A 115,343-nucleotide genomic window follows, 5' to 3' on the forward strand; every position below is an offset into this window, starting at 1 on the left:
CGAAATAATATCGCAAAACAGGTTTTAAAAATTCTCTGTTTTGTACAAAAATTAATTAGTTCCCCAAGGGGGTTCTGAACAGTTACGTTTTTTTACATCTCTTCTGACATGTCCTCATCCGCATATGCCTCTGTCGGCACTTCCGGAATATCAAGCTCTGAACGATTGGTCCGCACAACATCATAACATTCTCTCAGGGAATTAACCAGACCATCATACTTGGTTGTATAGCTGTCTAAGGTGTGACCGATAATGCTCTCTGCATTGGCTAACAGGTCATCCGTGTACTGAATGGCTCCGATACGGATACTGTTGGCATCTGCCGTGGCATTGTCAAGAATCTCCTGTGCCTGCTCTGTGGCCGCTGTGACGATCTCGTTCGCCTGCGCATAGGCCTGCTGCATGATCTCATGCTCACTGACCAGCTCAGTAGTCTGAACCTGTGCATCCTCCATCAACGCCTCCGCCTTCGCCTGCGCGTCAGCCAGAATAGCATCTCTGTTGCTGATAATCTTCTGATATCTCTTTATCTCATCAGGGGTCTTCATACGAAGTTCTCTCAACAATTCATCGAGATGCTCCTTATTTACAATAATCTTAGTAGTGGACAATGGCTGAAATTTACAATCTCTGTCAATGTACTCTTCGATCTCTTCGATAATCTGTTCGATACGACTACTCATACTCATACTCTCCTTTTGCCTTGTATTTTATTATGTAACTCTCCGACTACCACTTCCGGCACAAATTGTTCAATGTCTCCCCCAAAAGCGGCAATCTCTTTTACTGTAGTAGAACTCAGATACGAGTAGTCTATACTCGTCGTCAGGAACATGGTCTCAACGTTAGGTTCTAATTTATGATTTGTCTGTGACATCTGCAGTTCATATTCGAAATCCGTAATTGCACGTAAACCACGAATAACAAGGCGAGAATGTGTCTGCCTTGCAAAATCAATCAGTAATCCCTCAAATGGGACTACACTGACATTCTGAAACTCTTTTGTTGCATCTTTTAACATTTTAACACGTTCTTCCACAGAAAACAACGGCATTTTTGCATTATTATTCAACACTCCAATAATTAATACATCCACTATTTTTGAGGCTCTTTCTATGATGTCCATGTGTCCGTTCGTAACCGGGTCGAAGCTTCCCGGATAAATTGCTCTAAGCATTAAGATTCCCTTCTTTCCATCTCGAGAAAAACGTGTTTATTCGTCTTGTATTTTTTTTCTTTTATCAAAGTAAATCCCATATCCATCACGTAATCAAACGAGGTGTCCAGAGATGCCTCCACAATAATCAGGCAGTCATCCCCCAGCAGATCCGAGCCCGCCAGATACGTGAGCACCTGTTTTTCCAGTTCCTGCCCGTATGGCGGATCCATGAAAATATAATCAAACTTTTTGCTCCCGTTCAGCCTGTGGAGGGCCGTCAGCGCATCGGTAGACATAGGCACCGCGCGATCCTCCAGCCTGGTATGCTCAAGATTCGCTTTGATACACTCCATTGCCTTCGGATTCTTCTCCACAAAAACCGCCTCACCGGCACCGCGGCTCAATGCCTCGATTCCGATTCCGCCACTTCCCGCAAAAAGATCCAGAAACTTTGAATCACAAAGATATGTGGAAATCATGTTAAACAGGGTTTCCTTGATCCTGTCTGTTGTTGGTCTTGTCTCTGTTCCGTCCAGTGTTTTCAGTTGTAGTCGTTTTGCACTGCCTGCAATCACGCGCATCCTTCATCCCCCATTTTCCCGTACATATCTTTTTCTTCGCTAAATTCTAACAGAAAAAAGCGCTCAGGTCAATTCCCAAGCGCCTTTTTCTGCTATTTGTTATTTGCCTGCCATCTGTTTTTCCTGCTGTTCAATCATCTTCTTGACCATATAGCCACCGACTGATCCATTCTGTTTGGAAGTCAGATCACCATTGTAGCCGTCTGATAATGGTACTCCCAATTCGCTTGCGACCTCGTACTTGAACTTGTTCAATGCACCCTTCGCCTCAGGTACCGCTGCCTTATTAGATGAACTTGTCATGATAAACTCCTCCTTCTTGTAACGTTTTTTATTTTGTTACAACCATAGTATATGGAGAATATCGACTTTTACCCTAGAAGTAATTTCATTTTCTGACATTTTTTGTAATTACAGAATTTCTGGCACAGTCTGATCACAATGCTTTCATATTTTTTTCGGCATCTCGAAGGTGCGGAGCTGACTGTTGAGTTCCATGGCATGCTTCACTCTCGCAAGAACGACCTCTTTTATCAGCGGTTTTGTAATGTAATCGTAAGCTCCCGCCTGAAATGCCTCCACCTGATCCTCTGCACTGTCGTTCGCTGTCATTATAATGATCGGAATGGAACTAACACTGCTTTCCGCCTGACAGAATTTTAAAAAATCAATCCCCGACATCGCTTTCATATAATTACCCACCAGAATCAGTCTGACCTTGCTCTTATTCTGGTGGAGATACGCAAGTCCGTCTTCCGCACTCGCCTCCTGTTGTACATAATATTCCTCACAGAAATATTCATTGATGATTGCCCGGTTGGCCTCATCATCATCAATCACCAGAAGCGTGACATTATGCTTTGGCGACGTCTCCTCTGTTTTTTGAGAGTGCAGTGCCGCTCCGCCGTCTGCATAGATATATGTTTCTTCATATTCCCCCTCTGGAACCGGTCTGGAATAATAATAACCCTGAATGCTGTCACAGCCGACGCCCTCCAGAAAATCTCTCTGTTTTCGGGATTCCACGCCCTCCACTGTAACCGACATTCCCAGCCAATTGGCCATCCGGATAATGGAGGCAAGAATGATCTCGCCTTTTTCCATCTCCCCGTCCGCCGACAGGAATTTCATGTCGATCTTAAGAATATCCACTTCGATGGATTTCAATGTATTCAGCGAGGAATATCCACTTCCAAAATCATCCATCAAAATCGTGAAGCCGGAGCCCCGCAGATCATGAATGGTCTTCTCCATCAATTCTGTGTTTGACATGTAGGCACTCTCTGTCACTTCCAGCTGAAGCAGTCCCGCACACAGATTATACTTTTCAACCAAATCCTTCAGTAATTTTACAAGGTTCGGATTGTACAGACTGATTCTTGAAATATTGACCGAGACTGGATACGGCTTTCTTCCGTCGTCCAGCCATTTTCGAAGCAGCTGACAAGTCCGTTCCCAAACGTAGTAATCCAGCTTTGCTATGAAACCGTTCTTTTCAAAAACCGGAACAAAAACCCCCGGGGAGATCAGTCCCTTCTGTGGATGTTTCCACCGGACCAGAGCCTCCGCCCCGCAGATGCTGTCCGTTGCCACCGTGAACTTTGGCTGCAGATACACCACGAACTGTTTTTCATCCAGCGCAGTCTGCATCTCATTGGCTATCGCGATCTCATTGGAGACCTGTTCTCCGATTGACTCATTATAAAACGCCAGATTTTTTTCAAACTGATTTTTACACTGAACCGACGCCATCGATGCACGGATGTAATACTGTTCAACATCCCTGGACGTGTCATCGATCAGACATGCGCCAACGGACATTTTCAGTGAATAGTCTCTCCGGAAAGCACACAGCTCTTCCTCCGCAGCGTTGACCCATTTTTGAAGCAATGCTTCATCGCCCTCGTAGGATGCGCAGACACAGAAAACATCCGCATTCATCCTTCCATATGTGCAGAGCCGGTAGCGTCTGGACTCTTTTTCAACGATGGATGCCATGTAGCAGAGAAGTCTGTCTCCCTCCTGCTCACCGAAAGAAGAGTTAAACAATGCAAAATGATCAATATCGATCCGTAGAAAAATAAATCGGGTGTCCGGATACTTCTGCAGCATACGGCTGGTGTCCTCATACATTTTAGAACGGTTGTGCAGCCCGGTCAGCTGGTCGTGCTCTGACATATGCTGTATCTGCTCATACATCGAGACACGGCTACGTGCGATTGCATTTTTGAGTCTGCTCAGCAGTATATTCGGCTTGTAGGGCTTTGTCACGAAATCCCATGCCCCTGCATTCAGTGCCTTCTGTTCCGCCTCTGATCCGGATTCCCCTGTCATTACAATGATCGGAAGATCCTTCATCTTCGCCTCACGCACGCGGTCCAGAAACTCATAGCCGTTCATCACCGGCATCACAATATCCAGCAGAACCGCCGCTATCTGCACCTCTTTTTTATTGAGGAACTCCCATGCCTGCTCACCGTTCGCAGCCTCGAGAACCGTAAATTCTACAGAAAGCATTTTGTGTAATATTTTTCGATTGATTGGTTCATCATCCACAATGAGAACCGTTAATTTTTCATTCATATTCATCCTCTTTTTTCATCACACGGCTCATGTTGTTCTGATAATTGCAATGAATCAGATTATATTTTCTCTGCCATATATTCTTTTATTATACACGAACTGCAGCTTTCTTTCCACAAAATATAGCAGTTTTTTCACTTATGAAAAAGCATCGCCTTACTGTTCACTCCTGTTTTGAATGATTTTCCGGTCTATAACACACGCAGATTATTTTCTTTCATCAGCCTTCCCGCAATTTTATCCGGCATCACCTTGAGCATATAATCGGCCGCCTCATTCGCCTGCTGCAGGATTTTCGCGTCCTGATAGACATCGCCCAGGCGAAAGTCCATCAGCCCACTCTGCCGTATTCCAAACAGATCACCGGGACCGCGCAGCTTTAAATCCTCCCCTGCAATGAAAAATCCATCGTTGGAATGATTCAGAATTTCCAGACGCTCTCTGGTCTCTTTTGATTTGGACGCACTCATAAAGATACAGTAGGACTGATGCTTTCCTCTTCCAACCCGTCCGCGCAGCTGATGGAGCTGTGCCAGGCCAAACCGTTCTGCGTTTTCAATCAGCATGACCGTGGCATTCGGAACATCAATTCCGACCTCGATAACCGTCGTGGACACAAGTATCTTGATTTCGCCGGCACCGAAACGTTCCATGATATCGTCTTTCTGGCTCTGTTTCATTTTGCCGTGCAGATAGTCCACACAGATTCCACTCCCCAGTTCTTCCCGCAGCCGATCCGTATAATCGATGACATTCTCAGCCTCCATGTTCTCGCTCTCTTCCACCATCGGACAGATCACATAGCACTGTCTTCCCTCAGCCACCTGTCTCTTCATAAAGTCATATGCTGTTCTCCGATAGCCGGTATCCACCACGCAGTTTTTAATTGGAAGCCGGTTGGCGGGCAGTTCGTCAATCACAGAGATGTCCAGATCCCCATACAGAATAATCGCCAGTGTCCGCGGAATCGGCGTGGCACTCATGACGATCACGTGGGGCATCTCCCCTTTCTGTGACAGCTTTTCTCTCTGCTTCACCCCAAAACGGTGCTGTTCATCCGTCACTACGAGTGCCAGATTGTGGTAGATGACCTTCTCCTGAATCAGCGCATGCGTCCCGATGACCACCGATGCCACGCCGCTCTCAATCTCCTCATAAACAAGCCGCTTCTCTTTCGCTGTCATAGAGCCAGTCAGAAGTACCGTCTTCAGCGGAACCCCATATTGGGCAAACATCCTGCCAATGGACTCATAATGCTGCTTTGCAAGCACCTCCGTCGGTGCCATCAATGCACCCTGATAACCGTTCAGTCCGGCATGCATCAGAGCCAGCACCGCAATGATCGTCTTTCCAGATCCCACATCCCCCTGAATAAGGCGTGACATCGTCCGCGTTCCGTTCATATCCTGTCTGATTTGCTGCCACACTTTTTTCTGGGCTCCCGTCAGCTCATAGGGCAGTTTTTTCTGAAACACATCCATCTGCGGCTTCTCCAGAAACACGAAATGATTCTCCGCAACTTCGTTGCTCTCCTTCAGTTGGCGCAGTCCCAGAATAAAGTCAAGAAACTCCTCGAACACGAGGCGTTCCCTCGCCACATAAAAGCTTTTTTTATCCGTCGGGAAATGGATTCCTCTGACAGCATCCTCATATCCGACCAGATGATATCTTTCCCGTAATGTTTCCGGCAGAGTGTCCTGCCGCGGCGGTGCCACCTCCATAGCCTGATGAACCGCCTTTGTGACGGCATTGTTGGTGATTCCACTGGTCAGTGGATAGAGTGGCTGCAGGGTATTCTTCTTTAATTCATACTGAGCACTCGGGTAAAATATCTCCGGATGTTCCATCACAAGGGTACCTTTCCGATTCCGGATTCTTCCCCGCAGTGTGATTACGCCGCCCTTTCCAAGTGTATTGCGCAGAAACGGCATCCGAAACCAGATGACCTTCAATGTGCCTGTCAGATCCTTCAGATACAGCGTCGTGACCTGCATCCGATTGCTGCCGCTGATCTGGATTCTCCCGAAGATTGCTCCGGTGACGGTACAGACATGGTCTTCCTCCACCTCACTCACCGGAACTGCCTCTTCGTATACATCATATCCTCTCGGGTAATAGCGCAACAGATCTCCAACCGTGTAAATCCCCAGTTTTTCAAACAGCCGCTGTGACTTTTCCCCGATTCCTTTTAATGCGATAACTCCAGAATTTTGATCCATCTCCATCTGTCTTCCCCCCGATAGTCAGAACAACCGCACAACGGAATCTGCTCCCATGTGCGGCTGTTTTTATAATTTATGTTTTCCTTTTATCTGGCGGATACTTGAAATCCACCTTGCTGCTTACGCATAATATTTTTTCAGACTGCGTTGTTTACTCTACCGACAGTACATAATAGTAGATTGGCTGGCCGCCACAGTGGCAGTCCACGTCGGCATCCGGATAAAGCTTCTGAACCTCGGCTGCAAAGCGTTCCGCCTCCTCCTCCAGTACATCCTCACCATAATAGAGACTAATCAGCTCTGTATCTTCGTCGACCATCTCAGAGAGCATATCTCTGGTTGTCTTCTCAACAGACTGCCCCACAGCAACGATGCCCTTGTCGCTGATTCCCATGATGTCTCCCTCATGGATTTCTTTGTCATCAATACGGGTATCCCTGACCGCATACGTAACCTGTCCGGTCTTCACATTGCCGATTTCTTCGTTCATGGTCTCCTCATTGGTATCCACGTCCGCCTCCGGCATATAGTTGATAATCGCTGTAATCCCCTGTGGTACCGTCTTGGTCGGAATCACGATGATATCTTTGTCCTTCACCAGGTCTCTCGCCTGATTTGCAGCGAGAATAATATTCTTGTTGTTCGGCAGGATAAAGATATGATCTGCATTCACTTTATCAATTGCGGTGAGCATATCCTCCGTACTTGGATTCATAGTCTGTCCGCCCTCGATAATATAATCAGCTCCCAGTTCCCGGAAAATGTCATTCATGCCCGAACCGATTGACACAGCGATGAATCCTACCGGTTTCTTCTCCGCTCTCGCTTCTTTTTCTTTCTGTTCAGCCGCAAGCTTTTCTGCGTCACGAATCAGTTTTTCCTGATGCTCCTCACGCATATTATCAATCTTCATGCGTGACAGCTGTCCATATGTCAAAGCTTTCTGAATCGCAAGTCCCGGATCATTGGTGTGAACATGAATCTTAACGATGTCCTCATCTGCCACACACACGATAGAGTCACCGAGGGATTCCAGATATGCCTTAAATTCTTTTTCATCCGCGAATGTAAATTCTTTGTCCGTCATGATGATAAATTCTGTACAGTAACCAAATTTGATATCTGTCTGTACTTCCGCTGAGACTTTGGTCATGCTGGTTCCCGCGCTGGCCGCAATCGCACTGTAATCCACATCTTTGCCCTGAAATGCATCGTATGCTCCAATCAGAACCTCTAACAGTCCCTGACCACCGGAGTCGACTACACCGGCTTCTTTCAAAACAGGCAGCATGTCTGGTGTCTTCGCCAGAACTTCTCTCGCATGTTCGATGACTGCCGGAATGAACTCTTCTAAATCATCCGTTGTCTCTGCCAGCTCCAACGCTTTGTCAGCGACGCCTCTTGCCACCGTAAGAATTGTTCCCTCTTTCGGTTTCATAACGGCTTTGTAAGCAGTCTCTGTCGCGCGCTCACACGCTGCCGCAAGTGCTGCCGCCCCAATTTGCTTCTCTTCCCTGACGCCCTTCGTAAATCCACGGAGTAATTGAGAAAGAATAACGCCCGAATTTCCTCTTGCTCCCCGGAGCGATCCTGATGAAATTGCCTTACACAGTGTCAGCATGTCCAGTGATTCGATTGAACTCACTTCTTTTGCCGCAGACATGATGGTAAGTGTCATGTTTGTTCCGGTATCTCCGTCAGGAACCGGGAACACATTCAATTCATTGATAAATTCTTTCTGTGCCTCGATATTGGCTGCTCCGGCCAGAAACATCCGGGCTAACATCTCAGCATTTATAGTATTTGTTGCCACTTTTAGTATCCTCCTTAGTCAATTACTCTCACACCTTCGACAAAAATGTTGATCGTATCAACCGACATGCCTGAAAATTCTTCTACTTTATACTTTACATTGCTCACTAAATTATCCGATACTGACGGAATATTCACTCCGTAAGATACGATCACATGGAAATTCAGGGTAATACGATTTTCCTCAGATATCCCCACCTGAATGCCATGAGTCAGGCTCTCCTTCTTCAGCAGTCTGACAAGTCCATCTGTCACACTGACTGCCGCCATGCCGACAATTCCAAAACACTCTACTGCAACCGAACCTGCATATTTTGCAATCACTTCCGGGTTGATAGTGACAATTCCCATATCCGTACTAATGCTTCCTTTCATATATCATTACCTCCGATTTGATTTATCATATTAACAACACATGTATTCCAGCCTGTCACCAGCCCGTGGCTGATGGCAACACACCTGTGTGACTATTATGCATAATTTGTCTCACAAATTATACATGGCGATCCCCTCGTCACGATTTGGCTTCGCAGAACGGCCACCTCCGGCCCTGCCAATCTCTCATCAGACCATAACTATGCCTTACGCACTTCGTGCATACGTGGCTTTGATCGTTTCACACCCCAGATCATATTTGCCGTATGTACCTCATGCATACATAACTTCGATCACTTCATAATCCAAGTCATATTATACATTGTTTTCCCCAGAAATACAATATGGAAGTACACATACTCCGGTATCCTTCGCCCCACATTAAAAAAGCACACTGCTTTCACAATGTGCCTTTTACATTTTCATTTACGCTCTTTCAACTTTGCCGGACTTCAAACAATTTGTACAAACATACATCTTCTTTGTAGCTCCACCTTCTGTCTTAACGCGAACAGATTTTACATTTGATTTCCACATCTTTGGTGTTTTTCTATGAGAGTGACTAACGCTGTTACCGAAATGAGCACCCTTTTCACAAATAGCACATTTTGCCATGATATTGCACCTCCTTACGTTCCTCAATCTGCTTGAGAACTTTCTTTATCGTCCTATATGGACTCACAACATGCTTATTCTATCAGAAATAGACATGTTTTGCAAGCACTAATTTATTTTTATCTAAATAGTTTTTATTTTATTTGATTAAGACAGCCAGTCCAAGCGACACCATATACTGTTTAAACAGAAAACAGCAGATCACGATACTCAGCACGATTGCCAACAATATAAGTAATGTTTTTTTCAATTGTTTTCTCCTAACTTATCAATCACCTGTAACACAAGTACACCGGCAACTCCATCCCCATGCTATTCTCACAGTATATTTGTTCCGCAGTGCACTAGCAGCAAAATAAATTGTAACCCAGTACCAGGCAGATGCAGATGATAACAATTCTCGCAAACACGTTTGAAATCAACAGCCCCACAAGTATCCCGAGGGCGATGCAAACCAACATAAAACCGATCAGTCTTTTCACTTGGATTCTCGCTTACCCAGGTAGTTATTATATTATATGCCGCAGTTTTCGAATCATTCTACCGTTTCATCATCCGCGGAGTTAAGAATGTCCATCACATCCTCCTCCGTCACCTTGTCTTCCTTCCGGGTGGAGAATTTATTCACCACATCCGGGACCATATCCAGAATCTTGGTCATCGTATCCTGATTCTTGATATTGACCAGTCTGGTAGACCCGTCCTTAATAACCAGTACAGCACTCGGCGTCATCTTTCCGCCAATACCGCCTGCGCCCTTGTCCTTTTTGTCTCCGCTGAATGCCCCTGCACCGATTGCAAAGGAAACATCAACAAGTGGAACAATGATGGTGCCGTCTATATGAATCGCATCTCCGACAACTGTCTTGGTGGAAATTGTGCTGTTCATTCCCTGAATCAAAGATTCCACCGTCGTCTTAAAATTATTGTCTGCCATACTTTTTTCCTCCTTGAACGCTCTTATAATTTAAAATTTCTGACATCCTTATATGTCCTTCTGACATTTTTATCCCATAACAAATTCCAACCGGCAATCACCACATAGATCACTCGAAATATACCGCGTACCGACACGTCTCCCTCCAGCACCTGCTCTTCGAAATCAGGCGTCAGATTCATGTTTTTGCCGACAAACGGATAGATCATAGCCGCCCCCGCCAGAATCTGCCCTGTAAGGCAGGGATCTTCAAACCCAAAGTGTGCATTCAGGCGAAACCGCTTCGGCAGCAGCCGCTTCAGGAAATGCTTCACTTCCCTCCACGCACGCTTAAACGCAGACTGATGAACTTCATCTGTCAAAAATTGTTCCAGTTTGTCTTTCTTTTCCGTCAATGCTTTTATATTATCACAAATCTTTTGGAATGTATATTTTATCTTTTCAATAACTGCTGCGATTTTGTCGCAAATTGTATGCAGTATCGAGACTATGGTTTTCTTTTCTTTTCCGGCAGATGCCTTCGGCTCTCCGGACTGCTGTTCCTCCGTCAATGCTTCTTCGGGCGGCTGTTCTTTCAGCTGCGGCCCTTCCATTGGTACCTCTTCCGACTGCTGTGCTCCAGGCTGCGGTCCTTCCATTGGTATCTCTTCCGACTGCTGTGCTCCAGACTCCGGTGTTCTCACTTCCGTCGCCTCCAGCGTTTTTTCTTCCAGCTCCCGCAGATTTTCCTCACCCGGTATTTTTTCTTCCGGTTCCGGCAAATCGTTCATCTGCGCCTCAATATACTCCGGTTCATCCAGAATGTTGACTGGTTCTCCGTCATACTCTTCCTGCGCCTGACCGGCCGTTCCTTCTTCTTTATTCAGTCCCAGCCATGCAATTTTAATCTGCCAGACCAACTGGCGATCCTTATACACCACATATCCCCGGACAAGATGAAGCAGCCAGGAGAATTTGATGCGGCCCTCCAGACTGGCCACGTCACCTGCGCACCGTCCGTCAGCTTTGTATCGAACCGGCACCAGAAGCACAATTCCAATCAGCAGAAGCAGCAGACCAAGTATCACCAGTATAATAATCCCTATAATTTTTAAAATCAAAAACAATATATGTAGCATCGCTCACCTACTTCTGATCAAAATAAAACGAACATTTACAATTGCTTAAGAACGTTCATATTGGTTCTGTCGTTCTGAAATATACTGACGTATATCGGTTCCCGCCGTCTTTTCATACACATCCCGGGTAATTTCCTCCACCAGATACAGTGCATCCTCATATCCCCTCGCGATTCCCACCACCATCAGGGATTCCGGCGAAAAGATCTTCTGCTTCAGCAGCATGGAATTATAAAATTCCAGCTGTTCCTGCGGATTTGCCGCCAGAGTGATCACATAGATATCCGGCTGCAGCTCATTGCTCACAAGCTTTCCGAGTATGCGGCTTTTCTTTCGTTCCAGGCTTTCGCTGACATATAAATATCTGTATATTTTGATGTTCATATGGCACTCCCCTTTCCGCTCTGCTGCAGATCTTATGCACGCTGCGTTTGTTCCAGCCTGCTGACAATTATTCTACCATACTTCGAAGATTCCGACAAATAGATCCGCTATTTTAGTAATAGTAAGCATCCAGAATCTGCTTTGCGATCGGAACCGCTCGTGCGCCAGTGTCTCCGTCATAGCCTTCTACGATCACGCTGATCACCAGCTCCGGGTTATCTACGTTTGTAAATCCGATGAACCAGGAATGACTCTTCTCCGGATCATCGCTGTACTCTGCCGTTCCGGTCTTTCCCGCCACCGTGTAGTCCGCGCCGCTGAGTGCCATGGCTGTCCCCTCATCAACTACAGCCCTCATGTACTCCTTCAGCTGTGCCGCCTCATCGGAAGACATAAGCTGCTGATAAGATTCTGGCATATTTTTTTCCACTTCGGTTCCTGCCGCATTGGTAATCCGGTCAACAAGATACGGCTTCATCAGCATTCCGCCATTTGCGATAGCACTGGTGATCAGAGCCATGTGATACGGGCTGACCTGTGTCTCGCCCTGTCCCATGGCTGTCATCATCATTTCTGCTTCTCCCGAAGCCTCCGAGATCGTAAAGCTGCTCTTCGAATAATCAAGATCACATGGGAGTTTGGAATTAAACAGCAGTTCTTTCGCTGTTTTCGCATAGGACGTCCGGTTCAGGGACAGACCAATATTTGCAAAAGAGGAATTGCAGGAATTGGCAATCGAGCTGCGCAGATCCTCCAACCCGTGTACCGTACTGTCAAAACAGTGAATTGTCGTATCACTATAGGTAATCTCACCCGCACAATCATAGGTGTAGTCTCCGTAAGCAGGATTCTCCCGCATGTATTCCAGCGTCGTCACCACCTTGAATGTGGAGCCTGGCGCATAAGACCCCTGTGTTGCACGGTTTAAAAGCGCACTGTTCTCATCCACATTCAGAGCATCCCAGTTCTCAGTGACCGTATTCGGATCATAACTCGGGCTCGACAGCATAGTCAGTATCTTTCCGGTTCCCGCCTCCATCACTACAACAGCACCTTTGTTGGCACCGAGGGCATTGTAAGCCGCGTCCTGAAGTTCGGCATTCAGAGTGGTCACCACCGTGTCCCCCTGATTCTTCCGGTCCCGAAATTCATTGACCAGCTTCTCCACAAAAAATGTATTCGAAGTCAGCAAATTAAAATTTTCAACCGATTCGAGTCCGGTTTTTCCCTGATCGGTATACCCGACCACATGTGCAAATTCCGCTCCGTAGGGGTAAACTCGGGTCTCGTTTCCCGCCTCATCGACCTGTGTCTCCGCCAGAATATTACCGCTCGCATCCACGATATTTCCGCGCAGGATCCGTTCGGCCTGGGAATCCAGTCTGGTATTGTACGGGCTGTTGACGATCTTCGGTCCTGTCACGACATTAAAATATACAATATAACTCATCATTCCCAGAAACAGCGCCACAAAAACATAGGTGATCCTAGCGAATTCTTTGTTTCTCGATTTCTTCGAATTTTGTAGCTTTTTTCTTTCTTTTCTGGGCAGTTCCCTGTCCCGTCTGCGGCGCTCTTCTTGCGACACCTCGTAACTCTTCTTCTTTTCTCTTCTCAATAATTTCTTCCTCATCTTCTCTTAGAATATAAAGACCCTGAATAATTCCAAACATGATCAGAGTGCTCAGCACAGAGCTGCCTCCATAGCTGACCAACGGCAGCGTTACTCCCGTGGAGGGAATGAACTTCGTTACTCCGCCGATTGTCAGAAAGACCTGGAAAATATAACAGGTTCCAAGACCAAGTGCTACCAGTTTATAGAAACGGTTCCGCAGCTGCATGGCAATGTTCAAAAACATGATGTAGCAGCTTACGCAGACCAGAATCAGACACAGCGCAAAAATCAGCCCCATCTCCTCCGAAATAGCAGAAAATATAAAGTCTTCCTCCGCTACCGGAATATCTGTCGGGTTTCCCTGATATAATCCCATTCCAAACCAGCTCCCCGTGGCAATGGCAAACAGCGACTGCGCCACCTGATATCCCCCGGACTGGTATACTGCAAACGGATCCCGCCAAACAGTTACACGGGTCTGGACATGTGAGAACAGGTGATATGCCACCACCGCTGCTCCACTTCCTGCCGCCAGCCCGGCAAGCATGTAAAGTGGCTGTCTTGTCGCCACGTACAGCATCACCAGATACACCACAAATATGATCAGCGCGGCACCAAGGTCTGTGGATGCCACCAGAATCAGCACATGGACCGCCGCAAAAATCGTCGTCTTTACGATATCTTTGAACGCCGTGGATTTCTTAAAGCTGGATGCAACAAAAAACACAAACAGGATCTTCACGAACTCCGAAGGCTGAATCCCGAACCCGGCAATCGAAAATCCAAGCTTTGCCCCGTCGGAGGTCTTACCGATAATCGCGACAAGTGCCAATGCAAGCATTCCCACAATCGCGTAAAAATATCCATACCGCTCCAAAAACGTCAGCTTTCGGATAACAACCGGCACAACCAGACTGATTGCCATGGAGACAACAATAATAATAAACTGCTTCGTGGCCTTCGTGTATGTAAGACGGGTGATCATGATCAGCCCGATACACAGCAGCATACACATATTATTGACGATCAGACGCGATACTCTTGGATAAATCAATGTATACAGCGCAATCGTTGCCACCAGAAGCACGACCTGTGCCAGATAAAAAAATACAAGTTTTATCTCCAGCGTCTTTAAATACATGACCAGATACGCTATAAACTGGATCAGAAACATCAGCTTGTTCTGATTGAACAATATACTTTTTTTGCGATAAATGTCGCGATGCGCAAACACGGAAAAACACTCAAAGGTGTATGCCGCCATGAGCGCAATCATCAGATATTTAGATAATTCAACAACAATATTTACCAATTTTTCACCTGCTATCCTATTCGACTGCCGTCTTTTTTCTTTTTTGGTTTTTTTATTTTATTTTTTAGTTTTCTCAATTTTTTATTATCATTCTAATGCTGTTTCTTTTTCTTTCTGTTCCGATTTTATTTTCTTATTTTATCCCACGCTTAAAATGGCCTCTTGTGAACTCCTTCTGTCCTAACTCTGTCCGAGATTCTTTTTCCGCTGCAAGCGCCTGTGCAAATGCCATTAATACGTTTTCTGTCTCCCCGGAAGATTCCAGCGTGAAATTCAGCCGTACACTCCGCGGACCCAGCACTCGAATTTCCTGCATCTGATCCAGCAGTGCAAGCGGCGCAAGATTATAGATTATATTATAACAGAATTCACAATAATTTTTTACCGAAAAATTCTTCTGATATCGATCTTTTATTGTCAAGATTCCTGACTGTCTGTCGCATCCCGTAGTCGTTCTTTTCACGCACCCCGCAGAAACCATCATTGGCAGGTATCCATATACGATCAATTCCTCCGCCGCGGTCTCCAGCGTCTTCAGTTCCTGAAAATTCAGCTCTACCGGCGCCGTGCAGTCCATGACTCCAAGTTTCTCCCAGAAGGTCTTCGCATCATGATTGAACACGTACAGATTGTGATCCAGAATCATCTTCCTGTCATAACCGTGGTCCTTCAGGAATTGAAAGCTCTCATAATTTCGGATCAGTGCACCGTCCACCGCCAATCTGCAAAATGTTTCATAAAACCGATCGTACTCCGCGACTGCCTCCTTACGGAAGATATGCGGCATCGCAAAAAAGACTTCCTTCCCTGCATTCTGCAGCGCATCCACACAGGCCAGTGCCTGCTGCGGATGCGTCAGAACATGGGAAAACATATTACACTCCATATAGACCCGGGATACTTCCTCGCAGGATGCAATTGCCTGAAGCTGTTCTTTCGTCTCCGCCGAAGCATGCAGGCGGATTTCCGAAGTGGTCGTGCTGTTTTTTATTGTACAGTCATCTTCCACCAGTTTCAGCACCGGCTCCGGCCGCTCCCCGGCCGCAGCCTCCGCACACGTCCGCCGGTACTGCTCCGTAATTTCAGCCGCAAGCAGTTCCATCCCCTGTCTGCGCAGTTCATTTAATTTCTGCATCGGCAAAAAGAGAGCACCTTCTGTCTGGACACACATTTCGCAGAAGAAAAAGTCAGAATTTCCAGTTTTTTTCATCTGCTTCAGAATACGCGTTTCCTCAAGCGGCTGATTTTTTGCCTCCTCAACCATACTGCCCTCACAACAGATCTTTACCTGCTCTGTCTCCAGCTCCAGCTGTGCAGGACTGCCCACCTTCAATGTAAGGGTTCCCCTGATCGGGCGCTGCAGCAGTTTCCCAATATAAGACTCCCGCACTTCATCCAAAATCCTCTGGTTTCTTGTCCGGTTCAAAATCGTCCCCTGCGCAAACCGTTTCCCCTTTGGTCCGATCAGCGTAAACGTCTCCCCCTTTTTTAAGGGCTGTCCAAACGTATAGTTGTCCTTCCCGCAGGAAAGTTCAAGAATGTCTCCTTTTCCAATGTCCGTCAGCGCACGGCCCTTTATCTCCCTGCCTTTTTGCGACAGCACCTGAAATGCCTTTACTCCTGCATGGTTTGGACGATCGGTAGAAATCATCTCCGCACCGTTGTGTTTATGATAATATCCATCATCAAATCCCCCACGGTTATAGATATCCATCAGGTATTCTTTATCCTTTGGATCGACATGGTAAGCCTTTTTTCCCACTGAAAAATACAGATCCACATATTTCCGGTACATCGCCGTCACCGCGGCAACATATTCCGGTTTTTTCATGCGTCCTTCAATTTTAAATGAATAAATTCCCGCCTCGATCATATCCGGGATACCATCCAGAGTACAGATATCCTTCAGACTCAGCAGATATCCCTTTTTTTTCTCAGCCTCATACGGCAGGCGGCACGGCTGTGCGCACTGCCCCCGGTTTCCGCTGCGCCCTCCGATAAAGCTGCTGAACAGGCACTGCCCGGAATAGCAGTAGCAAAGTGCCCCGTGAACGAAGCATTCAATTTCCAATCCCGTCTGCACTGCAATCTCATGAATTTCTTCCAGATTCAGTTCTCTCGCAGTCACCACACGCTCGACACCCTTTTCCTTCATCAATCTGGCACCGAGTGCATTCGTGATCGTCATCTGCGTACTGGCATGAATTGCCATCCCCGGAAAATGTTCGGACACAAACTCCAGTACTCCTACATCCTGTACGATTACTGCATCCAGCCCCTGACAGTAATATGGCAGCAGATATTCATATAAGTGTTCTCTGATTTCATCGTCCTTGAGCAGCGTATTTACAGTCAGAAAAATCTTTCTCCCATGAAGATGTGCGTAATCAATTGCCGCAAGCATCTGTTCCTCGGAGAAATTCTCAGCATATGCACGCGCGCCAAACAGGCTGCCGCCCACATAGACCGCATCTGCCCCCGCCGCAATTGCCGCTTTGAAGCTTTCAAAGGAACCCGCCGGTGCAAGCACCTCGATTTGTGATTTCATATAAACTACCTCCGATTCATCCCTCTGCTTTTCGTTTTCAGACAAAGAGATAGGCTGTCAAAAGACAGCCTATTTTCTGCGATTTTTCATCTCTGTTTCTAATTTCACGATCTGCATCTGCAGGTCGTTATTCTCTTCTTTCATCTTCGCCATCTCTTTTTCGGCATTCTCAAGCTTAATCTGTACTGAAATCAATTCATGCTTTAAATCATACATCTCTTTGTCTTTCAGTTCGATGTCGCTCTCAAGTGAGTCACCCTGCTTCTTCGCCTTAAAATAGTCATCGGCAATGTTCAGCGCCAGCAGTACGTTTCTCGTATCTGCACTCTGCTTGCGGTAACCTTCACTGTTTGTACACTCTGTAATTTTATGGTTCAAATATGTGGAAACTCTCTGTAAGTACTCCTCACCTTCAAAGCCGCTCAAAGTATACACTTTTCCACCAATAAGAACTTCCGTATAATGTTTTGCTGAGCTCATAGCACCCTCCTCGCAACTTCCTAAATGCTATTATAAACTATTTGACTACAAAATCCAACCATTTTTTACTCTAATGCTAAATGATGATATGCAAGGTCTGTCACTACACGCCCCCGGGGGGTTCTCTGGATAAAACCATTCTTGAGCAGATAAGGCTCATACACATCCTCTATAGTGCCCGCGTCCTCCCCGATGGATGCCGCAAGCGTCTCCAGTCCCACAGGTCCTCCGCTGAATTTCTGTATCATTGTCGTCAAAATATTACGATCCACATAATCCAGTCCGTATTTGTCGACATCCAGAAGATCCAGCGCCAGGTCTGCGACTTCTTTTGTGATCACACCGTCGTACTTGACCTGCGCGAAATCCCGGACACGTTTCAGCAGACGATTGGCCAGCCGCGGTGTCCCCCGGGATCTTCTGGCAAGTTCTGCCGCACCTTTCCCGTCTATCTCGACACCCAGAACCTGGGCAGAACGAAGAATGATGGTCTTCAATTCATTCTCGTTATAAAATTCCAGACGATTCACCACTCCGAAGCGGTCGCGCAGCGGTGCAGTCAGCATTCCCGCTCTTGTCGTCGCTCCCACCAGCGTAAACTTCGGCAAATCCAGGCGGATAGACCTGGCACCGGCTCCCTTTCCGATCACGATGTCGATGACATAATCCTCCATCGCCGGATAGAGCACCTCCTCCACCTGACGGTTGAGGCGATGAATTTCATCTACAAACAGAACGTCTCCCTCCTGTAGGTTGTTCAGAATAGCTGCTATCTCTCCCGGCTTTTCGATAGCCGGTCCAGAGGTGATCTTGATGTTCACGCCCATCTCATTGGCAATGATCCCCGCCAGTGTCGTCTTGCCCAGTCCCGGCGGTCCATACAGCAGCACATGGTCCAGGGACTCCCCACGCTCTCTGGCTGCCTTAATGTATATCTTCAGCATCTTTTTCGCCTTCTCCTGGCCGATGTAATCCTCCAGCATCTGTGGACGCAGATTATTCTCTATTTTAATATCTTCCTCTAAACTCTCGGTTGTAATAATTCTTTTGCTCATATGTTCCCCTTAAAATGCCATGTGCTTCAGCGCATCCTTCAGCACATCCTCCACGGTCGAATCCTCGTCCACGGTCACAGCCCGCACGGCTTTCAAACTCTCGGTGCTGCTGTACCCCAGTGCCGTCAGCGCCTGAATCGCCTCGGACTGGATCTCTCCAGAGCCGCCGGACACACTGCCTATGTCTTCTCCTGGTTCTCTCTCCAGCACATCCGCAATACTCAGTTTGTCCTTCAGTTCAATGATCAGCTTCTCTGCCGTTTTTTTTCCGATTCCCGGGGACGATGAAATCGTCTTCACATCGCCGGCCATCACCGCAAACCGGAGTTCATCTGCAGTAAGCTGTGAGAGAATGCTCAGCCCTCCCTTCGGCCCGATTCCGCTGACTCCGATCAGAAGCTTGAACACCTGCATGTCATCCTTTGTCCGGAAACCAAACAACTGCATGGCATCCTCCCGCACATTCAGATACGTGTAGATCTTTACCTCGCTCCCTGTCGGAGGAAGTTTTCCCATGGACTGCCGCGGCATATAGATTCCATAGCCCACCCCGCCGACATCCACAATTATTTTTTCTTCTTCCAGTTCTATCAACTCACCTCTGATAAATGAAATCATATCTTTTCCCCTTTTATCTATCTTTTATGACAGTCTGTTCTATGACAGCTGAATATCACGCAGACGTTTCAGCATCTCGTTGGACAAAATTCCGATTACAATTCCTGTGATAATTCCCGCCACCATAAGCACCGGGAAATAATATCCCACCTGAAATGTCTCCACCACCAGTGCCGCCACAATCAGCTGCCCCACATTGTGGAACACGCCGCCCGCCACACTGACGCCGATCACACTGAACTTCCCGGTTCTTCGCAGAAGCGCCATCACCGTCAGGCTGAGCAGTCCGCCCGCAAGGCTGTACAAAATACTGAACATGCTGCCAAATATAAACCCGGCCAGAATCACTCTCGTCACTGAGAGCAGATACGCTTCTTTTACGCCCATTTTATACAGGGCAATCACCACGATCAGATTCGCCAGCCCCAGCTTGATTCCCGGAACTCCGATCTGAATCGGAATCAGACTTTCCACATAGCTGAAAATCAAAGCAAGCGCCACAAACACACCGAAATAAGCTACTTTATTCTTCATTCCACTCTCCTGTACCGTATGTTTCGGAACATCCAATCGTCACCACATCCATCATCGCAGCCACTTCGCGTTGCTGTCACATCACTTCGCAGCCACATTACTTCACAACCGCATCGTACTCCCGCGCCTGACCGCTGACAACAGAGACTACTACCTTGTTTGGCAGGCAGATGATGCTCTCACCATCCCGCGAAATCGCCTTCTGGTGAACACACAGCTTGTCCGGACAATCCGCCTCCGTCATGTCCGCCGTTTTATCCTTTATCGTCAAAACATTGGTATCATGAATGGAAACGGTCTGATCCTTCGTCAGATCATATTCCCCGTACACTTCTCCATCCACCGTAACAACTACCGTCCCGGCATCTCCGTTTCCGGACATCTGCATATAGCCAAACCATCCTCCGGCAATCACCAAAATCACCACGATTAAAATCACATCATGCTTTTTCATTATAAAACCTCTTATTAAGCCTTTACGCATCATTCTAGCACAACAGGCCAAAGAATGCAACCAAACGTTCGACATCCTCCTCTTGCTTTTTCGGACATTCATTGTTACAATATTTTGTAATTGTTAAAATACGCAGCATAGAAAGGTAACATAGAATGAAACGAATCCTCTCCATCTTTTCCGCCGCCATTATTGCCTGCTCCCTGGCCGGCTGCTCGAAGTCCATCTCCTCTGAGCCTATTTCCACACAGGCAATTTTATTCGACACAGTTATATCTATTGAGCTTTACGGGACTACAGACCAGACGCTTCTCACCGAATGTATCCACATATGTGAAAATTATGAGCAGACACTCAGCCGCACGATTGAGACGAGCGAAATTTCACAGATCAATCACTCTGGTGGAACCCCGGTCACCGTATCTGCCGAAACTGCTGACCTGATTCAAAAGGGACTGGAGTACGGCGATCTCTCCGGTGGCAAATTCGATATCACCATCGCGCCCTTAAGCGAACTTTGGGATTTCAAGAATAACACCGGAACGATCCCAGCACAGGATGCGATTGACGAAGCCAAAAGTCATGTAAATTATAAAAATGTGAAACTGGAGAATCAGACCGTCACCCTGACAGATCCCAAAGCCGCAATCGATCTGGGCGGTATTGCCAAGGGTTACATCGCGGATCAGTTAAAATCCTATTTGACCGGACAGGGCGTGGAATACGGTATCATCAGTCTGGGTGGCAATGTTCTGACCATCGGCGGAAAGCCTGACGGAGCAGCTTATAACATCGGTGTTCAGAAGCCTTTTGATGAGCAGAATACCGCCATTACCAGTGTACAGGTGAAAGACAAATCTGTCGTCTCCTCCGGTGTGTACGAGCGGTATTTCAAAACAGATGGAAAGCTGTATCACCATATTCTGAACCCCTCCACCGGATATCCGTATGACAACAATCTGCTGGGGGTCACGATCATCTCCGACCGCTCTGTGGACGGCGATGGGCTCAGCACCACATGTTTCGCTCTGGGTCTTGATGAAGGAATGGCTCTGATCAACCGTCTCGATGATGTGGACGCAATCTTCATCACGGATGATTATCAGCTGCACGACACACGAAAATAGGCAAAACGAGGAAGACAAAAACAAAAAGACAAAACCGGAATGGAAACGGTTTTGTCTTTTATTTTATAAATTTAGTATCTAAACGCACTGATGCCTACAACCACAGCGAAAATTGCAACAAGAATATAGATTCCAAGCAGAACTCCCATAATCGCAAGGCTTGCACGACACCAGTTCTTGCGGTTTACATTGCCATGACCAAAGGCCCATACAAACATCAGTACAATGTTTGCGCACGGAATCATCATCAGCAACAGCGTGACAATCCAGTCTCCCATGGACATCGGTGAGTTGTCATCCGTCGGATTTTGTGAGCTATTGCTGTACTGGCCATTATTATACTGACCGTTGCTGTACTGGCCATTGCTGTACTGGTTATCACCATACTGGCCGTTGTTGTACTGCCCATTATTTTGTCCATCATTATACTGACCACCGTTATACTGTGTATCATACGCACTTCCGCCTGGCTGCTGATATGACGCACCCTCCGGCTGTACCGGCTGCTGATATACCGCGCCTTCCGGCTGTACCGACTGCTGATATACTGCACCTTCCGGCTGTATCGGCTGCTGACTCGGCTGTACTACCTCATGATAAACAGGTGCGGACTGTTCCGTTACCGCCGCTGTTTCGCCCTGCACCGACTGTCCTGAAAGTGCAGTTTGGCCAGACAATAATGCCTCACTTCCGCCTGCCGCTTCACTCTGCACTTGCTCCCCAGCCTGTACAGATGCGTCCTGTGTCGGTTTTACTGGTGTCTCCTGTACATTTCCCAAATTTTCATCCATTTTCAAAAATCCTCCTTATTAATAATTCCATCAATGTCCCAAAGTTGTTTCTTCATGCGGACACGAAATACTCTACCCTTAACCCTGATATCAGTAAATCGGACATTCTATCGTTATTATAGTAACACACTTTTTGTCCCATGACAATTCTCGCCCCAAAAATTCACAGCCTCTTCACAGTCATTCTCACGTCAGGCGAATACTCCCTGCTCACAGGAATCCACGCACAAGCCGCACCATCTGTTCCGCCAGATTATAATGATAATACCCCATAGGCGGATCTCCCGGAAAGTAAAACATCATCCGGTAGATGTAATATGCGATCATCCCAGTCAGAAACACAATCAGAATCCCCTTATACAGTTTCCATGATCGGTGCAGTATATAGCGGTTTGCCGCCCCTAAGATCAGAAGCAGCAAAACACCGTAAATAAAAGGATTGAGTTTCCAGGCCAAATCAAAATGGCCGGTGAGCATTGCAACACCGGCTCTCGTCAGTCCACAGGCCGGACAGGGAAACCCTGTCACAATAACCATCGGACAGATATTCTGAAAAATTCCTTTCATAAATATCATATAAGCCACAATTCCCGCAATTGCCCACCGACAACTTTTCATATCCCGCCAAAACAAGCTCACTGCCTCTTCAAAAATCTGTTTTGCAGAACGTTTTTTCATAATTTTTCTTCCCATCAATAAGTATCCCGAAAAGAAGTCCGCCAAAGGCAGAACCACTCTGTCCTACTGAATAATTTTCTTCGGGCACTTCTCTGCACATTTACCGCAATTTGTACACTTGTCATAATCAATGTGCGCAATATTATCCACTACCGTGATTGCACCTGTCTCGCAGACCTTCTCACACATACGGCAGGCAATACATCCGGCTTCACATGCGGAGATCACCATCTTGCCTTTTTCCTGATTCACACAGCGGACACGATGCTTCTGTTCATAAGGTACCAGCTCGATCAAATGCTTCGGGCAGGCTTTGATACATTTGCTGCAGGCCTTACAGGCCTCTATGTCAACGACCGCTACACCGTCCACGATGTGGATTGCATCAAACGGACATGCCTTTACACAGCTTCCGTATCCAAGACATCCGTAATTACACGACTTCGGCCCGCCATTCTGAACAAAGTCCATCATGGTACAATCCTCGAGACCGGTATAGTTGTAATCCGTCTTCGCCTTCTCGCAGTCACCTGCGCACTTTACAAATGCAACCTTGCGCACGCCCTCTTCCACCGTCTGCCCCATGATCTCGCCAATCTTTGCTGCAACCGGCGCTCCGCCGACCGGACATCCATCGATTTCCGCCTCACCCTTGGCAATTGCAGCCGCAAGTCCGGAACAGCCTGCAAATCCACATCCACCACAGTTGTTTCCCGGAAGAACACCGAGAATAGCCTCCTCGTGTTCATCGACCTCTACCGCAAACTTTTTTCCCGCAACTCCGAGGAACACACCAATCAATAAGCCGGTGCCACCCACGATAGCCGCAGCTATAATAATACCTGTTATACTCATAATCAGCGTCCTCCTAAATCAATCCTGAGAATCCGAAAAATGCGATTGCCATCAATCCTGCTGTAACAAGGACGATTGCAGATCCCTCAAATGCTTTCGGAATGTCATTGTGTTCTGTCTTCTCACGAATACCTGCCATAATTACAATCGCAATCAGAAAACCAATTGCAGTTGCAAGTCCGTTTACAACACCCTGCAGGATATTATACTCTTTCTGTACGTTTGTAAGAGCCACACCGAGTACTGCACAGTTTGTGGTGATCAGCGGAAGATATACGCCCAACGCCCTATAGAGAGACGGAACAGACTTCTTCAGGAACATCTCGATAAACTGAACCAGTGCAGCAATCACCAGAATAAACACGATAGTCTGCAGATATTCAAATCCCAGCGGGATCAGTATATAGTTGTAAATCAGCCCAGTACACAGTGATGCGATCGTAATAACAAAACATACCGCTCCGCCCATACCGGCTGCTGTGTCAACCTTCTTGGATACACCGATAAACGGACAGAGTCCTAAGAACTGGCTGAGTACAACGTTGTTTACCATGGCTGAGCCAATGGCAATAATCAATAATTCTTTCATCTGTACTGCCCTCCTATTCTTTTTCTGCCGGCTTTTCGGCTGCAGCTTCTGTTGTCATCATGCGTCCACGGCAGGCAGAATTTCCACAGGTGGCACATCCCGCCCCGCACTCGCCAAATGTATCTTTTCTCGGTTTTCCTTTTTTATTTGCAATCGCGTTCATCGCAGCTGTCAAAAATCCCAATACGAACAGTGCTCCCGGCGCAAGGACAAAAATGGTAATTGGTGTATACCAGTCTCCCAAAATCACAAAGTCAAACAGTTTTCCTGATCCGATCAGCTCTCTGAACATACCGATCAGCGTCAGCGCAACCGTAAATCCAAGTCCCATTCCAATACCATCAAAGATGGACAATCCGACTGTATTTTTAGAAGCGTAGCTTTCCGCTCTTCCCAGAATGATACAGTTTACAACGATCAGCGGGATATAGAGTCCCAATGAATCGTATAGGCTTGGAACAAATCCTTCCAGCAGAAACTGAACCATGGTTACAAAAGAAGCAACCACCACAATAAATGCAGGCATGCGGACCCCATCCGGAATCACTTTACGCAGCAGTGAAATCATCATGTTGGACATGACAAGTACGGCTGTTGTAGAAAGTCCCATTCCGACACCATTGATTGCTGAGGTCGTAACCGCCAGCGTAGGGCACATACCGAGAACCAGCACAAAGGTCGGATTTTCTTTAATAATACCGTTATATAATCGTTCTGTATATTTTCCCATTAGTTGCTGCCCCCTTCCGCAAGTACTGCCTGATAATATGCCAGAGCAGCATTCACATCGTTCGTAAACGCGTTCGTCGTGATTGTTGCGCCGCTCAGCGCATCGATCTGGCCGTCCTCAGTCGCTCCGGTCTTCGTGTACGCGAACTGTTCTACCTGCTTATCCTTGAACTGATCCTGGAACGTCTGCTCTGCCGCCTTCATTCCAAGTCCGGCAGTCTCGCTGATTGAAAGGATGGAGACTCCCTTTACCGTTCCTGTCATATCGATACCGGTAGAGATCTTGATATCACCGCCATATCCTTCTTTTGAGGTCACTGTAATGACATAACCTACTGTTTCACCGCTTCCGTCCTTCGCTTCCGCGACTTCGTCGATGATGTCCGAGGTGAGTCCCGCATCCTTGAGTATACTCGCTGCGTCGTCCGCATCGAACGCTTCATACGCACTGAACTCCTCTGCATCCGCAAGGACAGCCTTGTAAGCCTCCTGCTTCGCATTCTCCTGCGCTGTGGCAATCGGAGCCTTTGTCACCTCATATACAATACCGAGGCAGAACCCCGCAACCATTGTGATTGCCGTTAAAATAAGTGCATTTTTAATCGTTTTATTCATTATTTTTCTCCTCCTTTACCAAATGGTTTTGGAAGAGTAACTCTTTCAATCAATGGGACTAAAAGGTTACTAAAGATAATCGCATAGGAAACGCCCTCTGCAGATCCGCCAAACAGACGGAACAGTCCGGTCAGCAAGCCAAGACAGATTCCATAGACAATCTGCCCCTTTTTCGTAATCGGGGATGTCACATAATCCGTAGCCATAAACCATGCTCCCAACATGATACCACCGCCACACAGATGTGCTGTAATGTACTGTGGATCAAATCCATGGCCTCCAAAGATCGTGATAAAGATTACGAATGTCAGTAAATATGTACCCGGAATCCTAAGATCAATAATTCCCATAAGCAGCAGGAAAATTGCTCCGATCATGATTGCGATCACCGATGTCTCACCAATGGTTCCTCTGATCGTTCCGAGAAGCATATCCATCGTATTCACACTCTGTCCAGCTTTCAGTTCAGCAAGCGGGGTCGCTCCCGTCACACCATCATACACAAAGTATGTCATCTTTCCTGTAAAGGAGATCAGCAGGAAACATCTTGCACCCAGCGCAGGGTTCATGAAGTTCTGTCCGAGTCCTCCGAAAAGCTGTTTCACAACAATGATTGCAAATACCGCGCCGAGCGGTCCCATCCAATACGGAAGTGTCGGCGGAAGATTCAATGCCAGCAGAAGTCCTGTGACAACTGCACTGAAATCTCTGATTGTAACCGGTTTGTGCATGAGCTTCTCATAAACATACTCTGACAGGACAGCGGTCGCCGTCGTCAGAACAATGTTGATCAGTGCGCTCAGGCCGAAATTATAAACACCAAATATCGTTGCAGGGAGCAAAGCAATCGTAACCATCAGCATGATGTTGCTGCTCGTCACCTTGTCGCGGATATGTGGTGAAGAAGATATATTGTAATTCTCATTCACTGCTCATTCACCTCTCTCTTATTTCTTTTTCTTGTTTGCCAGTGCTATCTTTCTCATGGAACCGATAGACTGTTTTAAAGGTCTCTTTGCCGGACATACGTAGCTGCATGATCCACACTCTACACATTCCAGACCATTCTGTCTGGTAAATGTCTCTTCATCATGCCATTCTGCATAGTCTGCAAGTCTGGAGGGGATGATCCTGCTTGGACATACCTCCACACAGCGTCCGCAGTTAATGCATGCCGTCGTCTGATTCTTTGCGACCTCATCTTCAAGAAAACCAAGAATAGAGGAAGAAGTTTTTGTGATCGGGGTATCCAGTGTAAACATACTAAAGCCCATCATCGGCCCCCCGGAAATAATCTTATCCGGAGTTGATTTGAAACCACCGGCAGCGTCCACCAGATCCTGGTGATTCGTGCCAATCAATGCACGGAAATTTCCTGGTTTTTCCACCGCGTCACCGCTCACTGTAACCACGCGGTCCACCAGTGGTTTCCCAATGACAACTGCGCGGTAAATGCTGATCAGAGTCTCCACGTTATCCACCACACACCCGGCATCCGCCGGAAGCATCGTAGAATTGATTGCTCTTCCCGTCGCCGCAAAAATCAACTGCCGCTCCGCTCCCTGGGGATACTTCGTCTGCAGTACCTTGACAGACATACGAGGCTCATCCTTGATGGCCTCCTCCAGTTTCGCGATACAGTCTTTTTTGTTGTCCTCAACGCCAAAATACCCCTTTGCATTGTCAAACAAGGACAATACCACCTTCATGCCTCCCACCAGCTCGTTCGTATACTCAAGCATTCTTCTATAGTCAGCTGTGATATATGGTTCACACTCTGCACAGTTTGCGATCACGAAGTCAATCTTATCCGGTTCTTTCGGAGACAGCTTTACCCTGGTCGGAAAACCTGCTCCTCCCATTCCAACGATTCCTGCGTTCGCAATTGTGTTGAGGATTTCTTCTTTCGTCATCTCGCTGAGCCGCTTTACCGGAGCGTACTCCACTTCCCTGTACTCGCCGTCATTCTCTACAACGATACAAGGTACCATACTGCCTGTCGGATTAAAATGTGGTTCGATTGCCTTTACCGTTCCGGAAACCGACGCGTGAACCGGAGCCGATACAAAACCTCCGGCCTCTGCAATCATCTGTCCCTTCAACACCTGATCTCCTGCCTGCACCACAGGTTTTGCCGGAGCTCCAATATGCTGTGAAAGCGGATACACCAGATTGCCGGTCGGCATTACATCGACAATCGCCTGATCCTTCGCCAGACTTTTGCCGTCATTCGGATGTATTCCACCTTTAAATGTTAGAAGTCCCATTCTTTATTCCCTTCCTTTCCTTTTCTCATAATATATATCATACTCGAATTTCTGTCGAAAATCCAGCTAATAAGAAGAATAGATTGTACATTATTAAGTACAGCTTGTCGTTTTTTTAACAGCATTTTATCTATTTTTCACATATTTAGATTCATATGCCCTGTTTTGACAGAGCGCCGAAACCTCAAATTCTGCCCTGTATATTAAAAAAGATAGAGACCAAAACAGTCCCTATCTATTTAACATTTTAAGTTGTAGCTGTTCTATTCAATACTATTCAGCGTCATTCTCTACAGATTCTTCCGGCTCCAGCGCTTTCATGCTGAGGCTGATTTTTCTGTCTGCTTCATTCAGATCTACGATCTTAGCAGTAATCTCCTGACCTGTTGATAATACATCAGACGGCTTGTCAACGTGAGCTCTTGAAATCTGTGAAACATGCAGAAGAGCATCAACACCAGGTGCTAACTCAACAAATGCACCAAAGTCTGTCATACGTGCAACCTTACCTGTGATGATCTTGCCAACAGCAAAATCTTCCGCTGCGTTTGCCCACGGATTTGTCTCCGGGAACTTCAGACTCAGAGCAACCTTGGTATCGTTAATGTCTTTGACAAGAACTTTCAGCTCATCGCCAACCTGGAATACTTTCTTCGGATTCTCAACTCTTCCCCATGACATCTCAGAGATATGAAGCAGACCGTCTACTCCACCTAAGTCGATAAATGCGCCAAAATCTGTTACGTTTTTAACAACGCCCTCGATTGTATCACCAATCTGAAGCTTCGCAAATAACTCTTTCTGCTTCTCAGCTCTCTCTGCAACAAGAAGCTGTCTTCTGTCACCGATGACACGGTTTCTTCTAGGATTGAACTCGCTGATTACGAACTCAATTTCCTGACCGTCATATTTGCTGAGATCTTTTTCATAAGTATCAGACACAAGACTTGCCGGAATAAATACTCTTGCTTCATCTACTGTCGCACACAACCCACCACCAAGAATCTGTGTAACGGTTGCCTTCAGTACTTCTTTGTTCTCATAAGCTTCTCTCAGACGCTCATTGCCCTTCTCGGCAATCAGTCTCTTATAAGTCAATAACATCTGGCCATCGCCATCGTTAACCTTCAATACTTTTACGGTCATCGGATCACCGATGGATATAACAGTTGTAAGATCAACCGACTGATCGTTCGAGTATTCACTCTTTGTTATGATACCGTCTACTTTGTAACCTATATTCAAGATGATTTCGTCTGGCTTAACATCAATGACTGTACCGTCTACAACCTCTCCGTTATGTATTGTTTTAAATGATTCGTCTAACATTTGTTCAAAAGATAATTCTGACATTATTTTGAACCTCCTCAATTATATTATTGGGCGTGGATGCCCCTGCTGTAATACCTACTGTATCCACGGACCTTAATTGATTCATATCCAAATCGTCAAGTGTCTGTATATAGTACGTAGCTTTACATGCTGTATTACATATTTCAAATAGCTTCTGTGTGTTGGAACTGTGCTTGTCTCCGATGACGATCATCGCGTCAACTTCTTCCGCAATCACTTTTGCTTCCGTCTGACGTTCTTTCGTCGCACTGCAGATCGTATTTAAAACACTTACATCATAACTCTTTTTGCTGAGAATTTCAACTAATTCTTTGAATTTGTTGTAATTAAATGTCGTTTGCGATACCACACAGACCGATTTTGTAGAATCTGCAGCGAATTTTTCCGCCTCCTCCACCGTCTGAATAACTGTAACCGGTCCATTTGCCCATCCTCTGATCCCCTCCACTTCCGGGTGGGACGGGTTTCCGATGATCACAATATGCTTTCCATTCCCACTTTCCTGGTCCACAATGTTATGGATTTTTTTCACGAAAGGGCAGGTGGCATCCACAATTGTCATTCCCACACCCTCCAGTTTATCGCACACTCTCCGCTCCACGCCATGGGATCTTATGATCATGATCCCTTCAGGCAGATCTTCCAGCGTTTCCTCCGTGCGGACCACATGGACGCCCCTGGCCTCCATGTCCTTGATCACCTCATCATTGTGAATGATGGGGCCGAATGTATAGATCGGTACGTCCGGGTTTTCCCTGAGCTGCTCATACACTGTATCTACCGCTCTCTTCACGCCGAAGCAGAACCCGGCTGTCTTTGCAAGCTTCACTTTCATATCCGCTCTCCTCACCTCTGTTCTCAGGCACAACAGGCCGCGATCCGGTCGACCACTTCCTGAATCGTCATGTCCGAACTGTCCACAAGAACCGCATCCTCCGCCTGTTTCAGCGGTGCAATATCACGGTGCATATCACGGTAGTCCCGGTCCTCAATGTCTCTGGCAATCTGCTCGTAGCTGCAGTCCGCCCCCTTTTCCTTCAGCTCGTCAAACCGTCTTCTCGCGCGGGTTTCCACACTGGCGGTCAGATAGATCTTGACATCCGCATGGGGAAGGATATTCGTTCCGATATCGCGCCCGTCCATGATGACGTCATGCTCCGCAGCAAGCGTTCTCTGCAGCTCCAGCAGCTTCTCGCGAACCGCAGGGACCGCGGAGCTGAAGGACGCCATATTCCCGGTCTCCTCCGTCCGCAGCTTTTCGGTAATGTTGTCCCCGTTCAGATACACCTGCTGTACACCGTTCTCATAGTGGATTGTCACCTGTGCATCCTCACATGCCTCTGCGATTTTATCCGTCTCGCCCGGACGGATTCCTTTTCTCAGAAAATGCACCGCAAGGCCGCGGTACATCGCCCCCGTATCCACATAAATATATCCTTTTTTCTTTGCCACCAGTTTTGCGATAGTACTTTTACCGGCCCCCGCCGGCCCGTCGATTGCAACGTTATAGCCCATTCTAATCTCCTATTCCTTTATAGCTTTCCCACAATAATCCCACTTTAAACACAAAGTATACGAAATCCCTGTTTTTATTTCTGTATCTGATTTACTCCGGCCGGCTGTTTCCGGCGTTCACTCCCGCCAGGTATCCTGTCGACCAGGCAATCTGCAGATTGAATCCGCCGGTCAGGGCGTCCAGATCCAGCACTTCGCCTGCAAAATACAGCCCTCTGACTAACCTGGATTCCATGGTGCCCGGATCCACATCCTTCACCCTGATTCCTCCCTTGGTGATGATTGCCTCGTTATATCCGCGCAGTCCGGTCACTGTGAGTGGAAAATGCTTAATCAGATTCACAAAGCCATGGCGTTCTTCCCTGGATATCTCATTCACCTTTTTCTCCATGGGAATGTCGCTGATTGCCAGCATGACCGGCTTCAGCTTCGCCGGAAACAGCTTGTCGAGCGCATTCTTAAACTGCTTATTCTTACACTCTTCGAAGTCCCGCAGGAGCCTTGCGTCCAGCTGTTCAAAAGAAAGTGCCGGCTTCAGATCGATCTCCATACGCAGCGTATGCTCTGCAAGCTGCGTCCCCACCAGCGCGCTGGCGCTGATGATCAGAGGTCCGCTCACACCATAATGGGTGAACAGCATCTCGCCAAAGTCATCGTACACCTTTTTCCGTTCATGATACAGTCTCACCTCTACGTTACGCAGCGAAAGTCCCTGAAGCTCCCTCACGTAGTCCTCCTTGACTTCCATTGGAACAAGAGACGGGTAGAGCTTCGTCACCTGATGTCCCAGCTCCCTTGCAAACCGGTAGCCGTCACCGGTCGATCCGGTCGATGGGTAAGAGATTCCGCCGGTCGCAATGATGCAGGCGTCTCCCTCGATCTTTGTCTTATCCTCCAGTTCAATATACCGGAAGGTATGGTTTAACTCTCCCACTCTTTTAACCGCTGTATTCAGGTGAATTTTCACGCCGAGGCGTCTGAGTTCTCTCGTCAGACCGCCGATCACATCCGAGGAATGGTCTGACATCGGAAACACACGGTTCCCCCGTTCCACCTTTGTCGCCACGCCGAGTGCCTCAAAGAAATCGATCACCTGATCATTTGTGAAGGAATAAAATCCACTGTACAGAAATTTTGGATTTCCCACTACTGACTGAAACAGCACCTCCATATCACTCGCATTGGTGATGTTGCATCTGCCTTTGCCTGTGATAAATAATTTTTTTCCAAGTTTTTCATTTTTTTCGTAGAGGTGAACCTCATGCCCCGCTCTCGCCGCAAATATTGCCGCGAACATGCCGGCCGGTCCTCCACCTACCACTAATACTTTACTCATAGTTTATCATTCACCTTATTTAATTCATCTCTGCTGTATACCTGGTACTCATCCCAGATGCCTTCCAGCGTCTCCAGCGTCGTTACAACATCCTCCTGCTTTTTCATGCACAGCGCAACCACCAGCGCGTTGATCACACTCAGTGGTGCGACAAGGGAATCCACGATGGATGCCATGTCACTTTTGGCAATCAGATTACAGGACGAATACAGATTCATCGGCGAGTGAACGCTGTCCGTCAGTGTAATCACTTTCGCCTTGCGGTTGCTGGCAAACTCCAGTGCCTTCAAGGTACGCATAGAATACCTCGGAAAACTGATCCCGATGATCACATCCTCTTCCCCGATGCGGATCAGCTGCTCGAATATCTCACTGGAACTGTTTGTGTGGACCGCATTCACGTTATCACAGATCAGATTCAGATAGAAGCTCAAAAATTCCGCCAGAGGCGCACAACTTCGAATGCCGATCACATAGATGCGTCTCGCGCTGATAAGCGTATCCACCGCCAGCTCAAATGCCTTCTGATCCACACAGGCGATGGTCTGCTTTATTTTTTCAATATCTGACTGCAGCACCGTCTGCAGGATCTCCGAATGACTGATTCTTCCATATGCCACTTCCATACGCTGGATTGAATTTAACTTATTGCGCACCAGTTCCTCAAGCGCATTCTGAAATCCCGGATACCCTTTATAGCCCAGCTGCGATGCAAAACGCACCACCGTCGACTCACTGACGCCCACTTCTTTGCCCATCCTTGCAGCTGTCATAAACACTGCTTTGTCATAATTCTCTGTTATAAATTCAGCCAGCTTTTTCTGCCCCTTGCTGAACTTACTGTACTTTTCATCTATTCGATTTAATAATTCATTCGAATTTCGTTTCCCCACGACACGCCTCCGCACTTTTTCTCTTTATCTCCTCAAGTAGTATAACGTATCGTCCCCCAAAACGCAACGCCAACTCTTTGATTCTGCCCGGCTCCTTGTCCGCAAAAATCCCAGTATACCTTTTGTATACTGGGATTTATCATCTTGCCAGATCAGCCGGCATCTGCTACGCAGCCCCACTCCTGACAGGAGGCGGCACGGATATTCACAATCCACTGCACGGTCTGATTCTTACACCGGATAAGCTCCGTCTTCTGTGTCTGCAACGGTCGCATCCACTTTGGTCTGCTGTGCTTCTCTATACTTAAAGAAGTCCACTGCAACCTGCGGGAACAGCGCGTAAGTGAGGACATCCTCATCCTGCTGTTTCCACTGTTTCATCTCGTTCTCGAGAGTCTCCAGTTCGTCTGGAATCAGATCTGCCGGACGGCATGTGATAATTTCCGCATCTTTGCCGATGCACTTCTCTACCACTTCCGGATTAAACGGTTTTACAGTTGCACCGTACTTGCCTGACAGTACATCTTTTGTCTCTTTTGTTGCCATCTTGTATCTTTCGCCCATCAGCACGTTAAATACTGCCTGTGTTCCAACGATCTGTGAAGAAGGTGTAACAAGTGGCGGCTCACCGAGGTCTTTACGCACGCGCGGCACTTCTTCCAGCACATCGTAGTATTTGTCCTCTGCTCCCTGCTCTTTTAACTGGGATGTCAGGTTGGAAAGCATACCTCCCGGTACCTGATATAACAATGTCTTGATGTTGACACCAAGGTTCTTCGGATTCAGAAGTCCGGAATCCAGTGCCTCGTCGCGGATCGGTCTGAAATAATCAGCGATCTCAGCCAGAAGAGCCTGGTCAAATCCGGTATCATACGGTGTGCCCTTGAAGGTCTCAACCATAACCTCTGTTGCCGGCTGTGAGGTTCCCAGTGCGAACGGTGACATTGCTGTATCGATCACATCAACACCTGCTTCTACCGCTTTCATATATGTCATCGAAGCCACACCGGATGTATAGTGGGTATGAAGCTGGATCGGGATATTCACCGCATCCTTCATCGCCGCGATCATATCGGTCGCTTTATATGGAAGAAGCAGTCCTGCCATATCTTTGATACAGATAGAATCTGCACCCATATCTTCGATTCTCTTCGCGATATCTGTCCAGTATTCCATGGTATATGCATCACCCAGAGTGTACGAAAGTGCAACCTGAGCGTGTCCTTTTTCTTTGTTTGCTGCCGTCACGGCTGTCTGCAGGTTACGCAGGTCATTCAGACAGTCAAAAATACGAATGATGTCGATACCGTTGGCAACAGATTTCTGTACGAAGTACTCTACGACATCATCTGCATACGGACGGTATCCAAGGATATTCTGTCCACGGAACAGCATCTGAAGCTTGGTATTCTTAAATCCATCGCGGAACTTGCGAAGTCTGTCCCATGGATCTTCCTTCAGGAAACGAAGGGATGCATCAAATGTAGCACCACCCCAGCACTCTACGGAATGGTATCCCACTTTATCCATCTTGTCGATGATCGGAAGCATCTGCTCGGTTGTCATACGCGTTGCAATCAGAGACTGATGCGCATCACGCAGAATGGTTTCCGTAATTTTAATTGGTTTTTTTTCTATATCTGCCATTATTTTTCTCCTTTTAAATTTTTATGAGGAAACGAGGTTCCCACGAAAATCTTCCACTTCACTCAGAAAGCTGCGCCCTGAGTTCCGATTTTATACTACACCAAATATGGCCATAAATGTTCCGGCCGCAACTGCGGTTCCGATAACTCCGGCCACGTTCGGTCCCATGGCATGCATCAGCAGGAAGTTCGTAGGATCCGCCTCTGCGCCGACCTTCTGGGAAACACGTGCCGCCATCGGTACTGCAGATACACCTGCGGAACCGATCAGTGGGTTCACCTTGCCGTGTGTCACAACACACATCAGTTTTCCGAACAATACACCAGCTGCCGTACCAAAACAGAATGCCAGCAGACCGAGTACAACAATTTTGATTGTATCCCAGTTTAGGAATGCTTCTGCACTTGTGGTTGCTCCCACGGATGTTCCGAGGAGGATAACAACGATGTACATCAACGCATTCGATGCCGTTTCTGTCAGCTGTCTTACCACACCAGACTCTCTGAACAGGTTACCGAGCATCAACATACCTACCAACGGTGCTGTAGTAGGAAGGATAGAGCATACTACGATTGTAACGATAACCGGGAAGAGGATTCTCTCTAATTTGGATACCGGTCTGAGCTGTTCCATCTTGATCTTACGCTCTTTTTCTGTCGTGAGCAGCTTCATGATCGGAGGCTGGATGATCGGTACCAGTGACATGTACGAGTACGCTGCCACAGCGATCGGTCCCATGATGGCTGTCTGACTCAGTTTACCTGCAAGGAAGATTGAGGTCGGGCCATCGGCACCACCGATGATTGAAATTGCCGCCGCTGCTTTATCTGAAAATCCAAGAGCCATTGCTCCGAGATAAGCAGCGAAAATGCCAAACTGTGCTGCGGCTCCGAGCAGAAAGCTCTTCGGATTCGCAATCAACGGACCAAAGTCCGTCATCGCACCAACGCCCATGAAGATCAAAGACGGAAGGATCGCCCACTCATCCATCAGATAAAAATAGTGGAGAAGTCCGCCGATTCCGTTTGGAGAATCTTCGATGGACATCATAATATCTGGATAAATATTAACCAACAGCATACCAAACGCGATAGGAACCAGAAGTAACGGCTCAAACTCGTGTCGGATTGCCAGATAGAGGAAAAAACATGCAACGAGAATCATAATATAATTTCCAACGGTCAGGTTGAAAAATGCTGTCTGATGCACGAGGTTTCCTAATGTATTTGAAATATATTCCATTTGTCAAAACCTCCTAGGTTACTAGTTTAATGTAGCAAGTACTGCTCCTGATTCGATTGCATCACCTACTGCTACATCGATGCTGGCAACTGTTCCATCCTCTGGGGCTACTACCGGGATCTCCATTTTCATTGCTTCGATGATCACGACCGGATCACCCTTGGACACGTTCTGTCCTACGCTTGCTTCTAATTTAAATACCTTTCCGGCTGCTCCGGCTTTCACCTGGATACTTCCTGCACCGGCTGCTGCTTTCGGTGCCGCCGGTGCTGCAGCTGGTGCTGCTACAGGTGCTGCCTGCGCTGCTACAGGTGCACTTCCTGCACCTTTTTCCTCTACTGTTACATCATACACAGTTCCGTTTACTGTAATAGCATAATTTTTCATCTTGATCTCCTCCTGATTAATTCCATTTATTCGTTTTTCTTCTCTTAATTGAACGTACAATAAATCCGTCTGAGCTTGTACCTTCCGAAGCTGCGATTGCCGCCGTGATTACCGCAATCAGTTCTGTGTCGTCTGTGACAACAGCCGTCTGAACCGGTGCCGGTCTGGAAACCGGTGCCTGCGCTGCAACTTCCACTTTATTCTTGTTTTTAAACTTTGCTTCGATCGCAGGAATAAATTTAAATAAAGAAATAATGAGCGAAATGAAAATCAATACTGCAAATACAGTTCCCATTCCCAACAATGTATTAAGTCCTGCTTTTTCGAGGATCTGTCCGATCGTGTAATGTACATCCACCGTCAGACTCGTCATATTCAGCTTCTCGTCAAACACAAACACCAGTTCCGTCTGTTTATTTTCGAAATCAGCCGTTGTTGTAAGTGTCACGTCTTTGTCTGTAGCTTCTATCTGCCAGTCACCATGCTCCACATAAGCACCGTACTCTTTGGTCGCGTTCTGCCACGCTTCGATCATTGTGCGGAAATCTTCGCACTGAATCGGGAGCCCTGCCTGCAGAAGTCTGGAATTTGATGCAAATTCTGACTCTTCTTTAAGCAGTTCGAAATTGTCATCGGACATCTGTGAAAATGACTGCACAATGTTCTCAGAGTAACTCTGCAGCGTCGCCTCATCGTAATTAAGCGTCGCCTTCTCTGTACTTCCACCGCATCCGGCAAGACAGGTCGCAGCGAGAACAAAGACAAGTAATAATAAACTAATTTTTTTCTTCACTTTGCCTCACCTCACTAAACCGTTCCGTGTTTTTTTGCCGGACGATCTTCTCTTTTTGTGAAAAGCATCTCGAATGCTCCGATCACATACTTTCTTGTATCAGCTGGGTCAATGATTGCATCCACATATCCTCTTCTTGCTGCTGACATCGGACTTGACTGCAATTCTTTGTACTCCGCTGCCTTCTCGTTCAATGTCGCTGCATCTGCGTCTGCATACATGATTTTAGCTGCCAGCTTGGAATCCATCATTCCGATTTCCGCTGTCGGCCATGCATAGACCATATCTGCACCGATTGATTTAGAGTTCATTGCTACGTATGCACTTCCGTAAGCTTTTCCAACGATCACATTGACCTTAGGAACGCTTGCGTTGGCAAATGTATAGGTCATTCTCGCTGTCGCTCTGGCCATGTTCTTTTCTGCCTCTTTCGTTGCTGCGAAGCCTGTCACATTTGTCAGTGTCAATACCGGCACGTTAAATGCGTCACAGAAGTTCACGAAATCGATTGCTTTCTTACATCCCTCTACCGAGAGAACCGCATCGAACTCTTCCACGACAGATCCTGCCGCATCGTAAACCTTTGTTCTGTTGGCAACTGCTCCAACGGTCATTCCATTCAGTCTGATAAATCCTGTCACCATATCTTTTGCAAATGCTTTCTTTGTCTCAAAGAAAACGCTGCTGTCAGAGAGCATCGCAAGCGCGATCGCTGTGTCCTCTCCGGCGTTGGCCAGATCTGCACATACCCGATTGAGATCGTCTGTACATTCATCGTAGGATGCGTCATCCTCATTGTTGGAAGGAATCATAGCTACCAGTGAGCGGATCTGCCCAAGAATCTCAGCCTCTGTACCGATTCCGTCTACAAGACCGGCCTCTTTTGCCTGATAATCTGCACTGGAAGTGTCACATTTTGAAATCTCATTGCCTTCGAGCGCATTTGGTGAGTTTACAAACAGTTTTCCGTCTGTGCTCTCCATGAATGTAAAGTCTGTCAGTCCTGGAACAATTGCCAGACCGCCGCCACACATTCCAAAAATTGCTGTGATTTGTGGAATCACACCAGATGCCATAGCCTGTTTGTAGTATAAACCACCAAATGCCTCCAGTGCGTCTGTAGCCTCCTGGAGCCGCAGACCTGCACAGTCAACCAGACCGATGACCGGTGCTCCCATTTTCATTGCCATATCATAAATATTTGCAATCTTCTTTGCGTGCATCTCGCCGATAGAACCCTTCAATACTGTTGCGTCCTGGCTGTACACGTATACCAGATTACCGTCAATCACCCCATAACCAGTGATGACACCGTCTGCCGGAGTGTCTTTTTCCTGCATGTTAAAATCAGTATTTCTGGCAGTGACTGCCCCCCCGATTTCAACAAAGCTACCCTGATCAAGCATAGCGGCAATTCTTTTGCTTGCAGAGTTTTCTGTTACATTGTAACTCATATTTTAGCCCTCCATGTTATATATTTTTTGAAAAACTTCATCAAAATTTTTGCCTATTATAGTATATCTGATTCTGGGAAAAATAGCAAATTATTCCGCGAAAATTCTGATATTATTTTCACAGGCTCATCTTGATGCATTTTCTATAAAAACAACCCACGGCGCCTGTAATATTGACTCTTCCTTGCGCCATGGGTTGTTTTATACGGTTTTATTTTCTGTTCCTGAACTGAACCGGTGTCATATTATATGTTTTTTTGAACAGTCTGTTAAAATGCTCTACGTTCTGATAGCCCACCGACTCGGCAATATTCTCCACCGTCATGCTGCTGCTTTTAAGCATCGCACGTGCCTTCTTCATCCGGACATTCTTCAGAATATCCCCGAAAGTCATTCCTGATTTTTCTTTGATATATTTAGACAGATATGGTTTGGACAGAAAGAACTGCTCTGAGAGATCGTCCAGCGTCACTGTCTTATAATTTGCATGAATATAGTTTGTGATCTCGATCAGTCTCGCATCCTTGCATGCATCTGCGTTCTTGATCTCCTCCATCTTGTTCACCGCCACAGTCAGTGCTGCAATAGATGCCTTCACGATATCTGCATCTACGCCCACGCCCCAGTAACGCTGCTTGTTGCACACGATACCAACATACGCGACCGCCTTTGAGGAAGACCCTCTCGTGAGTGAATGCTCCTCATAGAATGACAGCTCATAGCTCACTCCGAAATAATGCTTCACGGCATTGCTCACCGCATCGAGACGCCCGTTGCCGACGCCGTTGATCACATGCTCATCCTCCCCGTTATGAATGGTTGCCTCCGCAAGGATTCCATCCTCCTGCTTGAAATGACACTCATCGATGGTGAAAATTGGATGGTAGGTAATATAATGGTCCTCAAAAATACGGTAAATAGAATCCGGCGAAAGCTCTTTGTGTGCTTTGTCTGAGACATCCTTTACCAGATATCCCACTTCCTCCTTCATCTTCTCCGGAATCGTGATTCCGAAATTTTGTTTCAGGACGTAGTTTACGCCGCCTTTTCCTGACTGGCTGTTGATGCGGATCACGTCGGAATCGTAGCGCCTTCCCACATCCTTCGGATCGATTGGAAGGTATGGAACCGTCCACTTGTCTGACTTACCCTCTTCTCTCCATGTCATTCCCTTGGCGATCGCATCCTGATGAGATCCCGAGAATGCGGTGAACACCAGCGCACCTGCATACGGAGATCGCTCATATACCTTCATGCGGGTCAGTCTCTCATACACTTCACAGATGTCGTTGATATTTGAGAAATCCAGCTTCGGATCCACACCGTGTGAGAACATATTCATGGCTACGGTGATAATATCTACATTTCCTGTTCTCTCACCGTTTCCGAACAAGGTTCCCTCAATTCGGTCCGCACCTGCAAGAATGCCAAGCTCTGCATCGCTGACACCACAACCGCGGTCATTGTGGGGATGGAGACACAGAATCACATTCTCCCTGTAGTTTAAGTTCTTACTCATAAATTCTACCTGGCTTGCAAACACATGCGGCATCGCATTCTCCACCGTAGTCGGCAGGTTGATGATCGCCTTTTTCTCCGGTGTCGGTTTCCACACATCCAGAACTGCGTTGCAGACATCCAGCGCGTAATCAACCTCTGTTCCCGGGAAACTCTCCGGGCTGTACTGGAATGTAAAGTTTCCGTCCGTCTCCTTCGCCAGTCTGTCTAACAGTATTGCACCGTCAACTGCGATCTGTTTGATCTCTTCTTTTGATTTGCGGAAGACCTGTTCTCTCTGGGCAACCGATGTGGAGTTGTACAGATGGATCACCGCGTGCGGTGCTCCCTTTACAGCCTCAAATGTCTTCTTAATAATATGTTCTCTCGCCTGTGTCAGCACCTGGATGGTCACATCGTCCGGAATCATATTCTGCTCGATAATCGTGCGCAGAAACTGGTACTCGGTCTCAGATGCCGCTGGGAATCCCACCTCGATTTCTTTGAATCCCACGTCCAGCAGCAGCTGGAAAAACTCTACTTTTTCATCAAGTCCCATAGGCTCAATCAGAGCCTGATTTCCATCTCTCAGGTCTACACTGCACCAGGCCGGTGCTTTATCGATATGATCTTTTTTCACCCAGTCATAAGATTCTACAGGCGGCATAAAGTAACTGATTTCATATTTCTCATAATTCTTCATCTTTTCTCTCCTTCATTGATCGATTCCGCTATTCCTCAACAGTAGGATAAATCAATTTCGTTGTCTTTTTTTGTGATATTCATATACTAACACATATATATTATCTTTTCCAGTGGTAAATTTAATCATTTTATTTGATTTATTTTGTTACATTTGAGCAAATTGCTGCCCCACAATGTTAAGTGCCCAGAAAAAGTCCCATTTACCCACCGTTTTTGTCGTCCGCACCGGGATATCCGCCACCGTGTAATCTCCTATTTTGTATGTAACCCGGCCGACAATTTTATCTTTTTTTACCGGCGCCGTTATTTGCTTCGGCAGAATGACTGCTTTCTGCATCTGTTCATCATCCCGCAGCAACACCTTTTCAGAAAGCTTTTTCCCAACATCGCAGGTAAGAGAAGCCGTGGAAGGTCCCCGGTATCCGTTGTCCGGGATTCCGAGCACAACATTCACCGCCGGAAGTTCGCACGAAAACGTAACCTTCCGATAGTGATAATGATCCAGACCATAAGTGAAAAGCAGTCTTGTGTCTTTCCATTTATATCCTTTATTATTCGGCCATCCACAGGCCAGGAGTGCCACAATGAATCTTCGCTCCCCCCGTTCGAGTGCCGCCACATAACAATACCCCGCGTCCCCCGTGAACCCCGTTTTTCCGGAGACAGCTCCCTCCATCATACTAAGAAAGGCATTGTGATTTGCGCAGGAACAGGTTCGTTTCCCATAGATTTCATTTACAACATAATTTTTTGTCTGCGTGATTTCAACAAACTCCCGGCTTTTTGGTGACCCATAGACACAGTATCGCATAATCAGGGCCAGATCCCGGGCCGTCGTGTGATGCACGCCCCCTTCATCCGTCTGATCCAGACCGTTGGGGGTGATAAAGTGGGTGTCCTCACACCCCAGCTCTCTCGCTTTCTGGTTCATCATTTCCGCAAATCCGCTCACCGAACCGCCGATGTGCTCCGCGACAGCGACCGCGGAGTCATTGTGAGACTCCAGCATCAGTGAATACAGCAGATCCCGGAGCCGGAAGGACTCCCCCTGCTGCATCCCAAGGTGCACCTGGGGCTGGGCAGCCGCTTCCGCCGACACGGATACTGTCGAATCCAGGCGGCCGTACTCCAGCGCGAGAATGCATGTCATAATCTTGGTCGTACTCGCCATAGGCCTCGCCTCCTGCCCGTTCTTTACGTAGAGTACCCTCCCGCTGTCCGCATCCATCAGAACTGCTGACTGGGCATACAGCGTGAGTTCTTCTGCGTCAGATGCCCGTGCCTGAATTGTACTCATGTATACAATATTAAAATTAAAGAGAAACAACACGAATACCATTAGAATTTTTTTCATTAAAAACACCACATGCACTATTATTTAAGTGTATGTGGTGTTTTGTGCGGGCATGACTCTGCATGAATATACAACAGGCAATCATATATTGAGCTTCATCTGCGCCTCATCCTCGGCTTCGCTTTTAAATTCTTCCATCTGTTCCGCATTCAGACTCGGGAGTTCGTCCAGAGACTGTACGCTGAATCTCCGCAGAAATTCCTCCGTGGTACCGAACAGGATCGGACGTCCGGGAGCATCCAGCCGACCAACTTCCTGCGCCAGCCCATACTCTACCAGCTTGTTGACCGCGTGATCTGATTTTACTCCGCGGATTTTCTCAACCTCCAGTCTGGTGACGGGCTGCTTGTAAGCAATAATGGACATTGTCTCCAGAAGCACATCCGTCAGAACATACCGTTTTGGCGCCTTCGCAATCCGTATCAGGCAGTCATAGGCCTCCTTCTTCGTGCACATCTGAAAGGAATTGTCCAGTTCGATGATCCGCACTCCGCGATCTGCCGCCTCGTATTTGTCCATCATATTGTGAATTATTTTTCTGGTGGTCTCTTCATCGTGTTCGATTGCCCCGGCGATCTGCCCCAGCTCCACAGAATCCCCCATTGTGAAGAGAATTGCCTCTATCATGCCCTGCATTTTTTCGATTTCCATTTTATTCCTCGCTTTTTTCATACCGGTTCTCTCCCGCTGTCTTTATGGATCTACTCTGTCACCAGAGATGTGATCATAATCTCACCAAATGTATCCTCCTGTTCGATTTGAAGCTCTCCCGTCTTCATCATCTCCAATACTGCCAGAAATGCGACTACCACGTGCATTTTCGAGGTCTGCTCCTGCAGCATCTGCCGGAAACTGAACCGCTGGTGCTCCATCGCGTAATTTTTGACATAGACCATCTTGTCGGGAAGTGACACTTCCTCCTTCTCGATCTTACCGAATTTGCTTCTCACCTGATCAACCTTGTCCTCCTGCCGCTTCATCACATCCTCAAAAATACGGTTCAGCTGTGCGAGCGTCAGGTCACCCAACAGCAGATCCAGATCAACTGGTTCCGCGTAATCGTTCACCTCAGATGGAATCGTCGGCTGCTTATAGAAAGTCAGGTTTCCGTCCACCTGGCGGTCCTTCAGTTCAAAGGCCATATACTTGTACATCTTGTACTGCAGCAGCTGTTCCACCAGTTCCTGACGGGGATCTTCCTCCTCGCCCTCCTCATTGACTTCCTTGGGAAGCAGCATCCTGCACTTGATATCCAGAAGTGTCGCAGCCATGAGCAGAAATTCGCTCATCACGTTCAGGTCCTCCTGCTCCATGGCTTTGATATAGTCCATGTACTGATTGGTGATCTCGACAATCGGAATGTCATAGATGTCTATTTTATTTTTATCAATCAAGTGCAGCAGCAGATCCAGCGGACCTTCGAAGACTTGCAGTTTTACGGGTATTCCCATCTGTTTTTCCTGTCCTTTTTTCTGTATTCTTCGTCTGCCCCTTTTTGTACCGGAAACTGTTGTGCATAACACAAACTGTTTTCGTACAAAACAAGGGAATACTTTGAATGCGTTTCTATAAAAAGCGGACATTAAAATCCGCTTTGCTTCAACTTTGTTTATTATAATAAACTTCGCTTAAATTCACAAGAACTATTTGTGACCGGACATGATGCCTCCATCCCTGGCCAGGCATGCCGTTTCCATTTATCTCCGGATATCCCGCTCTGCACGTCAACGGCTCATGCCGTTACGCAAGAGTGTCCAAAATGAAGCACGATCACTTCTGCCTTGTTAAAAAGCCGCATATTGACCGTGTGTGTTCCAAGACCTTTGCTGACCACAAGGCTGCTGTCACCGTCAACTGTCAGTTCACCCGAATAGCGCGGAAACAGCCATGCCTGCGGTGTGATCACCCCGCCAATCCCCGGAATCCGGACAATGCCGCCATGGAGATGCCCAGACACCACAAGATCCGCGCCCCACCGTTTGTAGGTCTGAAAATAGACCGGATTGTGTGCGATCAGAATCTGGTATTTGTGGGGATCCGCCTTCCCGATACGGGATTCTATTTCTTCGACGGGCATCTCGTATCTCTTGAATTTTTCAAAATACCGCATCGAATATTCCGCTCCGCTCACCACGGCCTCCACTCCGATCCAGTCCAGACTGACTGTCTCATTTTCAAGAAATTTCACACCCGCGTCAACCAGCTTTCCCCGAAATCGTTCGTAGACGTCACCGTACTTTTCCGGCTGCTCCTTCATGCGCTGCTCATGATTGCCATTGCCGTAGTAAACCGGGCAGATTCGCGGGAGACGCTTCACAAAATCGACGGCCGGATCTATGTCCGCCCCTTCTTTCCCAATCAGCATATCTCCGGCAATCAGAATCAGATCTGGCTGTTGTGCTGCGATCGTCCGTATCAGCTCCTCGTTGTTGTTCCCGTAAACCTTATTGTGCAGATCGCTCAGAAAAACGATTTTCTTTTCTTCCCCAAGTGTTTTTAACTTGGGAGAATCTATCCGGTAATGAGTCACCCGGAACATATTCAGTTCCCGGATGCATTCCACGCCCAGAAGCAGCGCCAGTGCACCGCCTATATATCCCACCATACGTTTCCCTCTCAATTTATTTATCTCCCTCTATGCTTTCATGAATGACATAAGTATACCATGCCTTTCAAAGAAAGTTAACTCTGATTTCTCCTGCGGTGCCTTTCCTGTCCCCTTTCACAGTGCCGCACGGTCTGCCAGTTTTTTAAGATAATCCATAAAATCCGCACGTTTCACTTCCTCGTCCGCGACAAGCTTTACGTTTCCGATTTCCGTTCCATCCAGCAGATACCGGATGGTTCCCACCTGCATTCCCTTTTTTACGGGCGCTTTCACGCTCTCTTTATATGTGATCTTTGATGTGACTTTACTGATATCTTCCCCTTTTGTAAAGAGATGCGTAAAATCCGATTCGTATATACATGTCGTCTGTTCTTTCTTTCCGCCGGTCACCGGCACCGTCTTTAGTTTCTGTGACCCGGCATCCCTGTACAACTGACATTTGCCGAACCCGTAATTTAAAAGCGTGACTGCATCCTGAAATCGGGTCTTCGGATCCGGTGCCGCCATGATCACTGCGATCAGCTCTACCTCATTTTTCTTTGCTGTGGCGGAGATGCAGAATTTTGCTTCTCCCGTGGAGCCCGTTTTCAGACCGGTGGTGTACTCATACTGGCGAACCAGTTTGTTTGTATTGCTCAGACCGAACTCGGAACTCCCCTTCGCTGTATTGTGTGTGATATTCTCCATCCATATCATGGAATACTCGTGGACCTGTGGGTATCTATTGATCAGTTCCCGCGACATGAGCGCAATATCCCGCGCGGTGGTGAGATGCCCCTCTGCATCAAGACCATTGCAGTTCACAAAATGTGTGTGCTCCATCCCCAGTCCCTTTGCCCGCTCGTTCATCCGCGCCACAAATTCCTGCTCACTCCCGGCAATGTATTCGCCAAGTGCAACACACGCGTCATTTGCCGAGGCGACCGCAATACACTTGATCAGAGTCTCCACCGTCTGCTTTTCCCCTGTCTCCAGAAACACCTGGGATCCGCCCATGGACGCCGCGTATTCCGACGTAGTCACCTCGTCTGTAAGACTGATTTTTCCGTCCTCTAATGCATCAAAAATAAGAAGCAGCGTCATAACCTTAGTGACGCTTGCAGGCGGCCGCTCTTCATCTGCATTTTTCTCACATACAATTTCACCTGTGGACGCTTCCATCAGCAGTGCTGACGGGGCACCAATTTCAATCCCCTCCGGCTGCATCCCCGGCTGTGCCCCGGGCTGTTCTCCGGGTTGTTCCCCCACATTTGTCTGATCCGTCTCCTCCTGTTTCACCAGGCGGTCCGTTTCACTTTGTTCCATCTGCAGGCAGGAAGTGTTTTGAGGTGTAACGCACACAGGAAACTGATTCAGCGCAAGCACCCCACTTAGGTATAGAGCCAGCCATATCTTCATAGATAAGCCCCTTCTTCCGACATTGTCTATTATCAGAATATGGCTGGTATTTTATTTTCATGCATCTTTTACCGGGAACCACAATCCCCGTCTTATTTTTTTCGATTGGAACAATGGACAATGCATATCCCACCATGACGACTACAGTCATGATGGAGAAGAATCGTTTTTTCATATTCTTCTTTATACATCTAATGTGCAAACCGGTACAGCAGCAGGTATCCCACAACGATCAGCATGCCGATTCCAACCATCTGCATTCCATAGGATAGACTGCGCCGGATCATCAGCCGGCTCTCTTTTCGCTCCACTTTCCTGCGGCGCAGGGAACGCCGGTAAGAAACCGCCTGGTCCCGATGCCTTAACCGAACCGCATACCAGTCCATGAAAGTCCCAAACAACACATCCGCCTTTGGCAAACGCCCGGTGCGGTAGGGAATCTTCCGGTCGTTGTAGATTGTTTTCCGAAGCACCACCACAAGGGTATCCACCAGACTGTCACCGATCCTGCACACAAACTGTCCCACCGTCGGGAGTATGTACTGGATCAGCGGCCGGTATATCAGGTTCTCCAGATCCATCCAGGCCGGCCAGCGGTCCGCATACACCCGGACACCGTTCCTGCGGGGCATGAAAAATGTCCGCACCACGAACAGATACACCACCACCCCGATGGCGAGGGAAATCAGACCTCCGCGAACGCTCTCCCAGCCGAAATAATGCACGTGATGTCCATACTCACTCAGTCCCATAAATCCCTGACTGAGCTGTGCCAGACGATCCATCGTCAGGGTCGGAAAAATTCCCAGCACAGGCAGCACCAGTGCGCTTACGCCGATAGCAAACCGGCTCTGCGCGTTCATATAGCTGCTGCTCATGGCGTCATAACGGGCCTGCTTTTTTTCATCCGTATTCCGTTCCACGAACAGTGCCACATAAAGTTTTGTCATATACGCTGCCGTAAGTCCCCCGCTGATCAGAAATATCCATTCCACAAACACAAATTCCGGGGAACTTCCATATTCCACAATACTCTCATGGATCAGGGTCTTGCTGATATATCCGTTCCACAGAGGCATCCCGCTGATTCCCAGTGCTCCCATGAGAAATGCCAGGTTGAGAAACGGCTTGTGCCTTCCAAATCCGCGGATTTCATTGAGATTCAGTTCATGGATATTCATGAACACAACACCAGCTACCATAAACAGGACCAGCTTGATCAGTGAATGGTTCATCATGTGCAGAAAGGTTCCATGAACTGCCAGCGCATTTTCCTCCCCCAACAGGCACTGCATTGCAATTCCCACCAGAATAAAGCCAATCTGCGACATGGAGGAACAGGCCAGCGTTCGCTTCAGGTCTACGGAGAATACGGCCAACACTGCTCCGCCAAACATTGTCAAAACACCGAATAGCAGTAGCATGCTGCCCCAGGGTTTGTCACCGTAAAACATATAGCAGCTGACAATCAGAATCCCCAGCACTCCCGCTTTCGTCAAAATCCCGGACAGCAGTGCAGAGGCCGGCGCCGGTGCCACCGGATGGGCCTTCGGCAGCCAGATGTGCAGTGGGAATGCCCCCGCCTTGGCAGCAAATCCAAACAGAATGCACGCCCCCGCCACATACAGTCTCGTCCTGTGGGGACTGGCCTCGCACCCCTGCGCCAGTTCTGCAATCTCCAGTGTTCCGATCTCATTGTACAGCAGAAACAATCCCATGAGCAGCACCATCCCGCCGATGACCGCCACCGCGAGGTATGTCTCAGCTGCCCGCAGAGACTCTTTTCTCTCATCCTGTGCCACCCAGACATAGGAGGTAAAGGACATGATCTCAAAAAATAAAAACGTGGTGTAAAGACTGGCTGACAAAAACACACCAACCGTCGCCCCCAGCGTGACCAGTTGGAACAGATAATAGCGGTTTCGGTTGCGGTAATGTGCGAAGTACTCCCGTGAAAATATCATGGTCATCATCCACATAAAAGCGGCGATAAGACCATAGAGTCCACGGAATCCATTCATGGCAAAATGCAGTCCCATTCCACAGATCTCGTCGAGAAACAACTCCTCACCCTGCAGCTTCACCAGTGCCAACAGCATGAGACAAAATTCGGAGATCACAACAAAATCCGCAAAATAATTTCTCGCCTCCTTTGATTTTCTCCCGATCAGATATCCCAGAATTGCCCCCAGCATGGGATAGAATACTACGATAACAAACAACGATTTCATCTTCTATCCCTCCTCTCAGATCAATCCGGCTGCGACCCTGGACAAAAACTCCGTCAACGGTGTCGAGTACAGCCCGAATCCAACAATTGCAATGCTGAAAACTGCCAATGGCAGAATCATCTTCCAGTTCGGATCCCGCACATCGCGAAGCTTCTCATAATCAAAATCTTTTCCCGGGAAAAATCCCCGGACGACAAACGTCATCATATAGATGGCCGTGAGCAGTGCCGAGATCAAAAGTGCTGCCACTCCGATCCAGGTCCACACTGTTCCAGCTCCGATAGCTGCTTCTGCAAGAAGCCATTTACTGATAAATCCGCAACACCCCGGCACCCCCATCATTCCCAGGGCAGACACGGTAAATGCCCCGTAGACCCAGGGCATCTTCCGCCCAAAGCCGTCCATATCCGGAATAAAATGGTGATCCGTCTGGTGCATGATCGCACCGGAACAGAAGAAGGCACTGATCTTCATGATGGCGTGAAACACCATGTGGCAAAGCGCGCCTGCCAACCCTGCCGTCGTCATGATGGCTGCTCCGAATATAATATAGGACAGATTGCTGACCGTCGAGAACGCAAGCCGCCTCTTCAGATGTGTCTCCCGCACCGCCATACTGCAGCCGAATACAATGGTGAACATGGCCAGAGAGAGCACCAGCTTCTGCGCCCATGTTCCGATGAGCATCTCCGTTCCAAAGCAATAGTAAGTCAGCCGGATCACTGCAAATGCACCTGCTTTCACGACCGCTACCGCATGGAGCAGTGCAGTGACCGGAGTCGGTGCCGCGCCTGCATCCGGAAGCCAGGAGTAAAACGGGAACATGGCTGCCTTGACGCTGAATCCGATAAATCCGATGACAAAGACTGCCAGCACCAGATTGAAATTCAGTCCGCCGGGCAGGCTGCCCAGAAATCCACCCAGCACAAATTCCGTATTTCCTCCGTAATAGAGCAGAAATACAACAGCAATAAACCCGAACGCCGCCCCACCCATGGAGAAATAGATGTATTTTCTCGCCGCGAGCACCGCATCTCTTGTAAAAGTATGAATGACCAGAGGAATCGTGACCAGGGTCAGCAATTCGTAAAAGAAATACATGGTCAGGATGTTTCCCGCAAATGCGATTCCCAGCGTCACACCGAAGGTTGCCGTGTAGAACATAAAAAACGGTCTCTCCCGCTCTTCATGTGTCATATACTCATAGGAATACAGTATGGCAAGCGGCCACAGCACCGAGATCAGTCCGGCAAACACCGTGCCCAAACCGTCAATCCGAAGCGTAAATACAATCTGATCCGTAAACCGGAGCAAAACCAGTTCCTCCGGCCGGTGAAGAAGCAGACACCACACCAGAACCGAGGTGGCAATTACCAAAGCCTCGATGTACCATTCCATATGTATGCGTCTGCGAAACGGCAGGATTGGAATCAGGATTCCCCCTGCGATGGGGAGCAGCACCGCTGCGACTGTTAACCACGAATTCAATTTGTCACCTCCTTGTATTGAGCAGTGCCCTTTATAATCCGAACCTTATTCGGAAGGGCACTTCGTAGGCACCAAGGTTCCTCCCACCTGCGGCGGGTCCTCCTTAGTACAAGTTAAAATACAGATTCTGCGATCTGCTGTAGAAAACGGATAAGGCCACCTGGAAAGATACCCATGATCAAAGCCCCCGATGCCAGAATGATCAGCGGAACCAGCATTTTTGCCGATGGTTCGTGCTTCACAAGCTTTCCGTAATCATAGTCTGCTCCCGGAAGAAAGCCCTGAATGGTGACCGGAAGCAGATATCCCGCCGTCAAAAGTGCACTGACAAGCAAAATCACTGGACCCAGCCATGCAAAAACAGGAAGACCACTCTCCAACATTCCCGTTGCCAGATACCATTTGCTGATAAAACCGCTGGCCGGAGGAATTCCGATCAGCGCGAGAGATACGAAGGTGAAACACCAGATTGTGACCGGCATCTCTTTTCCGATTCCGCGCAGTTCATTCACTCTGGTTTTTCCGGTCTTGTAGATGATTGCACCGGCACTCAGAAACAGAGCCGTCTTGATGAACGCGTGGAATACAATGTGGAGCAGTGCTCCCGTCATTGCTCCCACATTCAGAAAGGCAAGTCCGAGCAGGATGTAAGAGGCCTGGCTCACCGAAGAATAAGCGAGCCTCTTTTTCAACACCGGTTCCTTGTACGCCAGCATGGAACCCAGAAATATCGTGATCAGTGCCAGAACCAGCCAGGTATTCTGCACCCAGCTTGCGCGGATATTCTCTGCCCCCACAATGTAATACACACTCCGAATGATCGCCAGTACGCCGCCCTTGACGATGATCGCCGAAAGGACAGCGGACGCCGGAGCAGGGGCAACCGGATGTGCAGTCGGAAGCCATGCATGCATGGGGAACATACCGGCCTTGACCCCGAAGCCGGCAATCATCAGAAAGACCGCAACCAACAGAATCGCGCTGTTCTGGTTCCACACCTGGACCGTCATCACACCGCCCGCCGTAAAGTCAAGCGTGTCACAGTAATAGTAAAGGAAAAACACACCGAACAGAGCCATGTAGGCACCACACATGGAGTAGAACATGTATTTGAGTCCTGCCATGATTGCTTCATGCGTCTCCGCATGGAGCACAAGCGGCATACTCACTAGTGTCATCATCTCAAAAAACAGATACATCGTAACCAGATTTCCAGCCATGCTCAATCCCTGAAGCGCACCCAGTGTCAGCAGATAAAATCCCCAGAAACGCCGTTCATGAGTCTCATGGTTCAGATATTCAAGAGAAAAGATTCCGGCAAGAAGCCATACAAAAGAGATAAATCCCAGAAAAAGCATCCCCAGAGCATCGATTCGCAGCACCAGCGAAAGCTGTCTGGTCAGATGGAACAAGGTCAGCGGCGTATGCTGCCCCATGACATAGCCGAAAATCACTCCGACGGTCGCCGCAAGGGTCAGGAAGAGCACTGCGACTGCCAGCGTGCGGAGACGCTCCCTGGGCAGCCATTTTTCCGGCACTGCAAGCAGCACCACTCCGGATAATACAGGTATAAATAAGGCGCATAAAAGCATGATCTGCATCGATAAATCCCCTCCTATCCGAAGATTACAAGTCCACGTTGTATCAGTTGCAGCACCGGCTGTGTGCAGATGCCCAGAAACAGATTCAGTGCGATAAACAGCAGAATTGCAGCTGCGTAGGCCAGGCTGTCAGCCCGTGCTGTACTGCCCGCCACCGCATTTGTCCCTGCCATCCCTGTAATTCCTTCCGGTGACAGAACTCCCTCCGGCTGCACATTTCTCACAGAATGCTTCTGATTCTCCCGCAGTCGGAATGCTCCCGCCACCGCATCCACCAGCGGCACATCATCCGGCGTGTAGATCAGCAGCGCGACACGCATAAAGTAAATCGCATTCAGCACTGTGCTGACCGCCAAGGCCATGAACACCGGAATCGCCAGCTCCGCTTTGACCAGCGACGCCTGTGCAAACATCAGCTTGCTGGCAAATCCGGCAAATCCGGGGATCCCAATCATGGACAACGCCCCTGCAACAAACCCGGCTCCCGCAAGCTTATTGCGGAATCCTGCTCCCGCAAGATCCTGAATCCGGCTCTTTCCGCCAGAGGCACGAATCAGCCCGGATGCCGCGATAAACACCAGCGCCTTGGAAGCCGCGTGGGCAAAAATGTGGTACATGCCCGCCCCGACTCCGGCGTCTGTTCCGATTCCGATTCCCATAAAGATATAGCCGATCTGTGCCACGGAGGAATAAGCGATCATACGCTTTAAGTTATTCTCCCGGATCGCATCCAGCGATCCGATGACCATCCCGACGATTCCAAAAATAAACAAAATATTGATGACGTGGCTTCCCGCAAAGGTATCTGCCCCGATCACACGGTAAATGATTTTTAGCAAAAGAAAGATATATCCCTTTGAGACCATGCTTGAGAGCATCGCGGAGGAGGACACGGTCGAGTATCCGTATGCCCCCGGGAGCCAGGTATGGAAAGGCCACAGTGCGCTTTTGATCGCAAGACCGATGCTAATCAGGCCGATAGTCAGAAGCAGCGGAATATGGTATGTCTCCGTCGTTGCAAGCGAAATGATCTGTTCTTTGATATTGCTCATGAGAAGATGCCCCGTCATGTCGTATAGCAGACAGATTCCGATCAGCAGCAGTCCCGATCCCATCAGGCTCATGATCATATAACGGACCGCCGCCGCAAGCGTCAGATCAGACTGTTTCATCATAATCAGCCCGCAGGCGGCAATGGTATTGATTTCCACGAACACATAAGCCGTGAACATATCGTTGGTGTAGACCAGCGCGAGAAGCGATGCCAGCAGCAGATCTGCCATAATATAATAAAACTGCGCCTTGTCCGCCTCCAGGTCCTCCCGGATCTCATGCACGCCGCCCCACAGGGACAGCACCATAATGACACACAGAAAGAATGCCATTCCTGCCTCCAGCATTCCCGCCCGCAGTTCATTTCCCCAGGGTGCCGGGAAATGCCCCATGACATACACATAGCTCTCCCCCGTTTTCCACAAAAAGCTGAGGAGCCATGCCGACATGCCGCCCTCGATTATAGTCAGTCCTATACAAATTTTTCGTGCTGTCTTTCCCCTGACCGCGGAAGTGATGATGGCCGCAAACATTGCCAGGAGAATTGAAAAGCATGGAACATTCTGAACAAAACTCATTCTTCCTTCTCCTTCACCTTCATGGCAATAATATCCAGATTCAATGTGTGGTACTGCTGATACAGCCGGATCGTCAGCGCCAGCATCAGAGCCGTCACCGACACGGACACCACGATTCCCGTCAGCACCAGCCCGCCGGGAACCGGATTGATGTAAGCCGATGTGCTCTGCACCCCGTCGACGATAATGGGCGCCTTGTGCCCTGCGATATAGCCCTTGGCTGCGAGAAACAGGTACACTGCCGTATCCATGATATTCAACCCGATTATTTTCATGATCAGATTCTTATGCAGAAACAGGTCTGTAAACCCGATTCCAAACAAAATCACCGCGATTACTTCTACATAATTTGCCGCAAGATTTGTTCCCATCTCCTAGAGTCCCCCTCTCCTGAACAATGCGTAAAACGCATAGATTGTACATGCCACCTCCGTACCGACAAAGATGTTGATCGGGAGGATAATTCCACCGCTCAGGATCGCTCCCGGCGTTCCCAGCGGGAAGACACTCTCCAGACCATTGGCTCCGGTATAAAAGAAATAGACCGCAATTGTCCCATATAGCATCAGTGCCGTCACTTTCACGATGACATAGATGTGTTCATTGAAAAAGCGTTGTATCTTTGGAAAATCATAAGCCGAGGAAAACAGGATCATCCCGGCTCCGATGATAGCTCCGCCTGAAAAACCACCTCCCGGCGAGAGATGTCCGTTCAGAATAATATAGATTCCAAACATAAAGATAAAGGGACACAAGATTTTCGCCACATGCTGCAGGATCTCATCCTGAACCGGTTCAAATTCCCGGTCATCCAGATGCAGCTGCCTGCGCTTGTCCTCCCGCTCGACCATCAGCAGTATCATGACACTGCATGTTGCGATAAACAGAACGGTCGTCTCTCCGAAGGTATCAAAGGCACGGTAGGTTGCAATCATTCCAGCCACCACGTTGACCGCCCCGGTCTCCTGCAGCCCATTCTCAATATAGCGGGTCGCAACTTCATTGGTTCCCACGCTGTCCGCTTTTCCAAATGCGGGCAGATAGGAGATTGCATAGATCAAGACCACGATCAATGCCAGACAGGCCACAATACTCCCCACCACATAGACTCGATTATACCTGTGAATCATCTGATTGTTCTGATAATCACGGGCATGACGCCGGATCGCCTCATAGTCCTCCTGGCTGTAAAACTGCTCCGGATCCTCATCCGGATTCTGAGACTTCATCTCAATCACTCCGACAAACGGGTCCTTCTCTCCCTTCAGCCACCGGGAAAACCGATAGGCACGGCTTTTTTCATATTCCTGCTGATTTTTCCGGATACTCATCCCTTTTCACCTCATTCTATGTATTCTCTGTCGTTCCTGGATTTCAAGATTCATTTTCACTGCCAGTCTCATCCGAGGACTCCGCAGATCCATTCTCCACTTCTTTCTCATCTTCACTGGATATCCGACCAATCTTTTTCAGAGTCACGAAAAACAGCAGAGAAGTAACCCCGGCTCCCACCGCAGCTTCGGTGATAGCCAGATCCGGTGATTCCAGCATGATCCAGATCACCGACATGATCAGACTGTAGGACATAAAGATCAGAATAGAGTTCAGAATGTTTTTCGTAAAGCTCACTGCAACAGCACAGACCACAAGAAAAATCAGCAATATCCACATAAATATCGTTGTCATGACTGCTCATCCTCCTCATGCAGGTCTTTCACCGGGCAGCACTCCTCCGGCTTCTCCCTCGACATCACTTCCAGATTGGTCACCACATGGGACGCCACCGGCGATGTGAACCACAAAAATACAATGATAAATCCAATTTTCAGAGACGCCATGGTCAGCCCGTTCAAAATCAGTACTCCGAGAAGCACAAGCCCCACTCCCAGCGTATCTCCCATAGCGGCGGCATGCATGCGGTTGAGCACATACCGGAACCGGAAAACTCCGATCAGTTGTATCACAAATACCACCAGCCCCGCCAGAATAAAAAATGCTCCGGCAAGAAACTTTATCCAGCTTAGTACGGTCATGCGGTACCTCCTCTCTCTGCATCTTCGTCATCTGTTTTCGATTCTGCCGTCTGCCGGTTTTCATCCGCCATTCGTTTTTGCCGTCTGGCCGCAAGATGCTCCCGGTAAACGCCAACATAGATCTGGGACAGTACCACAACAGCCAGAAAACTGATCAGTGTATAGATCAGGGCAATATCCAGCAGATAGGGCTCCTCCAGCAGCAGCGCCAGAATTACGATAGAAGCAATCACCATCGTACTCATCATGTTCACCGCAATGATCCGGTCTGCCACCGTCGGTCCAAGCACAGAGCGCAGCAGACACAGCAGCGCCATGATTGCAAGCACGATCAGCACAACGATTAGAAAACAGGAGCTGATGCTGTCCAATACAGGTAAGTTCTTAAACATTGTGCTGCCTCCCCTCTGTTTTCTTCCCGGACGTTTCCTCCATCCGGCTGATTTTTTCTACAAAAACAGATTCATCCAGCCCTTTGGCAAAGCCTGTATCCAGACAATGCACCAGATATTCTTCCCCATCCAGAGAAACTGTGATGGTCCCCGGCGTCAGCGTGATGGAATTGGCCAGCAGTGTCCTGCCCACTTTTGTCTTCAGCTTTGTCCGAAATCTCACCATCAGCGGCTCCGGCTCCTCATCCCACCGGAAAATCATGCGGGCAGTCTCAATATTTGCCTTGATGATCTCCACATTCAGAGTCCATATGTAACCGATAATCTGACCGGTTTTTTTAGCAATTTCCAATTCTTTTTTGGGGGAATAATCCATAAATCTGTAGAGAAACAGATATAAAACCGCACTGATGGCGATTCCAAATAAAGCGATTTCCAATGTTATTTTTCCATTTAGAATAATCCATAACACAAACAATAAGAAGACCATACATCCCTCCATGAAATTATGCACAATTTTTTTTGAAAAACAGGTGCTTTTCTTGTATTATAGCACAAAGTATGAATGTATGTCTTCTTTTTATACTTACAAAACTAATTTTTTGCTCTCATTTCCTCGATTGTACTTTTCAGCGTTGCGACAAACAGCCGCTCTTCCTCAGACTTTTTATGCCCGCTCTTCCAGATCAGCACATCCTTGACATTTCTTGCGGCACACGTACAGCGCTTCTCCACCACCTGATACCGTTCCAGAATCTTAACCGGCATAGGGGACACCCACATATAGGTATTTGGAACCAGCGTCAGCAGATCGAACTGGCTGCCCCGCTCGTATACATAGATCTTTTTTCCCACGTTCTCATGTCCCAGCTCTTCTGACAGCAGATCCAGATACTCCTCCCCCGGTATTTTGATGTCGCCATGAACAATTTCTATGCAGGGCTCCAGATCCTGTCCACTGATTTCATCCATTCCTGCCAGCGGGCTCTCCGCCGATACCAGCAGCCTGTAATCAAAAGCATCCAGAATTTCACCGGACAGCCCCTTCAGCTTCAGAAAATCCTGAAAATATTCCTCGTACTTTTCCTCATAGCGGATTACGCCCAACCCGTATTTCAGCGATAAAATGTTGCTGATTGCCTTGGTTGAGCTGCACTCCTCGAAATTAATCCGCCCAGTCTTATCCGGCAGAATCTCGTTGATGCACTTCGTAAATGCGTACGTGATGTAGCTCGCTCTCGGGACAGAGACCTTCAGCCGAACCTTTTCCGCGGACTGCTCCTCCCCCTTCAGGACGGCTACCTCCTGCAGAACTTTCTTGGCGCGCTGCAAAAAGACGCGCCCCTCGCTCGTCGTCACAACTCCTTTTGACGTGCGCTCAAATATCAGAATATGAAACTCTTCCTCCAGATTCTTGATTGCCTTACTCAAATTCGGCTGTGCGACAAACAGTTTTTTTGCCGCCCCGGAAATGGAACCGCTCCGCTCCACCTCAACTACGTATTCCAGTTCTGTCAGATTCATCTTTTATGTCCCTCTCTTTTCAGGTTTTCCTATCACACAAAAAAGGCACGTTCTGCAACGATTCAGAACATGCCTTTTCTCTGTTATTCTTTTCATTGCGGCAGGTCCGCCCTGCCGCAATCTCCTGCACCTTCTGTTCTGTGCAATGATTATATCACTTCTTATTCCATATTTCTATGAAGTAATTTGTGTTCTTTTCCTTTTAGCAGCGTGTTGTACAGCGTCACGGTCAGCGGATTTTCGTTGGATTTCTTGATCTGTGTATTGATATCAGTGTCGTACAGACCTTTTGCTCTGGCAGCTCTCGTTCTCGGTCCCGCCTGTACCGGCTGGCCTCCGCCCATCACACAGCCTCTGTGACATGCCATGACTTCCACAAAATCATACTCTGCCTCTCCGCTCTTGATCCGTTTGATCAGCTCGTCCGCATTGCCCAGTCCGCTCACGACCGCAGCCCTGATCTCTCTGTCCTTGTAGGGGAAGGTCAGCTCCTTGATTCCCTCTTCACCGCGCACGCCACTGTGGCGGATGCGGTCCATGTCACTGCGGTTATGCCCGTCAGTCAGCCTTCTGAGCACCGCCTCTGTGACCCCGCCGGTGTTGCCGAAGATAATTCCGGCACCGGATCCGATCCCAAACGGCATATCCGACGACTCAATATCCAGATTCTCAAAACGGATTCCAGTCTTTTTGATCATGGTGATCAGCTCCGTTGTGGTCAGCACGTAATCCACATCCTGTTTTCCATCCGTTTTGGACTCACCGCGCAGAATCTCCGCCTTCTTTGCCGTACACGGCATCACCGCCACCGACAGGATCTGCTTTCCGCCGTTCTTCTTCGGTTCCTTGTAATACTCCTGCATCACCGCACCAAACATCTGCATTGGAGAGCGACAGGTGGAAATGTGATCCACAAGCTCCGGATAATGGCTCTCACAGTAGCTTACCCATGCCGGACAGCAGGAGGTAAACAACGGCAGTTTCTCGCCGGATGTCAGGCGCTCCAGAAGTTCTTTGCTCTCTTCCATCACGGTCAGATCCGCGCCGTACGCGGTATCGTAAACCTCATCAAAGCCCATGCGGTGCATCACGTTGACGATTTTCCCCATCACGTTCTCCCCGCGGGCAAGACCGAAAGCATCCCCCACAGCCACCCGGACTGCAGGTGCAATCTGTGCAATCACCTTGACGTTCTTATCTGCCAGAGCCTCCCAGATCACTTCGATGTTCGTATTGATGCTGATCGCGCCGGTCGGACATACCGCACGGCACTGTCCGCAGTTGACGCAGTCCGTCTCCGCGATTGTCTTGTCAAATGCCGGAGTCACCAGCGCCTCAGTTCCGCGGTAAGCAAAATCGATGGCATTGACATGCTGCACATTGTCACACATACGCACACAGTCTCCGCAGAGAATACATTTATTCGGATCACGCACGATGGCCGGTGAACTCATATCAATCGGGTACTGTGTCTTCTTGTTCTCATATCCGATGCTGGTCACGCCCATCCGGTGTGCCAGCTCCTGCAGGTGACATTCTCCACTCTTGATACAGGTCGTGCAGTCTCTGCAGTGCGCCGACAAAAGCAGTTCCAGAATCATCTTCCGGTATTTCATAAGCCTTGGCGTGTTCGTGTAGATGACCATGCCGTCTCTCGGTCTCTCGGAACAGGAGGCAAATGTCTTTCCTCTGTCATTTTCTACTGTACATAACCGGCATGCTCCGTATACCGATAGTTCTGAATGATAGCATAAGGTGGGGATGTCTATATCCGCTTTCCGAATCACCGACAGCACATTGGATTCGTCTGTGAACTCCACCTCAATTCCATCTATTGTCATATATCCCATTACTCTTCCTCCTAGACTTCTATAGAAATGGCACCGAACGGGCAGTTCCCCAGACAGGCTCCACACTTGATACATTTTTCTGAATCGATGGTAAACGGTGACTTGATCTGGCCGCTGATGGCACTGGCCGGACAGCTTCTCGCACACTTCGAGCAGCCCTTACATTTCTCCGGATCGATCACATAGTTTTTCATGCTCTGACAGACTCCTGCCCGGCACTTTTTATCCACAATGTGCTCCATATATTCCTCCGGGAACGCCTTCATGGTGCTGATTACCGGAAGCGGTGCACTCTTTCCGAGACCGCACAGTGCCGTGCTGGAAATCATATCCGCCAGACTCTCCAGTCTGTCCAGATCCTCGATCTCTCCGTTTCCTTCCACGATCCGCTCCAGGATCTCCAGCATCCGCTTCGTTCCCTCACGGCATGGCACACATTTGCCGCAGCTCTCACGCTGGGTAAAGCTCATGAAGAATCTTGCCACTTCCACCATGCAGGTATGCTGGTCCATGACTACCAGACCGCCGGATCCGATCATGGCTCCCATCTTCTTCAGAGAGTCAAAGTCCAGACTCACATCCAGATCCTTCTCCACCAGACATCCGCCGGATGGTCCGCCGATCTGCACCGCCTTGAACTCCTGATCATTCTTGATTCCGCCGCCGATGTCAAAGATGACCTCCCGCAGGCTTGTTCCCATAGGTACTTCAATCAGCCCTGTGTTCTTCACACTTCCTGTCAGCGCAAATGCTTTCGTTCCCGGACTGTTCTCCGGTCCAATTCCGCGATACCATTTTGCACCGTCATCAATGATCATTGGAACGTTGGCAAAGGTCTCCACGTTGTTGAGTACCGTCGGTTTTCCAAACAGCCCCTGTTCTACCGTACGCGGTGGTTTCACACGCGGCATTCCGCGCTTTCCTTCGATGGATGCGGTCAGCGCACTTCCCTCGCCACAGACGAAGGCTCCGGCTCCGCGGTTGATATGTAAGTGGAATCCAAACTGGGTTCCCATGATATTTTCACCCAGCAGTCCGCACTCCTCTGCCTGTGCGATAGCAAGCTTCAATCTCTGGATTGCCAGCGGATACTCTGCCCTCACATAGATGTAGCCTTCCCGTGCCCCCACTGCATAGGCTGCGATAAGCATCCCCTCGATCATCTTATGAGGATCCCCTTCCATGATGGAGCGGTCCATAAATGCGCCCGGATCTCCCTCATCACCGTTACATACAACGTAGCGCACCGTCTCTTTCTGGGATGCAACCTGTGACCATTTATAGCCGGTCTGGAAACCGCCGCCGCCTCTGCCCCGCAGATTGGCCTCGCTCACTTCGTCCACCACCTCGGCAGGTGTCATCTGGTGCAGCACCTTTGCCAGTGCCTGATAACCACCTGTGGCGATGTATTCCTCGATGTGCTCTGCATCGATGTGTCCGCAGTTTTTCAGCACCAGACGGGTCTGTTTCTTATAAAACGGAATTTCTTCCTGCCCAGCATACTCTTTTCCGTTCTGAGTATACAACAGACGGTGGATCAGTTCTCCGTTTAATATGGTCTTTTCAAAAATCTCTTCACAGTCTTCCGGCTTTACCTTTGTATACAGGATTCCGTGAGGTTCGATGCGCACGAGCGGGCCCATCTCGCAGAATCCGTGACATCCACTTTTTTTGATGCCGACGCTTGGCTGGTCAACTTCCTGTGCTGTCTCCCCGCCCTCTCCATTTTCGCATACATTCTTCTGTGCACTGCCCGGAGCAGCCGTTTTTTTGTACGCGTCTCCATGGGCGATCTCCGGTCCAAATTCTATGGAAACCTGCGGACAATCCTTGGCCAGTTCACACAGCCTCTCATAAATCAAACCGGATCCGCCGGCAAGACACCCGGTTCCCGCGCAGATTAAAATACGGGATGATGTGGCTTCAATCTGTTTTTTTGCTCTGTCCTGCACCCGGTTCAGTTCGTCCCGGCTATTAATTTTCTGCATCTGCTTCACCTCTCAATTTCTTTATCAGCTCCGTAGCGGCCTCCGGTGTCATCCCCGGATACACCTTGTCATTCACTGTCAGAACCGGTGCCAGTCCACATGCCCCCAGACAGGAGACTGTCTCCAGTGTAAACAGCATATCATCCGTCGTCGCTTTTTCTTTTGATAATTTCAGATCATTGTAGAGCCGATCCAGAATCGGAATCGACTTTCTTACATGACAGGCCGTCCCGTCACACACCTTGATCACATATTTCCCCTTTGGCTCAAACGAAAAGTTTTCATAGAAGCTGGCCACGCTGTAGGCTTTTGCCTCCGTGATTCCAATCTCCCTCGCCACATAATTCAGCAGTTCCGGGGGCAGATAACGATACTCTGCCTGAATGTCCTGAATGATTGGAATCAGAGAACATTCTTCTCTTGTGTGCTGTTCTATGATCTCATCTGTTTTTTCATAGAATGATGCATCTAACATACCTTTTTCCTCCTTGTTTATATTGGCTAATATTTCACAATATCGCCTCAATAATTTGTAACATTCTAACATCAATGTCCGATTCCTGCTTATACTTAAAAAATATGAGCATATATACTTTTTCATATGCTATCTGTTTTTCTTTGAATGAAAATTCATTTTTATGCATAAAGTATTGTATTTTTGAAAATGCAATCATGCTTATTGTATATTTAAAAAATTATAGCACTCTGAAAAAAAGCTTTTCCAGAGTGCTATAAAAATTTTCTATATTATTTCTTCACCGTGAAGCGTCTTCACCGTAATTCCATTCACCTCAATGTGATCGTCTACCGCGATTACCAGACACTGTCTTCCGTCAATCAGGCGGGTTTCCACCAGGTCCGCTCTATCCGGATTCACCTTGATCACAATGTCCGGCGTCTCAATGCTGAACTTTTTTGTATCCACAATATTGGCTGCCAGAAGCTCCGTCTTTTCACCGGCAATCTCCTCGTATTCCTTCTCGAATACTTCCATACGCTCCTGCGGCACACCGCTTTTTTCAAACACCTTTTTCACATCCGTTTTTGACAGTTCCAACGGCTCCGGCTCGTCCTTATGCTCTTCCACCATCTCCTGGATCGTCTCATGAATATTTTTCACTACGTCATAATGACAATCCTCCCCGAGAGTATCTGCGATAATCGCGTTAAAGGTCTCCTTCTGTCCGGCCGCGGTCAGCGGTGTAACACTGCCCAGCACATTTTCAATAAACGCCGGCTGAAGCTCCTCCGGTTTCTTCGAATAATAAAGTACACCGTGAATGTCCGAACTCCGGTCATTGAACAGTGGGAACAGGAAACCGTTCACCGGCACATCCACCACCCAGTCGCGAATCCGCTCCTCAATGCTGTTTTTCTCTCCATTGTAGCTCAGGCCTGCCTTTGTCAGATTTACCGGACAGATGCTGCACAGTACGAACTCGTAGACACTGTCTGATGCGTCAAACAGCTCCAGCCCATCCGAAGAACGTCCCGGCACATCATAATTGGCATGAATCAGTATAATATAGTAATTTTCCGCATAATCATAATTTTCAATCACCTTGTCATAGAACTCTTCCAGCAGCATCTCATCCTTCAGCTTGCTGTCTCGAAGATCCAGAAGAAACTTCTGTGTCCCGCCGGCACTCTCCTGCGCGAGTGGAAATTCCATATTCATCAGATTCTTTCCGATGGTTCCGCCCAGCGTCTTTTTAAAAATATCGAAATACTTAAAGCACTCCTCCTCAGGGAGCGAGAGAAACGCTTCTTTCAGCTCCATCTTCTTTTCTTTCTCATGGTCCACATAGCACCCGCAGATTCGTGTGATTGCACAATTATTCGGCGTAAATTGCTTTCTTATCTCCAGTGTTTCTTTTTTATTCATGTTCTTAACCCCTTAATCTTTTTGTAGTTTCTGACTGTTCAAAATCAGACTTCTATATTTTATGTGTAATTCCGATATTTGTCAAATCCTCTCGTAGATCAGACACAGTTGATTCTGGTTATTGCAAAAAACGGGATGAAGCCCCACCGGACTTCATCCCGTTTTCTGTTACAACCATTCCAACGGATAAGGTAAAGCAAAGAAGCTTTGCCACCTCCTGTTCCTTCCCCCGCCGAATGAACCCTTTTAAAAGCAAACTCTAGCAGACACCCTGTGCAAGCATCGCCTCTGCAACCTTCTCAAATCCGGCAATATTCGCACCTACAACGTAGTTGCCTTTCGCGCCGTACTTCTCAGCTGCATCAGACATATTATGGCAGATATTAACCATAATTCCCTGTAATTTGCTGTCAACCTCTTCGAATGACCAGCTCAGTCTCTCGCTGTTCTGTGACATCTCAAGAGCGGATGTAGCAACACCACCAGCGTTTGCAGCCTTACCTGGTGCAAATATCACGCCATTTGCCTGCAGGTACTCTGTCGCTTCCAATGTGGTTGGCATATTCGCACCCTCAGCAACCGCGATGCATCCATTTGCAACAAGTGCTTTTGCATCGTCGATCAGTAATTCATTCTGCGTAGCACACGGAAGAGCGACGTCAACCTTCACAGACCATACACCACGTCCCTCATGATACTCTGCGTTCGGACGATAGTTCTTGTACTCTGTCAGTCTTGCTCTCTTCACTTCTTTGATTTCCTTCAATGCAGCCACATCGATTCCCTCTGGATCATATACCCAGCCTGTAGAATCGCTTGCTGTCACAACCTTGGCACCCAACTGCTGTGCTTTCTGTGTTGCGTAGATTGCCACATTGCCTGAACCGGACACTGCAACTGTCTTTCCTGCCAGTTCCAGACCATTGATCTTAAGCAGTTCCTGTGTCAGATACAATAAACCATATCCGGTAGCTTCTGTACGCGCAAGAGATCCGCCGTAGCTTAAGCCCTTACCTGTGAGCACACCTTCGGATAATCCTCTGATACGTTTGTACTGTCCGTACATAAAGCCGATTTCTCTTGCACCTGTTCCGATATCGCCTGCCGGAACATCTGTGTCAGCACCGATATATTTGCATAACTCTGTCATAAAACTCTGGCAGAATGCCATCACTTCTCTATCAGATTTGCCCTTAGGATCAAAGTCTGAGCCACCTTTACCACCGCCGATTGGAAGGCTGGTTAAAGAGTTTTTGAAAATCTGCTCAAATCCTAAGAATTTGATGATTCCGATATTTACAGATGGATGTAAACGTAATCCGCCCTTGTAAGGTCCGATTGCACTGTTGAACTGTACACGATATCCGGTGTTCACCTGTACCTGTCCCTTGTCATCTACCCAAGGTACACGGAACTTAAACTGTCTCTCCGGCTCTACCAGTCTCTCAAGAAGAGCTTCTCTGCGGTATTTGTCTTCATTTGCCTCCACAACAACTCTCAAAGACTCCAATACTTCTTTTACCGCCTGATGGAACTCCGGTTCTGATGGGTTTTTCTTTACTACTAATTCAATGACTTCATCTACGTATGACATACCATACCTCCTATAATAGTTGAATTAAAAAACAAGCAGACACTGTCTGCTCGTTCCCTTGACATCCTTGTCCTTTACCATAATAAATTGTTAAAGTACTATTGTCAATATTTTTTTGCAATTTTAAACATCAAAACTTGCATTTTACAATTTGAAGTTATCTCCAGATCCTGTCGATAATCATATCCCTGATCTCTGTCACTTTGTCTGGAAGCGAATCCTTCTTCTCCACATACAGCGAATACAAAAAATCCAGTGAGAATCCGATCACGAGAACCACGCCCAGAATCCTGCCGATCCAGAATGGAATCACGTTCACAATCCGCTCCACCACGGTATGGAGGAAGCCAAACAGGAACAAGGTATAGAAGCCCCATGCTATGGTGCTCTCCAAACAAAGGATGCCCTTGTAGTTGAATGGTTTATCCTTGTAATCCCACCATACCTCTCCAAACACGCGATTCATGATGCGTGCCGTCAACCACTCTATAAACGTGGCAAGCAGTGCTCCCATAATAAACAGCTGAACACGATTCCCCTGGTAGGCATTCAGCGCAAAAAACACCGTGAGCGCTCCCACACCATAGATCGGACAGATCGGTCCTCTGGCAAATCCACGGTTCGTCCACTTACGGTTACACAGCGACATGTAGGCCGATTCCACAACCCATCCAAGAATGCTGTATGTTAAAAACCACAACAAAATATGATACCAGTCATTTCCTCCTAATATTCTACTCATCTTATCATTCCCTCTGTAATACTGAATTTAAGTCTCTGTCCACAAAGCAGCGTTTTCTTCTGCTCTTTTCTTTCTATAATGGAAAGCAGATATTTCTTCTGCCTTTTCTTCTTAACGAAAAAATAGAGTGTCTTTCAACACTCTATTCGTCTGCACATATTAGTTAAACTTACGTTTTCTAGCAGCTTCAGATTTCTTTTTACGTCTTACGCTTGGTTTCTCATAATGTTCTCTTTTACGAATCTCTTGTTGAATACCAGCTTTGGCGCAGTTTCTTTTGAATCTGCGTAAAGCGCTATCTAACGTCTCGTTCTCTTTTACGATTACATTTGACATAGTCTCACACCTAACCTCCCTCCAGTCCTATATTGTGCATCATACGACTGTCTGGGTATTTTTTTATTGCACTACATAAGATTATAGCATATTTTTTCGTTACGTCAACTATTTTTTTACAAGTTGTTCTTCTAATATCTCTTTTGCCTTGTTTAAGGCCTCCGGAATCCCCGCCGGATTCTTGCCTCCAGCCTGTGCCATGTTCGGGCGTCCACCGCCGCCACCGCCCACGCAGCCAGCGATTGCCTTGATCAGATTGCCTGCATGTGCCCCGGCTTTTATAGCATCCTCTGTGGCAGTCACCATCAGATTCACTTTTCCGTCATTTCCTGACGCAAGCACCACAACACCACTCTCAAGTCTGCCTTTCAGCTGATCGCCCAGATCGCGCAGACCGTTCATGTCCACACCGTCAACCTGCGCCGCCAGAAGCTTCACTGCTCCGACCTCAGTCACCTGATTCATGACATCTCCCAGTGAATCCTGGGCCTGTTTGCTCTTCAGACTCTCGATCTCACCGTGAAGTTCCTTCACTTCCGCAAGGGTATGGCTGATCTTTTCTGCAAGATTGTCCGGCGTAGCCTTCAAAAGCTTCGCGGCCTCATGCAGCTTCGTCTCGATTTCTTTGTAATAACGGAACACGCCGTCCCCGGTCAGTGCCTCGATACGTCTCACACCCGCAGCAACACCGGATTCCGAAACGATCTTAAATGCTGTGATCACACCGGTATTCGGCACATGGGTACCACCGCAGAGTTCTCTGGAGAAGTCTCCCATAGAGACTACGCGCACGTCGTTCTCATATTTCTCGCCAAACAGAGCCATAGCACCTGTCTTCTTGGCCTCCTCGATGTTCATCACATTGGTTACAACCGGCAGACCGGCCTGAATCTCTGCGTTAACGATTTCTTCTGTCTGTGCAATCTCCTCTGCGGTCATAGCCTGGAAATGCACGAAGTCGAAACGTAATCTGGTCGGTGTTACCAGAGATCCTTTTTGCTCTACATGGTCACCCAGCACCGTCTTTAATGCTTTCTGGAGCAGATGTGTCGCGCTGTGGTTCTTACAGGTATCCATGCGCTCCCTGGAATCCACGGTCAGGGTAACCGGATCGCCATTCTTGATCATCCCCTTCACGACCTGTCCCACGTGGCCGTATTTGCCGCCAAGCAGCTTGATTGTGTCCTCAACCCTAAACTCTCCGTCCGGTCCGCTAATCACGCCTCTGTCGCCCTCCTGGCCACCCATGGTCGCATAGAACGGAGTCCGCTCCACGAAAATTGTACCTTTGTCGCCCTCGGCAAGTGCTTCTACCAATTCTGAATCATTGGTAAGCACGGTAATATCCGAATTGAAAGTAAGATTGTCATATCCTGCAAATTCTGTGGTGACAGATGGATCGATCTGATCGTAAACAGTGGAGTCTGCACCCATGTAGTTCGTCGTCTCACGGGCATTACGCGCCATGGTGCGCTGTTCCTCCATAGCGGCCGTAAATCCTGCTTCATCTACCGCGTATCCCTTTTCCTCCAGAATCTCTTTTGTAAGATCCAGTGGGAATCCATACGTATCATATAGTGTGAACGCACTTCTGCCATCCAGCTGTCTACTTCCAGCCTCCTCCATCTCGTGTTCCATGTTCGTGAGGATGCTCAGTCCCTGGTCGATGGTCTTGTTGAATTTTTCTTCTTCCTGATCCAGAACCTTGAAGATAAATGCTTTCTTTTCTTCCAGCTCCGGATAGCCGCCCTTTGATCCCTCAATTACAGTCTCGCTCAGCTTTGCGAGGAACTGACCTTTGATTCCAAGCAGTCTGCCATGGCGTGCCGCTCTCCGGATCAGACGGCGGAGTACGTATCCGCGTCCCTCATTGGATGGCATAATTCCGTCAGAGATCATAAAGGTAGCGGAACGAATATGATCTGTAATCAGACGGATGGAAACGTCCTTCTGATATTCTGTCTCGTAAGTCACTCCAGCAATCTCACAGACCTTGTTGCGCAGGGCCTGAATGGTATCCACATCAAAAATAGAATCCACATCCTGCACGACAACCGCAAGACGCTCCAACCCCATACCGGTATCGATATTCTTGTGCTCCAACGTGGTATAATTTCCATTGCCATCGTTTTCAAACTGCGTGAACACGTTGTTCCACACTTCCATATAGCGGTCGCACTCACACCCGACTGTGCAGTCCGGTTTTCCGCAGCCATATTTTTCTCCACGGTCATAATAAATCTCAGAACATGGACCGCATGGACCTGCACCGTGCTCCCAGAAATTATCCTCCTTGCCAAAACGGAAGATCCTCTCCGCCGGAATGCCGATTGCTTTATTCCAGATGTCAAATGCCTCATCGTCATCCTGATAAACCGATGGATACAATCTGTCCGCATCCAATCCCACGACCTCTGTCAAAAATTCCCATGACCAGGCAATCGCTTCGTTCTTAAAATAATCCCCAAATGAAAAGTTCCCGAGCATCTCAAAGAAAGTCCCGTGGCGTGCTGTCTTGCCCACGTTCTCGATGTCCCCGGTACGGATGCACTTCTGGCAGGTCGTCACTCTGCTGCACGGTGGGATCTCCGCACCCGTAAAATAGGGTTTCAGCGGCGCCATTCCCGCGTTGATCAGCAGAAGGCTCTTGTCGTTATGTGGTACCAGTGAGAAGCTCTTCATAGCAAGATGTCCCTTGCTCTCGAAGAAATCCAGGTACATTTGTCTCAGCTCATTTACTCCATATGCTTGCATTTCCTTTTCCTCCTAAAGTTGTAACTTGTAAGTCGTTCAGCTCATTGTCGGCAATCAAGCAGGCACGCCCGCTCGATTATGTGCTGTTCCACCATCTCTCAACGATCGTTGTTCGATGATGGACATTCGCCGAGTGGCATTCATGCAGCCATGATGCCGTTCGGCTCATTGTCAGCACAAAAACAAAAGTGGACGCCAGTCCACTCTTGTATGCATCTAACGTACCTCATATCATACCATAGGCACATTGCTTTTTCAATTCCTTCTGCTACTTTAATTCGATTTCCGCATAGTCCTGCGGTGGGATTTCCTTCGTGGAGTTCTTCACAAAATCCGCCAGTGCCTTTTTCGCTTTCGCCACCGGGATATTGGTTCCGGCGCCTGCGATACAGCCGCCCGGGCATCCCATTCCCTCGATCAGACAGCCATTCATTTTTTCGGCCTTGGCGAGTGTCAGAACCTTCTTACACTCTGCCAGTCCCTCCGCATGTTCGATGTTGACATCCACACCTGGATAATACTCGTTGATGCACTTCTCGATGGCCTCCGCAACTCCTCCGGCACAGGCATATCCGCGCCCGGCTCCGGTGGCATCGTGGAAGGAGGATTCTGCCTCAAACTGATTCAGATCGATATCCTTCGCGTCGAAGATTGCCTGCAGTTCCTCGTATGTGATAACAAAATCGACATCACTTCGCACCGTGCGCCTGGATGCTTCCAGTTTTTTGGATGCACACGGCCCGATAAATACGACTCTCGCGTTGGGATGCTCCTGCTTAATTGTTCTCGCTGTGGCAACCATCGGCGTCAGCTCCTGAGATACCTGATCTGCAATATCCGGGAAATATTTTTTTGCCAGCATGGACCAGGACGGACAGCAGGATGTCAGAAGGAACGGCAGTTCTCCGCTTACCACCTTCTCCACATAATGATGTGCCTCTGCGACCGCACCGATATCCGCGCCCAGGGCGACTTCGTACACCTCTGCAAACCCGAGCATCTGAAGGGCTGCCTTGATATTTCTCGGTGTGATGTTCGGCCCGAACTGTCCGACGAAAGCCGGAGCAATCTCGGCGATGATCTCTCCGCCCTCTTTCAATGCCCGAATCAACTGGAATATCTGAGACTTGTCGGAGATTGCTCCGAACGGACAGCTTACCATACACATCCCACAGGACACACATTTGTCGTTGTCGATACGTGCACGTCCAAATTTATCGGATTTTATCGCATTGACCCCGCACGCCATCATACACGGTCTTTCTTTTTTTGCAATGGCGTCGTACGGACAGACGGATTTACATTTTCCGCACTTGATGCACTTCTCCTGATCGATAAACGAACGACCGCCCACCATGGAAATCGCCCCCTTGGGACATACCTCCATACACGGATGTGCCGTACAGCCTCTGCACATATTGCTGACCTCATATTCCTTCTCCTGGCAGGCGGAGCAGGCAGATGGAATTACCTGCATGAGCGGCGGCTCGTAATATTTTTCCGAGATATTGCTCTCCTCAATCCCGGCGGTCAGATGTACCGATCTGTCCTCCGGTCTAAGAGACATTCCCATCGCCAGGCGGAGCTGTTCTCCCACCACGGCGCGAATACGATACTGATCCGTTCCGTATTTGACCACATTCTCATCGACCAAACGGTATGGAATTGCTTCAATATCTGCAGTCAGACTCTCCGGTGTGGAGTTGTATGCAACTCTCGCCACTTCCTCGAATACTTTTCGTCTCATTTGTCTTACGGGTGTTTCCAGTCCTCTTATCATAGGGTTTTCCTCCTCATATAGCATGTTTTGTGTTCTCGTACATCCGTCACTTATTCGTTTAAAAGTTTCTGTGCATAATACACAGACTGCATTGCATCTTTTCCGTAGAAATCCGCTCCGATCATGTCCGCGTAGTCCTGATTCAATACTGCTCCGCCGACCATAACCCTGCAGCCCGGTGCTTTCTCTCGCAGCTGGCGGATGGTGTCCTCCATACTCACCACCGTCGTGGTCATCAGTGCACTGAGACCGACCAGCTTCACGTCGTTCTCACAGACTGCGTCCACCACATCCTCCGGAGGAACATCTTTTCCGAGATCAATCACCTCAAAACTATAGTTTTCCAACAATACCTTCACAATATTCTTTCCAATATCATGAATATCGCCTTTCACGGTAGCCAGCACAATTTTTTCTTTTTTCTCCTCCTGGGTTCCACTTTTCTGGAGTGCCTCTTTTATGACGGCAAAGGATGCCTTCGCTGCCTCAGCGCTCATCAGCAGCTGGGGCAAAAACACGGTTCCTTTTTCAAACCCCTTCCCCACCATATCCAATGCCGGGATCAGATACCGGTTGATGATATCCAACGGTTTTTCCTGCTCCAGAAGCATGCAGGTGGTGTGGTGTGCATCCTCCTTCAGTCCCTTTTCCACCGCCCTTTTCAGGGAGCCGTCCTGACTGCCTGACTGACCGCCTGCAGGATCTGAGGCCGTCTGTGCTGCCGCAGGATTCACGGACATCTGCGCAGATGAGGCAGCTGTCGGGCGATTTGCATAGTTGGCAATATAATTTTCACAGTTCGGATCCATATTCATCAGTGCATGAAATGCGTAGTAGGACTGCATCATGGCGTCGGAGGACGGGTTGATGATTCCCGCGCTCAGCCCCTCATGCATGGCCATCGTATAAAAGTTGGCATTGATGATCGGCCGACTTGGAAGACCGAAGGAAATGTTGGAGACACCGAGCACCGTGTGGACGCCCAGCTTCTCCCGCACCATTTTCAGCGCCTTCAGGGTCGTGACCGCCCCGGACGGTTCTGAGCTGATGGTCATACAGAGAACATCGATCACAATGTCTTTTTTGTCGATCCCATAGGCCGCCGCCTCCGCGATGATTTTCTCGGCAACGGCAAGCCGCCCCTCCGCGGTCTCCGGGATTCCGCTCTCGTCGAGAGTCAGTCCGATCACGACACCTCCGTACTTTTTGATCAGCGGGAAGACTGCATCCATAGATTCCTTTTTCCCGCTGACGGAGTTCACCATCGGTTTTCCGTTGTAAATGCGCATGGCCACGTCCATGGCCTTTGTGTCCACTGTGTCGATCTGAAGTGGAAGATTCGTGACACTCTGGAGCTGTTCTACCACCTCTCGCATCATGGCGACCTCATCGATGTCCGGCAGTCCAACATTGACATCCAGAATATGGGCCCCCTTCTCCTGCTGTGTAATTCCCTCCTTTAGGATGTAATCCAGATTATGTTCTTTGAGGGCTGCCTTAAATTTGCTTTTTCCTGTCGGGTTGATTCGCTCGCCAATGATCTTTGAGCCGATTCCAAGTTCTACCGAGCATCCATAGGAGGAGACGATGGTTCGGTTCTTTTTCGTCTGCGCTCTCAGAGTACGTCCGTCACATTCTGCAATCATATGCCGGATGTGCTCCGGTGTCGTGCCGCAGCACCCGCCGATCACAGCCGCACCTCGTCCGACTACCTTCTGCATCGTCTCTGCAAATTCCTGTGGCAGGACATCATAACAGGTCTCCCCGTCGCGCTGCACCGGAAGACCTGCGTTCGGCTTCACAATGACAGGAATCGATGCATACTCCATAATAGAGTCCAGTATCGGAAGCATCTGCTCCGGGCCCAGTCCGCAGTTGATTCCCAGCGCATCTACGCGAAGACCTTCCAGCAGTGCCACCACCGAAGGAACATCCGCCCCTGTCAGGAGCTTTCCCCGTTCGTCAAAGATCATGGTGACAAATACCGGAAGGCTCGTCTGCTCCTTCGCAGCGAGAACTGCCGCCTTCACCTCGTAGGTGTCACTCATGGTCTCGATGTGAATCAGATCGGCACCGCTCTCCTCCCCATAGCGCATCACTTCCGCGAACGCCTGGTAAGCATCCTCAAAAGCCAGATCCCCCATGGGCTTCAGAAGTTTTCCGGTGGGTCCCACATCCAGTGCAACATAGGTCTCTCTGTCTCCTGTGACTCCAAGTTTTGCTCCTTCTTTTGCATGACGCACCGCCTGTTTGACGATTTTCTCCAGACTCAGTCCCTCCTCCTGGAACTTCAGCGCATTGGCGCCGAAAGTATTCGTCAGAACAATATCACTTCCCGCAGCATAATACTGCCGGTGTATATCGACAATCTCTTCTTCGTGGGTCAGATTCCATGTCTCCGGAAGTTCCCCCGGATTCAATCCCTTCGCCTGAAGCTGGGTCCCCATTCCACCGTCAAAGAAGAGTAATTCTTTTCCTAATTTATCTAAAATCATACCGTATCCCTTCTATATATACAATCTTTCTTCCCGCAGACTTCGCATCCCTTCTTATGACAGTTCTCCTGCGTGCTGCTGACACCGATCAGTGCCGTCACTGACTTTGTTGGAGACATCATAAAGCTGTCTGTCATGGTAAGACCGATTTTTTTTGCACAGTCCAGCATCTGCATCAGCGGTCTCTGATAGTGAATATCAAAATCCCCGTAGCCCGGGCTGAATCTCGGTCGAATATATTCACCCTCCCGTTCCAGGCTGACCCTGATTTCTTCCTGGCACTCATCACAGTATTCCTCCAGCATCGCCGCTGCAGCTGCCTGCAGTACGACTACCTCCGCCATGCTCATCAGAGCCTTCCGCGTGAGCAGACGATCCACCTCCGCCCCCAGTGTGGCTCCGAAAAGCACCACTCTGTGACAGCCCTTCAAGTTCTTGGAAAGGTTCCTGCTCTCAAGGTGTACCGTTCCTATTTTATAGTAATTTTCATCCGTCTCGTGCAAATCAAAGATGCGATAGATTGATTTACAATTCGCCACCGATTCCAGATTCCGGAAAGAATCTGAAATCATGGCGATCGTCGTCGAATCTACCGCATGGTTTCCATACCCAAGATAACGAATGGTCTCTTTTGTTCTGTTATCCATGGTGAAGCTGTTCTCCTACTCTTTTATGATATCTGACAAATTGGAAATAATAGCCGCAGCCACCTCCGGTTTGTTCATGGAATATACGTGAATGTTCTTGATACCGTTGGCGATCAGATCAATGATCTGGTCTGTGGCATAAGCAATTCCGGCCTGCCTCATAGCTGCCGGATTCTCTCCGAATGTATCAATTATCGCACGGAATCTCGCCGGAAGAATGGTTCCCGACATCTGCACGATTCGTGCCATCTGGTTTCCGTTGGTCACCGGCATGATTCCCGGAATCACAGGTACTGTAATCCCTTTTTCTCGGATACGGTAAAGGAAATTATAGTGAATGTTATTATCAAAAAACATCTGCGTTGTCAAAAAGTCTACTCCACAGTCCACTTTATGCTTCAAATGAAGAATGTCTTCCTCCTTATGCTCTGCCTCTACATGTCCTTCCGGATAGCAGGCTGCACCAATACAGAAATCTCCGCTTTTTTTGACTTCCTCCACCAATTCCGACGCATAATGGAACCGATCCTCGCTGGGAAACGCCATTTCCTCCACGATATCTCCCCGCAGTGCCAGAACATTCTCAATTCCAGCATCTCGAAGCTGGCCGATTACCTTGCGCACCTCTTCCTTTGTGGAAGAAGCACAGGTCAGGTGTGCCAGCGCCTCCACATTACATTCTTCCTTGATCTGGGATGCAATCTTCACAGTGTTCTTGCTTGTCCCGCCGCCAGCGCCGTAAGTGACGCTCATATAAGATGGATGCAGGCCCGCAATCTTTTTTGCCGCCCCCATGACCTTATCAAAATCTTCGCTCTTCTTCGGTGGAAATACTTCAAATGAAATGTGGACTTTTCCATCGTTTAACTTTTCAATAATCTTCATATGTTTCTTACTGCTCCTATACTTCCTGTACTTCTTATGTCTTTATCTTTTGCTATATTCTTATGCAGAGTCAAAGCGGATATTCATAGTCCGCTTTGTTTCCTGATATGGTTACCCAATCAGCCCTTTATATAATTCTTCGTATTGTTTTGCGGAATTTCCCCATGAGAAGTCCTGATTCATGGCTCTCTCCACAATCTTGTTCCAATCCCGTTTCTTGTCATAATATATGTGTTCTGCGTAACGGATCGTAGTCAGCATCTCATGTGCATTATAATTCTTAAAGCTGAATCCCGTGCCGGTCTTCTCAAACTCGTTGTACGATTCCACGGTATCCTTCAGCCCACCGGTTTCACGCACGATAGGCAGTGTTCCGTAGCGAAGGCTCATGAGCTGGCTCAGACCGCATGGTTCAAACAGTGACGGCATGAGGAATGCATCACTTGATGCATAGATCTTATGGGACATCGGCTCTGAATAGTAGATATTGGCAGAGACTTTCCCTGCGTATTTCCACGCAAAGTGACGGAACATGTTCTCATACTGCTCTGTTCCTGTTCCAAGTGCAACGATCTGGATTGCATCCTGACACAATTCATCCATTACATACGCAATCAGGTCAAATCCCTTCTGATCTGTCAGTCTGGATACGATACCGATCATCATCGCCTTCGGATCCTCGGCAAGACCAAGTTCTTTCTGCAGTGCGAGTTTGTTCTTTACTTTGTTTCTTCTGAAATCATCCACTGTAAAGTTCTTAAAGATCCTGTCATCTGAGGCTGGATTATAATCTTCGTAATCCAGTCCATTGACGATTCCGACCAGATCATTGGATCTGGCATACATCAGTCCCTCCAGTTTCTCACCGTAGAAGGAAGTCTTGATCTCCTCCGCGTAGGAGTGACTTACCGTTGTCACCTTGTCCGCATATACGATACCACCCTTGAGCATGTTGGCATCCTTGTATGCCTCCAGCTTATCCGGTACGAAATAGTAATCTGGAAGTCCTGTGATACGCTGCACCTCTTTTGTGTCCCAGCAGCCCTGGAATTTCAGATTATGTATGGTCATGACTGTCTTAATGTCACGATAAAATTCGCCGCCATAGCGGAAATTGTCAAGATAAATCGGAACCAGTCCGGTCTGCCAGTCATGGCAGTGAATCAGATCCGGTCTGAAGTCGATGACCGGAAGGATACTCAGCGCTGCCTTTGAGAAAAACGCAAACTTGGCAATATCCCGATACACCTCTCCATATGGAGTCATACCTCCGAAATAATACTCATTATCAATAAAGTAGAACGTGATCCCGTCCAGTACATACTTCATAATTCCAACATACTGGCTTTCCCCGGCAATGTCCATGTAGAAGTGATCCACATATTCCATCTGATTTTTCCACTCATCTTTTATACATGTATATTTGGGTATAATTACCCGAACATCATAACTCTCATGGTCGAAATATTTCGGCAGGGAGCCAACTACATCGGCCAGGCCGCCAGTTTTAATAAATGGTACTGATTCCGAAGCTACAAACAATATTTTTTTCATAATTCACCCTCCATGATTTTTCAAACCTTTTATCTATTATAGCGTATTTTTCTTTCTTTGAAAAGAATTATCTGTGTTTATATTCCAATTGAATTGTATCGGCAATCAGAGCAATAAACTCCGAATTTGTCGGCTTTCCTTTTCCGGTACTCACCGTATATCCGAACAGTTCATCCAGTGTGTCCAGCTTGCCTCTGCTCCATGCTACCTCGATTGCATGACGGATTGCCCGCTCTACACGACTGGAGGTCGTCTGATGTTTTTTCGCCACCGTCGGATACAGTACCTTCGTGATGGCATTCAGAACATCCATGTCATCCACCGCCATCATAATGGCATCCCGCAGATAATGATATCCTTTTATGTGTGCCGGTATCCCGATTTCGTGCAGCATATTGGTCACACGATTCTCGAGATCTTCTTCTCTGATATGTGTCTTACCCGGAAAACTTTCCTTTTTTCTAATATGAGAGTGGAACATTTTATCTACACTCTTAATGCGATTTAGTACCATTTCATTGTTGAATGGCTTCATGATATAGTAATCTGCACCTTGATTGAAGGCATCTTCTGTAATACTTTCCTGCCCTACTGCTGTAACCACGATAAAGCTTGGATGTTTGGTCATCGTTGTATCTTTGTTTACCTGTTCCATAACCGTCAGCCCGTCCATCTTTGGCATGATAAGATCCAAAAGAACGACATCCGGCTCCTTGTTTTTGATAATCTGATACACGTCTTCCCCATTCTTCGCTTTTCCAACGACGTTAAGATCCTTGTCTGCGCTGATGATTTCGTCAAGCATATCCAATATTCGCTCATTATCATCAGCGATGGCTACATCTAAATGTCCCATAATAACTCTCCTTTTTTCACACCTCGTCAAGGAAACGCCACGTCAACCATTATAGGGACTAAGGTTTGTAAAATGCAAGAATAATTTGTCGCAATAATTCGACATTCTTCACTTATTGTAAGTTTTCTATCATATTTCCAATAAAAATGCCGTATCCTTTTGCCGGATTTCTGACAAATACATGTGTCACTGCTCCAATCAGCCTGTCATTCTGCACGATCGGACTGCCGCTCATCCCCTGCACGATTCCTCCCGTGATGTCCAGAAGCTTCTGATCCGTCACCTCAATCACCAGCCCTTTGTTGACCTCCTTTTCCGTATAATCTATATCAATGATCTGAATTTCATAGGGCTCTACCTCTCCATCTACACTGCAGTAGATCTGTGCCGGTCCGATTTCAATGTCCGACTTTTCCCCCACCTGTACCGGGATCTGCTCTGCGAACAGTTCGTCGATTTTCTCAATCGATCCATAAATTCCCGTTTCCGTATTATCTGTAACGGTCCCCAGTTTATTAAAGTTATTATAGACAATGATTCCCTCCATGTTGCCCGGTATTCCAAACTTTCCTTTCGTGATGGCCCGCACGCTGGTCTGGTAGACGGTTCCATCCTCAATCTGCAGGAGCCCTCCCGTATCGGTATCATGGATTCCATGCCCGAGTGCTCCAAACCGGCTCTTCTCATCCAGAAATGTGATGGTGCCAAGCCCCTGCACATTGTCTCTCACCCAGATTCCAAGCTTGTAATCTCCTGCGACCGATTCCACCGGTTCGATCTCCACCGCCAATTCCTGATCTGCTCTCCGGATTTCAAGTTCTACCTTCTCTGCGCCCAGATCCTTCAGAAGCGTGACGAGTTTCTTTTTACTCTGAACCGGAACGCCGTTGAACGCTGTAATGTAGTCCCCCGGCTGCACAGCCTTCTTCGCAGGGCTGTACTCTTTTCCGTCGTCGGATTTAATCTTGTCCGTATCGATCACCATCACACCGTCCGTTTCCATGTAGATGCCGATCGGCATTCCGCCCAGCAGCACGACATCATCACTGATATGCGTTGTTCCGGCCTCCAGCCGCTCACTGACTTCCCGGTAATACCATCCATAATAACCAAGCGTGACCGCTGTGGTCATCGCTGCAATCAGAATCAGAATCCTCCGATACCATAATTTTCTCATCTTATCACGCCCTTATCCCAGTCTTCTTCCCGAAATATCTGCAATTTAAGACTCGATTTCACCATCTCGCAACTTTCGTTGCTCGATGATGGACATTCGCCCTGTGAAATTCGTGCAAGCACGATTTCACCCGGCTCATTGTCAGCAATTGCTCAGGTATCCCTTCGCAATTCTGTGCTGCTCCACCATCTCGCAACTTCCGTTGCTCGATGATGGACATTCGCCCTGCGAAATTCGTGCAAGCACGATTTCACCCGGCTCATTGTCAGCAATTGCTCAGGTACCCCTTCGCAATTCTGTGCTGCTCCACCATCTCGCAACTTCCGTTGCTCGATGATGGACATTCGCCCTGCGAAATTCGTGCAAGCACGATTTCGCCCGGCTCATTGTCAGCACAAAAAAAGCAGATACTCTAAGATATCTGCTTTTAGTATATGGATTCCTGGTTATTTCACACTGGCATTTTTTTCACGCTTTGCCATTTCTTTCATTTCTTTTGCGCTCTGCAGGATCGTGTCTGTGATCTCTGCACCGCCGAGGATTCTCGCCAGCTCACCTTCGGATTCCGACTGGTTCAGCAGACGGATTCCTGTGGTTGTCTTACCGTTTTCTGCTTTTTTTTCGATTGCAAAATGAGCGTCTGCCATGGCTGCGATCTGTGGGAGATGAGTGATGCAGATCACCTGATGATTTCTGCCGATGATGCGCATCTGCCCCGCGACCTTTCCGGCTGTGATACCGCTGATTCCGGTGTCAATCTCGTCAAAGATCAGCGTCGGGGTATCCTCTCTGTCCGCCAGCACAGTCTTAACTGCCAGCATGATTCGCGACAGCTCGCCGCCGGAAGCTACATTATACAATGCTTTCATCTCTTCCCCCGGGTTGGTGGAAACGATAAACTGCGCATCGTCTCTTCCATTTTCCGTATAATCCTTCATTTGTTCGAACTGCATATCGAATTGTACTTCAAGAAAATTTAATTCAATTAAGGCCTGTTTGATTTCCTGTGTAAGAGAAACAGCCGCTTTCTTTCTGGCCCTGCTCAATTTGTCGGAATCTGTCGAAAGCTTCTGTTCCGCACTCTCCAGCGCTGAGGACAGTCCTGCCAGATATGCGTCGTAATCCTGAAGCTCGGACAGTCTCTTTTCCTGCTTTTCACAGTATGCTGAGATTTCTTCCACGTCATTTCCGTATTTTGATTTCAGATGATTCACCAGATTCAGACGCTCCTCCACTTCATGGAACTCTTCTTCTGAGAACTCAAAAGTTTTGGCGTACTCCATCAGTTCCCGGTTAAAATCATTCAGAAGGCTGTCCACATCCACAAGCTGTCCGTAGAGTTCCTCCGCTTTCTCCTCCGTCCCGGATATCTCCTGCATCGTCCGGATTGCCCGGCTCAGGGCGTCACTTACCCCCTCCGCCTCGCCTGTGTAGCGGTAAGTCTCGGCAATGGCCTCACTGAGCTTCTTTCCGCCGGTCATCCTGCGGTACTGTTCCTCCAGCTCCTGGTCTTCTCCCGGCCGCAGTCCCGCATCAGTAATCTCATCGACCTCGAACGCGAGAAGTGCCACCTCACGTTTTCGCTCCGCCTCATCCATCGACGCGTCCTCCAGCTCTCTCCTGCAGGCACGGTAATGCCGATATTCCTCCGCCAGCTTTTTCTTCAGCGAATCCACGGAATCTCTTGCATAGGCGTCAAGAATTGCCAGATGATTTTTTTTGTGAAGCAGGGATTCATGATCGTGCTGGCCATGAATATCGATCAGAATGCTGGCCACATCCCTCAGCACGCTCATATTGACGGTCTCGCCATTGATCTTGCTCACGCTGCGTCCATCCATCAGCTTTCTGCTGAGAAGAATCTGCCCCTCCTCCAAAAAGATATCCATCTCCTTCAGCTGTCGGATGATGGCCGGATTCTCCGGTTCAAATACCAGCTCCACCAGGCCGAAATCCGAGCCCTTTCTCAGCATATCTCTTGTGTACCTCCCGCCCAGTGCCAGATGTACCGAACCGAGAATAATGGACTTTCCTGCTCCGGTCTCACCTGTCAGGATATTCAGCCCCGGCTGAAAATTCACCTCGACCTCATCAATCAGAGCCAGGTTTTTCACATGTAGATTTCTTAACATATCGTTCTCCCATTCAAGTCTTTCAAATAAAACAAACTTTCTTCCTGCCGTCCCTGCATCATTCCGGTGCCGTGCGGCTTTTACATGATCTGCCGCTGAATCCTACACAATCTTGCGGATCTTGTTCATCACATTCACCGTATCGTCCACGCTCCGGATTGCACACATGATCGTATCGTCGCCCGCGATACACCCCACAACCTCGCTCCACTTCATCGCATCGATTGCCGCCGCAACTGCCATCGCCATGCCGGAAACCGTTTTGATCACAAGAATATTCTGTGCCATATCCATGGATACATACCCATCCTTCAGCACTCTCATATATTTCTCATTGATGCTGCTCTCCTCATTCTGGAGCACTACATATTTCTGACGACCGCCGTCTACGGACACCTTCGTCAGCTTCAGCACACGGATATCTCTGGAAACTGTCGCCTGCGTCACTTTGAAGCCCGCATCGTTGAGGCGCTGCGCCAATTCTTCCTGCGTCTCGATATTATACTGATTGATCAGCTCGATAATTTTTGCATGTCGATTGTCTTTCATCGTTTAGTTTCCTTTCATCTTTCTCCGCATGGTTTTCAAGAAGCTTTCCCCATTCAGCTTTACAAGCTTTGTGACTTCAGCTGCTTTTTGGATCGTTACCCGATCCCCCGTCTGCAGGGCAATCATATCCGTCCCATCAAAAGAAACCGCAGCATCCTCAATCTTACCATAGCGGCCTTCCGCAATCTGGATCTCGATCGTATCCTCCGCAGACAGCACCACACTTCCGGTATTCAATGCATGTGCACAGATTGGTGTGATCACGACCAGAGACGCCGTCGGCTCTACCACCGGTCCGCCGGCTGACAGGTTATAGCCTGTAGATCCGGTCGGGGTAGATACGATTACGCCATCCGCCTGATAGCTGTCCAGAAGATCTCCGTTCACATAAATGTCAAACTGTAAGATCCTTAGTCCGCCCCTTCTCGACACGACCACATCGTTGAGTGCGATCTCCTCGCGTTCCTGATTGATAAACGCCTGCAGCATCATTCGCTTTTCCGTCACCGGATCGGTGGAAAAAAGACTCTCAATCTGCTTTTTCGCGTCCTGAACTTCAACCTCTGTCAGATATCCAAGGGTTCCCATATTAATTCCGAGCAGCGGGTAATCTACATAGCGGAGTTCTCTCGCCGCCTGGATCATGGTTCCGTCCCCGCCCAGAATGATCGCACAGTCCATATTATCCGGAACGGTTCCTTTTACAATATGTCCATTTTCTTCTTTTTCCCCAATGATGCACGTCTTTCCCGCCGACTCGATAAAAGCTTTGATATCATTCGTCACTTTATAATCCACGTCTTTCATCGTGTTTGTGATGACATAAAATTTATCCATGATGTTCCCCTTTATTTTGCAAGTTTCTCAAATGCCTGATCGACGACGCTGTCTAAATCCACCTGTATCTCTGGAAGACCATTCTCAATTCCGGCTTTTTTCAGATGCACAAGATACTCGATGTTTCCCTCCGGTCCTTTGATTGGAGAGAATGCGATATTGAGCACCGCAAAGCCTATGCTCTGTGCATAGGATGTCACTTTTTCTATCACTTCATGATGGGTGCTTCGCTCACGCACCACACCCTTTTTTCCGACCTTTTCTCTGCCTGCCTCAAACTGCGGTTTGATGAGCGCCACGATCTCGCCATCATCTACCAGGTAATTGCGGATTGGGATCAGCACCTTGGTCAGGGAAATAAAGGAGACATCAATGGAAGAAAAATCTATGGGCTCCCCGATATCCTCCGGTGTCACGTAACGTATGTTCGTTTTTTCCATACACACGACACGCTCATCCTGACGAAGTTTCCAGTCCAGCTGCCCTCTTCCCACATCGATTGCAAACACTTTTCTGGCACCATTTTGCAGCATACAGTCCGTGAAGCCTCCTGTCGACGATCCCACATCCGTACAGACTTTGTCCTGAACTGAAACGTCAAATTCTGCGATTGCCTTTTCCAGTTTCAGACCACCGCGGCTCACATACGGAAGTGTATGCCCGCGAACCTCAATCTGCGCCTCCACCGGAAAATTAGTCCCGGCCTTGTCTTCCTTCTGGCCATCCACATAGACATTGCCCGACATGATGATCGCCTTGGCTTTTTCCCTGGACGCCGCCAGATTTCGTTGTACGAGTAAAATATCTAACCGTTCTTTCATGTTCTCTCCTAATCTATCGCTGCATAGAAATAAATTCTGTAATAATCTGTTTCGTCACGTGCTCTTTATCCAGCCCGACTTCTTTTCTCAGGACTTCGACATTGCCATGCTCCACGTACTCATCCGGGATTCCGAAGCTATGTACCGCGACATCCAGCTTCGCACGGTTCACATACTCCAGAACCTGCTCACCGTATCCGCCGATCAGCACGTTCTCCTCGATGGTGATAAATAGTTTGTGAGTCTTTGCAAGTTCCTCCAGACACCCTGTATCGAGAGGCTTCACAAAACGTGCATTGATCAGACTGCAGCTATAGCCGATCTCTTTCAGTTCATTGCGCACAGACCTGGCCAGCTCTGACATGTGTCCCACGAAGAAGATTGCGATGTCCTCCTCCTCATAAAGAACTTCACTCCTGCCGTAAATAATCTCCGCGCGGAATTTTTCCAGCCCCTCGTAGGCCTCCCCCCGCGGATAGCGCAGTGCAACCGGTCCGTCAAAATCTACCGCAAATCGAAGCATGTCAGCCATCTCCCACCGGTTCTTCGGTGACAGAATCGTCAGATTCGGAACGGTGGACAAAAAGGACAGGTCAAACAATCCCTGATGGGTTTCCCCGTCGCTCCCCACAAGTCCAGCTCTGTCAACCGCAATCACCACCGGAAGGTTCTGAAGACAGACATCGTGTATGGTCTGGTCATACGCGCGCTGTAAAAAGGAAGAGTAGAGGGCCACCACTGGCTTTAATCCACCGGCGGCAAGTCCTGCCGCAAAGGTCAGTGCATGCTCCTCCGCAATTCCCACATCAAAAAATCGCTCTGGGAATTTTCTGGAAAACCGGGTCAGTCCGGTACCGTCCGACATCGCCGCCGTGATGGCCACCACATCGGGATTTTTCTTTCCAATGTCACAGATAACTTTTGAGAAGACATCCGTATAGCTGTCTTTTTCGCTGACCGACTTCGGCTCTCCTGTCTCGATATCAAACGGCCCGATTCCATGGAACCCGGAGGGATTCTGTCTGGCCGGTTCATAGCCCCGTCCCTTCTCCGTGATCACATGCACCAGTACCGCATGCTTTATTCTTTTTGCATCCTGAAACACCCTGTATAATTTCTTCACATCGTGGCCGTCCACCGGCCCGAGATATGTGATTCCCATATCCTCGAAAAACATGCCCGGGACAAACAGCTGCTTAATCCCGCTCTTTGTCTTTTTCATTTGGCGGATAATTTTTTCTCCGCTCCCGGGAATCTTCGCCAGTGTATCCTCCACACCCTTTTTCAATTCGGTGTAAGCATCCGCCGTTCGAAGACCGTTCAGGTAATTCGACATTCCTCCCACGTTCGGAGAGATTGACATGTTGTTGTCGTTCAGGACAATGATGAAATTACTCTTTAATGCAGATGCATTGTTAAGTGCCTCATAAGCCATGCCGCCGGTTAGGGAGCCATCTCCGATGATGGAGATCACCTTATGGTCCTCTCCCTTGATATCCCGCGCCTTGACCAGTCCAAGACCCGCTGAGATTGAGGTGGAACTGTGTCCGGTATCAAAGGCATCACAGGCGCTCTCCTTCCGCTTCGGGAAACCGCTCATTCCACCATATTTGCGCAGATCATCAAACCCGCTCTTTCTCCCTGTCAGAAGCTTGTGGGTGTAAGACTGATGTCCCACATCCCACACCATCTTATCCTTTGGCAGTTCAAAAGCAAGATGAAGCGCCATCGTCAGCTCTACCACCCCAAGGTTTGATGCGAGATGTCCGCCGGTCTCACTGATCTTTTTCACGAGAAATTCCCGGATTTCCTCTGCCAGGACTTCCAGTTCTTCCGGATCCAGATCTTTGATGTCATTTGCTTTTTGAATCTTTTCCAATACCATAAGAAATCCCTCTCTAACTTTTTCTGTGTACTAATTCTGACAGAAGCCATTCCAGATACGGATTGCTTCTATCCAGACTTCTAAGCTCCCCGAGTGCAGCCTCTGAAATCTGTTCCACATCCTTCTTCGCCCCCTCAAGTCCCTTCCATGTCACGTACGTTGTCTTCTCATTTTTCTCATCGCTGTGAACCGGTTTGCCGAGCTCCTCCGCGGTGCTTATGACATCCAGAATGTCATCCTGGATCTGAAATGCCATTCCCACATCGGACGCAATCTTCTCCACACTGGTAATTTCTGCATCCGATGCCCCCGCAAGAATTGCCCCGATCATCATGGAGCTCTCGATCAGCGCTCCTGTCTTCAGCTCGTAGATAAACTCCAATGTCTCACCGGTGATTGCATGTCCGGTCTCTTTCACATCCACCACCTGACCGCCGATCATTCCGAAGATTCCCGCCTTCCGTGCGAGAACTCCGAGCGCACGGCCGATCCGCTGGCTCTGCTCCGGCTCCATCTCAAATGCACCCGCCGCTGTCTCAAACGCATAGTTGAGAAGCGCATCCCCGGCCAGGATCCCCATATCCTCACCGTATACCACATGGGTCGTCTTTCTGCCTCTCCGGTAATCATCATTGTCCATGGCTGGCAGGTCATCGTGCACCAGGGAATACGTATGGATCATCTCCATGGCCGCCATAAACGGCTCGACCAGTCTCCCCTCCCCGCCGAACATAGTATAAGTTTCCTGCATGAGCATGGGCCGCAGACGTTTTCCGCCTGCCATCAGACTGTATTCCATGGCTTCCATAATAAGCTTCTGACATCCCTTTTTCTCCGGCAGATACCGAACCAGAATCTCTTCTATATTAGTTACCTTTTGCTTTCGTTCTTCCTGAAAATCCATCTAAAACTCCTGTTCCTGCCCCTGGGCATCCAACACCATAACCTTCTTCTCCACCGCATCGATTTTTTCATTGCAGCGCCTGAGCATCTCCATCCCCTGATTGTACAGCGTAAAGGAGTCCTCCAGCGTCACGTCCGTACTCTCCATCCGGGCAACCAGCCCGTCCAGCGCAGCGAACATCTCCTCCAGAGATTCTTCGCCCTGCTCTGTCTTTCGATCCTCTGATTTATCTGCCATGGTAATCCTCCTTTCCAGTCTCCACAACCTTCGTCCGGATTCGCCCATCCGTCACATAGATTGTCAGTTCATCCTCTTTTCCGACCTCTTCTATACTCTTTATATTCTTCCGCTCCCGATTCTCCACGTAAGAAAAACCCTGATTCAGCTTATCCAGCGGAGAGAGTCTCCGCATCTGCTCGATGCAGAGTGCAAACTGATGCTTTCTCTGCTCCAGTTTTTCCTGCATCAGACGCCTCAACCGGTCTTCCAATTCTCCCGCCAGCTGTCGTTTTTCGTTCAGCTTCTGCTGTGGATGCAGCATCTTCAGACGCAGAGCAAGCTGCTCGCTCCGGTTTCTCTCACGCCGGAGCTGCTCCAGCACGAGACGCTGCATGCGCTGTCTGTAGCCCCGCATGGAATCCGCCACGCCGAGGTATTCAAAGACTGCCAGTTCTGCCGCAGCCGACGGTGTCGGTGCCCTCAGATCCGCCACGTAATCCGCGATGGTCGTGTCAGTCTCATGGCCGACGGCAGAGATGACCGGTACGCTGCACTCAAAAATTGCCCGCGCGACCTCCTCCTCATTAAATGCCCAGAGATCCTCTATGGAGCCACCGCCGCGGCCCACGATCATGACGTCTACCTGTTTTTTCTCCAGCATGCGGATTCCCCGCACAATACTCTCCTTCGCACCCTCACCCTGCACAAGCGCCGGATACAGAATCAGCTGCACATACGGATTTCTCCGGGTGGACACATTGATAATATCCCGCACTGCCGCGCCGGTCGGCGCCGTGACGATCCCTATGGTTTTCGGAAAAAGCGGGACAGGGCGCTTATATTCCTGCGCAAACATGCCCATCTCTTCCAGTTCTTTTTTAAGTGCCTCAAATTTTTCATGCAATACACCTGCCCCATCCAGAATAATCTGCTTCGCATACAGCTGATACCGCCCGTCCCGCTCATAGGTGCTGATATTGCCCAGAACGATCACCTGCTGTCCCTCTGTCATACGAAAAGAAAGCCCCGCTCTCTGACCCGCAAACATGATGCAGGAAATCGTTCCGGACTCATCCTTTAAAGAAAAATATATATGGCCCGAGGTATGATACTTACAGTTGGATACCTCGCCTTTCACGTAAATACGGCCTAACATATAATCCTGTGTAAACATATTCTTGATGTATGCATTTACCTGTTTAACTGAATACACATTCTGCATCATACTCTCCTATGCGGCCGTTATTCTTTTGCGAACTTCGCCAGCACCCCGTTCACAAAGGAAGGCCCCTCGTCACTGGAATACTTCTTCGCCAGTTCCACGGCCTCGTTGATCGCCACTCCCGCCGGCACGTCATCATCCCACCGGATCTCGTAGAGCGCCAGCCGCATAATCGTCAGATCCACCTTGTTCATACGGGATGTCTTCCAACCTGTGGTCTCCTCGTTGAGCAGTCCATCGATCTCCTCCAGGCGTTCCACAATGTGGCCGACCTTCGTCTTCATATAGCTGTAATCACTCTCTTTGATATCATCCAGAGTATCCAGGTACAGTCCCAGCTGATCCTCCATCTCCTCCCCCGTATAAAATTCTATTCCGAAGAGCATCTGAAAAATGTGCTCTCTCAATTCTGATCTGGTCATCGCATTTCCTTTCCCGGGTGCCGCTGTCCTCTTGGCCGGAACCCATTATCTATCCAATTTCGTACTTTTCATTATACTACACCCACACAAGTCTTGGCAATCAAAATATGCTTTCCAGAAATTGTGTAAAAGTATGCCGCAGACTCTGAAACAGACCGTATGCGGACGCGTCCTCTCCACCCCGCTGCCTGTTTATGGTCGGTAAAGCAACAGGGGACGTATCCCGTTTGCATGTATTTTGCAAATGGGATACGTCCCCCAAAATCGCTTTTCTTCTCTCCGGTCAGCCGTCCTACTGGTCTTCTTCCATATCCACACCGGCCACTTTGATGTTGACATCCGCCACATCCAGTCCCGTCATGTTCTCAATGGCTGCCTTCACTTTCTCCTGCACCTTGGAAGTGATATCCATGATGCTGTAATTGTACTTCAGATTCAGGGCAAGATTGACTGTGACCACGCCTTCCAGCACGTCCACCTTCACACCCTTCGACAGCTTCTTCATTCCCAGACGGCTGATCAGCTCATTGCTGATATTGCCCGCCATGGATGCGACGCCTTCCACCTCAGTTGCCGCAAGACCCGCAATGATTGCCACTACTTCGTCCGCGATCTGTACTTCTCCCATGTTTGGGTCGTTCTGTATTGTATACGTATTTCTCTCGTCTTTCGCCATTATATAACCTCCTGTACCGTTCTTCTTGGTCTAATCTCTGCGTTTATTATAACAAATATCCCTCTGTTTGCAAAGGGTAAAGTTTAGGAACGGCCAAATTCTGACAGCTCCAGTCCCTCGTTTCGGTCCAGTGTCATTTTGATGCTCCAGCTGTTCACGAACAGCAGCAGCGGCCGCTCTTTCAAATCCTTGATTTTCTTCATATCTGATGTGCCGATCAGCTTATCCAGATCCACATCCTCATTCTCGATCCAGCGGATATGCTCATATGGAAGAGAATCCAGACGGATCTCCACATTGTATTCATTCTCCAGACGGTACTTGAGCACATCAAACTGCAGTACACCGACCACGCCGACAATGATTTCCTCCATACCGGTGTTGTACTCCTGGAAAATCTGGATGGCACCCTCCTGCGCAATCTGGTTGACCCCCTTCATGAACTGCTTTCTCTTCATGGTGTCCACCTGACGCACACGTGCAAAATGCTCCGGCGCAAAAGTCGGAATCCCCTCGTATGCAAACCGTTCTTTTGAGGTTGTAAGTGTATCTCCAATGGCGAAGATGCCTGGATCAAACACACCGATGATATCCCCGCCGTATGCCTCGTCGATGATTTTACGCTCGCTGGCCATCATCTGCTGTGGCTGGGACAGGCGCACTTCTTTGCCGCCCTGCACGTGATATACGTTCATTCCCGCCTTGAACTCTCCGGAACAGATCCGCATAAATGCGATGCGGTCCCTGTGTGCCTTATTCATGTTCGCCTGGATTTTAAAGACAAAGGCCGAAAAATCAGGCTCTGACATAGGGTCAATCTCTCCTTTGTCCGAGTTGCGCGGCAGCGGAGATGTCGTCATTTTCAGAAAATGCTGCAGAAATGTCTCCACACCGAAATTTGTCAGTGCCGATCCGAAAAACACCGGCGAGAGCTCCCCCCGGTCGACCATTTCCTGATCAAACTCTGCGCCTGCGCCATCCTGCAGTTCAATTTCTTCCTCCAGTGCGCTCTTGCGCTCTGTTCCGATGAGCCAGTCAATCTCCGGATTGTGGACATCAACCTTCTTCACCTCTCCCTGTGTCGTTCCCTTGTGGGTATCCGAGAAAAGCTCGACCTCCTGCTTCTGTCTGTCGTAGACTCCACGAAAGTCCTTCCCGGAACCGATGGGCCAGTTGATCGGACAGGTTGCGATTCCCAGTTCCTTCTCGATGTCGTCCAGCAATTCAAAGGTATCCCGCGCCTCACGGTCCATCTTGTTGATAAACGTGAAAATCGGTATGTGGCGCATAACACATACCTTAAACAGTTTTCTGGTCTGTGCCTCCACACCTTTGGACGCATCGATCACCATCACAGCCGAATCCGCCGCCATCAGAGTTCTGTAAGTATCTTCCGAGAAGTCCTGATGTCCCGGTGTATCCAGAATATTGATACATTTGTCATCATAATTAAACTGCAGCACGGACGAGGTGACGGAGATTCCTCTCTCTTTTTCGATTTCCATCCAGTCTGACACCGCATGCTTTGCCGTCGCTTTTCCCTTCACGGAGCCGGCCTGGTTGATTGCCCCTCCATAGAGAAGGAACTTTTCTGTCAGCGTCGTCTTGCCGGCATCCGGGTGCGAGATGATTGCAAATGTTCTTCTTTTTTTAATTTCTTCGGTTATATTTGACATAATTTACGATTCTCCTAACAAAATAGTGGCTCTTCAGCCTTTCTTACATACTTTGTTAGTGTAACACATCTTCTATGAGAACTGCAATGTTTTTCATTTATTTGTAATCGGCGTGATCACAATATTTTCCGGTGCAATCGTCGTCTTTCTCGTCACCACGTCCTCAATCTGTGCGCGGTTAGCGTCCGTGAGTTCCGATGCCTCCACCACCACATCTGCGGACTCCTCTGTGAGATTCACCACTGTGTCCGCAAATCCCTTGGATGAAAGCAGGGTCTCAATTGCCATTTCCTGCTCGGACAGCTCCGTCAGCTTCACCATCTGTGCGATGGCATCCGTCTTCTGGTCCTCGCTGATATCCGTGTTGTCAATGATCCCCTGCAGTGTCTCTTTGTTCTGCGCACGGACCTGCTCTCTGGACACCTTTGCCTGTGCCACCGTCGCGGCAGCCGCGCCATTGGTCAGGACTGCCTCCCCCGGCGTTCCGTCCTGTCCCTCCGCCTCGGAGTCGTTGCTCTCAATGTCATCCGTCGTCGCCTGCAGATCCTCCTCCGAGATATCCAGCAGTTCCTGATTGGCAAGTTTTGTGTCGTTCGCTTTCTCCTGTGTATTTTTCGTCGTGTTGGGGAACAGTCTGCCGGAATAGTTCAGATAGCCGGCTGCAATGATCAGGACCGCCAGTGTTGTGATGATGATCTGGTTCTTTTTAAAAATTCGCTTCATATCCTTCTCTCCTTTTTGATACTTCTAAGAATCATCTCGCTTCATTACCTTAATCTTATGCGGTTCCACACCGAATAATGCTTCCAGCGCCTCCGTAATATTCTGGACAACCACTGCATTGCCGCCCCCGTCTGCCACCACGATCACGCCCTTGATCTGGGGAGTCATCTCCTTTTTTACATAGGGGGTCTGCGTCCCTCCATCGCTCTGGCTGTACACGGTCGTCTTCTGGGACGTGTCCTGTCCGCTTGTGATATCCTTTTCCACGATTTTTTCTGTGGAGGACTTCAGTGTAAGCACCACCTCCACCGTTCCCACGCCCTCCACCTCCTGGAGAACTTCCTCCACCCGGTTTTCCATCTCATTTTCGTAATCCTTATAGTTCCAGTCCTGCCCGGAGTCTGCCGATGATTTTGTTTCCTGCACTTCGGCCGGTTCTGTCGTATTCACTGTGCTCCCCGTTTTCGAGGTTGGCAGGGCGATGACAAGCAGCAGCACACCAATCAGAAACAGCAGCACCAGACGGTTTTTCTGCGGTAGTTTCAAAAGATTACTGATATCCCATTCTTTTTTGATATTCATCTGGCAAAAACTCCTCCCAGTCTGTCTCACTCCACCCCTCACTCAGTTCCTTTATCTGTGCATTCTCCTGCCTGTAGCGGATACTCTGATAGATTTCGGTGAAATTCTCCTCCATTCCCAGGATTTTAAACACCGGTGTGACGAGAAGCAGAATCAGGAGAAGACCCGTAAAATAGCGGAAATATTTGCGGTATTCCTGGGACGGAACCGCCTGCATCACCGCCATCATAAGAATCATATAATATGCGATATTTTTTATCCAGTCGTTGATGTACTGCCACATGGGCTGCCTCCTGTTCTTTTTGTCTCTTCTTTTTGCCTTCTGTCTGCCCTGCTTTTAAATTATCCATTTCCGGTCGTCGCCGCCACCACAGCCAGGGTCACCAGAAACAGTACTCCCGTGGTGTAGATTGTCCGCAGCAGCAGTTCGTGTCCTCTGCTCACGCTGTCAATGCATCCTACAATTCGTTTGTCTGACACCGGCTCCACCAATGCGGCCGCCAGCTTATACATCAGGACGAGCACTCCCATCTGGAGCAGAGGATACACACAGGCAAGGCATACCAGAATCGCTGCTCCGAGTCCGATTCCATTCTTGATCAGGACTGCCGTTCCAAAAAAAACATCCGCCACCGATCCCAGCGCATCACCGACCACTGGAATTGCCCCCGCACCACCCGACAATGTACTCCGTTTCACGCGGTCGATGGCCGGTCCAATCAGTCCCTGCACCACATTCAACCCCAGCACCAGCCCCAGAAGAATCCGGTGCATCCAGATAATTCCTTTTTCCACCAGTTCCCCCAGCTGGGTCAGATATTCCTCCGCTGACAGATGGTTCAGGATCTGGATCATCATGTACATCTGAACCGCCGGGAGCAGAAAATTCAGAATCACCAGATTTACAAGATAGATTACAAACAGCACCATATTATAGAATGCGATGGAGGTGCTGCTCCCCACCGAGACCGTGACTGCGAGAAAATATGCCGGGCACAGCACCTGCATCAGACCCAGAACTTCCTTTACGGATTCTTCCACCCCGTCGATGGAAACCCTGAAGGAGTTCAAACAGAGTGTCAGAAGCAGCAGATACAACACGAAAAAGGCAGTTTCTGAAATCTGTCTGTTCTGGAATGCATCGGAGAAATTGGTAAACAGCGCCGCCAGAACTGCGATCAGAAGTATCCGGATAAAATTGGATTTGTTGTATCGAAATTCATAGGAGAGTTTGTCCTCGATCCACTGCAGCAGTTTCTCCCCGAGTCCATCCGTCTCCTGGCTGACCAGTTGTTCCACAAGTGCTCCGAAGGTCAGTTTTTCCTCCGGCAGCATCCGGTTCAGGTAGGCATCGATCTCGGAAAAATCGTACTCCTCCAGCAGATGGTTTTCTATTTTTTCCTGCATTTCCTGCGTGGAATCTTGTGTTGCTGTTCCCTGTGTGGCAGAATCCTGTGCTGTTGTTCCCTGTGTGGCAGAATCCGGTACTGTTGTTCCCTGTGTGGCAGAATCCGGTACTGTTGTTTCCTGTACTGTCATTCCCTGTGCTGCAGCACGCGGTCCGCTTATCCCCGAATTTTCGCTGTCCGCAGCCTGCGTATGGCACACAAAAGAACTGCAGCCCCAAAAAAGGATTACCGCCAGCACAGCCAGCACATTTCCCTGGAATCTCCTCATGCCAGAAATACCTGTATGGTCTCGATCAACGCCAAGAGCACCGGCAGGCTGATCGCAAAAATCGTAAGCTTCCCGACGATCTCGATCTGCGTTCCGACAGCCGCCATCCCGCCATCCCTGCAGATTCCGGCTGTAAATTCCGTAATGTAGGTCACGCCGATCATTTTCAAAATCAGTGCGAAGTAGCCGGTATCCATGTCGATGTACGACTGGATCGTCTGGATTGTCTCCGTGAATGTCTTTAGACTGGATAAAATATAGTAAAAGATCAGCACGCTGACCGCGATTTTTATGTAGGTACCATACTCTGCTCTTCCCTGCCCGAGATGAACCGCAAGCAGCGTTCCCACCACACCCAGTACACCGATCTGAACAATCCCCATGCTCCCACTTCCTTTCCGGCAGCGTTTTCTCAGAGTTTTCTCAAATCTGAAACAACTGCCGCATTGATTGAAACAGCTCGTATATATACGGAAGGATCCAGCCCAGCACCAGCAAAAGTCCTGCAAGACTTGCGAGAAACGCCTGTTCCTCCCTGCCGCTGTGCTTCAATACCTGATTCAGAATAGAAACCAGAATCCCCACTGCAGCAATTTTAAATATCAGATTGACGGACATGTCTCACCTCCCGATTGTAATAGCTTCAGAGCAGCAGAATACTGACAAACAATCCGGACATGATTCCGATACAGTTCCACAATCGCTTTTTTCCCTCAAGCTCCGCTCTTTCTTTTTCGATTTCCCATTCCAGCTTCTGCAGATATATCTCAATACACTGGATGCCGCTCTCAATATCATGCTGGCCCAGGAAATGTCCTGTTTCCTTCAGTTGTACTTTATGCTCCTCTTTCAGTTCCAGTGTCTCGAGTTCCCGATCCACGGCGTCGCACCAGACTCCATAAAAGCTGTTCGACTCATTTTTCATAAGCTCCTCTCGCACGCTTTCCAGCCATCCGCTGTAGGGCTGCTCCAGCTGTCCGCCCAAATGTTCCAGGATGTGTGGCAGCGGCGCTTTGGTGTAAGCCATCTCTCCTTTGAACAGATACATAATCTGCCGCAGCTCCTGCAGGGTGTTCACATAACGCTGCAGACTCCGGGCTTTTAAGCATCCACCTGCAGCACTCGATGTGATGACCAACACACAGCCTGCGACCTTCAGGGCAATCATGCTCAGGCGCTTTCCTGAAACAACAGGCTGCCCCGTTCATCAAAGATTTCACGGATCTCTCCCACTCTATTTTCATTTCCAAGAATGATGTAGCGCTCAAACCGTTTTTCGCGGATCAGCTTGTTCAACACTGGTTTATTCTGCATTTCCTCCATGGATGAGCCATGCACGCTCGCGAGAAGCTTGCAGCCACAGTGCATGGCATACTCGATTGCATGTACTTCCTCCACGCTGCCAATCTCATCCACCGCGATTACTTGAGGCGACATGGCGCGGATCAGCATGATCATTCCCTCCGCTTTCGGACAGCAGTCCAGAATATCCGTCCGGATGCCCAGATGGTTCTGCGCCACCCCCATGTAACAGCTCGCCAGCTCGGAACGCTCGTCCACCACCCCCACAGTGCATCCCTTCACATACTGATTCCCATTGGATATCTGGCGAACCAGATCCCGCAGGAGCGTGGTCTTTCCACACCGCGGTGGCGATATGATCAGCGTATGGCACATCTGCCGGTTTGCGGTAATATACGGCAGCACCGCATCCGCACATCCCAGAATCTCATGCGCTACCCTCAAATTGATGGACGAGATATACTGCATGTTCTTTACCTGATTTTCCTCGATCATTGCTTTTCCTGACAGCCCCACTCTGTGACCTCCTTCTATCGTGATGAACCCCTGCTTCATCTCCTGTTCAAATGCATACAATGAATAATTACTAACGTAATCCAGCGTCTCACGGATTTCATTTTTTGTAACAATATGTTTTTCTCTTTCCTTCATAGGAAGCATATACTCCTCATTCTGGCTGACAATCATCAGGGGCTGTCCCACTCTCAGCCGTATCTCCTGCAGACGGTCGTAATCCAGCCCTTCCATCTTCAGAATGCGCCGGATTGATTTAGCCAGCACCTGGAGGATCTGCGTTTCCCGTATAGCCACTGCTTCTGTTTTCATACTCCTTCACCTCGTATAATATGTAGTGCCCCCTCCTCTAAACTAAGTATATGAAAATGGGCAACATTTAGAACTATCGTTTGGAAGAAGCCGCAAAAAGGGACAGGTTCGTAAGCAATTGGGGACGTAGCAAAGTTATAACTTTGCTACGTCCCCAATTGCTTACGAACCTGTCCCTTTTTGCCCTTATCTATTTACTCAGCAACGTCTTTCATGCTGAAGCTGATTCTGCCCATCTTGTCTTTTCCGAGGCATACTACTTTTACAATCTGTCCAAGTTTCAGAACATCTTCTACTTTGTTGACTCTTTCTTTGGAAAGTTTGGAAATGTGAACCATTCCTTCTTTTCCAGGTGCAAACTCAATGAATGCGCCGAAGTCTTTGATGCTGATTACTTTTCCTTCGAATATCTGTCCCGCCTCAAAGTCTGTGACGATGATTGCGATAATCTTCTGTGCCTCATCCATTGCAGCCTTGTCGGTTCCACAGATGGATATTGCTCCGTCATCTGTGATGTCGATCTTGACACCGGTCTGTTCGATAATTGCGTTGATGGTCTTTCCGCGCTGACCGACTACATCACCAATCTTCTGTGGATCGATCTTCATCTGGACGATCTTCGGTGCAAACTCGCCAACCTCCGGACGCGGCTCTGCGATTGCTTTATTCATGACTTCGTCGAGAATAAAGGTTCTCGCTTTCTTCGTGGCTGCAATTGCCTCCTCGATGATCGGTCTTGTGAGGCCGTGAATCTTGATATCCATCTGGATTGCTGTGATCCCCTTGTGTGTACCTGCAACCTTAAAGTCCATGTCGCCGAAGAAATCTTCCAGTCCCTGAATATCCGTCAGTACCAGATAATCATCGTCTGTATCCCCTGTCACAAGACCTGCGGAGATTCCCGCTACTGCAGCCTTGATTGGAACACCTGCCGCCATCAGTGACATACTGGATGCACAGATACTTGCCTGTGAGGTGGAACCATTGGATTCAAATGTCTCGGACACAGTACGGATCGCATATGGGAACTCAGACTCGTCTGGAAGTACCGGAACCAATGCTCTCTCCGCCAGTGCTCCGTGACCAATCTCACGGCGTCCTGGTCCTCTGGAAGGTCTTGTCTCTCCCACAGAATAAGACGGGAAATTGTAGTGATGCATGTATCTCTTGGATGTGTACGCATCCTCCAGTCCGTCAATTCTCTGAGCCTCAGAAAGCGGTGCCAGTGTAGTCAGGGTGCAGATTTGTGTCTGTCCACGGGTAAACATCGCAGAACCGTGTACTCTCGGTATGAGATCCGTCTCCGCTGCAAGCGGTCTGATCTCGTCGATTGCTCTTCCGTCTGGACGCTTGTGATCTTTTAAGATCATCTTGCGGACAGTCTTTTTCTGGTACTGGTAAACTGCCTCATCGAGAACAGCCATCCACTCTTCGTTCTCTGCAAATGCTTCCTCCAGCTTATCCTTGATTGCACGGATGTTGGCTTCTCTCACCTGTTTTTCATCTGTGAATACCGCCACTTCCATGTCCGCAGGAGGAACCAGTTCTTTGATTGCAGCAAACAACTCTTCCGGTACTGCACAACTTGTGTAGCTGTGTTTTTCTCTTCCGCATTCTGCAACGATGGTGTCGATAAATGCGATCACTTCCTGATTCATCTTGTGGGCTGCAAAAATAGCCTCGATCATCTTATCTTCCGGAACCTCTTTTGCTCCTGCCTCGATCATGATAACCTTGTCTCTCGTAGATGCAACGGTCAGCTCCATCAGAGATACTTCTTTCTGTGCCGCTGTCGGGTTGAATACAAGCTCTCCGTCCACGAGACCAACCTGTGTGGTTGCTGTCGGACCGTCAAATGGGATATCGGAAATTGCCGTTGCGATTGCTGCTCCAAGCATAGCTGTCAGCTCCGGGCTGCAGTCCTGGTCAACGGACAGCACGAGGTTCTCCAATGTCACGTCATTGCGATAGTCCTTCGGGAATAACGGACGCATTGGTCTGTCGATAACGCGGCAGGTAAGAACTGCATTCTCAGATGCCTTTCCCTCTCTCTTGTTAAATCCTCCCGGGATTTTTCCAACAGAGTACATTCTCTCATTGTACTCCACGCTCAGAGGAAAGAAATCGATTCCTTCTCTCGGTTTTTCCGAAGCAGTTGCTGTCGATAACACGGTGGTATCACCGTAGTGCATCAGTGCTGCACCGTTTGCCTGCTTTGCAACTCTGCCCACGTCCACGCGAAGCATTCTGCCCGCTAATTCCATCTCAAATTTTTTATACATACTTTTCTCCTTCACTTTGTGCCGCAGGATCACCGAAACTACTGAAAATGGTTCGACGGCAGTGCCTGCTTTGTCGAACACTTTTCAGTGGTCTCGGTTCAGTTTCTCCACGGCAGTTTTTTTATTACCAAGGCAGTTCCGCCACAAAAGCTCTCTTTTGTTCATCGGTAACTGCATAAGCACAAAATCATTATCTATACGAGGAAAAGAAGGGCGAGCTCCCCCGTCCTTCTTCTTTTCACCTTGTATTATTTACGAATTCCTAAGCGCTCAATTAAAGTACGGTATCTTTCGATATCTTTCTTCTTTAAATAAGCAAGTAAACCACGTCTCTGACCTACCATCTTAAGAAGTCCTCTTCTTGAGTGATGATCCTTTGGATTTGCTTTGAAGTGATCTGTCAATTCATTGATTCTTGCTGTAAGAATTGCGATCTGTACTTCCGGAGAACCTGTGTCTCCTTCTGTTCTTCCATATTCAGCGATAATTGCCTGTTTCTTGTCTTTTGCGATCATGTTTATGATCCTCCTTCTATTTTTCTTTATAAAATCGCCTGATATTAAGTAATGGTTGGAGTATCCAATTACCGAACATCGGCTAAATCATACTTGCATATTATACCACATCTATAATGCTATGTAAACCTCTATTTTTTTGCTTTCTTCTCTTTGCTGTCCTTCTCTCTGCCATCTTTGTTTCCTTTGGCTTTGAGCTTCTTTTCTCTGATCGACTGCTCAAGCGGAGTATCCTCCACATCGTCATCGTCGTCATCCGTCAGTTCATTTCCAGATGGCTCATAAATGGCAAATGCAATGTTGGTCGCGTGATCTGCCACACGTTCCAACCCGGATACCGTGTCCGAGAAAATCATACCGGCCTCCGGTGTACAGCGTCCCTTCGTCAGTCTCTTGATGTGGGACTGCTGCAATTTCTTCTCCCGCATATCAATTGCATCCTCCAGTGCGATGATCTCCTGCATATGCTCCTGACTTTTCTGCGTGAACAGCTCAATGGCATATTCCAGAGATGTGCTCACCATGACAGTCATGTCTTTTAACTGTTTTACCGCTTTTTCACTGAAATTGATGTCGTTGTTGATTCTTGATTTTGCTGAGTCTGCCAGATTTTCCGCGTGATCCCCAATTCGCTCGATGTCATTGACCACATGAAAAAGGCCTCCGGTCATCGCGGCATCCGCAAGGGGCAGCTCCAGTTCATTGATGCGCACCAGATATTTTGTAATCTTCCGGTTCAGAAAATTCACATAAGCCTCCTGCTCGTACACCTGCTCAATCTTCTCCTGATCCAGCGTACATAAGGCATCCATTCCCAGCTCCAGATTCTCCTTGGCCACCATTGCCATGTGCTCGATTTCATGGATCGCATCGATGGTAGCGGTCGTCGGAGTCAGCATCGTGCCTTCTCCGATATATTTCAATTCGTACTGATCCTCTGGAGACGGATCCGTTCCCGGAACCACCACGTAGGTCAGCTTCACGATCCAGTTCATGAATGGGAACAGCATCACAACCTCAAGCACTTTGATCAGCGTATGGGCATTGGCCACAGCTCTTCCCACATTGCCTCCCGAGATACGGAGTATGGTATCTGTAATCGGAGTCAGCGCCAGCATCAACACGATAAAGATAACAAAGGAGCCCATGATGTTAAACAGGAAATGAATCCATGCCGCTCTCTTTGCATCCTTTTTCCCACCCAGACTGGCTATCAGCGCCGATACACAGGATCCCATGTTGCAGCCGAGAATCAAAAACGGACAGATTGTAAATGCCAAAAGTCCCTGATTTGCCATCAAAATGACGATACCTACCGTTGCCGAAGAACTCTGAAGCACAGCTGTAATCGCGAATCCGACGAGTATTGCAAGCATCGGATTCGTCAGCGAGCGCAGAAGTTCCAGCATATGCGGGGAATCCTTTAGTCCGGACATGGCGTCGCTCATAGTGCTCAGCCCCATAAACAAAATACCAAATCCCAGTACCACTCCACCAATCTTACGGATATTGACCTTTTTGCTGAACATCAGCATCACCACTCCGACAATGACAAAAAGCGGTGCGATGTCCGAGAGATTGAATGCGATCAGCTGCCCGGTGACCGTGGTACCGATATTTGCCCCCAGAATTACGCCTGCCGCCTGCAGAAGCGACATCAGACCGGAGTTTACAAAACTGACCACCATAACGGTCGTCGCGCTGGACGACTGCACAATCGCAGTGAACAGAATACCCACAAGCATTCCCACAAACCGATTCTTCGTAAAAAACTCAAGAATGGAGCGCATCTTGGCACCTGCCACCTGCTCCAGCCCATCACTCATCAGTTTCATACCAAACAAAAATAATCCAAGTCCGCCAAGTAGCAGAAAAATAGTTGTAATACCCAACGCATTCACCTATGCTTTCTCAAAATATAGTTTCCCAGATGCAATATCTTTATCCACCTGTTCTTTTAGTTCTTCCACAGAAGAGAATTTCTTCTCCCCGCGTTCAAATGTAAGAAATTTAATCTCGATTTCCTTTTCGTAAGCTTCCGCATCGTAATCCAGCACATGGACTTCCACCAGAACACGGCCATCATTTGTGACCGTCGGCTTCATTCCCACATTACCAATTCCTTTGTACCAGACACCATCAATCTTCACCTTGCAGTTATAGACACCTTTTTTCGGGAGAAGCTTTTCAATATCAGGCACAATGTTCATGGTCGGGAACCCGAGGGTTCTTCCCAGCTTCTGTCCGTGCTCCACTCTGCCGTATACGGTATATGGATATCCCAGAAGCTCATTGGCCAGCTCCAGATCGCCGCCGGCAAGTGTCTCCCTGATATAAGAGCTGCTGATAATACGGTCATCACTTTTCTTTTTTGTTATCACATCCACATGGTACCCATACTTTTTCGCATAGCGTGAAAGCGTATTGGCATCCCCGCGTTTATCCCGTCCAAAGTGATAATCCGCTCCAATCACAATGTACTTTGCATGTAACTTATCCACCAGAATATCTTTGATAAAATCCTCCGGCTCAATTTTTCGAAATTCTTCTGTAAAGGGACACTCAATCAAATAATCCACATATTTTTCCATATGCTTCTTCCGTTCCTCATTTGTCATGAGCATTTTTCTCGTGATTCCTTTGTTCAGGAGAAATTGTTTCATATCGAATGCAAACACAACACTTTTTGTATTCTCGTCGCTATATTTTCTGATCGTTCTGATTAACCGCTGGTGGCCGCGATGCATGCCGTCAAATTTCCCCAGAGTAACCGCACACGGACCCTGGTAGGTAAAATCAGAAAGCTGTGTAATATACTGCATGTCATTCCCTTTCAATCTAAGCCTTACTCTGCCAGAAACATCTTTACAATCCGGAAAATCTGTCCGCCCTCGTATTGATAAACCGCGACAAATCTCTGTTTATCATCATAGACGCGCACATACTCTCCAACCTGATACACTCCCGCTCCCTCGATCTCGTTCTGTGAAAACAGATTGCCGTTACATGCCAGAAATGTTCCTCTCTCATTCAGAAAAACTTTTTCATATTCATCAAACATTGCATCGACAGGAATCAGGATTTCATCCAGAGTCCCATTCTGTTTTCTCTCCTCGATCTGGGCGAGAGTCTCACTGTCTCTCAGGGTAAAGCAGCTCACCTTTGTTCGTTCTAATTCTTCCATACATCCACCGACACCCAGTGAACCTCCGATGTCGTGAAGCAGCGTCCTGATATAAGTCCCCTTGGAACAGGAGACCACCATTCGGACGCGCGGCAGCTTCATCTCCAGAATCTGGATATCATAAATCTCAATCCGCCTGGTCTTCCGCTCTACTTCTTTTCCTTCCCGTGCCAGCTCATACAGCTTCTTCCCATTCACCTTCAGAGCAGAATACATAGGTGGAAGCTGGTCATACGGCCCGATGTATCCCTGTATACAATCCATCACTGCCTGCTCGGTCAACCCCGCACAGTCCTTCTCATCCAGAATTGTTCCGGATATATCCTGCGTATCGGTGGTTTTTCCAAGCAGCAGTACGGTCTCATATACCTTGTCTTTGTTGGTCAGCATATCACAGAGCTTCGTCGCCTTCCCGAAGCAGACCGGCAGAACGCCGGTGGCATCCGGATCCAGTGTCCCCGTATGGCCAATCTTTTTCTGTCCCACGATTCCGCGCAGCTTCGCAACTACGTCATGAGAAGTATAACCTTTTTCTTTGTATACGTTAATCACTCCGTGAATCATGCCTTCTCCTCCTGCTCGCTTTATTCTACAGCTGCAGTTCAATCTGACGCGTGACATTATTGATAATGTCATGGTACCTTCCGCTCAACGTGAACCCGGCAGCACGCTTGTGGCCTCCGCCGCCAAAGTACTGCGCAATCACACTGACATCCACCGCTCCATTGGAGCGCAGGCTCACCTTGAACTCCTGAGTATCTGTCTCGTATAAGAACATCGCCACATCCACGCCCTTGGTGCTGCGCAGCTGGCTTACAATTCCATCTAAATCCTTGGCCGTTGCATTGTAAAATTCCAATTCTTTCTTCGTCACTACCGATACGATGCAGCGCTTGTCGAGCAGCAGCATACTCTCCAGCAGTGCTCTCCCGAGAATCTGGTTCTGCACATACGTCTTCTCATAGTATGTCTTATCTATGATGTCGTTGGCGTCAATTCCCGTTCTCAGCAGCTGCGCCGCCGCCTCCATGGTAGAAGGCTTCGTGCAGGAATATAAAAAAACGCCGGTATCGTGTGCAATCCCCACATACAATGCCTCTGCGATTTCTTTCGTAATCTTTTCCGGATCAATCAGGTTGTAGATCAGCTCTGATGTAGAACTCGCATCCGGCACGATGTAATTGTGCGCCGCAAATGCCTGATTGCTGATATGATGGTCTACGCAGAGTGTATCGCCTGCGGAAGAAAACAGCGGCCCGGAAAATCCAAGCCTTCCAATATCTCCACAATCCAGACAGATAAACAGGTCGTAGACCTGCTCCGGATCAATCTCATGTCGAATCTCTTTTGTCGCCTCTATGAAACGGAGCGGATCCGGGATATCCTCCAGATATACATCTACGTTAATCTCCGGGCAGTTATCCTTCAGATACTGAAAAAGCCCCATACACGAGCCGACACAGTCACCGTCCGGGCGGACATGTCCGCCGATGGCCACACTGCGCTTTCCCTGTATAACTTCCTGTAACAATTGTCTCATTATCTTTCTCCGTTTACTTCGTCAATCATTTTTGACATGTTTACACCATACTCGATGGACTGATCCAGAATGAACCGGATCTCAGGAGTATTTCTGAGGTTTAAAGTTCGCGCAAGCTCGCGGCGGATATACCCCTCCGCGCTCTGCAGACCCTTTAATGTGTCCGCCTGAGCCTTTTCATCTCCCAGCACGCTGATATATGCCTTGCAGGTCTTCAGATCCGGTGCCACCTCCGCCGCAACGACGGAAGTAAAAGGTGCCACCCTTGGATCTTTGATTCCCGCACGCAGGATGTTGCTCAGTTCATGCTGAACTTCCGTGCTCACCCGCGTGTTTTTGATACTGTTTTTTCTCATTCTATTTATTTCCTTTCAACTTCAACCATCTTGTAAGCCTCCACGAGGTCTTCTTCTTTTACGTCATTGAAGTTTTCAAATACAAATCCACACTCATATCCGGCTTTGACTTCCTTCACATCATCCTTGAAACGTTTCAGTGAAGCGAGCGGGCCATCGAATATCACAATGCCATCTCTTGTCACGCGGACTGAACAGCCTCTCTCGAACAGACCATCCAGTACATAAGAACCGGCAATGGTTCCGACTCCGGACGCTTTGAACGTCTGGCGTACCTCTGCATGACCGATGACCTTCTCCTCGAAGATCGGATCCAGCATTCCCTTCATGGCTGCCTCTACATCCTCAATTGCCTGGTAAATGACACGGTACAGTCTCAGGTCAACGCCCTCTCTGTCTGCCGTCTCCTTCGCCGTCGCATCCGGACGCACGTTAAATCCGATGATGATCGCGTTTGACGCAGATGCCAGAATGACATCGGATTCGTTGATAGCTCCGACACCACCGTGAATGATCTTGATGACTACTTCGTCGTTGGACAGCTTCAGAAGACTCTGCTTGATTGCCTCCACAGAACCCTGAACGTCTGCTTTGATGACGATGCCAAGCTCCTTTAAGTTCCCCTCCTGAATCTGTGTAAACAGGTCATCCAGAGACATGTTCTTTGACTTCGTGTCTGCAAGCATATTCACTCTTCCCTGAGAGATAAATGTCTCAGCAAAGCTTCTTGCCTCTTTCTCATTCTCACAGCCAACAAATACTTCTCCGGCATTCGGTACGTCATTCAGACCGAGAATCTCAACCGGCATAGATGGGCCTGCGGTCTTCACGCGTCTGCCCTTGTCGTCCATCATGGCTCTCACACGTCCGTGTGAGGAACCTGCCGCGATGGAATCGCCGACATGCAGTGTACCCTTTTGCACAAGTACCGTTGCCACGGCGCCTTTTCCCTTATCCAGCTCCGCCTCGATGACAAGACCTCTCGCATTACGCTCCGGGTTCGCCTTCAGTTCCATTACCTCTGCTGTCAGAAGGATCATCTCAAGCAGTTCCGGGATACCCTCTTTTGTATGTGCGGATACCGGAACAAAGATGGTGCTGCCGCCCCAGTCCTCCGGAATCAGTTCGTATTCTGTCAATTCCTGTTTTACTCGCTCCACATTGGCACTCGGCTTATCAACCTTATTGATTGCCACCACGATCTCGATTTCCGCCGCTTTCGCATGGTTGATTGCCTCGATGGTCTGCGGCATTACACCGTCGTCTGCTGCGACAACAAGAATCGCGATATCCGTTGAGTTTGCACCACGCATACGCATTGCGGTAAATGCCTCATGTCCCGGTGTGTCGAGGAAAGTAATCTTCTCGCCGTTCACTTCCACAACCGATGCACCAATATGCTGTGTAATTCCACCGGCCTCACGGTCGATGACATTGCTGTCGCGAATTGCATCCAGAAGGGAAGTTTTACCGTGGTCAACGTGACCCATCACGCAGACTACCGGAGGACGTTTCACCATAGCTTCGGTGTCCTCTTCCTCCTCTTTCAGAAGTTCCTCGATCACATCGACAACCACCTCATGCTCACAGAGTACCTCGTACTCCAGTGCAATTTCCTCGGCTGTCTCGTAGTCGATCTCCTGGTTCAATGTCACCACTTTTCCCGCCAGGAACAGCTTCTTGACAATGGTAGATGGAACAATCTTCATCTTATCTGCCAGTTCCTTGATTGTAAGTGTCTCTGGAAGAATGATCTGTTTGATTACTTCTTCCTTCTTCTCAGGTGCCTTCGGCTGCGGCTTCTGCACCGTATTTGTATTGTTTGGCTTCTTGCCCTTGCGGCCTTTTCCACCGAAATCATTGTCTCTGTAATCTTTTTTCTTGTAGTCTTTTTCTTTGTCTTTCGTTTTGTTGCGCTGTGGCTTCTGCTCGCCGATCACTGCTGCAACAGTACTTCTCTCGTCACGTTTTTCATCACGTCTTCCCCCTTGGCTGTTGCCCGGACGATTTCCCTGATAATTATTGTTCGGACGATTCCCCTGGTAGTTGTTATTCGGGCGGTTTCCCTGATAGTTGCCACTCGGACGGCCTTCCTGATTTCCTCCCGGACGATTTCCCTGATAGTTGCTGTTCGGGCGGTTCCCCTGGTAGTTATTGTTTGGACGGTTTCCCTGATAATTGCTGCTTGGACGCCCCTCCTGATTTCCTCCCGGACGATTTCCCTGGTAATTGTTGTTCGGGCGGTTTCCCTGGTAATTGCTGTTCGGGCGGTTCCCCTGATAATTATTGTTTGGACGGTTTCCCTGATAGTTGCTGCTCGGACGGCCTTCCTGATTTTCTCCGGAACGATTTCCCTGATAGTTACTATTCGGACGATTCCCCTGATAGTTGCTGCTTGGACGGTTTCCCTGATAATTACTTGAATGTCCTTCCTGATTTCCTCCGGAACGGTTTCCCTGGTAGTTATTATTCGGACGGTTTCCCTGATAGTTGCTGCTTGGGCGGTTCCCCTGATAATTGCTTGAATGCCCTTCCTGGTTTCCTCCGGATGTCCGCTGTCCCTGGCCTGCCGGTCTCTGTCCCTGGCTGGCTGCCGGACGGTTCTGTCCTTCTGCCGGGCGCTGTCCCTGCGCGGTTCCCGCTGTTCTTGTATTCTGTCCACCGGCTGACTGTCCTGCCGGTCTGTTATTCTGTACTCTGTTTCCGTTCTTTGAATTCTGCGGGCGGAAGACCTGCACGATATGCTTCTTTTTCGGCGCCTCGTCTGATTTTGTTCCCTCTGCATTCGTCGCTTCTGTTTTCGTCGCTTCTGTTTTCGGTGCTTCTGCCTTTGGTGCTTCTGCCTTCGGTGCCACGCTCTTTGGTGCCTCGGTTCTCGGTGCGTCCGCTGATTTTCTCACCGGTTTAGCGGAAACACTGCCTTTTACTCTCGCAACGTCTTCGTCTGTGATCGTACTCATGTGACTCTTCACTTCTATATTCTGTTTTGCCAGAATCGTAAGCAGTTCTTTATTATCCATCTTCAGTTCTTTCGCTAATTCATGTACTCTCATTTTTGTCATACTTAACACAACCTCCTGTTCCCATGCAATCTTCTAATCTGCCAGGGATTCCCTTTCTGTCTCCAAATGCTTCCTGATTCCTTTTGCAAATCCTTCATCCAGGACCGCAAGTGTCGCCCGGAATTCTTTTCCCATCGCATGCCCCAAAGTATCTTTATCACTGTAAAAATATATTGGAACCTTATAGAAATCACACATGTTATTAAATTTCTTCTTTGTATTATCTGATGCGTCATCCGCAACGATCACAAGCACCGCTCTGCCGGTCTTTACTTCCTTCTCGGTCGCAAATTCCCCACTGACGGTCTTGCCTGCCTTCGTCGCCAGACTGATCATCGAAAGTGCCTTACTCTGCCTCAAATTTTCCCATCTCCTTCTGCAGCGTCTCGTAAACTTCGGAGGGAATTGCCTGCTTGAAAGAGCGTTCCAGCCCTTTCTGCCGAATTGCTTTTTCCAGACATTCTTTTGAAAAACAAAGATAAGCTCCCCGGCCGTTCTTCTTTCCGGTCGTATCCAATACAAACTCATCATCGGATGTCTTCAGCACACGCATCATCGTATTTTTACTTTTCATCTCACCGCATCCCACGCATCTTCGCATTGGGATCTTCTTATTACTGCTCAAACTCTATCACCTCATATCAGAGTAGATATTCTCTATTCTTCCACATCCATCTCTACATCGTCCAGCATCTCTTCTGTACCCGGCTCTGCATCATCCAGTGTCTCTTCCACATCCACATCGTACTCGTCTTCCATCATCGCCATCTGCTCAAGATAGTCCTCTGGAAGTTCCCCGGACTCTACCGCCTGCGTCTCGCTCTTAATGTCAATCTTGTATCCAGTCAGCCTTGCCGCCAGTCTCGCATTCTGACCTTCCTTACCGATGGCCAGTGACAGCTGGTAATCCGGTACGATGACGCTCGCCATCTTCTCATCCGGATCGGCCGCAACGGAGATGACCTTTGCCGGACTCAGTGCATTTTCAATCAGAAGGGCCGGATTGTCGCTCCAGTTGATGATGTCGATCTTCTCACCGCGCAGCTCATTGACAATGGCATTGACTCTGGCACCGTTCATGCCGACACACGCCCCCACCGGATCCACATTCTCGTCGTTGGACCATACAGCAATCTTGGTACGGGAACCTGCCTCTCTGGAAATGCTCTTGATCTCCACCGTTCCGTCCTTCACCTCGGCAACTTCCGATTCAAAGAGACGCTTTACAAGTTCCGGATGTGTACGGGAAACCAGGATCTTCGGTCCCTTCGGTGTATTCTTGACTTCCACAACATACAGCTTGATACGCTCAGTCGGCTGGAAGGTCTCCCCCTTCACCTGCTCGTTCTCTGTGAGCATGGCGTCCGCCTTACCGAGGTTGATGCTGATATTTTTGCCAACATAGCGCTGCACGATACCGGTAACAATATCTTTCTCTTTTTCAAAATACTGATCGTACACCACTTTTCTTTCTTCCTCACGGATCTTCTGGAGAATCAGGTTCTTGGCGTTCTGGGTTGCGATACGGCCAAAGGATTTTGATTCCACCGGAATCTGTGCCACGTCGCCGATTTTCAATCTGGAGTCCAGTTCCTGTGCATCTTCCTCGCTGATTTCAATCGCAGGATCAAACACTTCCTCCACAACCTCTTTTTCCGCAATCACTGAATAATCACAGGTCTCTCTGTCCATGATGACTTTGATGTTATCGGATGTTCCGAAGTGGTTCTTGCAGGCGTTGATCAATGAATTCTCGATCGCATCCATCATGGTGTCCTTGCTGATATTCTTTTCCTCTTCCAGAATATTCAATGCTTCTAATAACTCTGTGTTCATTTTTCTTTTCTCCTCCTAAAAATCAAAACTTAATCGAATCAACGCTATATCGGCTTTTTCAAAAATCTGTGTCGTTTCATCTTCGTATTCAATCGTTACTGTATCTTTATCATAATCCTTCAGGATCCCAATAAACTCTTTTTGTTTGTCGATGGCGCGGTATGTCCTGAGTTCTACCTCTTCTCCCACACTTCTCGCAAAGTCTTTTTCTTTTTTTAACGGCCTTCCAAGTCCCGGTGAGCTCACCTCGAAGATATAAGCATCCTCAATGTAGTCTTCTCTGTCCAGCACCTCCGAAAAGGCGCGGCTGACCAGCTCACAATCGTTGACTGCAATCCCGCCCGGCTTGTCGATGTAGGCGCGCAGATACCATGTGCCGCCTTCCTTCACGTACTCTACGTCCACCAATTCGAAACCATTCTCCTCCACAATTGGTGTTAATAGTTCTTCTGTCCTCTGTTCATAGCTTTCCTTCTTAGACAATCTCTATTCATCCTCCATTCCAACAAAGAAGAGTGGACTCATTTGTCCACTCTTCCGCCGATTTCCTATATAACTCTAGATTATAATAGCACACAATCCCCTTGAATGCAAGGGGAAGTGTCAAACGAATTTGGTACAGAGGCTCTATCCGCGGTTCTTCACACCCTTTGTATCACGACTGCTCAGCTTCAGGCGGTTCAAAGTCACTTCTTTTTTCTGGTACTCCACCTTCATCTCTGTCCCCTCTTCAAACAGATACACCTGTTCCAGGACATCGCCTCTTCCCAGCTTGATTCCACGGACACCCACGGCACCCTTTTTCTTCTCCGGCACATCTGCCGCCGTAAACCGCAGAAAGAAACCATTCTTTGTCTGCAGCACCACATGGTGGTTGTCTGTCACCACATGGATGTCCAGCAGTTCGTCATCCTCCTGAAGCTTCGTCGCCGCAATGCTGCGCTTCACCACCTGAAATTCTGACCCATCCACCTTTTTGATCATTCCCTTTTTCGTCGAGAACAACAGTTTTCCATAACGAGTCTGTTCCGAATCACAGATAAAAATGATCTGCTCTTCGCTGCTGCTGAAATTGCTGATATTGTCAATCGGTGTGCCCTTGTCCCGGAACTTCCCGTAAGGAATATCCAGCACCTTCACCTGATGCATCTGGCCCTTGTCTGTAAACAGACAGATCCGCCCTGTATTCATACAGGGAACCACGTACTTGTTCTCCGCATCCGCCGCCTCTTTATTTCTCTCGTACACTGCCACATCCACGGTCTTGGAATATCCGAAGCGGTCCATCAGGAATATTACCTCCTGCTCCTCGATCTTCTTCTCCTCGAAGACAGCCTCCTCTGCATTCTCAATGACCGTACGGCGTTTTCTGCCGTATTCCTTTTTGCAGCCATCCAGTTCTTCCATGATCACTTCCGCCATGGAATCATAATTGTTGAGAATATCCTCATACTTTGCAATATTGGCAACAGTCTCCGCGTGCTCCTTCTGCAGTGCCTCAATCTCCAGACCGATCAGCCGGTAAAGACGCATCTCCAGGATCGCAGTCGCCTGCCGCTCGGTAAAACGCAGCATGGCAGCCATCTTTTTGGAAATGCTGCTTTTAAATGTAATGTTCTCTGTCTGGCCGCTGATCAGACACGCTCTCGCATCCTTCACACTCTTACTTCCGCGAAGGATCTCTATGATCAGGTCGATGACGTCACAAGCCTTGATCAGTCCTTCCTGAATCTCCTTCTTATCCAGTTCCTTTGCAAGAAGTGTCTTATACTTTCTTGTGGCAAGCTCAAACTGGAAGTCCACATGGTGCTCAATAATGGATTTCAGCCCCATGGTCTCCGGCTTTCCGTTCGCAACCGCCAGCATGTTCACCCCGAAGGTATCCTCCAGACGTGTCTTCTTGTACAGCATGTTCTTCAGATTCTCCACATCCGCACCGCGCTTTAGCTCCAGCACGATCCGGATACCTTCCTTAGAAGACTGGTTGGAGATATCTACAATGTCCCCAGTCTTTTTCGTCTCAACCAGATTGCAGACATCATTCAGGAATTTTCCGATTCCCGCACCGATCATAGTATATGGAATCTCGGAGATCACGAGCTGCTTCTTGCCGCCCTTCAGTTCCTCCACATTCACCTTGCCGCGGACCTTGATCTTCCCCTGACCGGTCTCATAGATACTGTACAGGTCATCCTTGTTGACCACGATTCCACCAGTCGGAAAATCCGGTCCCTTTACATAATGTAATAACTGCTTCGTGGTAATCTCGTTGTTCTTCATGTACGCCTTGACGGCATCCACGACCTCTCCCAGATTATGTGTCGGGATGCTGGTCGCCATTCCCACCGCAATCCCCTCCGCACCGTTGATCAGCAGGTTGGGTATTTTGACAGGGAGCACCTCCGGCTCCTTCTCCGTCTCATCAAAATTGGGAACAAAGTCAATCACATCTTTATCCAGATCAGACAAGTATACTTCCTGTGTCAGCTTGGACAATCTGGCCTCTGTATAACGCATGGCCGCCGCTCCATCCCCCTCGATGGAGCCAAAATTACCGTGGCCGTCGACCAGGATCATCCCTTTTTTAAAGTCCTGCGCCATCACCACAAGGGCATCATAGATAGAACTGTCGCCATGTGGATGATATTTACCCATGGTATCTCCCACGATACGGGCACATTTTCTATATGGTCTGTCATACCGGATCCCCAGCTCATGCATGTCGTACAGCGTTCTTCTCTGTACCGGCTTCAAGCCGTCACGCACATCCGGAAGGGCACGCGCCACAATGACGCTCATGGCGTAATCAATGTACGATTTTTTCATAACATCCGAGTATTCGGTTCTGATAATCTGTGAATCACTGCTCATTTTGCTTCTCTCCTATATGTATTTGGTTTTGAATATATCGTCGTTCGCCAAATGCAAGTGCTTGGCTCACTAACGCTCATTTTATCATGTTGTCCGCAGTGGCGTTCGATTCCGCTCCGCTTCATCTCACTCGCGGGCTTTCGCCCTATCAGCAGGTAGCGACAAGTATTTACTTATGTGCAAGCACAACGTAAACACTTGTCACTACCTGCTGGCACTGCTCTTTGCTGTCGCGTATGTTATATATCCAGCTCCGCCTCTGTCGCATTCTCGTAGATGAATGCTTTTCTCGGCGGTACCTCCGAACCCATCAGCATCTCTGTCACCGAGGACGCCATGCGGGCATCCTCGATCTCCACCAGCTTCAGCATCCGGGTCTCCGGATCCAGAGTGGTCTCCCAAAGCTGCTGGGCATCCATCTCACCGAGACCTTTGTAGCGCTGCAATGTGAAGCCGCCGTCGTGGGTCTTTCGGTATTTCTCCAGAGCCTTGTCATCATACAGGTACTCTTCCTCGCCCTTTTTCGGCATCACCTTGTAGAGCGGCGGCATGGCGATATAGACATGTCCCTCGTAGATCAGCTCCGGCATGAACCGATAGAACAGCGTCAAAAGCAATGTGGAAATATGCGCGCCGTCCACATCGGCATCGGCCATGATGATGATCTTGTCATAACGCAGCTTACTGATATCAAAGTCGTTGCCATATCCTTCCGAAAACCCACAGTTGAAGGCATTGATCATGGTCTTAATCTCCGCGTTGGCGAGCACCTTATCGATGCTCGCTTTCTCCACATTGAGGATTTTTCCGCGGATTGGCAGAATTGCCTGGAACATCCGGTTTCGGGCTGTCTTTGCCGAACCTCCGGCGGAATCTCCCTCCACGATGAAGATCTCACACTTGCTGGCGTCCCTGCTCTCGCAATTGGCAAGCTTTCCATTGCTGTCGAAGGAATACTTCTGCTTCGTCAGCAGATTTGTCTTCGCCTTCTCCTCGGTCTTGCGGATCTTCGCAGCCTTTTCCGCGCAGCTCAGCACCTTTTTCAGATTTTCCAGATTGCGGTCAAAATAGAGTACAATCTCATCGCCTGTCACCTTGCCCGTAGCCTTGGATGCATCCGGGTTATCCAGCTTCGTCTTCGTCTGCCCCTCAAATCTTGGGTCCGGATGCTTGATGGAGACGATGGCCGTCATCCCGTTTCGGATATCTGCCCCTGTAAAGTTGGCGTCCTTATCCTTGAGAACCCCCAGCTCTCTGGCATACTGATTCATGACCGTAGTAAATGTGGTCTTGAATCCTGTCAGATGGGTTCCGCCCTCCGCATTGTAGATATTGTTGCAGAAACCAAGTACATTTTCATGGAACTCGTTGACATACTGGAATGCGATTTCCACCTCGATCCCCTCCGCGGTTCCTTTGAAATAAACAGGCTCATGAACGATTTCCTTCTTATTATTCAGTTCCTTGATAAAACCGAGGATTCCGTCCGGCTCATGAAAAACGATGTGTTCCTGCTCATCCTGACGCTTGTCGTCAAAAATAATCGTCAGCTCCGGATTCAAATAGGTGGTCTCATGAAGACGGCTCTTCACTTCATCAGAACGGAACTTTGTCTTCTCAAAAATGGTGTCATCCGGCAGAAAATTTACAATCGTACCGGTCTTTCTCGTCTTGCCGATGACCGGCAAAAGCCCGTCCTCCAGTTCGATCACCGGGATTCCTCTCTCATAGCGGTCATGATGGATCTCACCGCCCAGCATGACCTTCACATCCATATAGGCGGACAGAGCGTTGACCACCGAAGAACCCACTCCATGGAGTCCGCCGCTGGTCTTGTAGGAAGAATCGTCAAATTTTCCACCCGCATGCAGTGTGGTATAGACCACACGCTCCGCAGACACTCCGGTGGCATGCAGATCCACCGGCACTCCACGGCCGTTATCCTCCACTGTCGCTGAACCGTCTGCCTCCAGTGTCACATGAATCTCACTGCAGAAGCCCGCAAGGTGTTCATCCACCGCATTGTCCACGATCTCATAGATCAGATGATTCAGTCCCTTCGTGGACACACTTCCGATATACATCCCCGGTCTTTTCCGGACCGCCTCCAGTCCTTCCAGTATTGAAATACTTCCCGCATCATACGTAGTTTTTTTTGCCATTTTCCCAATTCCCTTCCGTCTGCCTCATTGGTACACGCTCTTTTCCCACAGAAAAGCGGGCACTCCCAGTCCACTTCGCCGCCTCTTTGCAAACGCCCGGCAGATTTTCTCGTAAAACCTATAATATCACACAATCCCGGGCTTTTCAAATTTCTTTTCACTCGACCAGCACACGATACAGCGTATCCGCCAGGACTTCCATGGCATTTTTCATCTCCCCCACCGTATTGGTCTGTGCTCCGGCCTCGATCAGCAGAGATTTTGGCATCAAATGAAGGTTGTAGCGGTATCCCCTCAGGTAAATATGGCGGGCAAACCCCGGATACATGGCCTCACAGGCCATCTGCATCTGGAAGGAAAAGGACAGATTATCCTGAATATACGGATTGTACAGATAATCGATGTCTCCCATGGTTCGAGTTCTGCTCAGACCATTAAAAAACATGATTTTTGCCGTCTGTTTCCCGTTAGCCTCCGTGATCAGATGGGTGTCCTCCCCCACCCCATCCCGGTGCAGATCGATGACCACCTCTACCGTCGGGTTTTCTGCCAGAATCTGTCGGACCCCCGCCTCCGCATACTCATAGGCATTGCTCCGATCCAGTTCCCCGTTGATAATATCGTAAATTCCGTCGTGATGAATGGTTGGAATCCCTTTTGCGTTCAGCTGTTCGGTCAGATACTCGCCCACACCTACAATACTCGTCGCCGGATCCCCCGGCACCGAATCGACAAATTCCTCCTGGGAATGGGTGTGAAAGATCAGGATCTTCGGACCGCCCGTCTGAAGATCTATTTTCATGCTCCTGCTCAGCAGATCATCCACATTCAATTGATTGGCATCGATCATTGTCCCAGAATCCACGGTATAGAAATTGCTGAGGAGATAGTCAAAGTCCCGGAGGCTCTCCAGCGAGAGATCCATCTGCGGCACTACCGGCTGCGCCTGTACCTGCTGTGCTTCGGCCGTCTCCTCTCCCACCAGATTTCCGTCCTGATCGATTGCATTTTCGTCCTCTGCCTGACATTTGAGAATCCACTGGATGGTCTCCACATCCTCGATTTCCGGCTCCAGACTGAGAAGCTGCTTCATATAGCCGATATAGGGAATCATCTGCCAGGCTTTCTCTGTAATCTGCTGATGGATATTCTGCTCCGGTGGATTCTGTATATAGTACAGCCTGGTAAGATATATTTTCTCCGTCTCACTCCGGATCTGATCCTGAAGCTGAATCCATCCCAGACGCCACGAACCAAGGGCAATATATCCAAGAATCAGCAGCCCCGCAACGGACCATAGAATCTGTCCGACCCGTGAAATTTTCTTTTTCTTCACATTTTCCCCTGTCTATCCCTGCTTATCTACTACTATATGAAGCATTTCATTTTTGTATACATGCCTCCTGTACATTTTGGAACAGCATGTTAAGTGCCTCCGAAATCATGTAGCTTGTCTGCTTCACCATCTCATCAATGTCTTTCGGAGTCACAAACATTCCGTTCAGATGGGGGGAGATCAGTTCACTGATCAGTTCGTATTTTTCTGCGTCACTGTAAGACTTCAGCACATTTCCCACTCCCTTCAGAGCTTTTGAGCTCTCCATCGCCTGCACCAGATTCTCCATCGTATCATTTACGATTGTCACCGCATCCACCACGGTGGGCACTCCGATGGCAATGACCGGGACTCCCACCGATTCTCTGGTCAGACCATGCCGATGGTTGCCCACACCGGAACCTGGGCGGATTCCGGTATCTGCAATCTGAATCGTCCGGTTAAGTCTTCTGCTGTTTCTCGCTGCCAGTGCATCCACCGCAATGACCAGGTCCGGGTGCGTCTCCTCCACGATTCCGCGGACGATCTCCACGGTCTCCATCCCGGTCTGCGCCATCACGCCCGGCACAATCGCGCTGACCAGACTGGGATGCTCTGTTCCGGAGGCATATTTTCCGTACTCCCGGATAATGTGTCTCGTGATATTCAGATTATCCACCACATACGGTCCCAGCGCATCCGGTGTCACCTCCCGGTTGCCCAGACCGATGATCAGAACGTTATGTTCCTTGTGACAAGGCAGATGCTCATCAATCAGGCCCTTGAGAAATGCAGAAATCTCCACCGAGATTTCCCTGTGATATCCTTCATCGGGGTTCACCATGTTCGGTGCCTCCAGTGTCAGGTATGTCCCCACCGGTTTCCCCATGGTTTTGGCGCCCTTTTCCGTCCGGATGATCACCTTGCTGATGCGAATTTCTTTCTCCTCGTCGTAGGACTCCTCCAGTTCCACCCCCTTCACCTCGATATTGTCTGACTCAAAACGTTCCCGTTCTTCCAGCGCAAGGTCGGTCCGCACATTGTATTTCTCAACCATTCTTTTTCTCCTTTTCCTCTTTTTCCGGATTTTCCTGTTTTCGATTCTTGTTTTAGATTCCTGTTTGAAATTTGTCTGAATCTTTATTTTGAACCCATACTTTAAATCCTTATTTTAATTGTAGTTTTTACAGAATTTTCAGAAATATGTATTGACAACCCCCGTAACTTAGCATAGAATAAATGAGTATGTTTCGTTGAGGCGTCCGTGTCCGGGTTCAGCGAAGCGAAGTTAAATGAACATATTGAATAATATCACATATTTGGAGGTGCACAGATTGGCTAATATTAAATCTGCAAAAAAGAGAGTTATCGTAAACGAAACAAAAGCAATGAGAAACAAATCTATCAAATCTAAAGTAAAAACAGTTGTAAAAGCTGTCGAAACTGCTGTAGCAAAGAAAGATGCTGAGGCTGCAAAGGCTGCACTCAAGACAGCAATCGTAGAAATCAACAAAGCTGGAAGCAAAGGAATCTACCACAAGAACACAGTTTCCAGAAAGATTTCCCGTTTATCAAAAGCAGTTAACAACATTGCTTAATTAGAATAGACATTCAAAAGACGTTCCTACCGTCATGGGAACGTCTTTTTTGTTTTTAGGGACAGGTTGGAATTGCAATTGGGGACGTAGCAAAGTTGTAACTTTGCTACGTCCCCAATTGCAATTTTAACCTGTCCCCTAACGAGCTGGTTATCCGGCTGATCATCTGCTTTCTCCAGTGTCTTTATTTTGTATCTGCATCGGAAATGAAGATAAATTTCACACTTCCGTCCATATCATTCGAAATGCCGGAGAAGCTCTTGTACTGCTTTGATGCATCCAGCATGGTATTTAGTTTGTTAAGCATCCCATCGATATCCCCGTCAAATGCTTTGGTCAGTTTCTGGATTCCGGTCTCATCAAATTCAATCATGCCTTTGTTCAATGTGTCTGCACCATCGTCAAGTTTCTGTACACCGTCGACCAACGCACCGGTTCCTGACTGTAAGGTGCGCAGTCCGGTGTTGAGTGAGGCTGTGCCATCATTCACCT

108 protein-coding genes (1 of these 108 running past the window's edge) are annotated in these 115,343 nt (G+C 48.5%); 2 read left to right on the plus strand and 106 right to left on the minus strand.

Features of this window, described 5'->3' with window-relative positions:
* Positions 1-92 precede the first annotated feature (92 nt).
* From BUB85_RS00025 to BUB85_RS00120, 20 genes are all read right to left on the minus strand, one after another.
* A complete protein-coding gene (locus BUB85_RS00025; protein ID WP_073103439.1) occupies positions 93-683 on the minus strand; it encodes an ATP synthase subunit B family protein in 591 nt (196 codons plus the stop codon).
* A 2-nt stretch (positions 684-685) separates the two neighbouring features.
* A complete protein-coding gene (coaD, locus tag BUB85_RS00030) occupies positions 686-1,177 on the minus strand; it encodes a pantetheine-phosphate adenylyltransferase (protein WP_073103441.1) in 492 nt (163 codons plus the stop codon).
* Positions 1,177-1,740, minus strand: coding sequence for a 16S rRNA (guanine(966)-N(2))-methyltransferase RsmD (rsmD, locus tag BUB85_RS00035; protein ID WP_073103443.1), 564 nt, complete (start codon positions 1,738-1,740; stop codon positions 1,177-1,179). The genes coaD and rsmD overlap by 1 nt, the downstream gene beginning before the upstream one ends.
* Before the next feature lie 99 nt (positions 1,741-1,839).
* On the minus strand, positions 1,840-2,046 hold the full coding sequence (locus BUB85_RS00040; RefSeq protein WP_073103446.1) for a small, acid-soluble spore protein, alpha/beta type: 207 nt from the start codon (positions 2,044-2,046) through the stop codon (positions 1,840-1,842).
* A gap of 141 nt (positions 2,047-2,187) precedes the next feature.
* The gene (locus tag BUB85_RS00045; protein WP_073103448.1) at positions 2,188-4,323 is read right to left on the minus strand and encodes an EAL domain-containing protein; all 2,136 of its coding nucleotides are present in this window, start codon (positions 4,321-4,323) and stop codon (positions 2,188-2,190) included.
* A gap of 191 nt (positions 4,324-4,514) precedes the next feature.
* Entirely contained in the window at positions 4,515-6,542 is a 2,028-nt protein-coding gene (gene recG / locus BUB85_RS00050; RefSeq protein WP_073103870.1) for an ATP-dependent DNA helicase RecG, read from the minus strand.
* Positions 6,543-6,696: 154 nt separating this feature from the next.
* The gene (locus BUB85_RS00055) at positions 6,697-8,358 is read right to left on the minus strand and encodes a DAK2 domain-containing protein (RefSeq protein WP_073103451.1); all 1,662 of its coding nucleotides are present in this window, start codon (positions 8,356-8,358) and stop codon (positions 6,697-6,699) included.
* Between the two features lie 14 nt (positions 8,359-8,372).
* The gene (locus BUB85_RS00060; RefSeq protein ID WP_073103453.1) at positions 8,373-8,732 is read right to left on the minus strand and encodes an Asp23/Gls24 family envelope stress response protein; all 360 of its coding nucleotides are present in this window, start codon (positions 8,730-8,732) and stop codon (positions 8,373-8,375) included.
* A gap of 426 nt (positions 8,733-9,158) precedes the next feature.
* On the minus strand, positions 9,159-9,347 hold the full coding sequence (rpmB, locus tag BUB85_RS00065; RefSeq protein ID WP_073103455.1) for a 50S ribosomal protein L28: 189 nt from the start codon (positions 9,345-9,347) through the stop codon (positions 9,159-9,161).
* Between the two features lie 535 nt (positions 9,348-9,882).
* The gene (locus BUB85_RS00070; protein ID WP_073103458.1) at positions 9,883-10,284 is read right to left on the minus strand and encodes a GerW family sporulation protein; all 402 of its coding nucleotides are present in this window, start codon (positions 10,282-10,284) and stop codon (positions 9,883-9,885) included.
* Positions 10,285-10,307: 23 nt separating this feature from the next.
* Complete coding sequence (locus BUB85_RS00075) at positions 10,308-11,402, minus strand: DUF2953 domain-containing protein (protein ID WP_073103460.1); 1,095 nt, start codon at positions 11,400-11,402, stop codon at positions 10,308-10,310.
* 45 nt (positions 11,403-11,447) lie between these two features.
* Positions 11,448-11,786 carry a hypothetical protein gene (locus tag BUB85_RS00080; protein ID WP_073103463.1) on the minus strand — a complete coding sequence of 113 codons (339 nt, stop codon included), beginning with the start codon at positions 11,784-11,786 and terminating at the stop codon, positions 11,448-11,450.
* Positions 11,787-11,898: 112 nt separating this feature from the next.
* A complete protein-coding gene (locus BUB85_RS00085; protein ID WP_073103873.1) occupies positions 11,899-13,236 on the minus strand; it encodes a peptidoglycan D,D-transpeptidase FtsI family protein in 1,338 nt (445 codons plus the stop codon).
* A 37-nt stretch (positions 13,237-13,273) separates the two neighbouring features.
* On the minus strand, positions 13,274-14,713 hold the full coding sequence (locus tag BUB85_RS00090) for an FtsW/RodA/SpoVE family cell cycle protein (RefSeq protein WP_073103466.1): 1,440 nt from the start codon (positions 14,711-14,713) through the stop codon (positions 13,274-13,276).
* A gap of 133 nt (positions 14,714-14,846) precedes the next feature.
* The gene (locus BUB85_RS00095; RefSeq protein WP_073103469.1) at positions 14,847-17,261 is read right to left on the minus strand and encodes a U32 family peptidase; all 2,415 of its coding nucleotides are present in this window, start codon (positions 17,259-17,261) and stop codon (positions 14,847-14,849) included.
* Between the two features lie 69 nt (positions 17,262-17,330).
* On the minus strand, positions 17,331-17,741 hold the full coding sequence (locus BUB85_RS00100; protein WP_073103472.1) for a cell division protein ZapA: 411 nt from the start codon (positions 17,739-17,741) through the stop codon (positions 17,331-17,333).
* A 65-nt stretch (positions 17,742-17,806) separates the two neighbouring features.
* Positions 17,807-18,796 (minus strand): Holliday junction branch migration DNA helicase RuvB, encoded by a 990-nt coding sequence (ruvB, locus tag BUB85_RS00105; RefSeq protein WP_073103474.1) that lies wholly within the window; start codon positions 18,794-18,796, stop codon positions 17,807-17,809.
* A 9-nt stretch (positions 18,797-18,805) separates the two neighbouring features.
* A complete protein-coding gene (gene ruvA / locus BUB85_RS00110; protein WP_073103477.1) occupies positions 18,806-19,414 on the minus strand; it encodes a Holliday junction branch migration protein RuvA in 609 nt (202 codons plus the stop codon).
* A gap of 39 nt (positions 19,415-19,453) precedes the next feature.
* Positions 19,454-19,948, minus strand: coding sequence for a Gx transporter family protein (locus BUB85_RS00115; RefSeq protein WP_073103480.1), 495 nt, complete (start codon positions 19,946-19,948; stop codon positions 19,454-19,456).
* Between the two features lie 97 nt (positions 19,949-20,045).
* Positions 20,046-20,402, minus strand: coding sequence for a NusG domain II-containing protein (locus BUB85_RS00120; RefSeq protein ID WP_073103482.1), 357 nt, complete (start codon positions 20,400-20,402; stop codon positions 20,046-20,048).
* Positions 20,403-20,557: 155 nt separating this feature from the next.
* Here BUB85_RS00120 and BUB85_RS00125 point away from each other — a divergent pair, with 155 nt between their 5' ends.
* A complete protein-coding gene (locus tag BUB85_RS00125; RefSeq protein ID WP_073103485.1) occupies positions 20,558-21,529 on the plus strand; it encodes an FAD:protein FMN transferase in 972 nt (323 codons plus the stop codon).
* Between the two features lie 71 nt (positions 21,530-21,600).
* Here the strand turns inward: BUB85_RS00125 and BUB85_RS21930 are convergent, their stop codons facing one another.
* From BUB85_RS21930 to gpr, 85 genes are all read right to left on the minus strand, one after another.
* The gene (locus BUB85_RS21930; RefSeq protein WP_242945280.1) at positions 21,601-22,320 is read right to left on the minus strand and encodes a hypothetical protein; all 720 of its coding nucleotides are present in this window, start codon (positions 22,318-22,320) and stop codon (positions 21,601-21,603) included.
* A 210-nt stretch (positions 22,321-22,530) separates the two neighbouring features.
* On the minus strand, positions 22,531-22,998 hold the full coding sequence (locus BUB85_RS00135) for a DUF2752 domain-containing protein (protein ID WP_073103488.1): 468 nt from the start codon (positions 22,996-22,998) through the stop codon (positions 22,531-22,533).
* Between the two features lie 63 nt (positions 22,999-23,061).
* On the minus strand, positions 23,062-23,853 hold the full coding sequence (locus BUB85_RS00140; protein WP_073103490.1) for an RnfABCDGE type electron transport complex subunit B: 792 nt from the start codon (positions 23,851-23,853) through the stop codon (positions 23,062-23,064).
* Positions 23,854-23,866: 13 nt separating this feature from the next.
* Positions 23,867-24,442 carry an electron transport complex subunit RsxA gene (rsxA, locus tag BUB85_RS00145; RefSeq protein ID WP_073103493.1) on the minus strand — a complete coding sequence of 192 codons (576 nt, stop codon included), beginning with the start codon at positions 24,440-24,442 and terminating at the stop codon, positions 23,867-23,869.
* 13 nt (positions 24,443-24,455) lie between these two features.
* Positions 24,456-25,172, minus strand: a complete 717-nt coding sequence (rsxE, locus tag BUB85_RS00150; RefSeq protein ID WP_073103495.1) for an electron transport complex subunit RsxE — start codon at positions 25,170-25,172, stop codon at positions 24,456-24,458.
* The gene (locus BUB85_RS00155) at positions 25,172-25,786 is read right to left on the minus strand and encodes an RnfABCDGE type electron transport complex subunit G (protein ID WP_073103498.1); all 615 of its coding nucleotides are present in this window, start codon (positions 25,784-25,786) and stop codon (positions 25,172-25,174) included. Before BUB85_RS00155 ends, rsxE begins: the two co-directional genes overlap by 1 nt.
* Entirely contained in the window at positions 25,786-26,715 is a 930-nt protein-coding gene (locus tag BUB85_RS00160; RefSeq protein WP_073103501.1) for an RnfABCDGE type electron transport complex subunit D, read from the minus strand. Before BUB85_RS00160 ends, BUB85_RS00155 begins: the two co-directional genes overlap by 1 nt.
* A gap of 18 nt (positions 26,716-26,733) precedes the next feature.
* Positions 26,734-28,053, minus strand: a complete 1,320-nt coding sequence (rsxC, locus tag BUB85_RS00165) for an electron transport complex subunit RsxC (protein ID WP_073103503.1) — start codon at positions 28,051-28,053, stop codon at positions 26,734-26,736.
* A 273-nt stretch (positions 28,054-28,326) separates the two neighbouring features.
* Positions 28,327-29,406: a 30S ribosomal protein S1 gene (gene rpsA, locus BUB85_RS00170; protein WP_073103506.1), complete on the minus strand. Its 1,080-nt coding sequence runs from the start codon at positions 29,404-29,406 to the stop codon at positions 28,327-28,329.
* Positions 29,387-30,241 (minus strand): 4-hydroxy-3-methylbut-2-enyl diphosphate reductase, encoded by an 855-nt coding sequence (gene ispH / locus BUB85_RS00175; protein ID WP_073103508.1) that lies wholly within the window; start codon positions 30,239-30,241, stop codon positions 29,387-29,389. Before ispH ends, rpsA begins: the two co-directional genes overlap by 20 nt.
* A gap of 23 nt (positions 30,242-30,264) precedes the next feature.
* A complete protein-coding gene (gene cmk / locus BUB85_RS00180; protein WP_073103511.1) occupies positions 30,265-30,921 on the minus strand; it encodes a (d)CMP kinase in 657 nt (218 codons plus the stop codon).
* Positions 30,922-31,012: 91 nt separating this feature from the next.
* Positions 31,013-32,257 carry a BaiN/RdsA family NAD(P)/FAD-dependent oxidoreductase gene (locus BUB85_RS00185; protein ID WP_073103513.1) on the minus strand — a complete coding sequence of 415 codons (1,245 nt, stop codon included), beginning with the start codon at positions 32,255-32,257 and terminating at the stop codon, positions 31,013-31,015.
* Entirely contained in the window at positions 32,254-33,150 is an 897-nt protein-coding gene (locus tag BUB85_RS00190; protein ID WP_073103516.1) for a MurR/RpiR family transcriptional regulator, read from the minus strand. Before BUB85_RS00190 ends, BUB85_RS00185 begins: the two co-directional genes overlap by 4 nt.
* Positions 33,151-33,381: 231 nt before the next feature.
* Positions 33,382-34,797: an oxaloacetate decarboxylase subunit alpha gene (locus BUB85_RS00195; protein WP_073103518.1), complete on the minus strand. Its 1,416-nt coding sequence runs from the start codon at positions 34,795-34,797 to the stop codon at positions 33,382-33,384.
* A 90-nt stretch (positions 34,798-34,887) separates the two neighbouring features.
* Positions 34,888-36,039, minus strand: coding sequence for a sodium ion-translocating decarboxylase subunit beta (locus BUB85_RS00200; RefSeq protein WP_073103521.1), 1,152 nt, complete (start codon positions 36,037-36,039; stop codon positions 34,888-34,890).
* 21 nt (positions 36,040-36,060) lie between these two features.
* Positions 36,061-36,426 carry a biotin/lipoyl-containing protein gene (locus tag BUB85_RS00205; RefSeq protein WP_073103524.1) on the minus strand — a complete coding sequence of 122 codons (366 nt, stop codon included), beginning with the start codon at positions 36,424-36,426 and terminating at the stop codon, positions 36,061-36,063.
* A gap of 16 nt (positions 36,427-36,442) precedes the next feature.
* Positions 36,443-37,219: an OadG family transporter subunit gene (locus BUB85_RS00210; protein ID WP_073103527.1), complete on the minus strand. Its 777-nt coding sequence runs from the start codon at positions 37,217-37,219 to the stop codon at positions 36,443-36,445.
* A gap of 14 nt (positions 37,220-37,233) precedes the next feature.
* Positions 37,234-38,673, minus strand: coding sequence for an acyl-CoA carboxylase subunit beta (locus BUB85_RS00215; RefSeq protein WP_073103531.1), 1,440 nt, complete (start codon positions 38,671-38,673; stop codon positions 37,234-37,236).
* 211 nt (positions 38,674-38,884) lie between these two features.
* Entirely contained in the window at positions 38,885-40,873 is a 1,989-nt protein-coding gene (locus tag BUB85_RS00220) for a 2-isopropylmalate synthase (protein WP_073103535.1), read from the minus strand.
* A 147-nt stretch (positions 40,874-41,020) separates the two neighbouring features.
* Positions 41,021-42,229, minus strand: a complete 1,209-nt coding sequence (locus BUB85_RS00225; RefSeq protein ID WP_073103539.1) for a D-alanyl-D-alanine carboxypeptidase family protein — start codon at positions 42,227-42,229, stop codon at positions 41,021-41,023.
* Positions 42,230-42,310: 81 nt separating this feature from the next.
* The gene (scpB, locus tag BUB85_RS00230; RefSeq protein ID WP_073103878.1) at positions 42,311-42,880 is read right to left on the minus strand and encodes an SMC-Scp complex subunit ScpB; all 570 of its coding nucleotides are present in this window, start codon (positions 42,878-42,880) and stop codon (positions 42,311-42,313) included.
* A 50-nt stretch (positions 42,881-42,930) separates the two neighbouring features.
* Complete coding sequence (locus BUB85_RS00235; protein ID WP_073103880.1) at positions 42,931-43,680, minus strand: segregation and condensation protein A; 750 nt, start codon at positions 43,678-43,680, stop codon at positions 42,931-42,933.
* 281 nt (positions 43,681-43,961) lie between these two features.
* Positions 43,962-44,834: a metallophosphoesterase gene (locus BUB85_RS00240; RefSeq protein ID WP_073103544.1), complete on the minus strand. Its 873-nt coding sequence runs from the start codon at positions 44,832-44,834 to the stop codon at positions 43,962-43,964.
* Positions 44,835-44,951: 117 nt separating this feature from the next.
* Entirely contained in the window at positions 44,952-46,235 is a 1,284-nt protein-coding gene (locus BUB85_RS00245) for a D-alanyl-D-alanine carboxypeptidase family protein (RefSeq protein WP_073103547.1), read from the minus strand.
* A 191-nt stretch (positions 46,236-46,426) separates the two neighbouring features.
* Positions 46,427-48,466 carry a complex I subunit 5 family protein gene (locus tag BUB85_RS00250; RefSeq protein WP_073103551.1) on the minus strand — a complete coding sequence of 680 codons (2,040 nt, stop codon included), beginning with the start codon at positions 48,464-48,466 and terminating at the stop codon, positions 46,427-46,429.
* 15 nt (positions 48,467-48,481) lie between these two features.
* A complete protein-coding gene (locus BUB85_RS00255; RefSeq protein WP_073103554.1) occupies positions 48,482-49,954 on the minus strand; it encodes a complex I subunit 5 family protein in 1,473 nt (490 codons plus the stop codon).
* 113 nt (positions 49,955-50,067) lie between these two features.
* Positions 50,068-51,555 (minus strand): complex I subunit 5 family protein, encoded by a 1,488-nt coding sequence (locus BUB85_RS00260; protein ID WP_073103558.1) that lies wholly within the window; start codon positions 51,553-51,555, stop codon positions 50,068-50,070.
* 14 nt (positions 51,556-51,569) lie between these two features.
* Entirely contained in the window at positions 51,570-53,186 is a 1,617-nt protein-coding gene (locus tag BUB85_RS00265; RefSeq protein WP_200803521.1) for a complex I subunit 5 family protein, read from the minus strand.
* Positions 53,183-53,557 carry a sodium:proton antiporter gene (locus BUB85_RS00270; protein ID WP_073103562.1) on the minus strand — a complete coding sequence of 125 codons (375 nt, stop codon included), beginning with the start codon at positions 53,555-53,557 and terminating at the stop codon, positions 53,183-53,185. The genes BUB85_RS00265 and BUB85_RS00270 overlap by 4 nt, the downstream gene beginning before the upstream one ends.
* A 3-nt stretch (positions 53,558-53,560) precedes the next feature.
* Complete coding sequence (gene mbhE / locus BUB85_RS00275; RefSeq protein ID WP_073103566.1) at positions 53,561-54,517, minus strand: hydrogen gas-evolving membrane-bound hydrogenase subunit E; 957 nt, start codon at positions 54,515-54,517, stop codon at positions 53,561-53,563.
* A 43-nt stretch (positions 54,518-54,560) separates the two neighbouring features.
* Entirely contained in the window at positions 54,561-54,872 is a 312-nt protein-coding gene (locus BUB85_RS00280; protein ID WP_073103569.1) for a hydrogenase subunit MbhD domain-containing protein, read from the minus strand.
* Complete coding sequence (locus BUB85_RS00285; RefSeq protein ID WP_073103571.1) at positions 54,869-55,219, minus strand: cation:proton antiporter; 351 nt, start codon at positions 55,217-55,219, stop codon at positions 54,869-54,871. Before BUB85_RS00285 ends, BUB85_RS00280 begins: the two co-directional genes overlap by 4 nt.
* The gene (locus BUB85_RS00290) at positions 55,216-55,611 is read right to left on the minus strand and encodes a monovalent cation/H+ antiporter complex subunit F (protein ID WP_073103573.1); all 396 of its coding nucleotides are present in this window, start codon (positions 55,609-55,611) and stop codon (positions 55,216-55,218) included. Before BUB85_RS00290 ends, BUB85_RS00285 begins: the two co-directional genes overlap by 4 nt.
* Entirely contained in the window at positions 55,604-56,101 is a 498-nt protein-coding gene (locus tag BUB85_RS00295; RefSeq protein ID WP_073103576.1) for a Na+/H+ antiporter subunit E, read from the minus strand. Before BUB85_RS00295 ends, BUB85_RS00290 begins: the two co-directional genes overlap by 8 nt.
* A gap of 104 nt (positions 56,102-56,205) precedes the next feature.
* Positions 56,206-57,135 (minus strand): LysR family transcriptional regulator, encoded by a 930-nt coding sequence (locus tag BUB85_RS00300; protein ID WP_073103579.1) that lies wholly within the window; start codon positions 57,133-57,135, stop codon positions 56,206-56,208.
* Between the two features lie 161 nt (positions 57,136-57,296).
* On the minus strand, positions 57,297-58,985 hold the full coding sequence (locus BUB85_RS00305; protein WP_073103582.1) for a [FeFe] hydrogenase, group A: 1,689 nt from the start codon (positions 58,983-58,985) through the stop codon (positions 57,297-57,299).
* 11 nt (positions 58,986-58,996) lie between these two features.
* On the minus strand, positions 58,997-60,973 hold the full coding sequence (locus tag BUB85_RS00310; RefSeq protein WP_073103584.1) for a NuoF family protein: 1,977 nt from the start codon (positions 60,971-60,973) through the stop codon (positions 58,997-58,999).
* Positions 60,960-61,448 (minus strand): complex I 24 kDa subunit family protein, encoded by a 489-nt coding sequence (locus BUB85_RS00315; protein ID WP_073103587.1) that lies wholly within the window; start codon positions 61,446-61,448, stop codon positions 60,960-60,962. The genes BUB85_RS00310 and BUB85_RS00315 overlap by 14 nt, the downstream gene beginning before the upstream one ends.
* Before the next feature lie 267 nt (positions 61,449-61,715).
* Positions 61,716-62,858 (minus strand): DUF4317 domain-containing protein, encoded by a 1,143-nt coding sequence (locus tag BUB85_RS00320; protein WP_073103590.1) that lies wholly within the window; start codon positions 62,856-62,858, stop codon positions 61,716-61,718.
* A 259-nt stretch (positions 62,859-63,117) separates the two neighbouring features.
* Positions 63,118-64,452, minus strand: a complete 1,335-nt coding sequence (gene gdhA, locus BUB85_RS00325; RefSeq protein WP_073103592.1) for an NADP-specific glutamate dehydrogenase — start codon at positions 64,450-64,452, stop codon at positions 63,118-63,120.
* A gap of 157 nt (positions 64,453-64,609) precedes the next feature.
* Positions 64,610-65,194 carry a putative ABC transporter permease gene (locus BUB85_RS00330; protein WP_073103595.1) on the minus strand — a complete coding sequence of 195 codons (585 nt, stop codon included), beginning with the start codon at positions 65,192-65,194 and terminating at the stop codon, positions 64,610-64,612.
* Between the two features lie 159 nt (positions 65,195-65,353).
* On the minus strand, positions 65,354-65,530 hold the full coding sequence (gene rpsU / locus BUB85_RS00335) for a 30S ribosomal protein S21 (RefSeq protein ID WP_006864570.1): 177 nt from the start codon (positions 65,528-65,530) through the stop codon (positions 65,354-65,356).
* A gap of 108 nt (positions 65,531-65,638) precedes the next feature.
* The gene (gene alaS / locus BUB85_RS00340) at positions 65,639-68,284 is read right to left on the minus strand and encodes an alanine--tRNA ligase (protein ID WP_073103597.1); all 2,646 of its coding nucleotides are present in this window, start codon (positions 68,282-68,284) and stop codon (positions 65,639-65,641) included.
* A gap of 268 nt (positions 68,285-68,552) precedes the next feature.
* Complete coding sequence (locus BUB85_RS00345; RefSeq protein WP_073103600.1) at positions 68,553-70,064, minus strand: 4Fe-4S dicluster domain-containing protein; 1,512 nt, start codon at positions 70,062-70,064, stop codon at positions 68,553-68,555.
* Positions 70,065-70,114: 50 nt separating this feature from the next.
* The gene (locus tag BUB85_RS00350) at positions 70,115-72,559 is read right to left on the minus strand and encodes a homocysteine S-methyltransferase family protein (protein WP_073103603.1); all 2,445 of its coding nucleotides are present in this window, start codon (positions 72,557-72,559) and stop codon (positions 70,115-70,117) included.
* Positions 72,556-73,206 carry a vitamin B12 dependent-methionine synthase activation domain-containing protein gene (locus BUB85_RS00355; protein ID WP_073103605.1) on the minus strand — a complete coding sequence of 217 codons (651 nt, stop codon included), beginning with the start codon at positions 73,204-73,206 and terminating at the stop codon, positions 72,556-72,558. Before BUB85_RS00355 ends, BUB85_RS00350 begins: the two co-directional genes overlap by 4 nt.
* Before the next feature lie 15 nt (positions 73,207-73,221).
* Positions 73,222-74,091 (minus strand): methylenetetrahydrofolate reductase [NAD(P)H], encoded by an 870-nt coding sequence (metF, locus tag BUB85_RS00360; protein ID WP_073103608.1) that lies wholly within the window; start codon positions 74,089-74,091, stop codon positions 73,222-73,224.
* Positions 74,092-74,202: 111 nt separating this feature from the next.
* Positions 74,203-75,645: a glycogen synthase GlgA gene (gene glgA / locus BUB85_RS00365; RefSeq protein WP_073103610.1), complete on the minus strand. Its 1,443-nt coding sequence runs from the start codon at positions 75,643-75,645 to the stop codon at positions 74,203-74,205.
* Positions 75,646-75,712: 67 nt separating this feature from the next.
* The gene (gene spo0A, locus BUB85_RS00370; RefSeq protein WP_073103612.1) at positions 75,713-76,501 is read right to left on the minus strand and encodes a sporulation transcription factor Spo0A; all 789 of its coding nucleotides are present in this window, start codon (positions 76,499-76,501) and stop codon (positions 75,713-75,715) included.
* A gap of 112 nt (positions 76,502-76,613) precedes the next feature.
* Complete coding sequence (gene spoIVB / locus BUB85_RS00375) at positions 76,614-77,678, minus strand: SpoIVB peptidase (RefSeq protein WP_073103615.1); 1,065 nt, start codon at positions 77,676-77,678, stop codon at positions 76,614-76,616.
* A 446-nt stretch (positions 77,679-78,124) separates the two neighbouring features.
* Positions 78,125-79,810, minus strand: a complete 1,686-nt coding sequence (gene recN, locus BUB85_RS00380; RefSeq protein ID WP_073103617.1) for a DNA repair protein RecN — start codon at positions 79,808-79,810, stop codon at positions 78,125-78,127.
* A 102-nt stretch (positions 79,811-79,912) separates the two neighbouring features.
* Complete coding sequence (gene argR, locus BUB85_RS00385; protein WP_073103620.1) at positions 79,913-80,359, minus strand: arginine repressor; 447 nt, start codon at positions 80,357-80,359, stop codon at positions 79,913-79,915.
* A 3-nt stretch (positions 80,360-80,362) separates the two neighbouring features.
* Complete coding sequence (locus BUB85_RS00390; RefSeq protein WP_073103622.1) at positions 80,363-81,196, minus strand: NAD(+)/NADH kinase; 834 nt, start codon at positions 81,194-81,196, stop codon at positions 80,363-80,365.
* Positions 81,197-81,207: 11 nt separating this feature from the next.
* Positions 81,208-82,017, minus strand: coding sequence for a TlyA family RNA methyltransferase (locus tag BUB85_RS00395; RefSeq protein ID WP_073103625.1), 810 nt, complete (start codon positions 82,015-82,017; stop codon positions 81,208-81,210).
* A gap of 13 nt (positions 82,018-82,030) precedes the next feature.
* Entirely contained in the window at positions 82,031-83,902 is a 1,872-nt protein-coding gene (dxs, locus tag BUB85_RS00400; protein WP_073103627.1) for a 1-deoxy-D-xylulose-5-phosphate synthase, read from the minus strand.
* A gap of 13 nt (positions 83,903-83,915) precedes the next feature.
* Positions 83,916-84,806 carry a polyprenyl synthetase family protein gene (locus BUB85_RS00405; protein WP_073103629.1) on the minus strand — a complete coding sequence of 297 codons (891 nt, stop codon included), beginning with the start codon at positions 84,804-84,806 and terminating at the stop codon, positions 83,916-83,918.
* Positions 84,807-85,043 carry an exodeoxyribonuclease VII small subunit gene (xseB, locus tag BUB85_RS00410; RefSeq protein WP_073103631.1) on the minus strand — a complete coding sequence of 79 codons (237 nt, stop codon included), beginning with the start codon at positions 85,041-85,043 and terminating at the stop codon, positions 84,807-84,809.
* Entirely contained in the window at positions 85,033-86,247 is a 1,215-nt protein-coding gene (xseA, locus tag BUB85_RS00415) for an exodeoxyribonuclease VII large subunit (protein WP_242945281.1), read from the minus strand. The genes xseB and xseA overlap by 11 nt, the downstream gene beginning before the upstream one ends.
* Positions 86,248-86,267: 20 nt before the next feature.
* The gene (gene nusB, locus BUB85_RS00420) at positions 86,268-86,669 is read right to left on the minus strand and encodes a transcription antitermination factor NusB (RefSeq protein WP_073103636.1); all 402 of its coding nucleotides are present in this window, start codon (positions 86,667-86,669) and stop codon (positions 86,268-86,270) included.
* Positions 86,670-86,961: 292 nt separating this feature from the next.
* Positions 86,962-87,345 carry an Asp23/Gls24 family envelope stress response protein gene (locus BUB85_RS00425; protein ID WP_073103638.1) on the minus strand — a complete coding sequence of 128 codons (384 nt, stop codon included), beginning with the start codon at positions 87,343-87,345 and terminating at the stop codon, positions 86,962-86,964.
* Positions 87,346-87,428: 83 nt separating this feature from the next.
* Complete coding sequence (locus tag BUB85_RS00430; protein ID WP_073103640.1) at positions 87,429-89,021, minus strand: peptide chain release factor 3; 1,593 nt, start codon at positions 89,019-89,021, stop codon at positions 87,429-87,431.
* Between the two features lie 93 nt (positions 89,022-89,114).
* Positions 89,115-89,744: a SpoIIIAH-like family protein gene (locus BUB85_RS00435; protein WP_073103643.1), complete on the minus strand. Its 630-nt coding sequence runs from the start codon at positions 89,742-89,744 to the stop codon at positions 89,115-89,117.
* A 24-nt stretch (positions 89,745-89,768) separates the two neighbouring features.
* A complete protein-coding gene (locus BUB85_RS00440; protein ID WP_073103646.1) occupies positions 89,769-90,326 on the minus strand; it encodes a hypothetical protein in 558 nt (185 codons plus the stop codon).
* Positions 90,295-90,609, minus strand: coding sequence for a stage III sporulation protein AF (locus tag BUB85_RS00445; protein ID WP_073103648.1), 315 nt, complete (start codon positions 90,607-90,609; stop codon positions 90,295-90,297). The genes BUB85_RS00440 and BUB85_RS00445 overlap by 32 nt, the downstream gene beginning before the upstream one ends.
* 59 nt (positions 90,610-90,668) lie before the next feature.
* The gene (locus BUB85_RS00450; protein WP_073103650.1) at positions 90,669-92,003 is read right to left on the minus strand and encodes a stage III sporulation protein AE; all 1,335 of its coding nucleotides are present in this window, start codon (positions 92,001-92,003) and stop codon (positions 90,669-90,671) included.
* The gene (locus BUB85_RS00455) at positions 92,000-92,386 is read right to left on the minus strand and encodes a SpoIIIAC/SpoIIIAD family protein (RefSeq protein ID WP_073103652.1); all 387 of its coding nucleotides are present in this window, start codon (positions 92,384-92,386) and stop codon (positions 92,000-92,002) included. Before BUB85_RS00455 ends, BUB85_RS00450 begins: the two co-directional genes overlap by 4 nt.
* A 40-nt stretch (positions 92,387-92,426) precedes the next feature.
* Positions 92,427-92,621, minus strand: coding sequence for a stage III sporulation protein AC (gene spoIIIAC / locus BUB85_RS00460; RefSeq protein WP_073103654.1), 195 nt, complete (start codon positions 92,619-92,621; stop codon positions 92,427-92,429).
* Positions 92,622-92,646: 25 nt separating this feature from the next.
* Positions 92,647-93,171 (minus strand): stage III sporulation protein AB, encoded by a 525-nt coding sequence (locus BUB85_RS00465; RefSeq protein ID WP_073103656.1) that lies wholly within the window; start codon positions 93,169-93,171, stop codon positions 92,647-92,649.
* Positions 93,172-93,173: 2 nt separating this feature from the next.
* Positions 93,174-94,130 carry a stage III sporulation protein AA gene (gene spoIIIAA / locus BUB85_RS00470; RefSeq protein ID WP_073103658.1) on the minus strand — a complete coding sequence of 319 codons (957 nt, stop codon included), beginning with the start codon at positions 94,128-94,130 and terminating at the stop codon, positions 93,174-93,176.
* 194 nt (positions 94,131-94,324) lie between these two features.
* Positions 94,325-96,412, minus strand: coding sequence for a polyribonucleotide nucleotidyltransferase (locus tag BUB85_RS00475; protein WP_073103660.1), 2,088 nt, complete (start codon positions 96,410-96,412; stop codon positions 94,325-94,327).
* Between the two features lie 248 nt (positions 96,413-96,660).
* The gene (gene rpsO, locus BUB85_RS00480) at positions 96,661-96,927 is read right to left on the minus strand and encodes a 30S ribosomal protein S15 (RefSeq protein ID WP_073103662.1); all 267 of its coding nucleotides are present in this window, start codon (positions 96,925-96,927) and stop codon (positions 96,661-96,663) included.
* 131 nt (positions 96,928-97,058) lie between these two features.
* On the minus strand, positions 97,059-98,819 hold the full coding sequence (locus BUB85_RS00485; RefSeq protein ID WP_084533862.1) for a Na/Pi cotransporter family protein: 1,761 nt from the start codon (positions 98,817-98,819) through the stop codon (positions 97,059-97,061).
* A gap of 9 nt (positions 98,820-98,828) precedes the next feature.
* Positions 98,829-99,749 (minus strand): bifunctional riboflavin kinase/FAD synthetase, encoded by a 921-nt coding sequence (locus BUB85_RS00490; RefSeq protein ID WP_073103665.1) that lies wholly within the window; start codon positions 99,747-99,749, stop codon positions 98,829-98,831.
* 23 nt (positions 99,750-99,772) lie between these two features.
* The gene (gene truB / locus BUB85_RS00495) at positions 99,773-100,675 is read right to left on the minus strand and encodes a tRNA pseudouridine(55) synthase TruB (RefSeq protein WP_073103667.1); all 903 of its coding nucleotides are present in this window, start codon (positions 100,673-100,675) and stop codon (positions 99,773-99,775) included.
* Between the two features lie 25 nt (positions 100,676-100,700).
* Positions 100,701-101,651, minus strand: a complete 951-nt coding sequence (locus tag BUB85_RS00500) for a DHH family phosphoesterase (RefSeq protein WP_073103669.1) — start codon at positions 101,649-101,651, stop codon at positions 100,701-100,703.
* Complete coding sequence (gene rbfA, locus BUB85_RS00505; protein WP_073103671.1) at positions 101,651-102,007, minus strand: 30S ribosome-binding factor RbfA; 357 nt, start codon at positions 102,005-102,007, stop codon at positions 101,651-101,653. The genes BUB85_RS00500 and rbfA overlap by 1 nt, the downstream gene beginning before the upstream one ends.
* Positions 102,008-102,012: 5 nt before the next feature.
* Positions 102,013-105,060: a translation initiation factor IF-2 gene (gene infB, locus BUB85_RS00510; RefSeq protein ID WP_408607061.1), complete on the minus strand. Its 3,048-nt coding sequence runs from the start codon at positions 105,058-105,060 to the stop codon at positions 102,013-102,015.
* Between the two features lie 42 nt (positions 105,061-105,102).
* Positions 105,103-105,405, minus strand: a complete 303-nt coding sequence (locus BUB85_RS00515) for a ribosomal L7Ae/L30e/S12e/Gadd45 family protein (protein ID WP_084533863.1) — start codon at positions 105,403-105,405, stop codon at positions 105,103-105,105.
* Positions 105,406-105,415: 10 nt separating this feature from the next.
* A complete protein-coding gene (rnpM, locus tag BUB85_RS00520) occupies positions 105,416-105,694 on the minus strand; it encodes an RNase P modulator RnpM (protein WP_073103677.1) in 279 nt (92 codons plus the stop codon).
* Between the two features lie 32 nt (positions 105,695-105,726).
* The gene (gene nusA, locus BUB85_RS00525) at positions 105,727-106,905 is read right to left on the minus strand and encodes a transcription termination factor NusA (protein WP_073103681.1); all 1,179 of its coding nucleotides are present in this window, start codon (positions 106,903-106,905) and stop codon (positions 105,727-105,729) included.
* A gap of 15 nt (positions 106,906-106,920) precedes the next feature.
* Positions 106,921-107,388, minus strand: a complete 468-nt coding sequence (gene rimP, locus BUB85_RS00530) for a ribosome maturation factor RimP (protein ID WP_073103683.1) — start codon at positions 107,386-107,388, stop codon at positions 106,921-106,923.
* A 144-nt stretch (positions 107,389-107,532) separates the two neighbouring features.
* Positions 107,533-109,776 (minus strand): DNA gyrase/topoisomerase IV subunit A, encoded by a 2,244-nt coding sequence (locus tag BUB85_RS00535; protein WP_073103685.1) that lies wholly within the window; start codon positions 109,774-109,776, stop codon positions 107,533-107,535.
* A 239-nt stretch (positions 109,777-110,015) separates the two neighbouring features.
* Positions 110,016-111,938, minus strand: coding sequence for a DNA gyrase/topoisomerase IV subunit B (locus tag BUB85_RS00540; RefSeq protein ID WP_073103687.1), 1,923 nt, complete (start codon positions 111,936-111,938; stop codon positions 110,016-110,018).
* 157 nt (positions 111,939-112,095) lie between these two features.
* Positions 112,096-113,274 carry a stage II sporulation protein P gene (gene spoIIP / locus BUB85_RS00545; RefSeq protein WP_073103689.1) on the minus strand — a complete coding sequence of 393 codons (1,179 nt, stop codon included), beginning with the start codon at positions 113,272-113,274 and terminating at the stop codon, positions 112,096-112,098.
* Positions 113,275-113,320: 46 nt separating this feature from the next.
* Positions 113,321-114,310, minus strand: a complete 990-nt coding sequence (gene gpr, locus BUB85_RS00550) for a GPR endopeptidase (RefSeq protein ID WP_073103691.1) — start codon at positions 114,308-114,310, stop codon at positions 113,321-113,323.
* Between the two features lie 277 nt (positions 114,311-114,587).
* Here gpr and rpsT point away from each other — a divergent pair, with 277 nt between their 5' ends.
* Complete coding sequence (gene rpsT, locus BUB85_RS00555) at positions 114,588-114,851, plus strand: 30S ribosomal protein S20 (protein ID WP_073103693.1); 264 nt, start codon at positions 114,588-114,590, stop codon at positions 114,849-114,851.
* Positions 114,852-115,035: 184 nt separating this feature from the next.
* Here the strand turns inward: rpsT and BUB85_RS00560 are convergent, their stop codons facing one another.
* Positions 115,036-115,343, minus strand: partial view of an autotransporter outer membrane beta-barrel domain-containing protein gene (locus BUB85_RS00560; RefSeq protein ID WP_073103695.1) — the 3' end only. 2,674 nt of this gene lie beyond the right edge of the window; only the last 308 of its 2,982 coding nucleotides appear in the window; its start codon lies off the right edge, out of view — the gene reads right to left on this strand; the stop codon is at positions 115,036-115,038.

The sequence above is a fragment of the Hespellia stercorisuis DSM 15480 genome (genome assembly GCF_900142165.1).
Lineage (GTDB): Bacteria > Bacillota > Clostridia > Lachnospirales > Lachnospiraceae > Hespellia > Hespellia stercorisuis.

Excerpts from the sequence above, each read along its gene's own strand:
- BUB85_RS00455 (WP_073103652.1), bottom strand. The coding sequence starts at position 92,386 with ATGGGGATTGTTCAGATCGGTGTACTGGGTGTGGTGGGAACGCTGCTT.
- mbhE (WP_073103566.1), bottom strand. The coding sequence starts at position 54,517 with ATGAGTATCCGGAAAAATCAGCAGGAATATGAAAAAAGCCGTGCCTAT.
- BUB85_RS00310 (WP_073103584.1), bottom strand. The coding sequence starts at position 60,973 with ATGCAGAAAATTAATAGCCGGGACGAACTGAACCGGGTGCAGGACAGA.
- rpsA (WP_073103506.1), bottom strand. The coding sequence starts at position 29,406 with ATGTCAGAATTATCTTTTGAACAAATGTTAGACGAATCATTTAAAACA.
- rsxC (WP_073103503.1), bottom strand. The coding sequence starts at position 28,053 with ATGGGACTTCTAACATTTAAAGGTGGAATACATCCGAATGACGGCAAA.
- BUB85_RS00280 (WP_073103569.1), bottom strand. The coding sequence starts at position 54,872 with ATGACAACGATATTTATGTGGATATTGCTGATTTTTCTTGTGGTCTGT.
- BUB85_RS00315 (WP_073103587.1), bottom strand. The coding sequence starts at position 61,448 with ATGTTAGATGCATCATTCTATGAAAAAACAGATGAGATCATAGAACAG.
- BUB85_RS00220 (WP_073103535.1), bottom strand. The coding sequence starts at position 40,873 with ATGAAGAATTATGAGAAATATGAAATCAGTTACTTTATGCCGCCTGTA.
- BUB85_RS00205 (WP_073103524.1), bottom strand. The coding sequence starts at position 36,426 with ATGAAAAATTATGCTATTACAGTAAACGGAACTGTGTATGATGTAACA.
- spoIIIAC (WP_073103654.1), bottom strand. The coding sequence starts at position 92,621 with ATGTCCGTCAATCTGATATTTAAAATTGCTGCAGTGGGGATTCTGGTT.
- BUB85_RS00395 (WP_073103625.1), bottom strand. The coding sequence starts at position 82,017 with ATGAAAGAACGGTTAGATATTTTACTCGTACAACGAAATCTGGCGGCG.
- BUB85_RS00450 (WP_073103650.1), bottom strand. The coding sequence starts at position 92,003 with ATGAGGAGATTCCAGGGAAATGTGCTGGCTGTGCTGGCGGTAATCCTT.
- BUB85_RS00200 (WP_073103521.1), bottom strand. The coding sequence starts at position 36,039 with ATGGAATATATTTCAAATACATTAGGAAACCTCGTGCATCAGACAGCA.
- BUB85_RS00500 (WP_073103669.1), bottom strand. The coding sequence starts at position 101,651 with ATGAGACAATTGTTACAGGAAGTTATACAGGGAAAGCGCAGTGTGGCC.
- BUB85_RS00140 (WP_073103490.1), bottom strand. The coding sequence starts at position 23,853 with ATGAGTATAACAGGTATTATTATAGCTGCGGCTATCGTGGGTGGCACC.
- spoIIIAA (WP_073103658.1), bottom strand. The coding sequence starts at position 94,130 with ATGAAAACAGAAGCAGTGGCTATACGGGAAACGCAGATCCTCCAGGTG.
- BUB85_RS00515 (WP_084533863.1), bottom strand. The coding sequence starts at position 105,405 with ATGATCAGTCTGGCGACGAAGGCAGGCAAGACCGTCAGTGGGGAATTT.
- BUB85_RS00305 (WP_073103582.1), bottom strand. The coding sequence starts at position 58,985 with ATGGGATATATGACAATAGATGGAATTGAGGTGGAGTTCACAGACGAA.
- dxs (WP_073103627.1), bottom strand. The coding sequence starts at position 83,902 with ATGGTATTGGAAAAGATTCAAAAAGCAAATGACATCAAAGATCTGGAT.
- BUB85_RS00535 (WP_073103685.1), bottom strand. The coding sequence starts at position 109,776 with ATGAGCAGTGATTCACAGATTATCAGAACCGAATACTCGGATGTTATG.
- BUB85_RS00155 (WP_073103498.1), bottom strand. The coding sequence starts at position 25,786 with ATGAATAAAACGATTAAAAATGCACTTATTTTAACGGCAATCACAATG.
- BUB85_RS00430 (WP_073103640.1), bottom strand. The coding sequence starts at position 89,021 with ATGTCAAATATAACCGAAGAAATTAAAAAAAGAAGAACATTTGCAATC.
- gpr (WP_073103691.1), bottom strand. The coding sequence starts at position 114,310 with ATGGTTGAGAAATACAATGTGCGGACCGACCTTGCGCTGGAAGAACGG.
- BUB85_RS00345 (WP_073103600.1), bottom strand. The coding sequence starts at position 70,064 with ATGATAAGAGGACTGGAAACACCCGTAAGACAAATGAGACGAAAAGTA.
- coaD (WP_073103441.1), bottom strand. The coding sequence starts at position 1,177 with ATGCTTAGAGCAATTTATCCGGGAAGCTTCGACCCGGTTACGAACGGA.
- metF (WP_073103608.1), bottom strand. The coding sequence starts at position 74,091 with ATGAAGATTATTGAAAAGTTAAACGATGGAAAAGTCCACATTTCATTT.
- BUB85_RS00245 (WP_073103547.1), bottom strand. The coding sequence starts at position 46,235 with ATGAAGATATGGCTGGCTCTATACCTAAGTGGGGTGCTTGCGCTGAAT.
- BUB85_RS00445 (WP_073103648.1), bottom strand. The coding sequence starts at position 90,609 with ATGTGGCAGTACATCAACGACTGGATAAAAAATATCGCATATTATATG.
- BUB85_RS00285 (WP_073103571.1), bottom strand. The coding sequence starts at position 55,219 with ATGACCGTACTAAGCTGGATAAAGTTTCTTGCCGGAGCATTTTTTATT.
- BUB85_RS00240 (WP_073103544.1), bottom strand. The coding sequence starts at position 44,834 with ATGGTGGGATATATAGGCGGTGCACTGGCGCTGCTTCTGGGCGTGGAA.
- BUB85_RS00390 (WP_073103622.1), bottom strand. The coding sequence starts at position 81,196 with ATGGATAAATTTTATGTCATCACAAACACGATGAAAGACGTGGATTAT.
- rsmD (WP_073103443.1), bottom strand. The coding sequence starts at position 1,740 with ATGCGCGTGATTGCAGGCAGTGCAAAACGACTACAACTGAAAACACTG.
- BUB85_RS00060 (WP_073103453.1), bottom strand. The coding sequence starts at position 8,732 with ATGAAAGGAAGCATTAGTACGGATATGGGAATTGTCACTATCAACCCG.
- spoIVB (WP_073103615.1), bottom strand. The coding sequence starts at position 77,678 with ATGAGAAAATTATGGTATCGGAGGATTCTGATTCTGATTGCAGCGATG.
- BUB85_RS00225 (WP_073103539.1), bottom strand. The coding sequence starts at position 42,229 with ATGAAAAAAATTCTAATGGTATTCGTGTTGTTTCTCTTTAATTTTAAT.
- scpB (WP_073103878.1), bottom strand. The coding sequence starts at position 42,880 with ATGGAAATCGAAAAAATGCAGGGCATGATAGAGGCAATTCTCTTCACA.
- BUB85_RS00075 (WP_073103460.1), bottom strand. The coding sequence starts at position 11,402 with ATGCTACATATATTGTTTTTGATTTTAAAAATTATAGGGATTATTATA.
- BUB85_RS00490 (WP_073103665.1), bottom strand. The coding sequence starts at position 99,749 with ATGCAGTATATTACACAGCTTTCTGATTTTACCTACCAGGGTCCGTGT.
- BUB85_RS00355 (WP_073103605.1), bottom strand. The coding sequence starts at position 73,206 with ATGGATAACAGAACAAAAGAGACCATTCGTTATCTTGGGTATGGAAAC.
- BUB85_RS00295 (WP_073103576.1), bottom strand. The coding sequence starts at position 56,101 with ATGGTCTTCTTATTGTTTGTGTTATGGATTATTCTAAATGGAAAAATA.
- ruvA (WP_073103477.1), bottom strand. The coding sequence starts at position 19,414 with ATGATTTCATTTATCAGAGGTGAGTTGATAGAACTGGAAGAAGAAAAA.
- argR (WP_073103620.1), bottom strand. The coding sequence starts at position 80,359 with ATGAAAGACAATCGACATGCAAAAATTATCGAGCTGATCAATCAGTAT.
- BUB85_RS00300 (WP_073103579.1), bottom strand. The coding sequence starts at position 57,135 with ATGAATCTGACAGAACTGGAATACGTAGTTGAGGTGGAGCGGAGCGGT.
- BUB85_RS00135 (WP_073103488.1), bottom strand. The coding sequence starts at position 22,998 with ATGAAAAAACGTTCTGCAAAACAGATTTTTGAAGAGGCAGTGAGCTTG.
- BUB85_RS00465 (WP_073103656.1), bottom strand. The coding sequence starts at position 93,171 with ATGATTGCCCTGAAGGTCGCAGGCTGTGTGTTGGTCATCACATCGAGT.
- BUB85_RS00080 (WP_073103463.1), bottom strand. The coding sequence starts at position 11,786 with ATGAACATCAAAATATACAGATATTTATATGTCAGCGAAAGCCTGGAA.
- ruvB (WP_073103474.1), bottom strand. The coding sequence starts at position 18,796 with ATGAGCAAAAGAATTATTACAACCGAGAGTTTAGAGGAAGATATTAAA.
- BUB85_RS00440 (WP_073103646.1), bottom strand. The coding sequence starts at position 90,326 with ATGAATATCAAAAAAGAATGGGATATCAGTAATCTTTTGAAACTACCG.
- alaS (WP_073103597.1), bottom strand. The coding sequence starts at position 68,284 with ATGCAAGCATATGGAGTAAATGAGCTGAGACAAATGTACCTGGATTTC.
- ispH (WP_073103508.1), bottom strand. The coding sequence starts at position 30,241 with ATGAAAGTGAAGCTTGCAAAGACAGCCGGGTTCTGCTTCGGCGTGAAG.
- xseB (WP_073103631.1), bottom strand. The coding sequence starts at position 85,043 with ATGGCAGATAAATCAGAGGATCGAAAGACAGAGCAGGGCGAAGAATCT.
- spo0A (WP_073103612.1), bottom strand. The coding sequence starts at position 76,501 with ATGGGACATTTAGATGTAGCCATCGCTGATGATAATGAGCGAATATTG.
- BUB85_RS00125 (WP_073103485.1), top strand. The coding sequence starts at position 20,558 with ATGAAACGAATCCTCTCCATCTTTTCCGCCGCCATTATTGCCTGCTCC.
- BUB85_RS00425 (WP_073103638.1), bottom strand. The coding sequence starts at position 87,345 with ATGGCGAAAGACGAGAGAAATACGTATACAATACAGAACGACCCAAAC.
- BUB85_RS00250 (WP_073103551.1), bottom strand. The coding sequence starts at position 48,466 with ATGAAATCGTTGTTTGTTATCGTAGTATTCTATCCCATGCTGGGGGCA.
- recN (WP_073103617.1), bottom strand. The coding sequence starts at position 79,810 with ATGTTAAGAAATCTACATGTGAAAAACCTGGCTCTGATTGATGAGGTC.
- BUB85_RS00045 (WP_073103448.1), bottom strand. The coding sequence starts at position 4,323 with ATGAATGAAAAATTAACGGTTCTCATTGTGGATGATGAACCAATCAAT.
- xseA (WP_242945281.1), bottom strand. The coding sequence starts at position 86,247 with ATGCAGAATGTGTATTCAGTTAAACAGGTAAATGCATACATCAAGAAT.
- nusA (WP_073103681.1), bottom strand. The coding sequence starts at position 106,905 with ATGAACACAGAGTTATTAGAAGCATTGAATATTCTGGAAGAGGAAAAG.
- BUB85_RS00320 (WP_073103590.1), bottom strand. The coding sequence starts at position 62,858 with ATGAATAAAAAAGAAACACTGGAGATAAGAAAGCAATTTACGCCGAAT.
- rpmB (WP_073103455.1), bottom strand. The coding sequence starts at position 9,347 with ATGGCAAAATGTGCTATTTGTGAAAAGGGTGCTCATTTCGGTAACAGC.
- rpsO (WP_073103662.1), bottom strand. The coding sequence starts at position 96,927 with ATGATCGCAAAAGACAAGAAACAGGCAATTATCGCTGAATATGGAAGA.
- BUB85_RS00025 (WP_073103439.1), bottom strand. The coding sequence starts at position 683 with ATGAGTAGTCGTATCGAACAGATTATCGAAGAGATCGAAGAGTACATT.
- BUB85_RS00350 (WP_073103603.1), bottom strand. The coding sequence starts at position 72,559 with ATGATTTTAGATAAATTAGGAAAAGAATTACTCTTCTTTGACGGTGGA.
- BUB85_RS00435 (WP_073103643.1), bottom strand. The coding sequence starts at position 89,744 with ATGAAGCGAATTTTTAAAAAGAACCAGATCATCATCACAACACTGGCG.
- cmk (WP_073103511.1), bottom strand. The coding sequence starts at position 30,921 with ATGGGCTATAACGTTGCAATCGACGGGCCGGCGGGGGCCGGTAAAAGT.
- gdhA (WP_073103592.1), bottom strand. The coding sequence starts at position 64,452 with ATGTCATACGTAGATGAAGTCATTGAATTAGTAGTAAAGAAAAACCCA.
- nusB (WP_073103636.1), bottom strand. The coding sequence starts at position 86,669 with ATGACCAGATCAGAATTGAGAGAGCACATTTTTCAGATGCTCTTCGGA.
- rbfA (WP_073103671.1), bottom strand. The coding sequence starts at position 102,007 with ATGAGAAAAAACAGTATCAAAAACACGCGGGTGAGCACGGAAGTTCAG.
- infB (WP_408607061.1), bottom strand. The coding sequence starts at position 105,060 with ATGAGAGTACATGAATTAGCGAAAGAACTGAAGATGGATAATAAAGAA.
- BUB85_RS00070 (WP_073103458.1), bottom strand. The coding sequence starts at position 10,284 with ATGGCAGACAATAATTTTAAGACGACGGTGGAATCTTTGATTCAGGGA.
- BUB85_RS00100 (WP_073103472.1), bottom strand. The coding sequence starts at position 17,741 with ATGAGCTCAGCAAAACATTATACGGAAGTTCTTATTGGTGGAAAAGTG.
- BUB85_RS00290 (WP_073103573.1), bottom strand. The coding sequence starts at position 55,611 with ATGTTTAAGAACTTACCTGTATTGGACAGCATCAGCTCCTGTTTTCTA.
- BUB85_RS00235 (WP_073103880.1), bottom strand. The coding sequence starts at position 43,680 with ATGGGAATACCCGTAAAACTGCAAGTCTTCGAAGGTCCGCTGGATCTG.
- truB (WP_073103667.1), bottom strand. The coding sequence starts at position 100,675 with ATGATTCACGGAGTGATTAACGTATACAAAGAAAAAGGTTATACTTCT.
- BUB85_RS00330 (WP_073103595.1), bottom strand. The coding sequence starts at position 65,194 with ATGAGTAGAATATTAGGAGGAAATGACTGGTATCATATTTTGTTGTGG.
- rsxA (WP_073103493.1), bottom strand. The coding sequence starts at position 24,442 with ATGAAAGAATTATTGATTATTGCCATTGGCTCAGCCATGGTAAACAAC.
- BUB85_RS00115 (WP_073103480.1), bottom strand. The coding sequence starts at position 19,948 with ATGAAGAATAAAGTAGCTTATTTCGGTGTGTTTGTGGCGCTTGCTTTG.
- glgA (WP_073103610.1), bottom strand. The coding sequence starts at position 75,645 with ATGAAAAAAATATTGTTTGTAGCTTCGGAATCAGTACCATTTATTAAA.
- BUB85_RS21930 (WP_242945280.1), bottom strand. The coding sequence starts at position 22,320 with ATGGATGAAAATTTGGGAAATGTACAGGAGACACCAGTAAAACCGACA.
- BUB85_RS00265 (WP_200803521.1), bottom strand. The coding sequence starts at position 53,186 with ATGAGTTTTGTTCAGAATGTTCCATGCTTTTCAATTCTCCTGGCAATG.
- BUB85_RS00185 (WP_073103513.1), bottom strand. The coding sequence starts at position 32,257 with ATGAGTAAAGTATTAGTGGTAGGTGGAGGACCGGCCGGCATGTTCGCG.
- BUB85_RS00215 (WP_073103531.1), bottom strand. The coding sequence starts at position 38,673 with ATGAGTTACAATGTAACAGAAAACTCTGCAAGCAAAAGAATTGCCGCT.
- BUB85_RS00260 (WP_073103558.1), bottom strand. The coding sequence starts at position 51,555 with ATGCAGATCATGCTTTTATGCGCCTTATTTATACCTGTATTATCCGGA.
- rpsU (WP_006864570.1), bottom strand. The coding sequence starts at position 65,530 with ATGTCAAATGTAATCGTAAAAGAGAACGAGACGTTAGATAGCGCTTTA.
- BUB85_RS00540 (WP_073103687.1), bottom strand. The coding sequence starts at position 111,938 with ATGGCAAAAAAAACTACGTATGATGCGGGAAGTATTTCAATACTGGAA.
- BUB85_RS00085 (WP_073103873.1), bottom strand. The coding sequence starts at position 13,236 with ATGAGTTATATTGTATATTTTAATGTCGTGACAGGACCGAAGATCGTC.
- recG (WP_073103870.1), bottom strand. The coding sequence starts at position 6,542 with ATGGATCAAAATTCTGGAGTTATCGCATTAAAAGGAATCGGGGAAAAG.
- BUB85_RS00475 (WP_073103660.1), bottom strand. The coding sequence starts at position 96,412 with ATGTATAAAAAATTTGAGATGGAATTAGCGGGCAGAATGCTTCGCGTG.
- BUB85_RS00095 (WP_073103469.1), bottom strand. The coding sequence starts at position 17,261 with ATGAAATCACAAATCGAGGTGCTTGCACCGGCGGGTTCCTTTGAAAGC.
- BUB85_RS00270 (WP_073103562.1), bottom strand. The coding sequence starts at position 53,557 with ATGGGAACAAATCTTGCGGCAAATTATGTAGAAGTAATCGCGGTGATT.
- rsxE (WP_073103495.1), bottom strand. The coding sequence starts at position 25,172 with ATGGGAAAATATACAGAACGATTATATAACGGTATTATTAAAGAAAAT.
- BUB85_RS00405 (WP_073103629.1), bottom strand. The coding sequence starts at position 84,806 with ATGGATTTTCAGGAAGAACGAAAGCAAAAGGTAACTAATATAGAAGAG.
- BUB85_RS00120 (WP_073103482.1), bottom strand. The coding sequence starts at position 20,402 with ATGAAAAAGCATGATGTGATTTTAATCGTGGTGATTTTGGTGATTGCC.
- BUB85_RS00195 (WP_073103518.1), bottom strand. The coding sequence starts at position 34,797 with ATGGCAGATATAGAAAAAAAACCAATTAAAATTACGGAAACCATTCTG.